At 41.7% G+C, this 115343-nt stretch carries 110 protein-coding genes, 3 tRNA genes, 1 other RNA gene and 1 pseudogene (1 of these 115 cut by a window edge); 99 read left to right on the top strand and 16 right to left on the bottom strand.

The genetic code is table 11. The features are described from left to right. Positions 1-558: 558 nt before the first annotated feature. Both FJR71_RS07985 and FJR71_RS07990 read right to left on the bottom strand, forming a co-directional pair. Positions 559-1569, bottom strand: coding sequence for a YeiH family protein (locus FJR71_RS07985; RefSeq protein ID WP_140814533.1), 1011 nt, complete (start codon positions 1567-1569; stop codon positions 559-561). Between the two features lie 316 nt (positions 1570-1885). Further along, positions 1886-2395 carry a helix-turn-helix domain-containing protein gene (locus FJR71_RS07990; RefSeq protein ID WP_014635150.1) on the bottom strand — a complete coding sequence of 170 codons (510 nt, stop codon included), beginning with the start codon at positions 2393-2395 and terminating at the stop codon, positions 1886-1888. Positions 2396-2834: 439 nt separating this feature from the next. On the opposite strand from FJR71_RS07990, the gene FJR71_RS08000 reads away from it, so the two are divergent. From FJR71_RS08000 to FJR71_RS08010, 3 genes are read left to right on the top strand one after another with little or no spacing between them, the layout of a single operon-like run. Further along, positions 2835-3812: a replication initiation protein gene (locus FJR71_RS08000; protein WP_140814536.1), complete on the top strand. Its 978-nt coding sequence runs from the start codon at positions 2835-2837 to the stop codon at positions 3810-3812. Between the two features lie 11 nt (positions 3813-3823). Further along, the gene (locus tag FJR71_RS08005) at positions 3824-4012 is read left to right on the top strand and encodes a DUF3173 domain-containing protein (protein ID WP_000369785.1); all 189 of its coding nucleotides are present in this window, start codon (positions 3824-3826) and stop codon (positions 4010-4012) included. 1 nt (position 4013) lies between these two features. Continuing rightward, positions 4014-5153 carry a site-specific integrase gene (locus FJR71_RS08010; RefSeq protein WP_140814539.1) on the top strand — a complete coding sequence of 380 codons (1140 nt, stop codon included), beginning with the start codon at positions 4014-4016 and terminating at the stop codon, positions 5151-5153. Between the two features lie 86 nt (positions 5154-5239). Here FJR71_RS08010 and FJR71_RS08015 read toward each other — a convergent pair. The 3 genes from FJR71_RS08015 to FJR71_RS08020 form a co-directional block, all read right to left on the bottom strand. Further along, positions 5240-5312 (bottom strand) — tRNA-Lys (locus FJR71_RS08015). 2 nt (positions 5313-5314) lie between these two features. Continuing rightward, a non-coding RNA gene (ssrS, locus tag FJR71_RS10235) (6S RNA) lies at positions 5315-5508 on the bottom strand. Between the two features lie 66 nt (positions 5509-5574). Continuing rightward, positions 5575-6846 (bottom strand): replication-associated recombination protein A, encoded by a 1272-nt coding sequence (locus FJR71_RS08020; protein WP_061564669.1) that lies wholly within the window; start codon positions 6844-6846, stop codon positions 5575-5577. Positions 6847-6960: 114 nt separating this feature from the next. Between FJR71_RS08020 and FJR71_RS08025 the strand changes: the two genes are divergently transcribed. The 7 genes from FJR71_RS08025 to FJR71_RS08055 all read left to right on the top strand — a co-directional run bounded on the left by FJR71_RS08025 (position 6961) and on the right by FJR71_RS08055 (position 11880). Then, positions 6961-7431: a DUF3013 family protein gene (locus tag FJR71_RS08025; protein WP_140814541.1), complete on the top strand. Its 471-nt coding sequence runs from the start codon at positions 6961-6963 to the stop codon at positions 7429-7431. A gap of 17 nt (positions 7432-7448) precedes the next feature. Then, positions 7449-8522: a site-2 protease family protein gene (locus FJR71_RS08030; protein WP_061564671.1), complete on the top strand. Its 1074-nt coding sequence runs from the start codon at positions 7449-7451 to the stop codon at positions 8520-8522. A 22-nt stretch (positions 8523-8544) separates the two neighbouring features. Then, the gene (locus tag FJR71_RS08035; protein WP_140814543.1) at positions 8545-9087 is read left to right on the top strand and encodes a hypothetical protein; all 543 of its coding nucleotides are present in this window, start codon (positions 8545-8547) and stop codon (positions 9085-9087) included. A gap of 49 nt (positions 9088-9136) precedes the next feature. Next, positions 9137-9571, top strand: coding sequence for an NUDIX hydrolase (locus FJR71_RS08040; RefSeq protein WP_031574864.1), 435 nt, complete (start codon positions 9137-9139; stop codon positions 9569-9571). Then, on the top strand, positions 9568-10041 hold the full coding sequence (locus tag FJR71_RS08045; RefSeq protein WP_061564672.1) for a GNAT family N-acetyltransferase: 474 nt from the start codon (positions 9568-9570) through the stop codon (positions 10039-10041). Before FJR71_RS08040 ends, FJR71_RS08045 begins: the two co-directional genes overlap by 4 nt. 137 nt (positions 10042-10178) lie before the next feature. Continuing rightward, the gene (gene prmA / locus FJR71_RS08050) at positions 10179-11129 is read left to right on the top strand and encodes a 50S ribosomal protein L11 methyltransferase (protein WP_140814662.1); all 951 of its coding nucleotides are present in this window, start codon (positions 10179-10181) and stop codon (positions 11127-11129) included. 1 nt (position 11130) lies between these two features. Next, a complete protein-coding gene (locus tag FJR71_RS08055) occupies positions 11131-11880 on the top strand; it encodes a 16S rRNA (uracil(1498)-N(3))-methyltransferase (RefSeq protein ID WP_140814546.1) in 750 nt (249 codons plus the stop codon). Positions 11881-11920: 40 nt separating this feature from the next. On the opposite strand, the gene FJR71_RS08060 is transcribed toward FJR71_RS08055, so the two are convergent. Next, the gene (locus FJR71_RS08060) at positions 11921-14377 is read right to left on the bottom strand and encodes a bifunctional 2',3'-cyclic-nucleotide 2'-phosphodiesterase/3'-nucleotidase (protein ID WP_140814549.1); all 2457 of its coding nucleotides are present in this window, start codon (positions 14375-14377) and stop codon (positions 11921-11923) included. A gap of 271 nt (positions 14378-14648) precedes the next feature. Between FJR71_RS08060 and FJR71_RS08065 the strand changes: the two genes are divergently transcribed. Then, entirely contained in the window at positions 14649-16868 is a 2220-nt protein-coding gene (locus FJR71_RS08065) for a RelA/SpoT family protein (protein ID WP_140814552.1), read from the top strand. Positions 16869-17011: 143 nt separating this feature from the next. Beyond that, positions 17012-17455 carry a D-aminoacyl-tRNA deacylase gene (gene dtd / locus FJR71_RS08070; RefSeq protein WP_140814554.1) on the top strand — a complete coding sequence of 148 codons (444 nt, stop codon included), beginning with the start codon at positions 17012-17014 and terminating at the stop codon, positions 17453-17455. Positions 17456-17748: 293 nt separating this feature from the next. Here dtd and FJR71_RS08075 read toward each other — a convergent pair whose 3' ends face one another. Beyond that, the gene (locus tag FJR71_RS08075) at positions 17749-18402 is read right to left on the bottom strand and encodes a metal-dependent transcriptional regulator (protein ID WP_140814557.1); all 654 of its coding nucleotides are present in this window, start codon (positions 18400-18402) and stop codon (positions 17749-17751) included. A 140-nt stretch (positions 18403-18542) separates the two neighbouring features. Between FJR71_RS08075 and FJR71_RS08080 the strand changes: the two genes are divergently transcribed. Further along, entirely contained in the window at positions 18543-19568 is a 1026-nt protein-coding gene (locus FJR71_RS08080) for a DUF3114 domain-containing protein (RefSeq protein WP_140814559.1), read from the top strand. Positions 19569-19675: 107 nt separating this feature from the next. Here FJR71_RS08080 and tpx read toward each other — a convergent pair whose 3' ends face one another. The 4 genes from tpx to FJR71_RS08100 all read right to left on the bottom strand — a co-directional run bounded on the left by tpx (position 19676) and on the right by FJR71_RS08100 (position 22764). After that, on the bottom strand, positions 19676-20170 hold the full coding sequence (gene tpx, locus FJR71_RS08085) for a thiol peroxidase (RefSeq protein WP_140814561.1): 495 nt from the start codon (positions 20168-20170) through the stop codon (positions 19676-19678). Positions 20171-20258: 88 nt separating this feature from the next. Further along, positions 20259-21191 carry a metal ABC transporter substrate-binding protein gene (locus FJR71_RS08090; RefSeq protein ID WP_048691608.1) on the bottom strand — a complete coding sequence of 311 codons (933 nt, stop codon included), beginning with the start codon at positions 21189-21191 and terminating at the stop codon, positions 20259-20261. Positions 21192-21202: 11 nt separating this feature from the next. Continuing rightward, on the bottom strand, positions 21203-22045 hold the full coding sequence (locus FJR71_RS08095; RefSeq protein WP_048691610.1) for a metal ABC transporter permease: 843 nt from the start codon (positions 22043-22045) through the stop codon (positions 21203-21205). Beyond that, entirely contained in the window at positions 22042-22764 is a 723-nt protein-coding gene (locus tag FJR71_RS08100) for a metal ABC transporter ATP-binding protein (protein ID WP_048691612.1), read from the bottom strand. The genes FJR71_RS08095 and FJR71_RS08100 overlap by 4 nt, the downstream gene beginning before the upstream one ends. A gap of 148 nt (positions 22765-22912) precedes the next feature. Here FJR71_RS08100 and FJR71_RS08105 point away from each other — a divergent pair, with 148 nt between their 5' ends. Continuing rightward, positions 22913-24808: a M13 family metallopeptidase gene (locus FJR71_RS08105; RefSeq protein WP_125335729.1), complete on the top strand. Its 1896-nt coding sequence runs from the start codon at positions 22913-22915 to the stop codon at positions 24806-24808. 166 nt (positions 24809-24974) lie between these two features. On the opposite strand, the gene FJR71_RS08110 is transcribed toward FJR71_RS08105, so the two are convergent. Beyond that, a complete protein-coding gene (locus FJR71_RS08110; RefSeq protein ID WP_048691616.1) occupies positions 24975-25751 on the bottom strand; it encodes a glycyl-radical enzyme activating protein in 777 nt (258 codons plus the stop codon). 130 nt (positions 25752-25881) lie between these two features. On the opposite strand from FJR71_RS08110, the gene FJR71_RS08115 reads away from it, so the two are divergent. The 19 genes from FJR71_RS08115 to glmS all read left to right on the top strand — a co-directional run bounded on the left by FJR71_RS08115 (position 25882) and on the right by glmS (position 48043). Next, a complete protein-coding gene (locus FJR71_RS08115; RefSeq protein ID WP_006595064.1) occupies positions 25882-26625 on the top strand; it encodes a DeoR/GlpR family DNA-binding transcription regulator in 744 nt (247 codons plus the stop codon). A 14-nt stretch (positions 26626-26639) separates the two neighbouring features. Continuing rightward, a complete protein-coding gene (locus FJR71_RS08120; protein WP_061564680.1) occupies positions 26640-27611 on the top strand; it encodes a sugar-binding transcriptional regulator in 972 nt (323 codons plus the stop codon). Positions 27612-27777: 166 nt separating this feature from the next. Continuing rightward, positions 27778-28101: a PTS lactose/cellobiose transporter subunit IIA gene (locus tag FJR71_RS08125; protein WP_048691622.1), complete on the top strand. Its 324-nt coding sequence runs from the start codon at positions 27778-27780 to the stop codon at positions 28099-28101. 13 nt (positions 28102-28114) lie between these two features. Beyond that, on the top strand, positions 28115-28423 hold the full coding sequence (locus tag FJR71_RS08130; protein ID WP_013904534.1) for a PTS sugar transporter subunit IIB: 309 nt from the start codon (positions 28115-28117) through the stop codon (positions 28421-28423). Positions 28424-28434: 11 nt separating this feature from the next. Then, positions 28435-29736 (top strand): PTS sugar transporter subunit IIC, encoded by a 1302-nt coding sequence (locus tag FJR71_RS08135; protein ID WP_048691625.1) that lies wholly within the window; start codon positions 28435-28437, stop codon positions 29734-29736. Between the two features lie 141 nt (positions 29737-29877). Continuing rightward, entirely contained in the window at positions 29878-32316 is a 2439-nt protein-coding gene (locus tag FJR71_RS08140; RefSeq protein WP_023027619.1) for a glycyl radical protein, read from the top strand. Positions 32317-32331: 15 nt separating this feature from the next. Further along, complete coding sequence (locus tag FJR71_RS08145; RefSeq protein ID WP_048717592.1) at positions 32332-33000, top strand: fructose-6-phosphate aldolase; 669 nt, start codon at positions 32332-32334, stop codon at positions 32998-33000. Positions 33001-33014: 14 nt separating this feature from the next. Beyond that, positions 33015-34106 (top strand): glycerol dehydrogenase, encoded by a 1092-nt coding sequence (locus FJR71_RS08150; RefSeq protein ID WP_061564682.1) that lies wholly within the window; start codon positions 33015-33017, stop codon positions 34104-34106. 210 nt (positions 34107-34316) lie between these two features. Further along, positions 34317-34457: a bacteriocin gene (locus FJR71_RS08155; RefSeq protein ID WP_125389288.1), complete on the top strand. Its 141-nt coding sequence runs from the start codon at positions 34317-34319 to the stop codon at positions 34455-34457. A gap of 60 nt (positions 34458-34517) precedes the next feature. After that, on the top strand, positions 34518-34739 hold the full coding sequence (locus tag FJR71_RS08160; RefSeq protein WP_140814563.1) for a hypothetical protein: 222 nt from the start codon (positions 34518-34520) through the stop codon (positions 34737-34739). Positions 34740-34757: 18 nt separating this feature from the next. After that, positions 34758-35432: a CPBP family intramembrane glutamic endopeptidase gene (locus tag FJR71_RS08165; RefSeq protein ID WP_140814566.1), complete on the top strand. Its 675-nt coding sequence runs from the start codon at positions 34758-34760 to the stop codon at positions 35430-35432. Positions 35433-35620: 188 nt separating this feature from the next. Continuing rightward, on the top strand, positions 35621-37603 hold the full coding sequence (locus tag FJR71_RS08170; protein WP_048691637.1) for a peptide ABC transporter substrate-binding protein: 1983 nt from the start codon (positions 35621-35623) through the stop codon (positions 37601-37603). A 283-nt stretch (positions 37604-37886) separates the two neighbouring features. Then, positions 37887-40388, top strand: coding sequence for a leucine--tRNA ligase (gene leuS, locus FJR71_RS08180; RefSeq protein ID WP_140814569.1), 2502 nt, complete (start codon positions 37887-37889; stop codon positions 40386-40388). Between the two features lie 166 nt (positions 40389-40554). After that, complete coding sequence (locus tag FJR71_RS08185) at positions 40555-41247, top strand: gamma-glutamyl-gamma-aminobutyrate hydrolase family protein (protein WP_140814571.1); 693 nt, start codon at positions 40555-40557, stop codon at positions 41245-41247. 146 nt (positions 41248-41393) lie between these two features. Continuing rightward, positions 41394-42779 (top strand): glycoside hydrolase family 1 protein, encoded by a 1386-nt coding sequence (locus FJR71_RS08190; protein ID WP_172605127.1) that lies wholly within the window; start codon positions 41394-41396, stop codon positions 42777-42779. Positions 42780-42990: 211 nt separating this feature from the next. Further along, positions 42991-43917 (top strand): helix-turn-helix domain-containing protein, encoded by a 927-nt coding sequence (locus FJR71_RS08195; RefSeq protein ID WP_246040147.1) that lies wholly within the window; start codon positions 42991-42993, stop codon positions 43915-43917. A gap of 189 nt (positions 43918-44106) precedes the next feature. Further along, entirely contained in the window at positions 44107-45036 is a 930-nt protein-coding gene (locus FJR71_RS08200; protein ID WP_140814575.1) for an ABC transporter ATP-binding protein, read from the top strand. After that, a complete protein-coding gene (locus tag FJR71_RS08205) occupies positions 45029-45913 on the top strand; it encodes an ABC transporter permease (protein ID WP_140814577.1) in 885 nt (294 codons plus the stop codon). Before FJR71_RS08200 ends, FJR71_RS08205 begins: the two co-directional genes overlap by 8 nt. Before the next feature lie 321 nt (positions 45914-46234). Continuing rightward, a complete protein-coding gene (glmS, locus tag FJR71_RS08210) occupies positions 46235-48043 on the top strand; it encodes a glutamine--fructose-6-phosphate transaminase (isomerizing) (protein WP_140814580.1) in 1809 nt (602 codons plus the stop codon). Positions 48044-48148: 105 nt separating this feature from the next. Here glmS and FJR71_RS08215 read toward each other — a convergent pair whose 3' ends face one another. Beyond that, positions 48149-48970: a Cof-type HAD-IIB family hydrolase gene (locus FJR71_RS08215; RefSeq protein WP_061564687.1), complete on the bottom strand. Its 822-nt coding sequence runs from the start codon at positions 48968-48970 to the stop codon at positions 48149-48151. Positions 48971-49522: 552 nt separating this feature from the next. Between FJR71_RS08215 and FJR71_RS08220 the strand changes: the two genes are divergently transcribed. From FJR71_RS08220 to FJR71_RS08270, 11 genes are all read left to right on the top strand, one after another. Then, positions 49523-51628, top strand: coding sequence for an AAA family ATPase (locus FJR71_RS08220; RefSeq protein WP_061564688.1), 2106 nt, complete (start codon positions 49523-49525; stop codon positions 51626-51628). A 291-nt stretch (positions 51629-51919) separates the two neighbouring features. Continuing rightward, positions 51920-52165, top strand: coding sequence for a hypothetical protein (locus tag FJR71_RS08225; protein WP_023022151.1), 246 nt, complete (start codon positions 51920-51922; stop codon positions 52163-52165). A 146-nt stretch (positions 52166-52311) separates the two neighbouring features. Beyond that, positions 52312-52641 carry a preprotein translocase subunit YajC gene (yajC, locus tag FJR71_RS08230; RefSeq protein WP_006595033.1) on the top strand — a complete coding sequence of 110 codons (330 nt, stop codon included), beginning with the start codon at positions 52312-52314 and terminating at the stop codon, positions 52639-52641. Between the two features lie 132 nt (positions 52642-52773). Then, positions 52774-53523: an undecaprenyl pyrophosphate synthase gene (locus tag FJR71_RS08235; RefSeq protein ID WP_048788712.1), complete on the top strand. Its 750-nt coding sequence runs from the start codon at positions 52774-52776 to the stop codon at positions 53521-53523. An 11-nt stretch (positions 53524-53534) separates the two neighbouring features. Then, positions 53535-54338: a phosphatidate cytidylyltransferase gene (locus tag FJR71_RS08240; protein WP_061564690.1), complete on the top strand. Its 804-nt coding sequence runs from the start codon at positions 53535-53537 to the stop codon at positions 54336-54338. A gap of 41 nt (positions 54339-54379) precedes the next feature. Then, complete coding sequence (rseP, locus tag FJR71_RS08245; RefSeq protein ID WP_061564691.1) at positions 54380-55639, top strand: RIP metalloprotease RseP; 1260 nt, start codon at positions 54380-54382, stop codon at positions 55637-55639. Positions 55640-55656: 17 nt separating this feature from the next. After that, the gene (locus FJR71_RS08250) at positions 55657-57507 is read left to right on the top strand and encodes a proline--tRNA ligase (protein ID WP_140814582.1); all 1851 of its coding nucleotides are present in this window, start codon (positions 55657-55659) and stop codon (positions 57505-57507) included. 142 nt (positions 57508-57649) lie between these two features. Then, positions 57650-62041, top strand: a complete 4392-nt coding sequence (locus tag FJR71_RS08255) for a PolC-type DNA polymerase III (protein ID WP_140814585.1) — start codon at positions 57650-57652, stop codon at positions 62039-62041. Between the two features lie 36 nt (positions 62042-62077). Then, entirely contained in the window at positions 62078-62755 is a 678-nt protein-coding gene (locus FJR71_RS08260; protein ID WP_140814588.1) for a hypothetical protein, read from the top strand. Between the two features lie 13 nt (positions 62756-62768). After that, complete coding sequence (locus FJR71_RS08265) at positions 62769-62921, top strand: hypothetical protein (protein WP_048717639.1); 153 nt, start codon at positions 62769-62771, stop codon at positions 62919-62921. A 19-nt stretch (positions 62922-62940) separates the two neighbouring features. Further along, a complete protein-coding gene (locus FJR71_RS08270; RefSeq protein WP_140814590.1) occupies positions 62941-64182 on the top strand; it encodes an aminopeptidase in 1242 nt (413 codons plus the stop codon). Positions 64183-64246: 64 nt separating this feature from the next. Here FJR71_RS08270 and FJR71_RS10000 read toward each other — a convergent pair whose 3' ends face one another. Further along, positions 64247-64489: a hypothetical protein gene (locus tag FJR71_RS10000; RefSeq protein WP_172605124.1), complete on the bottom strand. Its 243-nt coding sequence runs from the start codon at positions 64487-64489 to the stop codon at positions 64247-64249. A 360-nt stretch (positions 64490-64849) separates the two neighbouring features. Here FJR71_RS10000 and FJR71_RS08275 point away from each other — a divergent pair, with 360 nt between their 5' ends. From FJR71_RS08275 to FJR71_RS08400, 24 genes are all read left to right on the top strand, one after another. After that, positions 64850-67081: a family 20 glycosylhydrolase gene (locus FJR71_RS08275; protein ID WP_140814593.1), complete on the top strand. Its 2232-nt coding sequence runs from the start codon at positions 64850-64852 to the stop codon at positions 67079-67081. A gap of 144 nt (positions 67082-67225) precedes the next feature. Next, positions 67226-67972 carry a tRNA pseudouridine(38-40) synthase TruA gene (truA, locus tag FJR71_RS08280; protein WP_140814596.1) on the top strand — a complete coding sequence of 249 codons (747 nt, stop codon included), beginning with the start codon at positions 67226-67228 and terminating at the stop codon, positions 67970-67972. After that, positions 67965-68726 (top strand): bifunctional hydroxymethylpyrimidine kinase/phosphomethylpyrimidine kinase, encoded by a 762-nt coding sequence (locus tag FJR71_RS08285; RefSeq protein WP_140814599.1) that lies wholly within the window; start codon positions 67965-67967, stop codon positions 68724-68726. The genes truA and FJR71_RS08285 overlap by 8 nt, the downstream gene beginning before the upstream one ends. Continuing rightward, positions 68716-69186, top strand: a complete 471-nt coding sequence (locus FJR71_RS08290; RefSeq protein WP_140814602.1) for an ECF transporter S component — start codon at positions 68716-68718, stop codon at positions 69184-69186. Before FJR71_RS08285 ends, FJR71_RS08290 begins: the two co-directional genes overlap by 11 nt. 3 nt (positions 69187-69189) lie before the next feature. Next, the gene (locus FJR71_RS08295; protein WP_140814604.1) at positions 69190-69753 is read left to right on the top strand and encodes a TIGR01440 family protein; all 564 of its coding nucleotides are present in this window, start codon (positions 69190-69192) and stop codon (positions 69751-69753) included. Positions 69754-69971: 218 nt separating this feature from the next. Further along, positions 69972-71255: a trigger factor gene (gene tig, locus FJR71_RS08300; protein WP_140814606.1), complete on the top strand. Its 1284-nt coding sequence runs from the start codon at positions 69972-69974 to the stop codon at positions 71253-71255. Positions 71256-71473: 218 nt separating this feature from the next. Continuing rightward, on the top strand, positions 71474-72052 hold the full coding sequence (gene rpoE / locus FJR71_RS08305) for a DNA-directed RNA polymerase subunit delta (RefSeq protein WP_048691524.1): 579 nt from the start codon (positions 71474-71476) through the stop codon (positions 72050-72052). Between the two features lie 263 nt (positions 72053-72315). Further along, complete coding sequence (locus tag FJR71_RS08315) at positions 72316-73011, top strand: B3/B4 domain-containing protein (RefSeq protein WP_140814609.1); 696 nt, start codon at positions 72316-72318, stop codon at positions 73009-73011. Between the two features lie 163 nt (positions 73012-73174). Next, a tRNA-Leu gene (locus FJR71_RS08320) sits at positions 73175-73260 on the top strand. Positions 73261-73437: 177 nt separating this feature from the next. Continuing rightward, a complete protein-coding gene (locus FJR71_RS08325; RefSeq protein WP_006595009.1) occupies positions 73438-74319 on the top strand; it encodes a class II fructose-bisphosphate aldolase in 882 nt (293 codons plus the stop codon). Between the two features lie 154 nt (positions 74320-74473). Then, complete coding sequence (locus FJR71_RS08330) at positions 74474-75229, top strand: DeoR/GlpR family DNA-binding transcription regulator (protein ID WP_048691519.1); 756 nt, start codon at positions 74474-74476, stop codon at positions 75227-75229. Between the two features lie 221 nt (positions 75230-75450). Beyond that, positions 75451-75876, top strand: a complete 426-nt coding sequence (gene lacA / locus FJR71_RS08335) for a galactose-6-phosphate isomerase subunit LacA (RefSeq protein ID WP_006595007.1) — start codon at positions 75451-75453, stop codon at positions 75874-75876. Between the two features lie 13 nt (positions 75877-75889). Beyond that, positions 75890-76405: a galactose-6-phosphate isomerase subunit LacB gene (gene lacB / locus FJR71_RS08340; RefSeq protein ID WP_048691514.1), complete on the top strand. Its 516-nt coding sequence runs from the start codon at positions 75890-75892 to the stop codon at positions 76403-76405. A gap of 11 nt (positions 76406-76416) precedes the next feature. Then, positions 76417-77346 carry a tagatose-6-phosphate kinase gene (locus FJR71_RS08345; RefSeq protein WP_140814611.1) on the top strand — a complete coding sequence of 310 codons (930 nt, stop codon included), beginning with the start codon at positions 76417-76419 and terminating at the stop codon, positions 77344-77346. Position 77347: 1 nt separating this feature from the next. Next, positions 77348-78328 carry a tagatose-bisphosphate aldolase gene (lacD, locus tag FJR71_RS08350; protein ID WP_140814613.1) on the top strand — a complete coding sequence of 327 codons (981 nt, stop codon included), beginning with the start codon at positions 77348-77350 and terminating at the stop codon, positions 78326-78328. A gap of 291 nt (positions 78329-78619) precedes the next feature. Next, positions 78620-79453, top strand: a complete 834-nt coding sequence (locus FJR71_RS08355; protein WP_140814616.1) for a PRD domain-containing protein — start codon at positions 78620-78622, stop codon at positions 79451-79453. A 42-nt stretch (positions 79454-79495) separates the two neighbouring features. Then, positions 79496-79813, top strand: a complete 318-nt coding sequence (locus tag FJR71_RS08360; protein ID WP_117745228.1) for a PTS lactose/cellobiose transporter subunit IIA — start codon at positions 79496-79498, stop codon at positions 79811-79813. Beyond that, the gene (locus FJR71_RS08365; protein ID WP_125335790.1) at positions 79813-81507 is read left to right on the top strand and encodes a lactose-specific PTS transporter subunit EIIC; all 1695 of its coding nucleotides are present in this window, start codon (positions 79813-79815) and stop codon (positions 81505-81507) included. Before FJR71_RS08360 ends, FJR71_RS08365 begins: the two co-directional genes overlap by 1 nt. Positions 81508-81720: 213 nt before the next feature. Continuing rightward, entirely contained in the window at positions 81721-83127 is a 1407-nt protein-coding gene (gene lacG, locus FJR71_RS08370; RefSeq protein ID WP_312023214.1) for a 6-phospho-beta-galactosidase, read from the top strand. Between the two features lie 464 nt (positions 83128-83591). Next, on the top strand, positions 83592-84584 hold the full coding sequence (locus tag FJR71_RS08380; protein ID WP_140814618.1) for an ABC transporter ATP-binding protein: 993 nt from the start codon (positions 83592-83594) through the stop codon (positions 84582-84584). A 1-nt stretch (position 84585) separates the two neighbouring features. Then, positions 84586-85404: an ABC transporter permease gene (locus FJR71_RS08385; protein ID WP_140814619.1), complete on the top strand. Its 819-nt coding sequence runs from the start codon at positions 84586-84588 to the stop codon at positions 85402-85404. 1 nt (position 85405) lies between these two features. Continuing rightward, positions 85406-86191 carry an ABC transporter permease gene (locus FJR71_RS08390; RefSeq protein ID WP_140814620.1) on the top strand — a complete coding sequence of 262 codons (786 nt, stop codon included), beginning with the start codon at positions 85406-85408 and terminating at the stop codon, positions 86189-86191. 38 nt (positions 86192-86229) lie between these two features. Beyond that, complete coding sequence (locus tag FJR71_RS08395) at positions 86230-86691, top strand: GNAT family N-acetyltransferase (protein WP_140814621.1); 462 nt, start codon at positions 86230-86232, stop codon at positions 86689-86691. A gap of 46 nt (positions 86692-86737) precedes the next feature. After that, positions 86738-86810, top strand: a tRNA-Thr gene (locus FJR71_RS08400). Between the two features lie 329 nt (positions 86811-87139). On the opposite strand, the gene FJR71_RS08405 is transcribed toward FJR71_RS08400, so the two are convergent. Further along, positions 87140-88111 carry a response regulator transcription factor gene (locus FJR71_RS08405; RefSeq protein WP_140814622.1) on the bottom strand — a complete coding sequence of 324 codons (972 nt, stop codon included), beginning with the start codon at positions 88109-88111 and terminating at the stop codon, positions 87140-87142. Between the two features lie 222 nt (positions 88112-88333). On the opposite strand from FJR71_RS08405, the gene ptcA reads away from it, so the two are divergent. From ptcA to FJR71_RS08565, 31 genes and pseudogenes are all read left to right on the top strand, one after another. Beyond that, positions 88334-89347 carry a putrescine carbamoyltransferase gene (ptcA, locus tag FJR71_RS08410; RefSeq protein WP_140814623.1) on the top strand — a complete coding sequence of 338 codons (1014 nt, stop codon included), beginning with the start codon at positions 88334-88336 and terminating at the stop codon, positions 89345-89347. Positions 89348-89413: 66 nt separating this feature from the next. Next, positions 89414-90772, top strand: coding sequence for an APC family permease (locus FJR71_RS08415; protein ID WP_140814624.1), 1359 nt, complete (start codon positions 89414-89416; stop codon positions 90770-90772). A gap of 39 nt (positions 90773-90811) precedes the next feature. Beyond that, entirely contained in the window at positions 90812-91924 is a 1113-nt protein-coding gene (aguA, locus tag FJR71_RS08420) for an agmatine deiminase (protein ID WP_140814625.1), read from the top strand. Between the two features lie 98 nt (positions 91925-92022). After that, entirely contained in the window at positions 92023-92820 is a 798-nt protein-coding gene (locus FJR71_RS08425; RefSeq protein WP_246040149.1) for a hypothetical protein, read from the top strand. Between the two features lie 306 nt (positions 92821-93126). Continuing rightward, entirely contained in the window at positions 93127-93576 is a 450-nt protein-coding gene (locus tag FJR71_RS08430) for a Panacea domain-containing protein (RefSeq protein WP_049492243.1), read from the top strand. Next, a complete protein-coding gene (locus tag FJR71_RS08435; protein ID WP_140814626.1) occupies positions 93569-94024 on the top strand; it encodes a hypothetical protein in 456 nt (151 codons plus the stop codon). The genes FJR71_RS08430 and FJR71_RS08435 overlap by 8 nt, the downstream gene beginning before the upstream one ends. 291 nt (positions 94025-94315) lie before the next feature. After that, positions 94316-94906 (top strand): annotated as a pseudogene (locus tag FJR71_RS08440) (IS256 family transposase); the annotation flags it as partial. A gap of 180 nt (positions 94907-95086) precedes the next feature. Then, positions 95087-95365, top strand: a complete 279-nt coding sequence (locus FJR71_RS08445; protein ID WP_002893755.1) for a DUF6110 family protein — start codon at positions 95087-95089, stop codon at positions 95363-95365. Position 95366: 1 nt separating this feature from the next. After that, a complete protein-coding gene (locus tag FJR71_RS08450; RefSeq protein ID WP_002893754.1) occupies positions 95367-97430 on the top strand; it encodes a heavy metal translocating P-type ATPase in 2064 nt (687 codons plus the stop codon). A gap of 299 nt (positions 97431-97729) precedes the next feature. Next, complete coding sequence (locus FJR71_RS08455; protein WP_002911684.1) at positions 97730-98344, top strand: CadD family cadmium resistance transporter; 615 nt, start codon at positions 97730-97732, stop codon at positions 98342-98344. Between the two features lie 11 nt (positions 98345-98355). Further along, positions 98356-98694: a Cd(II)/Zn(II)-sensing metalloregulatory transcriptional regulator CadX gene (cadX, locus tag FJR71_RS08460; protein WP_048688570.1), complete on the top strand. Its 339-nt coding sequence runs from the start codon at positions 98356-98358 to the stop codon at positions 98692-98694. 247 nt (positions 98695-98941) lie between these two features. After that, positions 98942-99226, top strand: a complete 285-nt coding sequence (locus FJR71_RS08470) for a hypothetical protein (RefSeq protein WP_014334291.1) — start codon at positions 98942-98944, stop codon at positions 99224-99226. Between the two features lie 460 nt (positions 99227-99686). Then, complete coding sequence (locus tag FJR71_RS08475) at positions 99687-99998, top strand: hypothetical protein (RefSeq protein WP_006594989.1); 312 nt, start codon at positions 99687-99689, stop codon at positions 99996-99998. A gap of 177 nt (positions 99999-100175) precedes the next feature. Then, entirely contained in the window at positions 100176-100622 is a 447-nt protein-coding gene (locus tag FJR71_RS08480; RefSeq protein WP_125330079.1) for a LytTR family DNA-binding domain-containing protein, read from the top strand. 4 nt (positions 100623-100626) lie between these two features. Further along, positions 100627-101322 carry a LiaF transmembrane domain-containing protein gene (locus FJR71_RS08485; RefSeq protein ID WP_140814627.1) on the top strand — a complete coding sequence of 232 codons (696 nt, stop codon included), beginning with the start codon at positions 100627-100629 and terminating at the stop codon, positions 101320-101322. A 118-nt stretch (positions 101323-101440) separates the two neighbouring features. Then, positions 101441-101629: a 50S ribosomal protein L28 gene (gene rpmB / locus FJR71_RS08490; protein ID WP_001140948.1), complete on the top strand. Its 189-nt coding sequence runs from the start codon at positions 101441-101443 to the stop codon at positions 101627-101629. Positions 101630-101784: 155 nt separating this feature from the next. Further along, positions 101785-102150, top strand: a complete 366-nt coding sequence (locus FJR71_RS08495; RefSeq protein WP_006594986.1) for an Asp23/Gls24 family envelope stress response protein — start codon at positions 101785-101787, stop codon at positions 102148-102150. 2 nt (positions 102151-102152) lie between these two features. Further along, a complete protein-coding gene (locus FJR71_RS08500) occupies positions 102153-103817 on the top strand; it encodes a DAK2 domain-containing protein (protein WP_140814629.1) in 1665 nt (554 codons plus the stop codon). Positions 103818-103978: 161 nt separating this feature from the next. Next, entirely contained in the window at positions 103979-104548 is a 570-nt protein-coding gene (locus FJR71_RS08505) for an SP0191 family lipoprotein (protein ID WP_140814631.1), read from the top strand. Positions 104549-104673: 125 nt separating this feature from the next. Further along, complete coding sequence (locus FJR71_RS08510; RefSeq protein ID WP_125374750.1) at positions 104674-104865, top strand: hypothetical protein; 192 nt, start codon at positions 104674-104676, stop codon at positions 104863-104865. Further along, positions 104862-105059 carry a hypothetical protein gene (locus tag FJR71_RS08515; RefSeq protein ID WP_023022192.1) on the top strand — a complete coding sequence of 66 codons (198 nt, stop codon included), beginning with the start codon at positions 104862-104864 and terminating at the stop codon, positions 105057-105059. Before FJR71_RS08510 ends, FJR71_RS08515 begins: the two co-directional genes overlap by 4 nt. Next, entirely contained in the window at positions 105046-105927 is an 882-nt protein-coding gene (locus FJR71_RS08520) for an ABC transporter ATP-binding protein (protein WP_140814633.1), read from the top strand. Before FJR71_RS08515 ends, FJR71_RS08520 begins: the two co-directional genes overlap by 14 nt. 4 nt (positions 105928-105931) lie before the next feature. Continuing rightward, positions 105932-106672, top strand: a complete 741-nt coding sequence (locus FJR71_RS08525; RefSeq protein WP_140814635.1) for an ABC transporter permease — start codon at positions 105932-105934, stop codon at positions 106670-106672. Then, positions 106669-107766 (top strand): sensor histidine kinase, encoded by a 1098-nt coding sequence (locus FJR71_RS08530; RefSeq protein ID WP_140814638.1) that lies wholly within the window; start codon positions 106669-106671, stop codon positions 107764-107766. The genes FJR71_RS08525 and FJR71_RS08530 overlap by 4 nt, the downstream gene beginning before the upstream one ends. A gap of 1 nt (position 107767) precedes the next feature. Then, positions 107768-108367, top strand: a complete 600-nt coding sequence (locus FJR71_RS08535; RefSeq protein WP_140814641.1) for a response regulator transcription factor — start codon at positions 107768-107770, stop codon at positions 108365-108367. Between the two features lie 343 nt (positions 108368-108710). Next, the gene (locus FJR71_RS08540; RefSeq protein WP_140814644.1) at positions 108711-110411 is read left to right on the top strand and encodes an acetolactate synthase large subunit; all 1701 of its coding nucleotides are present in this window, start codon (positions 108711-108713) and stop codon (positions 110409-110411) included. Then, on the top strand, positions 110404-110880 hold the full coding sequence (gene ilvN / locus FJR71_RS08545; RefSeq protein WP_006594976.1) for an acetolactate synthase small subunit: 477 nt from the start codon (positions 110404-110406) through the stop codon (positions 110878-110880). The genes FJR71_RS08540 and ilvN overlap by 8 nt, the downstream gene beginning before the upstream one ends. Before the next feature lie 66 nt (positions 110881-110946). Beyond that, positions 110947-111969 (top strand): ketol-acid reductoisomerase, encoded by a 1023-nt coding sequence (ilvC, locus tag FJR71_RS08550; protein WP_023027688.1) that lies wholly within the window; start codon positions 110947-110949, stop codon positions 111967-111969. Between the two features lie 215 nt (positions 111970-112184). Next, a complete protein-coding gene (gene ilvA, locus FJR71_RS08555) occupies positions 112185-113435 on the top strand; it encodes a threonine ammonia-lyase IlvA (RefSeq protein ID WP_140814646.1) in 1251 nt (416 codons plus the stop codon). A 61-nt stretch (positions 113436-113496) separates the two neighbouring features. Next, a complete protein-coding gene (locus tag FJR71_RS08560; RefSeq protein WP_023022202.1) occupies positions 113497-114384 on the top strand; it encodes an SPFH domain-containing protein in 888 nt (295 codons plus the stop codon). 109 nt (positions 114385-114493) lie between these two features. Next, on the top strand, positions 114494-114709 hold the full coding sequence (locus FJR71_RS08565) for a capsule biosynthesis transcriptional regulator (protein WP_006594972.1): 216 nt from the start codon (positions 114494-114496) through the stop codon (positions 114707-114709). 195 nt (positions 114710-114904) lie between these two features. Here the strand turns inward: FJR71_RS08565 and FJR71_RS08570 are convergent, their stop codons facing one another. After that, positions 114905-115343: the 3' portion of an amino acid ABC transporter ATP-binding protein gene (locus tag FJR71_RS08570; protein WP_140814649.1), read on the bottom strand. 302 nt of this gene lie beyond the right edge of the window; the window shows 439 of its 741 coding nt (coding positions 303-741); its start codon lies off the right edge, out of view — the gene reads right to left on this strand; it ends in the stop codon at positions 114905-114907.

Consider the following 115343-nt stretch of genomic DNA (forward strand, 5'->3'; position numbering starts at 1 on the left):
TCGATTCTTTGAATGAGACTCGCTTATTTTGTGAATATAAAATTTTCGGTACAAATTTTGGTAAAAAAACAAAATGACAAGCAAAAAAGCCTTTTAAATCAAGGCTTCTTCCTGTTGATTTAGATGCCCCCTGCATGGATTTGGAAAGGATTTTCATATTGAGAGTAATTAAAAATATTGAAATATAAGTGATTTTAGGGAAGTACTTTTAGGTATTTCCAATGTCATGATTTAAAAATGGGGCAAAAGTGGGGCAAAAACGAATGACTCTCATTTGGTTTGGAAACCTATAATATCTGATGATTATGCTATACTAGAAATATAGTGTTGTTATCAATAAATATCAGTGCGAGACTAATCGGAGGATAAAATGGAAAAACAAATTAATGAAAAAATTATCGAAATGGATAGGGAATATCCCTTTTTATTTTGATTTAAATCAGATTTTTGGATGGAATAGTAGATGATAAGACAAAATATCTTTGAACATACAAAAAGACAAACGCCAAAAATGACGTTTGTCTACGTTCTGAGGTAGCCTTTAGGCTCCCTTTTTTCTTAGTAAATACCGATGAGTAATTGCATGCCAAGACTAGTCAGGATGATAGCAATCCAGCAAAGGGCTCCAAGAAGAATGGATTTTCCACTGGATTTGATCATAGCAATGAGGTTTGTTTTGAGACCAATAGCACTCATAGCCATGATGATGAGGAATTTGGAGAGCTCTTTGAGAGGTGAAAAGAAGCTATTGCTGACACCGAAAGATGTGAGAAGAGTAGTTAGCAGAGAAGCTAGGATAAAGTAGAGGATGAAAACGGGGAAGACTTTTTTAAGCTTTACCCCTTGGTTGTTGCCTTGTTGACGGCTTTGCCAATAGGAGAGGAAGAGAGTGATAGGGATAATAGCTAGAGTACGGGTCAGTTTGACAATAGTGGCAGACTCAAGAGTGTTTGTATTGTATAGACTATCCCAGGCGCTAGCTGTGGCTGTTACAGAGGACGTATCGTTGACCGCAGTACCCGCAAAGAGAGCAAAACCTTCGTTGGAGAGATGGAGCCAAGAACCTAGAGTTGGAAAGATAAGAGCTGCCAAGACATTGAAGAAAAAGATAACAGAAATGGCTTGGGCTACTTCTTTTTCCTTGGCGTGAATAACAGGAGCAGTCGCTGCAATGGCAGAACCGCCACAGATAGAAGAACCTACACCAACCAGGGTAGCTAGCTTTGTATCCAGATTAAAAAATCGTTGGAAAAAGAAAGCAATAATTAAAGCGATAGAAATGGTCGAAAGGATGACAGGAAGGGAAGATTTTCCAACTGCGAAAACTTGAGAGATATTGAGTCCAAATCCAAGCAAGATAACAGCATACTGAAGCAATTTTTTGGAGCTATAAGTCAAGCCGGCATCCAGTTGTTTATAGGAAGTGAGAAAGGGATGGAGAATCATTCCTATAAAAATGGCGAAAACAGGTGCTCCCACAACAGGCAGAAAGCCTCCTAAAACCCAAGAGATGATAGAAATGATCAGACAGGCTAACAGTCCTGCCCAATTTTTTGATAGAAATGACATAAAAACCTCCGAAAATAAAATACTTCTTATTATAATCTTGTTTGTCAGAAAAGTAAAATAAAAAGTGGGAATAAGGTTGCAAATAAACGGGATTTTGCGGTCAGAAAGCTATTGTAGCATAATAGATATATGTTCTTTGATCAATAAGGATGCAAATGTGGCATATGTTATTGAAAAAAATGAATTTGATGAGCCTGGACATGTGAAGTAATTATGTGAGATAAGAAAATAAATAAGAGAGTTGAAAATGTACTGCACCCCAAAAGTTAGACAGAAAAAATCTAACTTTTGGGATCAGTACATATCCTCGCTTTTTTTAATCTAATAGGTCCTTATTTTCAATTAAGAGTTCTAGTGGGGATTTATCTCTTGCTACAATAAAACCAGGTTCATATTGGTTATGAAATGTTCTTTTCGGAGAAGTTGGATCCATATACAACTCTTCTCCATCTTCTGTGTATAGTTGGTTGCCTCTTGTTAGGTAAAGTAAATCCTCTAAGTACTGTCCATCTGTTTCTAGAAAATGTTCGATGTATTTGACAGCTTTTAAGATTTCACTTACTTTATCAGAGTATTCATTAGTTTCAAGAACACTCTTTTCTAACTCAATCTCTTTACTAGTTCCAAATAGTTGGGTTGGAGTTGCATTAAAATATTCTGCTATCTTATCTAAATTTGCAAAGGTAGGATAGCTTTTTTGTTTTTCGTAATCAGAGATGGACTGTTTACCAATTCCTAAATCTTCAGCTAGTTGAGTTTGACTTACTCCTTTTTCTATGCGTAGGCGTGCCAAATTGGGTCCAAAATTTTGAATAATAAAGGTCATGGAAAACTCCTATTCTTTTATTTTTAACTTATTTTATCACCTATAAACTTACAAATCAAGTTTTTAGTTGACTGTTTAAAATATTTTTTATAAAATATATTTATAACTTATAAATAAGTTATAAATAATACAAAAAAATAGCTCGTAAGTTTAGGATTGGTGAGTGGGGAAGAAGTTGAGGACAAGACGATGACTTATGACTATTCGAAGCCTTAGAGCTAGAAATTGTGTGGACAAGGACAAGGGCGAGCCTGACGGGAAGTCAGGCGAAGTCCCGAAGACTGCCGTCCAGACAATTTCTAGCCAAGCAAAAGCTGGCTATTCTAACAGCCAGCAAAAAGGTACACTTAGGACAACGTCCAAAGAACGACGGAACGGGCAAACGTTGATTTGACGGTGTTTCTGAGACCTAAAAAATCTAAAAGAAGGGGGGACAATTTTGTTGGTTTCTATACAAGATTTAAGAAGCATTCAAGAACGATGTGAAATAGGAGAATTAGTACAGAGGTTAGATGTCAGTATTGATAGACTAACGGTTATCTGGGATACAGATACTGGTTCCCTAAGACGGATTTTCAAAAATCTGAAACAGGCAATAAGTACAAGAGTTGATTCATTTGAATTATATGATAATGTTCGAGATGATGTCTTTACTTTAGCTAAAGATTTTAATGAGTATGATTCAATCAATATTATATTTTTTCAATTATCCACTTATGGAGGTGAACAATTGATTCGGATTGATTTCAATCCTAACACTTTAAAAGAATTTGATGGAATGAAAGTATGGAGGCAATTAATGTACTTTGCCAGATTGAATTCATTGACGGTACGTTTGTCTCGTTTTGATTTGGCATTTGACATTTTCAACAGGCCTGAGATCGTTAATTTGCAACATATTAAAGGTGGTGTTACCCATAAGGTCTTCTATGGTCGAGGGGGCGAATTAGAGACGAAATATTGGGGTTCTAGCGGTAGTAATGTACAAGTTAGGTTATATGATAAGAATAAAGAAATCATTGCTCACAAGCGAGAAGAGAAGCTAGATTTGGATGTAAATCCGTTTTGGTGGAGACTAGAGTTCCAACTCAGAACCAAAGCGATTGGTGAGGAGATGGTCCAAGATATTATGAGTAGACTTGATAATTTTGGGTTTTATAAGCTAGATCATATTCGAGTGGATCAAAGAGCATTTACAATTATTTTTCTCAACAATCCTGAACTGTTGTCATTGGCTTTTCCAAATTTAAAATCAGACAGCATCAAAAAGAAAAAAACAAGAGTCCGCAAACTATTGAGAGAAGAAACGAATCAATTTGCGGAAGAATTAAAAGAAGTATTAATACAGAATCTCCCTAAATTAAATAAAGAATTACAACTACTTGTAGGTGAGTTTCTGACTTTAGAAAATAAATAAGGAGGATAACTATGGATAATAATTTAATTAGCAACAAAGAATTAATTGAAATGGGCTATCGCCCTCATACAGCGAATGATATCATTCATCAGGCAAGAGAATTACTTGTATCACGAGGCTATACATTTTATAATCGCAAACGTTTGATGGTTGTTCCAAAAAGTGTTGTAAATGAGATTCTAGGAACAGAGGTGGCGTAATATGGCAAGTGTTCGTTATCGAAAGCGAGGAGATAGTAACTTATGGACCTATGAAATTCGTAACGAAGGAAAAACTATTGCTCATAATAGCGGTTTTAAAACAAAAAAACTTGCAGAGTCAGAAGCTGAGCCGATTCTGCAAGAACTTCGTTTAGGGAAAAGAATTTCTAGAGATATTTCTCTTGTCGATCTATATCAAGAATGGCTTGAACTAAAAATTCTACCGAGTAGTAGGTCGGAAGAGACAAAGAAAAAATATCTTCTCCGTAAAAACACAATTGAAAGATTATTTGGAAATAAAAAAGTCACTCAAATTCGTGCGAGTGAATACCAAAGAATAATGAATAAGTATGGGCAAACAGTTGGTAGAAATTTTCTTGGTAGATTGAATACTGGAATTCATCAGAGCATCCAAATGGCAATTGCTGACAAAGTTCTAATAGATGATTTTACACAACATGTCGAGTTATTTTCATCCAAAGAACAACAGATGACAGAAGAGAAATATTTACATACAGAAAAGGACTATCTGAATTTACTTTTAGCAGTAAAGAGAAAATTTGATTACCAACGTTCAATTGTTCCTTATATCGTCTATTTTCTATTAAAAACAGGCATGAGGTTTGGAGAGTTAATAGCGTTAACTTGGAATGAAGTTGATTTTGATAGAGGACTGCTAAAAACATATAGGAGGTTTAATACGCTTTCTCATAAATTTGTCCCTCCAAAAAACAAAACGTCTATTCGGATGGTACCGATAGACGAAGAATGTATTAAGATATTACAAGTCCTAAAAATTGAACAGGAGAAGGCTAATAAAGAGCTAGGAATCAAGAATAGGTATAAAATGATTTTTCAGCATTATGGATATATTCACTTGGTACCAGACATTGCAAGTGTCAATAAAGCTTTAAGTGTTCTTTTAAATGAATTAGATATTTATCCAATTATCACGACAAAAGGAGCACGTCATACCTATGGAAGCTACCTCTGGCACAAAGGTTTTGACCTTGGAGTTATTGCAAAAATTCTCGGGCATAGAGATATTTCAATGTTAGTAGAAGTATATGGACACACTTTAGAGGAGAAAATTTTTGAGGAATTTAATCAAATCAGAGATGTCTGGAAAGATTGCTCATAAAAAAATGTGGGGCAAATGATGGGGCAAATCAGTTATAGACAAGCAAAAAAGCCTTTTAAATCAAGGCTTTTTCCTGTTGATTTAGATGCCCCCTGCAGGGCTCGAACCTGCGACCCATAGATTAAGAGTCTACTGCTCTACCAACTGAGCTAAGGAGGCAAAAAAAAGCTGTATTGGTGCCGAAACTTCACGGTTTGTATTGAACCCGCGCAATTAAGCAGGTGGGCAACTTGCTCTAACTGAAGCTGCTTCCGCGTGATACGGCCTGCATGCTGTTAGAAGTCCTTTGTTTCCCTAATAATACAAAAAATAGTCGGTCAACACTTAAGTGTGAAGTCGTACACCACAGCGTTTCTATATGTATATGATACCATATTTCAAAAAAATTTCAAGGGAAAATCTCAATTTTTTGAAACCGATATCACCTTTTCTTGAGTTGATCAATCTTCTCTTTTGTCGCCCCTAGGGCTCGCTCGTATTTGCCATTTTCATTGGGAGTGAAATAAGAGGCCCCCTTAAGCTTGTCTGGTAGATAGTCCTGTTGGACCCAATTGCCAGGATAATTGTGGGGATACTTATAGTCTTGGGCATTTCCCAAGGTCTTGCTTCCGGCATAGTGGCCATCTCGTAAATGGCGGGGGATAGGAAGGTTGCCCGACTTCCGGAGATCAGACAAGGCCTTGTCCATGGCGACGTAGGCCGAGTTGGACTTAGGCGAAAGGGCCAGGTCGATGACGATGTTAGCGATGAGGATGCGGGCTTCGGGAAAGCCGATGCGCTCCGCTGCCTGAAGGGCTGTCACCGTATGGATCTGTGCATCTGGATTGGCCAGGCCGATATCTTCGTAGGCAATGACGGTTAAGCGACGGGCTAAGCTAGGGAGATCGCCCGCTTCAATCAAGCGTGCGGCGTAGTGGAGACTAGCGTCGACATCGGATCCGCGGATGGATTTTTGTAGAGCAGAGAGGACATCGTAGTGACCGTCTCCGTCCTTGTCCATAGTGATATAGCTCCGTTGGAGGCTGTTTTCCATGATGTCGAGACTGATGTGGCGAATGCCATCCTCCCCCTCCTTGGTAGAGAGGACAGCTAAATCGAGAGAATTATAGGCAGAACGCAGGTCTCCATTGGTCGAAGTAGCGATGAAATCCAAGGCTTCCTCATCGAGGGTAACAGGGAAGTCAAAGCCCCGCTCAGGGTCGCTCAGTGCCAACTGGATTGCCTCTTTGACCTGTTCATTGGTCAAGGGTTCCAGCTCAAAGATCTGCACCCGACTGCGAATGGCCGGCGTCACGGAGAAAAAAGGATTTTCGGTCGTAGCGCCGATCATGATGACCAGACCGCTCTCCAATAAAGGCAGGAGGAAGTCTTGCTTGGTCTTGTCCAAACGATGGATCTCGTCCAAGAGCAAGACTAGGCCACCTGAAAACTTGGCTTCCTCTGCGATCTCTTGCAGGCGTTTTTTACTGTCGACAGTTGCATTGAAGGTCCGAAAGGCATACTTGGTCGTGCCCGCGATGGCAGAAGCAATACTGGTCTTGCCAATCCCCGGAGGGCCGTAGAGAATCATGGACGAGAGGCGATTGGCCTCCACCATGCGACGGATGATTTTCCCCTCCCCGATGAGGTGCTCTTGGCCGATAACCTGGTCGATGGTTTTGGGGCGCATGCGCAGGGCGAGATTGTCCGGCATGAGGGTCTCCTTTCTAGCTTTGTCTCCTTTAAAAGAGGCAGTTTTTATGGTAAGATTGTAGTAACTATTGTATCATATTCCGCTCTAAGAGTGGGAAATTAGAAAGAGGACACGATGTCTAAATATGGATTTTTGGATGTTTTAGAAGAGGAAATGGACAAGGTCTTTCCCTTTGACTTTGAGATCAATTGGGATAAGAAAAATCATGCGGTAGAAGTGGCTTTTCTCTTGGAAGTGCAAAACACAGGAGGAGTTGCCTTGGTCGATGAGTCGGGGGAGGAGTCTGACGAGGATATCTTCTTTGAAGAAGCCGTCATCTTCTACAATCCAGCCAAGTCGCATGTGGAAGAAGATGCCTATTTAACGGCGATTCCTTATGAGCCGAAAAAAGGCTTGTCTCGGGAGTTTCTAGCTTATTTTGCGACCTTCCTAAAGGATACAGCCGAGCTGGCCTTGGATGACCTCATGGATTTCTTAGCAGACGAAGAAGCAGAGAGCTTTGAGATCGCCTGGAACCAAGAAGTCTTTGAAGAAGGAAAGGTTGGCCTGGAAGAAAGCACCTTTTACCCTTATCCGAGATATTAGGAATAGTGGGAGAGTTTATGAAAAAAATTGGGATCTATCTGGTTTACGGTCTGTCCTTTCTTCTCTTGATGGCTGCTTTTGCCTTGGGGACGATAGCCTTTACGGAGTTGGGTTTTCAACTAGTTTTTGTACCGGGCTATCTCTTTACTTTTTCTAGCATGTATCTCATTTTCATTCTCCATGAACTGGGGCATGCTTTCTGTGGTTATCTGACGGGCTATCGGCTCGTCGCTTTAGGCTTGGGAAGTTTTCTCCTGACTAAAAAAGCAGGGAAGTTTCGTCTTAGCCGCACGGCCGTTCTGAAAAATGTCGGTGCCCAGTATATTGGACTAAAAGAGGATGAAAGTGACCAACGAATGATCTTGATGCTTTCAGGTGGGATATTGGTTCATTTGACTTTACTTATCGTATCCATCCTTTTTGGAGTTCTGACACAGAGTTGGTATTTTGCAGGCACTTGGATTTGTCTCAATATCTCCTTCATTTTGGCCAATACTCTCCCCCTTGGGATTACAGATGGAGCTAAAATTTTAGAATTGATGCACCATCCTGAAAATGTGGTCTATGCTTATCTCGGACTCCGCCATTCTGCTCAGACCCTGCTAGCGCCAGAAGATTACGATCTAAAAGATTTTGTTAGACCTGTTCCTGAGGAGGCGCAAGGAGGCTTTGTGGAGGGTGTCTTAGCCCTTCAAGGAGAAGTCTTGATTCTAGAGGGCAATCGAGAGGCGGCTAAGGAGCAGTTTCAGTCTTTACTGGAGAGGGCAGATAATCCGATGATTCAAACGGCCGTTCAGTTATCTCTGTTGCATATCGCCTTGTTGGAAGGAGATCATGAAAAAGCAGAGGAATTCGCGACCATTCGACGAGTCAAGTCTTTTTTGTCGATGAAATTGACCAATATACAGGCGGTCCAAGCCTGGTATCAATTTAAGGTCAAGAAGGATTTGGCCCAGACCCACAAGGCGATCAAGCTTGCTAGACAGAAGATGGATGTAAGTCGCATGTTGCGGGATGAGAAAGCCTATTACCAGCAGTGGTTAGATGAGTTAGAACAAGCCATACAGGAATACGAGACTCAGGTGAGTTGAGAAAAGGAAAGAGAGCTGTCCAATGCTTCAGATATTTAAGCGGTTATTTAGTAAAAAATCCCAAAAATCTCAAGAGCGTGAGTTGATCCTTCCTCGAAATCGCTTTGCGGATCTAGATTCCGAGCGAATATTGAAGTTTGGAACTCGTCGCCTTGTTAATGAGGAGGGACGCTACGCAGAGGATGGTAAAATCACAGAACTTGAATTTCCTGAAGATTTTGCGGAATTTGAATTTCTAGTTGGTTTTAAGACGGAGGAAGAAGAGCAGTTTCAACAACTATTAGCTCGTTTAAATAGTATTGACAATGCCATTCAGTCTTGTTTGGAAAGTGAGATGCAACAACCCATCCCTCAGTTTGCCAAGGATTTGGGCTATACTCAGAAGAGGTGGGAGAAAACTTTTTACTTCCATCCTTGGGTATTAAGTTTTGAGGAAAATCCGCCTAATCTTCGCTATGTTGCAGATTATGTAAACGATGAGTTTACGGTTTATTTTGCTAAAAAACATGGCAGATGGCTGGCGTACTGGGATGCAGAGTGCCAAAAAGTAATCGAAGAAAGCTAGCTCGTATTTTCCTAGAGAGTAATTGTTATCATAGAAAAGAGTAAATATCATGGAATTATTGGATAGCAGAATGGATTTCCAAGGTTGCAAGATTGCCTTGATTTGTGGGGATAAGGTCTTGACTATCTTACGTGATGACAAGGACGATATCCCTTGTCCCAACATGTGGGAGTTGCCAGGTGGTGGTCGTGAAGGAAACGAAAGCCCTTTCGAGTGCGCAGCGCGTGAAGTTTATGAGGAATTGGGAATTCATTTAGATGAAGACTGTCTGCTTTGGAGTAAGATTTATCCTAGCGTAATCTTTAAAGACAAGCAATCGGTCTTTATGGTTGGTCAGCTAAGACAAGAACAATTTGACAATATTACCTTTGGGAATGAAGGACAGGCCTATAAACTGATGCCTATTGAGGAATTTTTGAAGTCTAAACAGGCAGTGCCTCAGCTACAGGGGAGATTGAGGGATTATTTGGAGGAAGGTTTATGATAACACTTGTTCGAGCGGGAGCAGAGGATTTAGAAACTATTATTGCAATTCAGAGAGCTAGCTTTAAGGCTGTTTATGAAAAATACCATGATGAATATGACCCTTATCTCGAGGACCGCGAACGAATCAAATGGAAACTAGTCGAACGTCCCAATAGCTATTACTACTTTGTAAAAGAAGATGAAGAAAACATCGGATTTTTACGAGTTCAGACCAATGCCGAGTTAACGAAAGCTTGGTTAGGAACGGCAGCGATTTTGCCCCAGTATCAAGGAAAAGGGTATGGAACTAATGGTTTAAGCTTGCTGGAAAAAGAATTTCCAACCATCACACAATGGGATTTGTGTACGGTGTTACAGGATGCAGGCATGGTTGCGTTCTACGAGAAGAATGGCTACCATCAAACTCATATCGAGCCTGAAAAAGAAGGTATGGATATGGTCTACATGAAAAAATTGATAGAGAAATAGAAAGGATGGTTCGGTTAAATTTCTAAACTGAACTCGCCCTAAACACTGCGCCAAAAAGATAAACTTCTCTTAGACACAAGCGTCTTCAGAGAGTTTCCTATTTTGGCTTTGTGTTTTACGGGCTTGGTATCTTAATGATGGAAACATGGCAAGAGTTAAAAGTTACAGTGAAGCGTGAGGGAGAGGAGTTGGTTTCCAACCTCTTGATTGAGTTAGGTGCCCAAGGGGTAGCAATCGAAGACAGCATGGACTATGTGGGCAATGTGGATCGTTTTGGTGAGATTTTCCCAGAGGTAGAGCAGCAAGAAGAAATCGTAGTGACAGCCTACTATCCTGATACGGTTGATGTGGCAGTGGTTGAGGCAGACTTGCAGGCTCGCCTAGCAGAATTGACAGATTTTATGGATTTGGGTGAGGTCAAGATGGGGACGACTGCCTTGGCTGAGGAAGACTGGGCAGACAACTGGAAGAAATACTATGAGCCAGCTCGTATCACTCATGATTTGACTATCGTGCCGTCTTGGACAGACTATGAGGCGACTGCTGGGGAAAAGATTATTAATCTAGATCCTGGTATGGCCTTCGGGACAGGAACCCACCCAACTACCAAGATGAGCCTTTTCGCCTTGGAACAGGTTCTTCGTGGTGGGGAAACAGTGCTAGATGTGGGGACTGGATCAGGCGTCCTCTCTATTGCTAGCTCGCTTCTAGGTGCCAAGGAAATTTTCGCCTATGACCTAGACGATGTAGCGGTTCGAGTCGCTCAGGAAAATATTGAGCTCAATCCTGGTATGGAAAATATCCATGTAGCCCCAGGCGATTTGCTCAAGGGTGTGGAGATTGAAGCAGACGTTATCGTGGCCAATATCTTGGCGGATATCCTCATTCATCTGACGGATGATGCTTATCGTTTGGTCAAGGACGAAGGTTATCTTATCATGAGTGGCATTATCAAGGACAAGTGGGACATGGTCCGTGAGTCCGCAGAAGCTGCTGGATTTTTCCTTGAAACCCATATGATCCAAGGAGAATGGAATGCCTGTGTCTTTAAGAAAACCAAGGATGTCTCTGGTGTGATTGGAGGTTAGCATGCAACAGTATTTTGTAAAAGGTTTGGCTAGTTCCCCTGTCACTATCGAGGACAAGGAAACCAGCAAGCATATGTTTCAGGTCATGCGCTTGAAGGAAGATGATGAGGTTACCTTAGTCTTCGATGATGGGATCAAGCGCTTGGCGCGCGTGCTAGATGTGGAAAACCGTCAGTTTGAATTACTCGAAGAATTAGCTGACAATGTGGAACTGCCTATTCAAGTGACCATCGCATCAGGCTTTCCCAAGGGAGACAAGCTGGAGTTTATCACTCAAAAGATGACGGAACTAGGTGCTAGTCAAATCTGGGCCTTTCCCGCAGACTGGTCAGTCGCCAAATGGGATGGCAAGAAATTGGGAAAAAAGGTCGAGAAGCTAGAAAAAATTGCCCTTGGAGCAGCCGAGCAAAGTAAGCGGAATCGGGTTCCAAGCATTACCCTTTTTGAGAAAAAAGCAGACTTTTTAGCACAACTGGATCAGTTTGACCGCATCGTGGTGGCCTATGAAGAGTCGGCCAAAGAAGGTGAAACCGCTGCGCTAATTCAGTCACTGACTGGACTGGAAGCTGGAAGCAAACTGCTCTTTATCTTTGGACCAGAAGGTGGTCTTTCACCTGCAGAAATCGAAAATTTTGAAGCCAAAGGAGCAGTTTTGGCAGGACTTGGCCCACGGATTCTTCGAGCAGAAACAGCGCCACTTTACGCTCTCAGCGCAGTGAGTGTTGTCACAGAATTAATAAAAAACGCGTGAAGGTGATCTTCACGCGTTAATTTTTTTAACTAGGAAAGAATTAGTTTTCTTCTTTCTTACGAGATGGAATAAGGAAGCCAAGACTAGTCATCACTAATCCGAAAAGGGCCAAGATAGAAGCACGTTCTCCTGTTTCAGGCAAGCTTTTTTCGCGGATAGAAGGAGCGAATGCTGGCTTAGCAGTTTCTTGGCGATCTTCTACAGGGCGAGTTCCTTCTGGATTTGGTGCAGGAAGGGTAATGGTTTGTTGGCTATGAGACAGGGTGATGGTTTCATCTTGTGCCGGTTTCTGATGGTTCGGTACAAAGACAAATGAAGGGTTTCCTGTTTCAGAATGTGTTGGTTCTTCTGGTTTTGTTTCAGGTTCTACTTTTGGTTCCACATAAACAAAGCGGTATTCCCCAAATCCTTCTTGTTTAGACGGTTCAAGGTAGACGACATCTCCGTCTTTACCAACTAGTTCCTTGGCTTTATCAGCGGTCAAGAAGCGGACATCCAGCCCCTTGATACTGTCTGTAAAGCGCCAGTTACCGTCTGCACTTGGGTTGATGTTCTTTTCTTCCAAGATGTAGTTGATGATAGCTTGGCGGTTTTCTAATCCAAGGAGTTGGTTTAGGCTAGCATCGCGAACGCCTGGGAATTTCCCGTTTGCCCGGTAGTTGTTGGTCACCACGATAAATTCTTGATCCGCAGTTACTTCCTTACCTTGGTATTTCAAGTTGCGCACACGGCTAGCGTCTGGGTTAACCGTTTTTCCTTCGCGGTCGTATTTATTTGGCTGGGTCACGTCGAACTCATAGGTTACCCCGTCGATAACGTCAAAGTTGTAGGTCCGGTAGTTAGGGTTGACAAGCTGTTGAGGCTCTTTACTGGTTGGGTCGATCGTGTTGAATTGTCCAGCAGACATTTCCAACCATTCCTTAAGTTGGGAACCAGTCACCTTGAGGATGGCAGTGACATTATCATAGAGATAAAGGTCAGCGACGTTCTTGATAGCGATTGGGCCAGCAGGGATATCTGTGTAGGCAGTGGCATCTCCACGTGTACCCGCCTTAAATGGTGCTGCAGCAGAGAGGATTGGAAGGTTGGCTTCCGGAGTTCCTGCTAATTCTTTCTTAGCATACCAAATTTGTGCGTTGTTCACGATTTGGACAGATGGATCATCCTTCACAAGGGCAAAGTAGCTAGTGATTGGAGCAGAAGTAGTTCCGACTTGTTGGCGGACGTATTTGACTGTTCCTTCATGCGCTTCTTTCGCAATCTCGGTGATGCGCTCATCGGCTACTTTTGATTTGGTGTCGATCTTGCGGATGGCAGCCTTGCTTCCAACAACAGACCATTTACCATCGGTATAGCGCAGATTGAGGTCGATCACCCCAAGGTGGTCGCCGTATTTTCCAGCCATGGTAACGGGTGTTCCGTTGATTTTACCGTTTACACCGTCGACGCCCGCATATTTTTCGTAGAAGCCAGTTCCGTTTCCGCTTGGGAATTCTGCGTGAGAGTGTCCTGTTACAACTGCATCAACGCCTGGGAGGCTGGCGATTTGGTAGCCTTCGTTTTCTTCACCTTTTTCGTACTTGTCATCTCCGATACCAGAGTGAGAGAGAACGAGGACGACATCTGCTCCGGCTTTGCGCATTTCTGGAATGATGGCTTGGATGGCTTCGACGGAGTCATTGACCTTGACCTTACCTTCAAGGTTAGCCTTGTCCCAGCTGAGGATTTGTGGAGGAACAATCCCTGTTACCCCGATATTAACATCGACTGAACGACCGTTCTTATCGGTATAGGTCTTTTTTATGATCTTATATGGGTCGTAGACAAAAGCGCCAGTCTTTGCATCCACAACGTTGGCATTGACGATTGGCATGCCGGCAGTAGAGATGACCTTTTTAAGGTAGTCTAGTCCGTAGTTGAATTCGTGGTTTCCAAGCGTTCCTGCATCAAAGCCTAATTTTTGAAGAGCTGTATACATAGGGTGTTGCTCGCCGTCTTTGATGGGATTAACGATGGCCTTGTAGGTACCGAGAGGAGTTCCTTGGATAGTATCTCCGTTATCAACGAGGAGGACGTTGCTGTTTTCTTTTTTTGCATCTTCGATCAAGACAGCTGTTTTTGCCAGACCAACGTTTTGCGCCGGTTTGTCTTGGTAATAGTCATAGTTGACCAAGTTGGTATGAAGGTCCGTTGTCGCAAGGATGCGGACGTCGACTTCTTGCCCCTCAACTGGAGCGGTCGCTTTTGCGTCACTGGCGCTATTTTGAGGTGCAGCTGGAGTCGCTTCGGTTGCTGTAGTAGCGGCTTCTCCGCTAGCAGTCAGAGTGTTATTGCTAGTAGATGCTTCAGGAGACGCAGGAGTTGCAGCTTCTGTGACAGCAGTTGCTGACGAATCAGTTGCGCTTGAGCTTGTCGCTTCATCTGCCTGGGCAGTCGTCGTTGCCAAGAAAGCAGCAGCAAGGCTGAATAGGGCAGCCTGTTTACGGTATGATGACATGGTTGTCCTCCTAAATAAAATGATGTCTTTCTATTATATCTTATTTTGTTCAGAATGTATTCGTTTTCGTAGGATTTCTATATGATAAATGGATAAAATTTCCTATAAAAGCCGAAAGAAAGCCTAAAAACTGAAGAAAAATTTTTTTAAGTTCGGAAATTGTGCTACTTATTTTTGGGGAAGCGAGCCCTTTCTCGGAAAGTCAATCGGACTAGTTTTCATATAGAGCTAAAAGTGATAGAATAGAAGGCAAGAAAGTGGAGAAAACTAGATGCCGAAAGAAGAACCTTTAACAGGGGGCCAGGTTATTGCCCTTACCAAAAAATACTTGTCGGGAGAGGATGTTGCATTTGTAGAAAAAGCTCTCCTTTATGCGGTCGACTGCCATAGTGGGCAATTCCGTAAATCAGGAGAACCCTATATCATCCACCCTATTCAAGTTGCCGGCATTTTGGCAAAATTGAAGTTGGATGCTGTGACGGTTGCCTGTGGTTTTTTGCACGACGTTGTCGAGGATACAGACGCGACCCTAGATGATTTAGAACGCGAATTTGGACACGATGTCCGAGTGATTGTTGATGGAGTGACCAAGCTCGGGAAGGTCAAATACAAGTCCCATGAAGAGCAGCTAGCAGAGAACCACCGCAAGATGCTCATGGCCATGTCTCAGGACATCCGTGTCATCTTGGTCAAGCTAGCAGACCGCTTGCACAACATGCGGACTTTGAAGCATTTACGCAAGGACAAGCAAGAACGGATTTCCCAGGAAACCATGGAAATCTATGCACCACTAGCCCACCGTCTCGGGATTTCCAGCGTCAAGTGGGAATTGGAAGATCTATCCTTCCGTTATCTGAACGAAGTCGAGTTCTATAAAATTTCCCATATGATGAAGGAGAAGCGTCGCGAGCGGGAAGCCTTGGTAGAAGAAGTTGTCCAAAAGATCGAGTCCTATGCGGCAGAACGCCACCTCTATGGGAAAATCTATGGTCGTCCTAAGCATATCTACTCCATCTACCGCAAGATGCAGGATAAGAAGAAACGCTTTGATGAAATCTATGATTTGATTGCCATTCGCTGTATCCTGGAATCACCGAGCGATGTCTACGCCATGCTGGGCTATATCCACGAGTTGTGGAAGCCTATGCCAGGCCGTTTCAAGGACTACATCGCCAATCGTAAGGCCAATGGTTACCAGTCCATCCATACCACTGTTTACGGTCCAAAAGGTCCCATCGAGTTCCAGATCCGTACAAAGGAAATGCACGAGGTTGCTGAGTACGGGGTTGCGGCACACTGGGCCTATAAGAAAGGAATCAAGGGCCAAGTCAACAGCAAAGAATCGGCTATTGGGATGAACTGGATCAAGGAGATGATGGAACTCCAAGACCAGGCGGATGATGCCAAGGAATTTGTTGATACTGTCAAAGAAAACTATCTGGCAGAAGAGATTTATGTCTTTACTCCAGATGGAGCGGTTCGTTCTCTTCCAAAGGATTCTGGACCGATTGACTTTGCCTATGAGATTCATACCAAGATCGGGGAAAAAGCGACTGGTGCCAAGGTTAATGGCCGTATGGTTCCTTTGACTACCAAGCTGAAAACGGGTGACCAGGTTGAAATCATCACCAATCCAAATTCATTTGGTCCAAGCCGTGACTGGCTCAATATCGTCAAGACCAGCAAGGCGCGTAATAAGATCCGCCAATTCTTTAAGAACCAAGACAAGGAACTCTCGATCAACCGTGGACGAGAGTTGCTCATGGCTCAATTCCATGAGCATGATATGATTGCCAACAAGTTCATGGACAAGAAGCACATGGACAAGGTCTTGCAAAAGACCAGCTACAAGACCGAAGAGGCCCTGTTTGCGGCTATTGGTTTTGGAGAAGTAGGAGCCATCTCTGTCTTTAACCGTTTGACAGAAGAAGAGCGTCGCGAAGAGGAAAAGGCCAAGGCGCGTGCAGAAGCTGAAGAGCTGGTCAAAGGTGGCGAGGTCAAGGTTGAAAACAAAAAAGACACCCTCAAGGTCCGCCATGAAGGTGGCGTGGTTATCCAAGGGGCTTCCGGTCTCTTGATCCGGATTGCCAAGTGTTGCAATCCCGTCCCAGGAGATACAATTGTCGGTTACATTACCAAAGGACGTGGGGTTGCCATTCACCGTCAAGACTGTATGAACCTACGGGCCCAAGACAACTACGAGCAACGCTTGATCGACGTCGAGTGGGAAGACAATAACACGACCAAGGACTACATCGCCCATATCGATATATATGGCCTCAACCGCGCAGGCCTCCTCAACGATGTCCTTCAAGTCCTCTCCAATACGGCCAAGATGATCTCAACCGTCAATGCCCAACCAACCAAAGATATGAAGTTTGCCAATATCCACATTTCCTTTGGGATTCCAAACCTGTCCATGTTGACAACGGTGGTGGATAAGATTAAGAGTGTGCCGGAGGTGTACTCTGTTAAGCGGACCAACGGCTAATCTTCTGCGAAAATCGACTTCATACTGCGTTAGTTTCGACTGGCCTAACTACAGTTATGCCTGCGTCTCACTGCCTTGTCTGATGTCGATTTTCTTTGAAACATAGTGGTGAACCCAATAGATTGTATAAATAGGATAATAAGATGAAATTAGTAATTCAACGGGTCAAAAGTGCCTCGGTTTCTATTGACGGTCAAGTTTATAGTCAGATTCAAGAAGGTCTTCTTCTCCTAGTGGGAGTGGGGCCGGAGGATGACCAGAAGGATCTGGAATATGCGGTGCGGAAGGTTACCCAAATGCGGATTTTCTCGGATGAAGAAGGGAAGATGAACTTATCTGTCAAGGATATTCAAGGGGAAATCCTCTCAGTTTCGCAGTTTACCCTCTTTGCCCAGACAAAAAAAGGCAATCGTCCAGCCTTTATTGGGGCAGCTAGTCCAGAGATGGCCAGCCAGCTCTACGATGACTTCAATGATTTGTTAGAAAAGGAAGTCCCTGTCAAACGTGGGATCTTCGCTGCAGAAATGGCAATCGAACTCATTAATGATGGCCCAGTGACTATCATCCTCAATACGAAAAATCCATAGAAAAACAAGCCCTTGATTAAAGGGCTTGTTTGAATGTAGACAAATTACTTTTTACTTAGGATAGCTGGATAACTTTTCAAAAAAATCCTTATATTACTTTGAGTTGTCGAAGTAAATCCGAAACTTTCCGCCGTGAGAAAAATGCTTGAAACATTGTTGTTTCAAGCACTTGGGAGTTTTGAAACCTTAGGTTCAAAACTAAGTCATGGAACTTCGTAGAAGTTCGCTGACGTCCGTACTCACCTAAGGAAAGTTTCTAGGAATACTATTTCTTCAATCTGACATGCTCTTAATCAGAGGGCATGTTTTTCTATGTAAAGTTGTTGGGCAATCAGATGATTGATCTGGATGTCTTGGTCTTTAATCTGGAGCTTATAGAGGCCAGTGTAATCGTCGTATCCTTTGAAGAGAATGTCATCTCCAATGGTCAGTTGGATCTGGTCTAAAAAATTCAGCAATTCAAAGCTATCCTGGACTCTTCGCAAACGATAGGTTCCCAGTTCGCTGACATCACTCAAACGGTCCTGGTAAGCCTCGATGAGGAGTTGTCCTTTAGGTGGAATAGTTCCTCCGTGGGGGCAGGTCCTAGGAGTGTCTAACATCTGGTCAAGTTTATCGATAAAGCGGTCGGAGACAGTATGCTCGAGCACCTCAGCCTCTTCATGGACTTCTTCAGTTGTATAGCTCAGTTTTTTGAGCAAGAACACTTCAATCAATCGGTGCTTGCGAAAGAGATCGGAAACTGTTTGAAGGCCGAGCTCGGTAAGCAGATAGCCGTGGGTCTTATCCTTGATGAGGAGATTCTCCGAGATCATTCGCTTGACCATCTCAGTCACGGCTGGAGGCGAAACCTGCATCCGGGCCGCAATCTCTTTGTTACTAATTTTTTCATGTTGCGTGCCAATTTCATAGATGCACTTGAGGTAATCTTCTTTATTTGGTGTCATAGGGTCCTCTTTTCTTCGCTCCTTCTAGTATATCAAAAAAAGCGCAAAATGGCTTGGCCAGTGGATAGGAATTGTCTGGGAGGGCGAAAGATGATAGTATAGAAGCATAAACCGAAAACAATATGGAAAGGAGGGGGCAGATGAAGCGACGGGAATTAGAAAAACTGGGCTGGACGACCAGAGGTCTCAGCTACTTAGAAAAACGACTGCAGTCTTGCGAAGATGAAGCAAGAAGGCAAGACTGTTACCGCTCTGTCTTTGTCTTTGCCAGCCCTCTTTTCCAAGAGATGTGGCAGAGAGAACTGCAAGGGTTGACGGAAGGCCGTGCCCAGGCCTTCTTAAGAGGGGTCATGCACCTCTGTCTCATGCCACGGGATTTATCGGGAACCTGTGAAGAGACCGCCTTCTTACTGAAGCGGTTCTGGCCAGCTTGCCCGCCTCATTCACCTTTTTGGTCCTCTTTTTCAAGAGTGGTCCAAGTAGCATTTGCTCAGGATCCATTAGCTAGCAAAGAGGGAGACCAGCTCTTAAAACGCCAGATCCACCAGTTCCGCTATCTGCTCTCTGCATACCAGGCCCAGTGGATTCGGGAGCATTATGCCAAAACTGGACAGACTGATGAAGAGGCGCTACAAGCTTACTTACAGGAGACAAAAGGAATTAAAATCGATGCTTATGCGGCGGCTCGTCTCCACAATAAGGTCTATGTGGATCAAGACGGCCAGCTCGCCTTCCCATCTCGTGCCCAGACTCAGTTGAATTTTAAGGTCTTGCTTAACTTTCATACAGAGTATATCCTGGATCAGGGTGGCCAGTTTCTCAACGAAGTGGATCCGAATCAGATTTCTGAAAATGGCATTGTCAATGGAGCCAGTTTCAACTATGGCTTAGCTAGAGGCCGAACCCATAAGGACTTGGATATCGATCCCGTTAAACCGTGGGATCCGCCATTTCGTAAGAAAGTTCTCTATCAGCAAGGTGTTCGCTACCTAGCTCCAAAGAATGATCGTGGAGAGCAGGGTTATTGGAGCCGGAAGGGAACCTTTGCACAAGGAGGCAAGAGCTACAAGCAACAGGTAGCAAAGCGTGTGCGGCGCTTCCTCAGAGGCATCCCACGCTTACGCTGGCGAGTCCTCCTTCAGAATGGACTCCATCGGATTTTATAGTAGTCCTCTTTCGGATTGAAGAAAAAGGACTCTTAGAAACTCACTTAAGGAAAGTCTCTGAACGAATTTTGTAAATATAGAAAAGAGGTCGTAGACCTCTTTTTCGTTTAATCAAGTGCTTTGACAGCTTCGATTGCGGCGTCGTAATTTGGTTCGCTGTTGATGTTGTCGAGGTATTCAACGTATGTGACCTTGTTATCCGCATCTAGGACCAAGACAGCGCGTGCGAGCAAGTGCCATTCATTGATCAAGAGGCCATAGGCTTTTCCGAAGGAATGGTCGAAGTAGTCTGAGAGCATGATGGCATTTTCGATCCCTTCAGCAGCGCACCATTTACCTTGAGCGAAAGGAAGGTCGACAGAGACGGTCAAGACCACAGTGTCCTCCATGTCAGAGAGGGCCTGGTTGAAGTGACGTGTTTGAGTGGAACAGATGCCTGTGTCAATGGATGGGATCACGCTGAGGACTTTTTTCTTCCCAGCAAAATCAGCCAAAGATTTTTTCTTCAAGTTTGGCGTAGTCAGTGAAAAGTCGTGGGCGGTATCGCCAACTTGGAGTTGAGATCCGGTAAAGGTAACAGGGTTTCCTAAAAATGTTGTCATAGCAAAGACTCCTTTTTTCTTTTCATTGTACATTAATGAAGGGGGAAGAGCCACTGATTTGTTTGAGAATCTAATCAGCTTTAGAGACTTATTTGTTCAAACCTTCTGCGATTTTCTCTAAATTCCATTTCATCATGCTGTAGTAGCTGTCGCCTTCTTCCCCTTCTTTAGCAATCGAGTCAGTAAAGATCTTTGCAAAGATAGGGATATTGCTATCCTTAGACACAGTTTTCATAGGACGCTCATCGACACTGGATTCGACAAAGAGGGACGGTACTTTGGTTTGACGCAATTTCTCTAGCAGCGTTTTGATTTGTTCAGGTGTCCCTTCTTCTTCAGTGTTGATTTCCCAGATATAGGCAGATGGGACGCCGTAGGCTTTGGAGAAGTACTTGAAGCAACCCTCACTGGTTACGATCATCTTCTTCTCTGCTGGGATGTTATTGAATGCTTGCTTGGCTTCTTGATCCAGCTTGCTCAGTTTTTCAGTATAGGCTGCTAGATTTTTTTCGTAGAAGTCCTTATTTTTTGGATCTTTGGCGATCAATTGTTTAGCAATGTTTTTAGCATAGATGATCCCGTTTTCGAGATTGAGCCAAGCGTGAGGGTCTTCTTTTCCAGCTTGGTTTTGGCCTTCTAGGTAGATGACCTCTACGCCATCGCTGGCAGCGAAATAGTCCTTGTTTTCTACTTTATTAGCATTTTTGACCAACTTGGTAAACCAAGCATTGCCACCCGTTTCGAGGTTGATGCCGTTGTAGAAGATGAGGTCTGCTTGTGAAGTTTTTTTGACATCTTCTGGGAGTGGTTCGTATTCATGGGGATCTTGGCCGACAGGGACAATACTGTGTAGCTCGATTTTATCCCCCGCGATATTTTTGGTGATATCTGCGAGGATGGAGTTGGTGGTGACCACCTTCAATTTATCAGATGAGGACTTGGAAGAAGAGCCTTTGCTACAGGCCATAAGGCCGAATAAGAGCGCCACAAAGAGGGCAAGGACAGAAGCGATTTTTTTCATGTGTTTCTCCTTTAATGAGGTGAAAGAGCGTGCTTATTCTTTCTCTGCTTAGGAGCGATAAAGAAGCTGATGAGAAAGAAGACTGCAGAAGTGAGGACGATACAAGACCCAACGGCGATGTTAAAGCTGTAGCCAATAAAGAGTCCCAGGATGGATGCAAGAGCACCTAATCCGGATGAAAGGAGCATCATGGACCAGAGGCTATTGGCATAGAGATAGGCTGTCGCAGCGGGTGTGATGAGCATGGCAACGATGAGAATGGTCCCGACACTCTGCATAGCAGTGACAGAAACCAAGGTCAAGAGCACCATGAGAAGGTAGTGATAGACCTTGACCCGGACGCCCATGGACTGAGCCAGAACGGGGTCAAAAGATGTGAGCAGTAAGGGTCGAAAGAGCAGGCAAATCACCAGCAAGACCGCCACCCCAATACCGATGGTCATCCACATATCCTGGTCTTGCACGGCCAAGATATTCCCAAAGAGGATGTGGAAAAGGTCGGTGGAACTTTTAGCGATTCCAATCAGAATGACTCCTAAGGCGAGGAAAGAAGAAAAGGTAATCCCAATTGCAGTGTCGCTCTTGATGATGGAGTTGCTCTTGATATAGGTGATGAGGATGGAAGCTAAAAGTCCAAAGGTAATGGCGCCAATAAAGAAATTGATGCCCAGGATAAAGGAAAGGGCCACACCTGGAAGGACCGCGTGTGAGATGGCATCTCCCATGAGAGACATGCCTCGCAAAATGATGAAACATCCGACTGCACCAGCGACGATCCCTATGGCAATAGCTGTAATGAGAGCGTTTTGGAGGAAATGAAATTGTTGTAATCCATCGATAAATTCTGCAATCATCTGATTTCACCTCCTATAAAAAGTTCATGACCGTAGGCTGCGTGAAGATTCTCTTTGGTAAAGGTTTCTTCTGTTTTCCCAAAAGCAATCAGTTTGCGATGAAGGAGCAGGATCTGGTCAAAATAAGCTGGGACCTTGCTCAGATCGTGATGGACAATCAGGATGGTCTTGCCTTCCTTTTTCAAGGTTTGGAGTGTCTGCATGATGATGTCTTCGCTAACAGAGTCAATCCCAGCAAAGGGCTCATCCAAGAAGATGACCTCTGCTTCTTGAACCAAGCAGCGGGCGATCAGAACCCTTTGGAATTGCCCTCCTGAAAGCTGGCCAATCTGGCGATCTGCTAGATCAAGAAGATTGACAAGTTTCAAGGCATTTTCTACTTTTTGGAGATCCTCTTTGCTTTTTCTCTTGAAGATAGAAAGATGGGGATAGAGCCCCAGCGAGACACACTCCCGCACCGTGATGGGGAAGTGGAAATCAATAGCGGATTTCTGTTCGACGTAGGCCACTCGTTGAAGAACTTGGCCGAGGTCTTTTTGATCGAGCTGGACCTTTCCCGAATGAGGGAGAAGTCCTAGCATGGCCTTGATCAGGGTTGATTTTCCAGCTCCGTTGGGTCCAAGAATGCCTAGGATGGTTGGACCCTGGATGGTGAGGGAAAGATCCTCCAAGGCCAGTGTTTGCTGGTAAGCAACACTTAGATGTTCAATTTGAATCATGATTTTGCTCCTTTACCATTAATATACATGAATGAAAAAATTAAGTCAAGTTAATTTTTAAAATAATTTAGATTAAATCTTTTGTAATCATTGAAAAATAGACCTATTTTTGATAAGGTTAATAGAAAAGAATGAAAGTGAGAAGATCATGGTACGTTTACAAGATGATTTTTATGATTACGTCAATGGGGAATGGGCTGAGACAGCTGTTATTCCTGATGACAAACCGTCAACTGGTGGTTTTATGGACTTGATCCAAGATATCGAAAACTTGATGTTGGATATTACCGGAAAATGGCAACGGGGAGAAGAATTGCCTGAAGACAGCATTCTGCAAAACTTTGTCAAATACCACAAAATGGTGGCAGATTTTGATGCGCGGGAAGCAGCTGGTGTAGCAACAGTCATGCCCTTGATCAATGAAATTAAGGCTCTGTCTTCTTTTGAAGACTATACCAGCAAGTTGGGGACCTATGAACTAGCTGGTAAACCAAATCTCATGCCATTTAGCGTGTCACCAGACTTTATGAATGCTCAAATGAATGTCTTGTGGGGAGAGTCTCTTGCTCTCATCTTGCCAGATACGACCTACTATGAAGAAGGAAACGAAAAAGGACCAGAATTGCTGGCTATCTGGCGCCAAATGATGGAAAAACTCTTGCCAAAATTTGATTTCTCAGAGGAAGAAATCAAAGATATCCTGGATAAGGTCATTGCAGCGGACGCAGAATTAGCCAAATATGTCTTGTCAAATGAAGAAAGATCAGAGTACAACAAACTCTACCATCCTTATGAGTGGGCAGATTTCAAGGCCTTGGTTCCAGAATTGCCACTCGATGCCTTCTTTACTGAAGTGATCGGACAAACACCAGATAAAATCATCGTGCCAGAAGAGCGTTTCTGGAAAGAATTTGCACCAAAATACTACTCGGCAGCCAACTGGGAAACCATTCATGCCAAATTGAAACTCGGTGCAGCCTTAGATTGGACGTCTTTCTTGACCGAAGAAATCCGTGTCTTGTCTGGTGAATATGGACGGATCATCACGGGGATTCCAGAACCTCGTCCAAAAGAAAAAGCCGCTTTGGCCTTGGCAGAAGGACCTTATAGCCAAGCGCTTGGACTCTGGTATGCGGGAGAAAAATTCTCACCAGAAGCAAAAGCAGACGTAGAGCATAAAGTAGCGACCATGATTGACGTCTACAAGGAGCGCTTAGAAAAAGCAGACTGGCTCGCTCCTGAAACTCGTGAAAAAGCCATTGTCAAACTCAATGTCATTACACCGCATATTGGCTACCCTGAAAAATTACCAGAAACATACGCCAAAAAGATTATCGACGAGAGCAAGACCTTGGTGGAAAATGCTCAAGCTCTCTATGAAATTTCCATTGCCCATACTTGGAGCAAGTGGAACCAACCAGTCGATCGGAGCGAATGGCACATGCCAGCTAATATGGTCAATGCTTACTATGATCCGCAACAAAACCAAATCGTCTTCCCAGCAGCGATTTTACAAGCACCTTTCTATGACCTTCACCAATCATCATCAGCCAACTACGGCGGAATCGGTGCGGTCATTGCCCATGAAATCTCCCACGCCTTTGACACCAATGGAGCCTCCTTTGACGAGCACGGTAGCTTGAAAGACTGGTGGAAGCCAGAAGATTACGAAGCCTTTACCGCTCGTACTCAAAAAGTCATCGATCAGTTTGAAGGACAAGACTCATACGGTGCCAAGATCAACGGGAAATTGACCGTTTCTGAAAACGTAGCAGACCTCGGTGGTATCGCTGCAGCTCTTGAAGCCGCTAAGAAAGAGGAAGATTTCTCAGCAGAAGAATTCTTCACCAACTTTGCTCGCATCTGGCGCATGAAAGCCCGAACAGAGTACATGCAACTCCTCGCAAGTGTCGATGTCCACGCACCAGGAAAACTCCGTACCAATGTTCAATTACCAAACTTTGATGAATTCTTTGAAACCTTTGATGTCAAAGAAGGCGACGGCATGTGGCGCGCACCAGAAGACCGTGTGATTATTTGGTAAATCAAGATACTAAGCCCGAAAAAAAGCGAGAAGAAAATAGGAGATTGACCATGTGGGCCATGCTCACCAGGCAATCTCTCTTTTTCTCGATGCTCGTGAAAGAATAAGAAATCCCCAAAGCCAAGTTTCAATCTACTGAAACTAGCTTTGGGGATTTTTGAGTGGATTAGAAATAACAGTGAATGTCATGATCTAAAAAAACTTGCTGGTAGTCATATAAATCTTCTGGATGCAGGGCTTTTATTCCTTCCATTTCATAGCGACGTCCTAAAAGTTTGTATTTATTTTCTCCAAACTGGTGAAATGGGAGAAGTTGTACTTCATCGATGTTGAGAGAATTAAAAAGGGAAGCAAATTCTTCAGCATCAGTTAAAGAGTCATTGAAATTAGGAATGACTGGAATACGTAAAACGATTGTTTTGTTTTGAGCAAAGGCATAATGAATATTTTTAATAATCAGATGATTGTTGACTCCGACAACCTTCTTATGTTTAAGTGTATTGTAATGTTTAAGGTCTGTATAAATAAAATCAACATACTGAATGAGATCGACAAATTTCTCATGTTCAACAAAAGCTGTCGTTTCGATTGCAGTATGAAGTCCAACTTCTTTCGCAGCTTTTAAGATTGCTTTGGCAAATTCAAATTGAGCGAAGATTTCTCCACCAGACAGGGTAAGGCCACCACCAGATTCTTCGTAGAAGTCAACGTCTTTTAAGACATCATCTATGATTTCTGTAACTGTTTTTTCTTCTCCCGTGATGGTTTCCTTTTTAGTAACAGCATCCAACATTTTTTCAGGATTTGCGCGCTGGGATTCAGGATTGGAGCACCATGGACAACGCAGGGGACATCCTTTTAGAAATACAGTAGTTCGGATGCCAGGGCCATCATGGATACTAAAGTGTTGGATATTAAAGATTATGCCACGATTTTGTTCCATATTTTTGCTCTCCTATCAATCTAGTAAGTCCATTATACATTATTTAAGAAACTAATTCAATTACGAACGAAAGTTTATTTTGTTTTGAATTCACTCGAAAATTTGCTAAAATAGAGAAGAGGTAAAAAGAATGCAACGTTTAGATGAAATATTGAAATTAGTATCGGAATTTGAAAAGATTGATGTTAATAGCTTGTCTGAGAAATTACAAGTCTCTAAAGTGACCATTCGAAAGGATTTGGACAAGCTAGAATCCAAAGGATTATTGCATAGAGAACACGGCTATGCTGTTTTAAATAGTGGAGATGATATCAATGTTCGATTGTCCTTTCAATATGATACCAAGAAAAGAATAGCCAAGGAAGCTGCTAAATTAATTAAGGATAACGACACGGTTTTGATTGAATCGGGCTCTACATGTGCTTTGCTAGCGGAAGAAATTTGCCAAACAAAAAAGAATGTCAAGATTGTGACAAATTCTTATTTTATTGCAGATTATATTCAGGAATATGATTCTTGTAAAATCATCCTACTTGGTGGTGAATTTCAAAAAGAATCGAGAGTGACTGTAGGTCCGCTTTTGAAAGAATTAATCCGCTCGTTTAGAGTTCCCTTTGCTTTTGTAGGGGTTGACGGATATGATGATGAACTTGGCTTTACTGGGAAAGATATGATGAGAAGTGAAGTTGTTCAAGCTATGTCCGATGTTTCTAAGGAAGTGGTTGTCTTGACAGATTCAAGTAAATTTGGGAAATGTGGAACCGTCAGACGATTTGCACTTTCACAAGTTTCGAGAGTCATAACAGATAAGAATATATCTCAAGAAGCGAAAGAAAAACTTGAGGATTCACAAACGATTTTAACTTTAGTATAAGAAGGAGAAGCCAATTGAAAGATGAACGGAAAAAGTTACTTGCTAAATTAGCCTATCTATACTATGTTGAAGACAAAAGTCAATCGCAAATCGCAGCAGAAACTGGAATCTACCGTACAACTGTCAGCAGAATGCTAGCAGAGGCTAAAAAAGAGGGAGTTGTAAAAATTGAAATCGAAAACTTTGATACTCGCCTCTTCCATTTAGAAAATTATATCAAACAAAAATATGGCTTAAAAGCTATCGAAATTATACCGAATCTAGTTGATGAGCCTCGAGAAAGCCTTGAAAAGCGACTGGCTCAAGCAAGTGCGGTCATGCTGCGTAATTTGATTGAAGATGGAATGACAGTCGGATTTTCATGGGGCAAGTCTCTCAGATTAATGGTAGAACAAGTTGGAACGAAGCGTTTGGATGGTGTTCAGTTTTATCCCCTAGCTGGAGGTCCCAGTCATATTCATGCTCGCTACCATGTCAATACGCTGATCTACAGTATGGCGAGTAAATTTCATGGGGAATGTCATTTTATAAACGCGAGTGTCATTCAAGAAAATTCTGAGGTGACGGAAGGTATCTTATCTTCTAAGTATTTTGAGGATTTGAAAGCTAGTTGGCGTTGTTTGGATGTTGCGGCTGTGGGGATTGGTGGCTATGCAGATAGCAAGAATCCTCAGTGGTTTGATATGCTGACATCAAATGATTTTAGGAAATTGGAGTCAGAACATGCTGTAGGAGAAGTATGCTGTCGTTTCTTTGATCAAGAAGGTGTCCCCGTTTATCCTGAATTACAGGAAAGAACAATATCTATCACATTGGAGGAATTGAGAAAGGTACCAAACACCATCTCTTTAGCCTACGGTGATCAGAAAGCAAAAGCTATTTTATCGGTTATGAAAGCCAACTATATCAATCATTTAGTCACAGATGAAGCAACGATCTTAAAAGTCTTAGAATTAGATGGTGATCAGCAATTTACTAAAAAATAGGACAGCAAGGATGCAGTCCTTATTTTTTTGAGCTGAATAGCACAAATGTGCAAAAAACAAAAACAACAATCAAATGTTGCGATTTTTATTGACCGGCAAAAATATAAATGGTATATTGACAATAGAAAAAGCGCTTTCAGTAGATTAACAAAGGAGTGTAGTGCACATGGAAATAATTGTTGCAGACCAAATTATTATGGGATTGATTTTAAATGCGGGTGATGCTAAACAGCATATTTACCAAGCTTTATCATATGCTAAGGAGGGCGATTTTACATCTTCTGAAGGCGAAATTGCAAAAGCAGATGCAGCATTGCTAGAAGCGCATAACCTGCAAACACAATTTTTAGCCCAGGAAGCAGGTGGGACAAAGACAGATATTACAGCTCTGTTTGTGCACTCACAAGATCACTTAATGACTTCAATCACAGAGATTAACTTGATTAAAGAAATGATTGACTTACGTAAAGAACTTTCAGCGAAACAATAAGGAGGAAAAGAAGATGAAAATTGGATTGTTTTGTGCAGCAGGATTTTCAACAGGAATGTTGGTAAATAATATGAAGGTGGCGGCTAAGGAATTAGGGATTGATGCTGAAATCGATGCCTATTCTCAAGCGAAATTAGCAGATTTTGCCCCAGAAATCGATGTTGCATTGTTGGGCCCTCAAGTAGCTTATACTTTGGATAAATCAAAAGCGATTTGTGAGGCAAACCATATTCCTATTGCTGTCATCCCTATGGCAGATTATGGGATGTTGGATGGTAAGAAAGTACTAAATCTAGCTCTAGAATTGCTAGGAGAAAAATAAGGAGGCTTCCCATGTCTAATTTTAATTCTCAGAAAATTATCGCTCCAATCATGCGTTTTGTAAACATGAAAGGAATTATTGCTCTTAAAGATGGGATGTTAGCGATCCTTCCATTAACGGTAGTTGGTAGTTTGTTTCTGATTATTGGGCAATTACCATTTGAAGGTCTTAATCAGGCTATTGCTAGTGTATTTGGCGATACATGGACAGAGCCATTTATGCAGGTTTATTCAGGAACATTCGCCATCATGGGATTAATTTCTTGCTTCTCCATTGGTTATTCATATGCTAAAAACAGTGGTGTAGAACCTTTGCCAGCAGGAGTTTTGTCCCTATCTTCATTCTTTATCTTGTTAAAATCTTCTTATGTACCAGCTAAGGGAGAACCGATTGGCGATGCCATTGCAAAAGTATGGTTTGGTGGTCAAGGGATTATCGGTGCTATTATTATTGGTCTGGTAGTTGGTGCGATTTATACTGTGTTTATCCAAAGACATATTGTTATTAAAATGCCAGAACAAGTACCTCAAGCCATTGCCAAACAATTTGAAGCGATGATTCCTGCTTTCGTGATTTTCTTACTATCAATGATTGTCTATATCGTATCAAAAGTAGTGACAAGTGGCGGTACCTTCATTGAAATGATTTATGATGTCATTCAGGTTCCTCTACAAGGTCTAACAGGATCACTTTACGGAGCGATTGGAATTGCCTTCTTTATTTCGTTCTTGTGGTGGTTTGGTGTGCATGGACAATCAGTTGTCAATGGTGTAGTAACAGCCTTGCTACTTTCTAACCTGGATGCCAATAAATCAATGTTGGCAGCTGGGAAGCTATCCGTTGAAAATGGTGCCCACATTGTAACCCAACAATTCCTAGATAGTTTCCTTATTTTGTCTGGATCAGGTATAACCTTTGGTTTGGTTATTGCTATGTTATTTGCTGCTAAGTCAAAACAATATAAGGCACTTGGGAAAGTTGCAGCTTTTCCTGCAATCTTCAATGTTAATGAACCCGTCGTATTTGGCTTCCCAATTGTAATGAACCCAGTGATGTTCCTTCCATTTATTATCGTTCCAATTTTAGCAGCGATAATTGTTTACACTTCAATTGCTATTGGGTTCATGCATCCATTCTCAGGTGTGACTCTTCCTTGGAGTACACCAGCCATTATTTCTGGATTTATGGTTGGAGGTTGGCAAGGTGCTTTCGTTCAAGTGCTGGTTCTTGCAACCTCGACTGTCGTATATTTCCCATTCTTCAAATTCCAAGATAATCTTGCCTATAACAACGAATTACAAGCTGAAAAATAGTGCGTTTATTAGGAATGCACAGATGTGCGACTAGAATAGAATTTATAGGTATTATCCATAATTCATTGAAATTCGTAAAATTTAATGCTACTATAGTTACGAAAGAAAACAAAATAATTTCAAAAGAAAGGTTTTGAAAAAATGAAACAAGTAGAAGTAGCAAGTACAAGCATTAAAACAGAATATTTTGGAAGCCTCACTGAACGCATGAATAAGTATCGTGAAGATGTCTTAAACAAGAAGCCTTACATCGATGCTGAACGTGCTGTTCTTGCAACTAAGGCATATGATCGTTATAAGGAACAACCAAATGTTCTTAAACGTGCCTATATGTTGAAAGAGATTCTTGAAAATATGACAATCTATATTGAGGATGAATCCATGATTGCTGGAAACCAAGCATCCTCTAATAAAGATGCTCCGATCTTCCCAGAATATACTTTAGAGTTCGTTCTGAAGGAATTGGATCTTTTTGAAAAGCGGGATGGTGACGTCTTCTATATTACGGAAGAAACGAAAGAGCAGCTCCGTAGTATCGCACCGTTCTGGGAAAATAATAACTTACGGGCAAGAGCTGGAGCTCTTCTACCTGAAGAAGTATCTGTCTATATGGAAACAGGATTCTTCGGTATGGAAGGGAAGATGAATTCAGGAGATGCCCACTTAGCAGTCAATTATCAAAAATTATTGCAATATGGCTTGAAAGGTTTTGAAGAAAGAGCTCGCCAAGCTAAAGCAGCCCTAGATCTAACGGATCCAGCTAGCATTGATAAGTACCATTTTTACGATTCTATCTTTATCGTAGTTGATGCTGTTAAGACCTATGCTCAACGATTTGTGGAACTTGCTAAACAACTTGCTGAAACAGCAACTCCTGAACGTAAGAAGGAATTGCTTGAAATTGCAGAGATTTGCTCAAAAGTTCCATACGAGCCTGCAAGTACATTTGCAGAGGCTGTTCAGTCTGTTTGGTTTATCCAATGTATTCTTCAGATTGAATCAAATGGACACTCACTTTCATATGGCCGTTTTGACCAATATATGTATCCATACGTTAAAGCTGATTTGGAAAGTGGACGGGAAACTGAAGAGAGTATTGTTGAACGCTTGACCAACCTGTGGATTAAGACTATTACAATTAACAAAGTACGTAGTCAAGCACATACCTTCTCATCTGCAGGTAGTCCGCTTTATCAAAACGTTACGATTGGTGGTCAAACGCGTGATAAGAAAGATGCCGTTAACCCATTGTCTTATTTAGTGTTGAAGTCTGTTGCTCAAACTCACCTTCCTCAACCAAACTTAACAGTTCGTTACCATGCTGGTTTGGATGCCCGCTTCATGAACGAATGTATTGAAGTTATGAAGCTCGGATTCGGTATGCCTGCTTTCAATAATGATGAGATCATTATTCCATCCTTTATTTCAAAAGGTGTTCTTGAAGAAGATGCTTATGATTACAGTGCAATTGGTTGTGTAGAAACAGCTGTTCCAGGTAAATGGGGATATCGCTGTACAGGTATGAGTTATATGAACTTCCCTAAAGTTTTGCTCATCACGATGAATGATGGAATCGATCCTGCTTCTGGCAAGCGATTTGCACCAAGCTTCGGTCATTTTAAAGACATGAAGAGCTTCGATGAATTGCAGACTGCTTGGGACAAGACTTTGCGCCACTTAACTCGCATGAGTGTGATCGTAGAAAACTCGATCGACCTATCTCTTGAAAGAGAAGTGCCAGATATCCTCTGTTCAGCTTTGACAGATGACTGTATTGGACGTGGAAAACACCTAAAAGAAGGTGGAGCTGTCTACGATTATATTTCTGGTTTACAAGTGGGTATTGCAAACTTATCCGATTCACTTGCAGCAATCAAGAAACTGGTATTCGAAGAAGGACGCTTAACGCCACAAGAGCTATGGCATGCTCTGGAAACCGATTACGAGGGCGAACGTGGAAAAGAAATCCAAGAGATGCTTATCCATGATGCACCGAAGTATGGAAACGATGATGACTATGCAGACAGCTTAGTTCGAGAAGCATACGATATTTATGTGGATGAAATTGCTAAATATCCAAATACTCGCTATGGACGTGGGCCAATCGGTGGTATCCGTTACTCAGGTACATCTTCTATTTCAGCCAATGTAGGACAAGGTCGTGGAACATTAGCTACTCCGGACGGTCGTAATGCTGGAACTCCACTAGCAGAAGGATGCTCTCCATCCCACAATATGGACCAACATGGCCCAACATCTGTTCTAAAATCTGTTTCTAAATTGCCAACAGATGAAATTGTTGGTGGTGTTTTACTGAACCAAAAAGTAAACCCACAAACTTTAGCCAAAGAAGAAGATAAATTAAAACTTATTGCTTTACTCCGTACGTTCTTTAATCGTCTACATGGATACCATATTCAATACAATGTGGTTTCTAGAGAAACGTTGTTAGATGCTCAAAAACATCCGGAAAAACACCGTGACTTAATTGTACGTGTTGCAGGCTACTCAGCTTTCTTCAATGTACTATCAAGAGCTACACAAGATGATATTATTGGACGGACAGAGCATACTCTATAGTAAAGAGGTATGTATATGGAATTTATGCTTGATACTTTAAATTTAGATGAGATAAAAAAATGGGCACGAGTGTTACCCCTTGCTGGGGTAACTTCGAACCCAACAATTGCTAAAAAAGAAGGGGACATTGATTTTTTTGATCGTATCCATAAGGTGCGAGAAATCATTGGAGGCTCTCCTTCCATCCATGTTCAAGTTGTCGCAAAAGATTATGAAGGAATTTTGAAAGATGCGGCTAAAATTCGCGAACAATGCGATGAAAACACCTATATTAAAGTCCCAGTAACACCTGAAGGACTTGCTGCAATTAAAGTGTTAAAAGCAGAGGGTTACAAAATTACTGCAACAGCAATCTATACTGTTTTTCAAGGACTGTTAGCGATTGAGGCAGGAGCCGACTATTTAGCACCTTATTACAATCGTATGGAAAACTTAAACATTGATTCAGCTCAGGTTATTTCTCAGTTAGCGAGTGCCATAGAGCGTGATCATTCATCAAGCAAAATTCTAGCAGCTTCCTTTAAAAATGTGGCTCAAGTTAATCGAGCATTTAAAGAAGGAACACAAGCAATTACGGCAGGGGCAGATGTCTTTGAAGCAGCTTTTGGAATGCCTTCTATTGCAAAAGCAGTAGATGACTTCGAGGCAGATTGGTCAGCCGTTCATCATAAGAATACAATTTGATAAAGGAGGAGTGTATGAGAAATTTTGCAAGTCCATCTCGTTACATTCAAGGGGAAAATGCTTTATTTGAAAATGCAAAACCAATTTTAGAACTGGGGAGTCATCCCGTTTTACTCTGTGATTCAGTAGTCTATGATATCGTAGGGGAACGTTTTGAAAAGTATCTCCTTCGGTATGGCTTTACAGTCTTGCCAGTATTCTTCAATGGTGAAGCTTCTGATAATGAAATCAATCGTGTGGTCAGTCTGGCAGAAGAAAATGGCTGTGACTTAGTCATCGGACTTGGTGGAGGAAAGACCATCGACAGTGCAAAAGCCATTGCCGATCTTCTAAAATCACCAGTTGTCATTGCTCCGACCATTGCCTCTACAGATGCTCCGGTTTCAGCCTTGTCAGTTATCTACACGGATGAAGGTGCCTTTGCTCGCTATATCTTCTATTCTAAAAACCCAGAATTGGTCTTGGTGGATAGCAAAGTCATCTCTCAAGCACCGAAACGTTTGCTCGCTTCTGGTATCGCAGATGGATTAGCGACTTGGGTTGAAGCGCGTGCGGTGATGCAAGCCAACGGAAAAACCATGCTAGGCAAACACCAAACTTTAGCTGGTGTCGCGATTGCGCAACGTTGTGAAGAAATCTTATTTGCAGACGGACTTCAAGCCATGGCTGCTTGTGAAGCCAAAGTGGTAACGCCTGCTCTTGAAAACATCATTGAAGCCAATACCCTTCTCAGTGGGATTGGATTTGAAAGTGGTGGCTTGGCAGCAGCTCACGCCATCCATAATGGCTTTACTGCCCTCACTGGAGACATTCACCATTTGACTCACGGTGAAAAAGTTGCTTATGGAACCTTGGTTCAATTGTTCTTGGAAAATCGTCCTAAAGAAGAATTGAATAAATACATTCGTTTCTATCAACAAATAGGTATGCCAACCACTCTGAAAGAAATGCATCTTGAAAATGCAAGCTACGAAGATCTTCTCAAGGTTGGCCAACAAGCCACCATCGAAGGAGAAACCATCCATCAAATGCCATTCAAGGTACAAGCCTCTGATATTGCCCAAGCCATTGTAGCAGTAGATGCTTATGTCAACTCCTTAGGCTAATCAAAGAAATACAGAAACCATCGTCTGTTGGCGATGGTTTTTTTGATGGTTGGTCGTTTCGTTTGATTTGGAGGTGTATCCTTCTGAATGAATAGCTTTTCCCTTCCACATAGCTGAAAAATGCAACCATATAGAAGGATCAAAGGCAAATGCTCCGATTTTTGATAGACTCAGGAGGTAGCGTTACAAATACAAATTGGAGGAAATGAAATGATAGAATGTAGTCAAAAAGAATTGGAACAAATTGTAGGAGGTGGGGGTTCTCGCCCAAATGTGATTTCAGGTCAGTCAGATAAGATTGAGATTGGACGTCCTGGCTTTGTGAAGCGACCACCGCTCGCTCGTATTTAAGATATGATAGCAATCTTGATCATGGTGTTTTGAAATCTAGATAGAAAGAATAGGAAAAAAATGAAAATCTATGCAGAAAAAGAATTGACGACAAATGAACTCGAACAAACCGTTGGAGGAATGATCCGTCCGACCAGAAGCCCAGAACTAACGTATGGTGGCGGTGGTTGGGGAACCCCTGGAATTTACCCGGGTTGGGGAAATCAAGGAATGTCGCCTTCAGGTGGCGGTTTTAGATGGCTGGAGCAAATTGCCCCAATATTTAGTAGAAAAAGAAAATAAGATAGAAAGGTGAATGCAATGAGAAAGACAGACAGACCGTTTCAACTCGCGACACTAGGGATTCTCTGCATCAATTTTGCGCTTTTTAACGTTGGGCTCCCAACGGATTTAGTGGGCCACCTATCGGATGACTCTTATTATGGCTTGCTCCTCTTGTTGATTGGATTGATTGGGGGGTTAGCCGTTACACTCTTGGTAAAGAGTCGTCGTTGGGACTTGTACGGGAAATTTACTTTTAAAGCTTCTTATTTTGCGGTTTTTGTGCTTGTTTTTCTTGCTCACTTTTTATGGGATATGTTTTCTGCAGAGGTATTTCCACCGACTAAGAATTCCATAGCCCTTGCAGAAGTATCTAGTGGTTTGTCAGGCTGGGCCTTGGTATTGATACGTTATGTCTATGCCTGCTTGCTGGCTCCTATCGTGGAGGAACTAGTCTTTCGTGATTTGGTCATGACGGCGTTGGCATCTTATCAGAAGTATAAGCTGGATATGCTGGTGTCTGCTTCCTTGTTCAGCCTCTCGCATGTCTGGCAGCATGGTTGGGATTTGCCAAGCTTTATCGTTTACTTGGTACCGGGCCTGCTATTTTGTGCGGTCCTGCGCTATACCAAATCGATCTACTGGGCTATCCTTCAGCATGCCTCTTGGAATAGCTTCCTTACCCTCTTATCCCTCCTGGTCAGTGGGATTTAAGCAAAGGGAGCTAGTGTCAGGGGCTTTTATTCATCATCAAAGAAGCAGTTCAATACTGCTTTTTTGTATGGAATCAAAACCACTATTTTTCTTAACTTTTGAAATATTATACAGTTAAACGTTTACATTTTTCCACAAAGTGCTATAATTTAATATGAAGAATAACATTTTATACAGAGGTGATCCATATGAAAAAAGGGAAGCTACTCTTAGCCACCGGCGCTCTACTTTTGTCTGTAAGCGCACTGGTAGCCTGCTCACAAGGAGGGAAATCTTCAAGTTCGGGTGAAAAAGTTTTTAGCTATGTTTACACTACTGATCCAGATACATTAGATTATTCTCTGTCCAATAAGCAATCAACTTCAGAATTTACAGGAAATGCTGAAGATGGCTTATTAGAAGTGGATCAGTATGGGAACTTAATTTCATCTCTTGCTAAGGATTGGTCTGTCTCAAAGGATGGTTTGACATACACTTATAAGCTCCGTAAAGGGGTTAAATGGGTAACCGCTGAGGGGGAAGAATTCGGAGAAGTTAAGGCTCAAGACTTTGTGACGGGGCTTCAACATGCTGCGGATAAAAAGTCTCAAGCTCTTTACTTGGTCCAGAAGTCAGTGAAAGGATTGGATGATTATGTATCTGGAAAATCCAAAGATTTCTCTACTGTTGGAGTCAAGGCTATTGATGATTATACCGTTGAGTATACGTTGAATCAGCCTGAAAGTTTCTGGAATTCTAAAACCACCATGGGCATTTTGATGCCAGTCAATAAAGAATTCTTAGATTCTAAAGGGGATGACTACGGTCAAGGCACTAACCCTTCTAGTATTCTTTATTGTGGCCCATACTTGATTAAATCCATCACATCTAAATCTGTTGTGACCCTTGAAAAAAATCCCTCTTATTGGGATGCTGATAATGTAAAAATTTCTAAGGTCAAGCTAACCTATTATGATGGACAAGATTCAGAATCTTTGATTCGTGGCTTTGATAACGGAGACTTTACGGTTGCCCGTGTCTTTCCAAATGGTTCTAACTATAAGAGTGTTGAGAAGAAGCACAAAGACGATATTGTCTTTAGTGACCAAGGATCTTCTACTTATAACTTGTCCTTCAATATTGACCGTCAAGCTTATGAGATTACGACGAAGACGACAGACGCTCAAAAGAGCTCAACCAAGAAAGCGATTTTGAATAAGGACTTCCGTCAAGCAGTCTTGTTTGCATTTAATCGTCAGGCATATGTAGCTCAAGCTAATGGTGAGGCATCTGCCGATAAGGTTATTCGAAATACTTTTGTTCCACCTAGCTTTGTTCAAATTGATGGAAAAGAATTTGGTAACTCGGTAGAAAAATATCTAGGAGAACATGGGGAAGAATGGCAAGGAGTATCTGTTACAGATGGAAAAGATACTCTTTATAATCCAAATAAGGCAAAAGAAGAATTTGCTAAGGCTAAAACAGTACTTCAAAGTCAAGGAGTTGAATTCCCAATTCATTTGGATCTTCCAGTAGCATCAACTTATACTGTAGGCGTTAAACAGGCCCAATCTTTTAAACAATCGATTGAATCAACCCTAGGGTCAGAAAATGTTGTTATCGACCTAAAAATGGTTTCTGAGGATGATCTTCAACGTGTGACCTACTTTGCTGAAAATGCTTCTCAACAAGACTGGGATTTGAACAATAACTTGGGTTGGGGACCAGACTATACCGATCCATCTTCTTACCTAGATATCACAAACTCTAAGACGGGTGAAAATGCCAATGCCTACTTTGGATTTGATGCGGGTACCAATAATGCCGCAGCCAAAGAAGCTGGTTTTGATGAATATGATCAATTGATCGAAGATGCGCACAATGAAACCAAAGATGTCAATGCCCGCTATGAAAAATATGCTAAGGCTCAGGCTTGGTTGACAGATAGTGCCCTCTTGATCCCGATTCATTCAGATGGTGCCTCTCCAGGTGTGCGTAAGACAGTTCCATACTCAGCTGCCTTTGCTTGGACAGGACACAAGGGTCAATCCTTCAACTACAAGTACTTGGAATTGCAAGACAAAGTCTTGACAGCCAAAGAGTACGATGAAGCGCGTGAACAATGGAAGAAAGAAAAAGAAGAATCCAATAAGAAAGCTCAAAAAGAACTAGAAAGTCACGTAGAAGACTAGGAATTTAAGAGCAATTGTCTATTGAACAGGGAAGAGAATGGGACAGAAATCGGTAATTCGTTAGAATTCGATTTCGTCGTCCCACCTCCGCACAGTTGAGTAGGGCTGTAAAAGCTGATGAAATCAGCGTAGTAGAGCCCACTCAACCACTGCGTCTTGTTCGATAATCCAAAGACAATTGAGAGGCTAGGACTTTTGTCCCAGCCTCTTTTTGATGGATAGAACCTTTAAAAATCCCTTAAAAATGGTATAATAGGAGCATCACGAAAATTGGAGAGACAGCATGAGTTTTTACAATCATAAAGAAATCGAGCCTAAGTGGCAAAAATACTGGGCTGACCATCACACTTTTAAGACAGGAACAGATGCTTCAAAACCTAAGTTTTATGCATTGGACATGTTCCCTTACCCATCTGGAGCAGGTCTGCACGTAGGACACCCAGAAGGCTACACAGCGACGGATATCCTCAGCCGTTTCAAACGTGCGCAAGGCTACAATGTCCTTCACCCAATGGGATGGGATGCCTTTGGTTTGCCTGCAGAGCAATACGCTATGGATACAGGAAATGACCCAGCGGAATTCACAGCAGAAAACATTGCCAACTTCAAACGCCAAATCAATGCGCTTGGCTTCTCTTACGACTGGGACCGTGAAGTCAATACGACAGATCCAAACTACTACAAGTGGACGCAATGGATCTTCACTAAGCTTTATGAAAAAGGCTTGGCCTATGAAGCGGAAGTGCCTGTAAACTGGGTTGAGGAACTAGGAACAGCTATCGCCAACGAAGAAGTTCTTCCAGATGGAACCTCTGAGCGTGGTGGCTATCCAGTTGTCCGCAAACCAATGCGCCAATGGATGCTCAAGATCACTGCCTATGCGGAGCGCTTGCTGACTGACTTGGATGAGTTGGATTGGCCAGAATCTATCAAGGACATGCAACGCAACTGGATTGGGAAATCAACTGGTGCCAATGTCACCTTCAAAGTAAAAGGAACAGACAAGGAATTCACCGTCTTTACGACTCGTCCAGATACTCTTTTCGGTGCGACCTTCACTGTTTTGGCGCCTGAACATGAACTAGTAGATGCCATCACGACACCTGAACAAGCTGAGGCTGTAGCGGACTACAAGCATCAAGCAAGCCTCAAGTCAGACTTGGCTCGTACAGACCTTGCCAAGGAAAAAACAGGGGTTTGGACGGGGGCTTATGCTATCAACCCTGTTAATGGCAAAGAAATTCCAATCTGGATTGCCGACTACGTTCTGTCTAGCTATGGAACTGGTGCTGTTATGGCTGTACCTGCCCATGATGAGCGTGACTGGGAATTTGCAAAACACTTTGACCTTCCTATCGTAGAAGTGCTTGAAGGTGGAAACGTAGCAGAAGCTGCTTACACAGAAGATGGACTTCACGTCAACTCTGACTTCTTGAACGGTCTCAACAAAGAAGAAGCGATTGCTAAAATCGTGGCTTGGTTGGAAGAAAAAGGCTGCGGTCAAGAAAAGGTCACTTACCGTCTTCGTGACTGGCTCTTTAGCCGTCAACGTTACTGGGGTGAACCAATCCCAATTATTCATTGGGAAGATGGAACTTCAACAGCTGTTCCAGAAAGTGAACTCCCACTTGTCTTGCCAGTAACCAAGGACATCCGCCCTTCAGGTACTGGTGAAAGCCCATTGGCTAACTTGACAGACTGGCTTGAAGTGACTCGTGAGGATGGTATCAAAGGTCGTCGTGAGACGAATACGATGCCACAATGGGCAGGTTCAAGCTGGTACTACCTCCGCTATATCGATCCACACAACACTGAGAAATTGGCTGACGAGGATCTCCTCAAACAATGGTTGCCAGTCGATATCTACGTGGGTGGGGCAGAACACGCCGTGCTCCACTTGCTTTACGCTCGTTTCTGGCACAAATTCCTCTATGATATCGGTGTTGTTCCAACCAAAGAGCCATTCCAAAAACTCTTTAACCAAGGTATGATTTTGGGAACTAGCTACCGTGACCACCGTGGTGCACTTGTGGCGACTGACAAGGTTGAAAAACGTGACGGTTCCTTCTTCCATGTGGAAACAGGAGAAGAATTGGAGCAAGCACCAGCCAAGATGTCTAAATCCCTCAAGAACGTGGTTAACCCAGACGATGTGGTGGAACAATACGGTGCTGATACCCTTCGTGTCTATGAAATGTTCATGGGACCACTTGATGCTTCTATCGCTTGGTCTGAAGAAGGTCTGGAAGGAAGCCGTAAATTCCTTGACCGTGTTTACCGTTTGATCACAAGTAAAGAAATCGTTGCGGAAAACAATGGCGCTCTAGACAAGGTTTACAACGAAACTGTTAAGTCTGTCACTGAGCAAATCGAGTCGATGAAATTCAACACTGCCATTGCTCAGCTCATGGTCTTTGTCAATGCAGCTAACAAGGAAGACAAACTTTATGTAGACTACGCCAAAGGCTTTATCCAATTGATCGCTCCATTTGCGCCTCACTTGGCAGAAGAACTCTGGCAAACAGTCGCAGCAACAGGTGAGTCTATCTCTTACGTGGCTTGGCCAACATGGGACGAAAGTAAATTGATTGAAGATGAAATTGAAATCGTCGTTCAAATCAAAGGAAAAGTCCGTGCTAAACTCATGGTTGCGAAGGACCTGTCACGCGAAGAATTGCAAGAAGTTGCTCTAGCTGATGAAAAAGTCAAAGCAGAGATTGATGGCAAAGAAATTGTGAAGGTGATTAGTGTCCCGAACAAACTTGTCAACATTGTTGTGAAATAAAAATGAATCCTTCGGAGCTAGGCTCTGGAGGATTTTTGTAAAAAAGAAAGATAAATTCTAGAAAACTTCTCCTTATTTGAAAAAACATGAAAAAAGTTGAAAGTCACCTTTGGAGTATGGTAAAATAAGGAATTATACTAGTTATGAAGAGATTGGAGAATGAGCGATGAAGAAACCAGTGATTGGGATAACGGGCAACCAACGCCCTTTCCGTGAAGAGGAAGGAATGTACCTCAGTTACACACCGACAGGCTTTGTCCAGGGGGTTCAAGAAGCGGGGGGCATCCCCCTCATCCTTCCGATTGGAGACCCAGCAACGGCTGAGCACTATATTTCCTTGATTGACAAGCTGATCATCACAGGTGGTCAGCATGTTTCTCCTCAGTTTTATGGAGCAGAAAAGGAAATTGTCAGTGACGATTACTTGCTTGAGCGTGACCTTTTTGAATTGGCCTTGATCAAGGAAGCAGTAGCTGCTAAGAAGCCTATCTTTACAGTTTGCCGAGGCATGCAGCTCTATAATGTAGCTATGGGCGGGACGCTTTACCAAGATATCGATCATCACTGGCAGGAAAATCCTGCCAGCGAAGCTAGTCATTCAATCGAAACCGTCGAGGGGACCGTTTTGCGAGACTTGTTCGGGGAAGTTGGTCAGATCAATTCCTACCACCATCAAGCAATCAAGGAACTAGCCCCTCATCTAGAAGTGATTGCTGTTAGCTCTGAAGATCAGATCATCGAAGCGGTGCAATCATTCCACGGGACAGCCTTTCTAGGGGTACAGTGGCATCCAGAACTGCGTTATCAGATAAGCGAGGGAGACAAGGCTCTCTTTGATTATGTCGTTAATCAACTATAATGGAAACAAAACACGTTAGAAATCGGGTCTTCTGATAGCTAGCGTGTTTTTTCTATAATCTGCGTAAAAATGACTGAAAATAGTCTCTAGGAAGAGAGCTGAAAGGGAGTATAATAGAGAGGAAGACAATGAGAGAGGATAAACACATGATCAACTTTCCACAAGATTTTTTATGGGGGACTTCGACATCTGGTCCTCAGACAGAAGGGCGCTTTGCCGGAGATGGTAAGGGGGACAACCTCTGGGACTACTGGTATCAGGTAGAGCCTCATCGCTTTCGTTTCCAAGAAGGACCCGGCTTAACTTCGACCTTTTATGAAAATTGGGAAGAAGACATTGAGCTTCTAGTCGAGACCGGGCATACTGCCTTTCGGACTTCTATCCAATGGTCTCGGATTTTCCCTAAAGGACGTGGAGAAGTCAATCCAGTAGGAGTGGCTTTTTACCGCCAAGTATTTGAACGCATTAAGGAAAAAGGCATTCATTTGATGGTCAATCTTTATCACTTTGACCTTCCTTTTGCCTTGCAAGAACAAGGAGATGGCTGGGAAAATAAGGAGACGGTCTACGCCTATCGCGACTATGCTCGTTTCTGCTTTGAAACCTATGGAGACTTGGTCGATCAGTGGATCACCTTTAATGAACCCATTGTTCCTGTAGAGTTTGGCTACTTTTATGATGCACATTACCCACATAAGGTGGATGCCGCTGCAGCAGTTAAAGTTGCCTACCATACCCAGTTGGCAAGTAGCCTTGCTGTTCAGGCCTGTCATGAGGTGGATCCAAACTATCGAATTGGAGTGGTCTTAAACTTGACGCCAGCCTATCCGCGGAGTCAGCATCCAGCAGATGTCAAGGCGGCACGAATCGCTGAGCTCTTCCAAGCTAAATCCTTCCTCGATCCGTCTGTTCTTGGGACTTACCCACCAGAGTTGGTAGAGATTTTGCGGGAGCGTGCTCTCTTGCCAGAGGTGGATCCAAATGACTTAGAGCTGATCAAAGAACATACAGTCGACTTCTTAGGGGTCAACTATTACCAGCCAATGCGGGTCTCTGCGCCCCGTTATGCGCCAAACCCAGAGTCTCCTATGTTGGTCGAGCAGTTCTACGAACCCTATGTCATGCCAGGAAGAAAGATCAACCCACATAGAGGCTGGGAGATCTATGAGCAAGGCTTGTACGATATTGCCCAAAATATCAAAGAAAATTACAACAACATCGAGTGGCTCCTAACAGAGAATGGAATGGGAGTTGAAGGGGAAGAAAAATTCCGTCAAAACGGGGAAATTCAAGATGACTACCGGATTGACTTCGTCAAAGACCACCTGCGTGAATTGCACCGAGCTATCCAAGATGGGGCCAACTGTAAGGGCTACCTTATGTGGACCTTTATCGACTGCTGGTCTTGGCTCAATGGCTATAAAAACCGCTACGGCCTTGTCGAATTAGACCTAGCCACTCAAGAAAGACGCCTGAAAAAATCCGGTCATTGGTTCCGTGAATTGAGCCAGCAGAATGGATTTGAAGAGTAAGTTTTTGAGGATTCTGTTATCTAAGTACGATAGGCCCGTTCATTTCAGTAAATGACTGACTAGTTTTATTTTCGGAAGTGTGGAACTCCATCAGATGCATATGTTTCTGACGGCATTCTTCATTTCCGATTTTTCATTTAGTGCTGGAAAAGGTTAAAAACCCTTCAACTTTAATATGTGCTATAATAAAACCAGAAGAAAAGGAGCTTGTATGATGGATTTTAAAACAGAATTAGGAAAAAAAGTACAAACTCTACGTGAAAGTAAGGGATTAAGTAGACAAGCAATCTGTGGTATTGAGGACCTATTAACGACGCGCCAACTCCAGCGAATCGAAAAGGGTCAGTCTTTACCAACGATAGCAACAGCGAAGTATATTGCTGAGCAACTAGGTGTCTCCCTAGATACGCTAACGAATCAAACTAGTTTGGAATTGCCTGCAGAATATATGGACCTGAAATATCAACTACGGACGTTATACCATTATGGAGATCAAGATCGTCTTCATCGGCATGAAGAAATTATTGAGGATATTTACGAAAACTATTTTGATAACCTGCCAGAGGAAGAAAAACTGTCTGTCCAGGTCGCCCAAGCCACGGTTGATATGATTGGATCCAAAAATCCTTCTTTTGATCAAGGTTTATTAGATGAGTATCTAGAGCAAGCCATGAAGAAAAAAGAGTTAAGTCTCAACGATGTGGAGATTATCAAATTGCGCTTGCTTTCTTTGGCTTTGGGAGCCTTTGATCAAGATGAATTTATACACTTAGTAGAAAAAATCCTACTTGCGATAGATTATTTCCCCTTATCAGAGTTGGAAATACTACAAAACACTCTTATCTCAGCTGCAGGTGTGTTAGCCCATTATGGGATATACGACAGATTGCCAGACATTGTTAAAGCTTTAAATGATATTATGACAAAGAGACATGATTTTCAGGATAATATTTTTGTTTATGCTTTAAATTGGAAAGTTGCTTTATTTATAGAAGATGACTTAGAAAAAGCAAAAAATGATTATCAAAAAGTATGCTTGATGGCTGATTTATTATCTGAGGATCTGGTGAAGAGAAACATGCAAGAAGAATGGAAAGAGGACCTTGCAAAAAAAGGTCTAAACTACACTGAGGTATAGAGGAGCATTTTTCCTTTCGTCTGTTGTTCTCAAAAAAATATAAAATGAACATTGAACACCTGTGAAGATTCACAGGTGTTTTTTGGTGAAAAAGATGCTTAGACTGGACATGAATGTCCTCACGTTAGAGGATAGAAATTGGATATACTGACAGTACAAGGAAAGAAGAAAGGATCTTGGTGTCAGAAAATGGAAATTAGATTACACAATGTAAAGAAAAGCTATGGTTCCTTTGAGGCTTTGAAAGGAATTGATTTAGTTCTTGAGGAAGGTAAATTTTATGGACTTCTTGGACCAAATGGAGCTGGAAAAACAACGCTTTTTAATTTGTTGATTCAGAATTTCAAGCCAAGTTCAGGAGAAATTTTTTGGGAAGTGGATGGGAAGTCCTTACCAACGAAAGATTTTTATCGACATATCGGTATTGTATTTCAAAGCAATCGTTTAGATGACAACTTAACGGTAGAGGAAAACTTGATTTCTCGGGGGGCCTTGTACGGCTTATCAAAATCACAGGTACATACGCGTATAAGAGGTCTGCAATCCTATTTGGACGTAGCCACTCTTAGAAAGAAAAACTATGGCAGTTTATCAGGAGGACAAAAACGAAAAGTAGATATTGCCCGAGCGTTATTGCCACAACCGTCTTTGCTCTTGTTAGATGAGCCAACAACTGGTTTAGATCCACAATCTCGTCATGATTTATGGGAAGCGATTAATCATCTGAACAAAAAAGATAATATGACAGTCGTTCTAATTACACACTATTTAGAAGAGATGGCTGCTTGTGATGTTTTAAATGTCTTAATTGAAGGGAACCTATATTATTCAGGAGATATTGCCAATTTTATTAAACAGCATTCAACCACTAACCTGAATCTTACGTTAAAACCTGGTAAACCAGTCAATTCGTTATCTGTCTCTAAGTTTGCTAATAAGTGTCAGATCCTTTCGGAGGCAGAAGTCGTATGTAAGGATGTTTCCGTTGAAGAGATGATGGAAATTATTGCAGAAAATCAAGGAAAATCAATTATTGAAACATTTAATGTAGAATATTCAAATTTAGAAGCAGCTTATTTGAACTTACTAAGATCTAAAGGAGGAGAAGGGAATGCTTGAATTAATCTCTAGAAATCGGAAAGTCTATACAAGAGATCGCTTAGCTTTCTTTATGTCCTTCTTATCGGTCATCATCTTAATCTTAGTTTATCAAGTCTTTTTAGGACAAATTCAGATTGATGCCATCAAGGAGGCTTTGAATAGTGATACCGCCTCTACGGACACCATTCAGATGGTCAATTATTGGTTAATCTCAGGTTTAACGACCATTATCTCAATGACCAGTACTCTTGGTGCATTTGGAGTGATGGTTTCGGATAGAGAAAAGAAGTTGAGTGAGGACTTTAAAGTCAGTCCAGTTTCTAACTTTAAAATTGAACTATCGTATGCGATCTTTGCGATATTATTTGGGATTATTATGACTCTGTTCTCTTGTATCTTTGCAATTGGTATGTTTAATGGTTTTAGTGCTCTTCTTGACTATTCTATGATGGACTACTTATCTATTTTAGGAGTTGTCACAATGGGAACGATGTTGTCTGCAACTATTATTCTGCCAATCCTAGCTTTTATTCGAACCAGTTCAGCATTTACAACTTTGAGTACAATAGTTGGAACTTTTATCGGATTCATTTCAGGTGTTTATCTTTCTATTGGTTCTGTAGGAGGAAGCTTGCAACAGGTCATGACCTGGTTCCCTTTGACACAAGTGAATGCACTACTAAAACAGATTTTAATGAAAGATGCAATTAGTAAAGTCTTTGATAAAGCGCCAACTTCAATAGTAACTAATTACAAAGAGTCTTATGGAGTCATCTTGAAGAATGCGAGTGGGGAACATCTATCGAATCACTTCATGCTTGCTTATCTTTTGATTATTATAGTTGTTTTGCTGGGAGTTGATTTGATGATTAAAAAGATCAAAAAAATGAAGTAAAACTTATGCAATTATTGGATAGGCATTTAGATCAGTTGGCATCAATGACAATCTTAAAATAAGCCAATCATCCTAACCTATCACTAAAAAAATTGGTAGGTTTTTCTTAATCCTTTCTTAACTAGACCAATTTTTGATATTTTGAAGGTTGACAAACAGAAAAAAGCATTGTATACTGACTCCGCTGATAATTTTTCTATCGAATCAGACTAGACCAATTTTATAAATTGGCTAAGAAAATAAGGGAACTCAAGTACGGATACCTATTTTCTTTCATTTTTATAGAAGGAGAAAGCACAGCTTGTCTGTGTCGTATATACTATGTGTGGAATTGTTGGTGTTGTTGGAAATACAAATGCAACGGATATTTTGATTCAAGGACTTGAAAAGCTCGAATACCGTGGTTATGATTCTGCGGGGATTTTTGTCCTAGGTGGTGCTGAAAACCATTTGGTGAAAGCGGTTGGTCGTATTGCGGAATTGTCTGCTAAAACGGCTGGTGTTGAGGGAACAACTGGTATCGGACATACTCGTTGGGCCACTCACGGGAAACCAACAGAAGATAATGCTCACCCGCACCGCTCTGAGACAGGACGTTTTGTCTTGGTGCACAATGGTGTGATTGAAAACTATCTCGAAATCAAAGAAGAATACCTGGCAGGTCACCACTTCAAGGGACAAACGGATACTGAAATCGCAGTGCACTTGATTGGAAAATTTGCGGAAGAAGAGGGCTTGTCAGTACTTGAAGCTTTCAAAAAAGCCCTTCACATCATCCGTGGATCTTATGCCTTTGCCTTGATTGACTCTGAAAATCCAGATGTCATCTACGTGGCCAAGAACAAATCACCACTTTTGATTGGTCTTGGTGATGGCTACAACATGGTCTGCTCAGATGCTATGGCCATGATTCGTGAAACTAACCAATACATGGAAATCCATGACCAAGAGTTGGTAATTGTGAAAGCTGATAGCGTTGAAGTGCAAGACTACGATGGCAACAGCCGTGAGCGTGCTAGCTATACTGCTGAGCTTGACTTGTCTGATATCGGAAAGGGAACCTATCCTTACTACATGCTCAAAGAAATTGATGAGCAACCAACAGTGATGCGTAAGCTCATCCAAGCCTACACAGATGAGGCTGGTCAAGTAGTGGTAGACCCAGCCATCATCAAGGCTGTTCAAGACGCTGACCGCATCTACATCCTTGCAGCTGGAACATCTTATCATGCAGGATTTGCTTCTAAGAAGATGTTGGAAGAATTGACAGATACACCAGTTGAACTGGGTATCTCCTCTGAGTGGGGTTATGGGATGCCACTTCTCAGCCAGAAGCCACTTTTCATCTTTATCAGTCAATCTGGTGAAACAGCTGATAGCCGTCAGGTTTTGGTTAAGGCCAATGAAATGGGGATTCCAAGCTTGACAGTGACAAATGTGCCAGGATCAACTCTGTCACGTGAAGCCAACCATACTATGTTGCTTCATGCAGGTCCTGAAATTGCCGTAGCATCAACTAAGGCTTATACAGCCCAAATCGCAGCCCTTGCTTTCCTTGCAAAAGCAGTCGGTGAAGCAAATGGCAATGAAAAAGCCAAGGCTTTTGACTTGGTTCATGAATTGTCTATCGTAGCTCAGTCTATCGAATCAACCCTTTCAGAGAAAGAACTGATTGAAAATAAGGTTCGTGATCTTCTTGAAACAACACGCAACGCCTTTTACATCGGACGTGGTCAAGATTACTATGTAGCCATGGAAGCCAGTCTCAAGCTCAAAGAGATTTCTTACATCCAATGTGAAGGTTTTGCGGCTGGAGAGCTCAAGCACGGAACCATTGCTTTGATCGAAGATGAAACACCTGTCTTGGCCCTCTTGTCTGACCCAATTCTTGCCAACCATACTCGTGGAAATATCCAAGAAGTGGCAGCGCGTGGTGCTAAGGTCCTCACCATCGCAGAAGAAAATGTTGCCAAAGATACAGACGATATCGTTCTTACGACCGTACACCCTTACCTCTCGCCAATCTCAATGGTCGTACCAACGCAATTGGTCGCTTACTTTGCAACCCTACACCGTGGGCTCGACGTGGATAAACCACGGAACCTTGCTAAGTCCGTAACAGTAGAATAAAAATGAAAAGAAGATAGGATCAAGTCCTAGCTTCTTTTTCTTTTATCAGAGGCTGGGTTAAAAAACAGTGAGTTAGAAAACCCATGAAAGCAGGAGCTCCATGGGCTATTTGTTTGATGGCGGTAAGACATACTCTTGGATAGCTTGCGCTACACCGTGTTCTTGGTTGCTGGTAGTGACAACTTGAGCTTCCTTTTGGACGGCTTCAGGAGCATTTCCCATGGCAACTCCAAGTCCAGCCAGACGAATCATAGGGAGGTCATTGAAGTGATCTCCGATGGTCATGACCTGTTCCAAAGGGACCTGGTAATAAGCAGCCAGTTCAAGGACAGCATCCCTTTTTGAGACGGACTTGGCGGTGACTTCTAGGTAGTTTTCTTTTGAAAGGTAAAAGGCAGTCTGCGGAAATTCTTGTGGATCTAGCTTTTGATAGAGTTCTTGAATGTTCTGAGTCTCGCCGATCAAGAGCAATTTGTGTAGATGGAGAGCATCGTCAGAGAGGGTCTGAGAAAGGGGCTGTATCTGTGGCGTCTCACCAGTAATCGAAGCCTCAACTTGGGTCCACTGGTCCTCTCTAGAGTTAAACCAGACTGCCCCACTATAACAATTAATCGAAATGCTGGGATCTAGTTCTTCCACGCGATGGAGGAAGGTGCGGATCTCATCTTTTTTCAGGCTGTGTTCAAATAGAATCTCTTCTCCCTTGACGATGAGAGCTCCATTGTAGCACGCGATCGGTTCCTGATGGACGCCCAATCTTCTAGCGATAGGAGCAATCCCGATAGGAGAACGAGCCGATGCCAAGATAAAAGGAATCTTTTTTTCTTGGAGCTGGGGGATGAGTTCGATGAGGTCGGGATCGACCTGATGCTGCTGATCCAGAATAGTTCCGTCAATATCACTGACAATTAAACGAATGGAAGACATAGGCACCTCCTTTTTCTTTAGTATACCATATTTTAGGAGGGAAGGATGTGCAGTATCATTAGGAAGTTACGGAAGGGATGGTTTCTTTTCCAGACGCTAAAAAACCCATAGCTGAAAGAAGCTATGGCTGTGGCCTTATCGAGGTTTTATTTCAATAAGGCTCATGTATAAAAGTTGTTGGTTTAGAGAGTACCCGCTAATTTTCGCCTAAATATAAACGTTTTAGTCTTAGGAAAAAATTTTTTAAAAAAATGTTAAAAATTATGTAAAAAGTGTTGACAAAAAAATCATCCTGCTTTATAATAATTTATGTAAACAAAAAGAGGTTGAGAAAATCTCAAAAGTTTACAGGATCAATAGTGGAAAGGAGATGGTAAGATGCTATTTCCAAAATATAGAAAACTAATTGATAAAAGAAGAAATACAAGTTCCTAGCCCTCGAGGCTATTCATTTAAAAGCAAAATAAAATTATGTAAACAAACTTAAAGTAGCTAAATCGGCTACTCATTTTCAAGAATGAATTAAAATTATGTAAATTAGAGGTAAACAATATGAACAACAACTTTAACAATATGGATGATCTTTTCAATCAACTAATGGGAAACATGGGTGGTTTTCGTTCTGAAAGCCGTCGCTACATGATCAATGGTCGTGAAGTAACACCTGAAGAATTCGCCATTTACCGTCAAACTGGTCAACTTCCAACCGAAGGAAGTGAACCAGTGCAACACCAACAAGGCAAAGGCATGAAACAAGATGGAATCCTTGCGAAGCTTGGTCGTAACTTGACTGAAGAAGCTCGTGAAGGAAAATTGGATCCAGTTATCGGACGCAACAAAGAAATTCAAGAAACTGCTGAAATCTTGTCTCGTCGTACCAAGAATAACCCTGTCCTTGTAGGGGATGCAGGTGTTGGTAAGACAGCTGTTGTAGAAGGCTTGGCCCAAGCTATCGTGAATGGTGACGTTCCAGCAGCCATCAAGAACAAAGAAATCATCTCCATCGATATTTCTGGTCTAGAAGCTGGTACGCAATACCGTGGTAGCTTTGAAGAAAATATCCAAAATATGATCCAAGAAGTCAAAGCCATGGGAAATGTCATTCTCTTCTTTGATGAAATTCACCAAATCCTTGGTGCTGGCTCAATCGGTGGTGATAGTGGTTCTAAAGGTCTTGCGGATATCTTGAAACCAGCTCTTTCACGTGGTGAATTGACCGTGATTGGGGCAACGACTCAAGATGAATACCGCAACACTATCTTGAAAAATGCAGCTCTTGCACGTCGTTTCAACGAAGTCAAGGTCAATGCTCCATCTGCTGAAGATACCTTCAAGATTCTCCAAGGAATCCGTGAATTGTATCAACAACACCACAATGTTGTCTTGCCAGATGAAGTCTTGAAAGCAGCAGTTGATTACTCTGTACAATACATTCCACAACGTAGCTTGCCGGATAAGGCCATCGACCTAGTCGATGTGACAGCTGCTCACTTGGCAGCACAACACCCAGTGACAGATGTCCATGCTGTGGAACATGAAATTGAAGAAGAAAAAGCGAAACAAGAAGCTGCAGCTGCTAAAGAAGATTACGAAGCAGCCCTTAATGCAAAAGTTCGGATCGAAGAATTGGAAAAACAAATTGCCAACCATACAGAAGATCACAAGGTGACAGCAACTGTCAATGACGTAGCTGAGTCTGTCGAACGGATGACTGGTATTCCAGTATCACAAATGGGGGCAACCGATATCGAACGCTTGAAAGATATGGGTCACCGTTTGCAAACCAAGGTTATTGGTCAAGACAAGGCTGTTGAAGCAGTTGCCAAAGCAATTCGTCGGAACCGTGCTGGCTTTGATGAAGGAAACCGCCCAATCGGTAGCTTCCTCTTTGTAGGTCCTACTGGTGTTGGGAAGACTGAGTTGGCTAAACAATTGGCCCTTGATATGTTTGGTACTAAAGATGCCATCATCCGTTTGGACATGTCAGAATACAGCGACCGTACAGCCGTGTCTAAATTGATCGGTACAACTGCCGGTTATGTCGGTTACGACGACAACAACAATACTTTGACAGAACGTGTTCGCCGTAATCCATACTCTATCGTCCTTCTTGACGAGATTGAAAAGGCGGATCCTCAAGTGATCACCCTTCTCCTTCAAGTATTGGATGATGGTCGTTTGACAGACGGTCAAGGAAACACCGTCAACTTCAAGAATACCGTAATTATCGCTACTTCAAACGCTGGCTTTGGTTACGAAGCTAACTTGACAGAAGATGCGGACAAACCAGAACTCTTGGATCGTTTGAAACCATTCTTCCGTCCAGAATTCCTCAACCGTTTCAACGCTGTCATTGAATTCTCACACTTGAGTAAGGAAGACCTTTCTAAGATTGTTGACTTGATGTTAGCAGAAGTGAACAAAACTCTTGCGAAGAAAGACATTGACTTGACAGTGAGCGATGCTGCTAAAGAATACATGACTGAAGAAGGCTATGATGAAGTCATGGGCGTACGTCCACTCCGTCGGGTGGTTGAACAACAAATCCGTGACAAAGTGACCGACTTCCACTTGGATCACCTTGAGGCTAAACATTTGTTAGCGGATATGGAAGATGGAGAATTGGTCATTAAAGAGAATACAAACTCAGAAGAATAACTAGGACATCTAGCACCATAAACGGGAGAAAATCAGTTTGAAAAAGAAGGCTAAGAAGAAATTCTTAGCCTTTTTGATATCGATAAAAGAAAAATATATAAGGTATAGTTTTATCGTTTTTTTTCCCAGAAAGTGAAAAATGATAAAAAATAGGTATGTTTTTTCATGAATTGACGCTAAATACAGCGTGAAAATGCCTTAGAAAGCGTCTGTAAGCAAGATTTCCATATAAATGAACAAATAAATTATATAATATATAAAAGACTAAATTTAAGGGGATAGGATGATTTTATGAAAAATCCAATTGATATTTATTCGACAAAAGATTATAAGAAAGTTGAAGCTGTCGTTCAATTGATGGTGGATGGAAAGGTGACAAGTTATAGAGTAGCAACTGAGACAGATATTAGTAAGATGAGTCTAGCTACCTTGACAAAAGGAACCAGTAAAATTAAAAACATTACCTATCAAACAGCGATGTTGTTGATTGAATGGTATGATAAAAATCATGAAAAGTATGGAATCACAATCGATTAGCAAAAACCATAAAAGCTGTCTGGATCGAATAGTGGCTGGACACCTCCATCCATGGACTTATTTTTTTGAAAATCAAGGGTTCGTATTGAAAATACCTATAAAATTTGCTATAGTAGAGCATATATGATTTAAAAAGGAGAAACGGTATGCAAAGTGGTACAACCTTGCTATTTATGCTTGCGCTAATGGTCGGAATGATGTTCTTCATGAGCCGTAGCCAAAAGAAACAATACCAAAAACGGATGGAGAGCTTGAACAAGCTTCAAAAAGGGTATGAAGTGATTACCATCGGTGGTTTGTATGGAACAGTTGATGAAGTAGACACTGAACGTAAAACCGTTGTCTTGGATGTGGATGGCGTATACCTCACATTTGAATTGACAGCTATTAAAACAGTTTTGCCAGTTTCAGAAGGAGTGACAGCTGGTGCAGTTGAAGGCGCTGGTGACTCAGATTCTATCATCGACGGTGAATAATAAGAAAGAGCGATCAAAAGGTCGCTTTTTTCATTTTTAGCTAGATGCCCCCTAGAAAAGGGGCTAGACTGCCATTTTAAGCGGATTTATGATATAATGAAGCGATAAAAACAGTGAAATAGGTAGAAAAACATGTTTCGTTTTAAAAAGAAAGAAAAATTAAGTGTTCCCTTAGAAGTGCCCAAGCACATTGGAATCATTATGGATGGGAACGGTCGTTGGGCCAAAAAACGGATGCAACCTCGTGTCTTTGGCCACAAGGCTGGCATGGAGGCTCTGCAAGAAGTAACCATCGCAGCCAAGGAGATGGGAGTGCAAGCCCTAACGGTCTATGCTTTCTCAACGGAAAACTGGACACGTCCTCAACAGGAAGTGAGCTTTATCATGAATCTTCCAGTTGAATTTTACGATCGCTTTGTTCCAGAACTTCATAGAAATAATGTGAAGATCCAGATGATTGGCGAGGTTTCCCGTCTTCCGAAGGAAACCTTAGAGGCTCTGGAAAAGGCAGAGGCGTTAACCCACTCCAATACAGGCTTGATTTTGAATTTTGCCTTGAACTATGGAGGACGGGCGGAACTGACCCAAGCAGTCAAACAAATCGCCCAGGAAGTTCTCGATGCGCACTTAAATCCAGGTGATATTTCAGAAGAGATCATTGCCAATTATTTGTATACCAGTAGTCTACCCAAGGACTTGCGAGATCCTGATCTGATTATTCGGACCAGTGGCGAGCTTCGCTTGAGTAACTTTTTACCTTGGCAAGCAGCCTACAGTGAGCTTTACTTTACCGATGTGATGTGGCCTGACTTTGGAGAAAAGGCCTTGCATGAAGCAATAGAAGAATACAGCCATCGTCATCGACGTTTTGGTGGTGTATAGGAGAGAAATAGATGAGAAAAGATTTACAGAAGCGAGTGATTTTTGGAGGAATCGCCCTAGCATTCTTTATCCCAGTTGTCCTTATGGGAGGCCTTGTGTTCCAGATTGTAGTGGGACTCATCGCTATGTTGGGTGTTCATGAATTGTTGAAGATGAAAGGTCTGCAGACTGAAACCATCGAAGGAGCCTTGGCCATGCTAGCAGCTCTTGTGTTGGCGTTGCCCTTAGAGAGTTACCTTCCCTTCTTACCAGCGGGTGGCAATTTCATCGCCTATGGCCTTTTGGTCTTATTATTGATGGGGACGACTGTCTTGGCGCAAGGCTATACCTATGACGAGGTTGTCTATCCGATTGCTTCAAGTTTTTATGTTGGATTTGGCTTCCATGCCTTGATTCAAGCACGATTAGCAGGCGTAGATAAAATTCTCTTGGCCCTCTTTATTGTTTGGGCTACGGATTCAGGGGCCTACTTTATTGGGAGCCATTTCGGTAAGAAAAAACTCTTGCCAAGAGTATCACCTAACAAGACTGTTGAAGGAAGTCTAGGCGGGATCGCTTGTGCTATCGTTGTGACGATGATCTTTATGATGCTAGATCGCACCGTTGCGGGGGATTACGGTTGGATGACCATGATTCTCTTTACCATTCTTTTCAGTATAGCAGCTCAGTTTGGTGACCTAGTTGAAAGTGCCATCAAGCGCCATTTTGGAGTGAAAGACTCTGGCCGTTTTATTCCTGGTCATGGTGGTGTCTTGGATCGATTTGATAGCTTGATTTTTGTTTTCCCATTGATGCTATTCTTTGGTCTGTTTTAAACAGAAATCATCCCATCATCAGATAAAACGAAGGAGCGTGTATGCAATTTATTGCCTTTATTATCATTTTTGGCGTCATTGTCCTGGTACATGAGTTCGGCCATTTCTATTTTGCAAAGAAATCAGGCATCCTTGTTCGCGAGTTTGCGATTGGGATGGGGCCAAAGATTTTTGCCCATGTAGGCAAAGACGGAACAGCCTATACTATTCGAATCCTTCCATTGGGGGGCTATGTCCGAATGGCAGGCTGGGGCGAAGATACGACAGAGATTAAGACAGGAACGCCTGTCAGTCTAACTTTGAACCCTGAGGGAACAGTTGTTCGGATCAACCTTTCTGGGAAAAATATCGACCAGACGGCTCTTCCCATGAATGTCACAGATTTTGATTTTGAGGATAAACTTGAAATCACAGGAATCGTCATCGAAGAGACCAAGACCTATCCTGTCCACCATGATGCGACCATCGTTGAGGAGGATGGGACAGAAGTACGGATTGCTCCTCTAGATGTGCAGTATCAAAATGCTAGTATCTGGGGACGACTCATTACCAACTTTGCTGGTCCCATGAACAACTTTATCCTGAGTATTGTCGTCTACTCTCTCCTAGCCTTTATGCGAGGAGGAGCAGTGGACTACTATAGCAACCATGTTCAGGTTGTTCCTCAAGGAGTGGTAGCTAAGGCTGGTTTGAAAGATAATGACCAGATCGTTCAGATCAATGAATATAAGGTTTCCAACTGGGATGAGTTGACAGATTCTGTCCAGAAGGCAACCCGTAACCAAGGAAAAAATCCAGAAGTAACGATTACCTATGAACGAGACGGGAAGACTCAAAAAGTGACGGTCCAACCAGAAGAAGATGGTGGACGCTATTATATCGGTGTGACCAATGCTGTCAAGACGGGCTTCCTCGATAAGCTTCTGTCAGGTGTGACAGATACTTGGTACACAGCAACTCGTATCTTAACGGCCTTGAAGGATATCCTCTTCCACTTTAGTTTGAACAAGTTGGGTGGTCCGGTAGCGATCTACAAAGCGAGTTCGCAAGCCGCGGAGCTTGGACTTCCAGCTATCCTGTCTCTGATGGCCATGTTGTCCATCAATATCGGAATCTTTAACTTGATCCCCATTCCGGCCTTGGATGGTGGAAAAATCTTGATCAATCTGATCGAGCTGGTTCGTCGGAAACCACTCAAGCAGGAGGTAGAGACCTACTTGACCCTTGCTGGAGTGGCGGTCATGGTTATCTTGATGATTGCCGTTACTTGGAACGATATTATGAAATTATTTTTGAAATAGAAAAGGAATGAATCTGAATGAAACAAAGTAAAATGCTTATTCCAACACTTCGCGAAATGCCAAGTGATGCGCAGGTCATCAGCCACGCTTTGATGCTCCGTGCGGGTTATGTTCGTCAAGTCTCAGCAGGTGTTTATTCATATCTGCCACTTGCTAACCGTGTGATCGAAAAAGCTAAGAAGATCATGCGCCAAGAATTTGATAAGATTGGTGCGGTTGAGATGTTGGCCCCAGCCCTTCTCAGTGCTGACCTTTGGCGCGAATCTGGCCGTTATGAAACTTACGGTGAAGACTTGTATAAATTGAAAAATCGTGAGAAGTCAGACTTTATCTTGGGCCCAACTCACGAAGAAACCTTCACAGCGATTGTCCGTGATTCTGTCAAGTCTTACAAGCAATTGCCACTGAACTTGTACCAAATCCAGCCTAAATACCGTGATGAAAAACGTCCACGTAATGGACTTCTTCGGACGCGTGAATTCATCATGAAAGATGGTTATAGCTTCCACGCAAACTACGATAGCTTGGATGTAACTTATGATGAGTACAAGGCAGCCTACGAGCGTATCTTCACTCGTAGTGGCTTGGACTTTAAAGCCATCATCGGTGACGGTGGAGCCATGGGCGGTAAGGATAGCCAAGAATTTATGGCCATCACCCCTACTCGTACAGACCTTGACCGTTGGGTGGTGTTAGACAAGTCTGTTGCGTCATTTGACGAGATTCCTGCAGAAGTGCAAGAAGAAATCAAGGCAGAATTGCTCAAATGGATGGTTTCTGGTGAAGATACCATTGCCTACTCAAGTGAGTCAAGCTATGCGGCCAACTTGGAAATGGCAACCAACGCCTACAAACCAAGCAACCGTGTTGTGACGGAAGAAGAAGTGGTTCGCGTGGAAACACCGGGTGTCAAATCGATTGATGAAGTCGCAGCCTTCTTGAATATCTCTGAAGAGCAAACCATCAAGACCTTGGTGTATATCGCAGACGAGGAGCCAGTTGTGGCCCTACTCGTTGGCAACGACCAACTCAATGAAGTTAAGTTGAAAAACCACCTTGGAGCGGACTTCTTGGAACCTGCAACTGAGGCAGAAGTGAAAGAATTGTTGGGAGCGGACTTTGGATCTCTTGGCCCAGTCAATCTTCCTGAAAATGTTAAGATTATTGCTGACCGCAAGGTGCAAGATAGCCGCAATGCGGTTGTTGGTGCCAACGAAGATGGCTACCACTTGACGGGTGTCAACCCAGGTCGTGACTTCACTGCGGAATATGTCGATATCCGTGAAGTGCGTGAGGGTGAAATCTCACCAGACGGACAAGGCGTTCTTAACTTTGCGCGTGGGATCGAAATTGGTCACATCTTCAAACTTGGAACTCGTTACTCAGCAAGTATGGGGGCAGATGTTTTGGACGAAAATGGCCGTGCTGTACCAATCATCATGGGTTGCTACGGTATCGGTGTCAGTCGTCTCCTTTCAGCCGTTATGGAGCAACACGCTCGCCTCTTTGTTAACAAGACTCCAAAAGGTGAATACCGTTACGCTTGGGGCATCAACTTCCCTAAAGAATTGGCGCCGTTTGATGTGCACTTGATTCCAGTCAATGTCAAGGATGAAGCTTCTCTTGAATTGACAAGTAAGATCGAAGACCAATTGGTCAAGGCTGGCTACGAAGTCTTGGTGGACGATCGTAACGAACGTGCCGGTGTTAAATTTAGCGATAGTGACTTGATTGGTTTGCCAATCCGCATCACTGTCGGAAAGAAAGCAGCTGACGGTGTCGTAGAAGTGAAAATCAAAGCCTCAGGCGACACGATTGAAGTGCATGCAGACAACCTGCTTGAAACTCTTTCCATTTTAAATAAATAAGCAATGGTAGAAGACTAGGATTCTCAACATCCTAGCCTTCTTTTTTGTAAGCTGATCCAGCTAGCTGAAAGGATCTTCTTATAGTCGAAAAGTTAGGCGAATTATGATAAAATAAAGGCTAGTAATTCGTCAGGGAGAAATCATGTCAACTAGCTTTGAAATCTTAATGAATCAGTTGGGAATGCCTTTGGAAATGCGTGAATCAGACGCTTTTAAAGGGGCTGAAATCCAAGAGGTCATCGTCCATAAGCTCAGTCGTGTTTGGGAATTTCGTTTTGTTTTTGCCGAAATTCTTCCCATCACGATTTTTCAGGAGCTCAAAAACCGCTTGGCTGAAGAGTTTTCAAAGACAGGAAATCGAGCGGTGTTTGAGATTCAGGTAAAGAATCCAACTTTCAGTGAGGAGCTCTTGCAAGCCTATTATCAGGAGGCTTTTGAAGATGGTCCCTGTGCGAGTCAGGGCTTTAAGAGCATGTATCAACACCTACAAGTCCGCTCTCAAGGAGAAGAGTTGATCATTAGTGGCCCTTCATCTGTGGATACGGAGCACCACCGGAAAAACCATCTGCCTAATCTTGCGAGTCAATTGACCAAGTTTGGTTTTCCTCATTTCCAGTGTCGGGTCGAGGCGGATGACCAGATGACAGAAGAACTCCAGCAGGCCTTCGAGGCTGAAAAGGATCAAATCTTCCAAGCAGCTAATGAAGAAACCTTGCGGGCTATGGAGTCCTTGTCTCAAATGGCTCCACCACCAGCAGAGGAAAAACCAGCCTTTGATTTCAAGGCCAAAAAGGCTGCGGCCAAGCCCAAGCTGGATAAGGCAGAAGTCACTCCTATGATTGATATCACGACAGAAGAGAACCGCATTGTCTTTGAAGGAGTGGTCTTTGATGTTGAGCACAAGGTGACTCGGACAGGTCGGGTCTTGATCAATTTCAAGATGACCGACTATACCTCCAGTTTTTCGCTCCAAAAATGGGCTAAAAATGAAGAAGAAGCTCAGAAGTTTGACATGATTAAGAAAAACTCTTGGTTGCGGGTCCGTGGGAATATCGAGGTCAATAACTTCACACGCGATTTGACCATGAATGTCCAGGATGTCCAAGAAGTGGTCCACTATGAGCGCAAGGATCTGATGCCAGAAGGCGAGCGTCGGGTCGAGTTCCATGCCCATACCAATATGTCAACCATGGATGCCCTACCTGAGGTAGAGGAGCTAGTCGCAACAGCAGCCAAATGGGGTCACAAAGCAGTGGCTATCACAGACCATGGAAATGTGCAGTCCTTCCCTCATGGCTATAAGGCAGCTAAAAAGGCTGGTATCCAACTCATCTATGGGATGGAAGCCAATATCGTCGAGGACCGTGTGCCGATTACCTACAATGAAGTTGATCTAGATCTTCATGAAGCAACCTATGTGGTTTTTGACGTGGAAACGACTGGACTCTCAGCGATTTACAATGATTTGATTCAGGTTGCCGCTTCTAAAATGCACAAGGGCAATATCATCGCTGAATTCGATGAGTTCATCAATCCAGGTCATCCTATCTCTGCCTTTACAACGGATCTGACAGGTATTACCGATGACCATGTTCGCAATGCCAAACCTTTGAAACAGGTCTTGGAGGAGTTCCAGGAATTCTGTCAGGATGCGGTGTTGGTTGCCCACAATGCCACCTTTGACGTGGGCTTCATGAATGCCAACTATGAGCGTCATGGCCTTCCAAAAATCACTCAGCCAGTGATTGATACGTTAGAGTTCGCGCGTAATCTTTATCCAGAGTACAAGCGTCATGGTTTGGGCCCTTTGACCAAGCGGTTTGGGGTTGCCTTGGAGCACCACCACATGGCCAACTATGATGCGGAAGCGACGGGTCGCTTGCTCTTTATCTTTATCAAGGATGTCGCAGAAAAACATGGCGTGACCAATCTAGCCAAGTTGAATGTGGATCTAATTAGTCCAGATTCCTACAAAAAAGCTCGGGTCAAACACGCGACCATCTATGTCAAGAACCAGACTGGCTTGAAAAACATGTTCAAATTGGTCTCTCTTTCCAATACTCAATATTTTGAGGGTGTTCCTCGGATTCCTCGGACAGTTTTAGATGCCCATCGAGAAGGCTTGATCCTGGGATCGGCTTGTTCTGAAGGAGAAGTCTTTGACGCGGTCGTCTCTCAAGGAGTTGACGCAGCAGTCGAAGTAGCCAAGTATTATGACTTTATTGAGGTGATGCCTCCAGCCATCTATGCGCCTCTCATTGCCAAAGAGCAGGTTAAGGATATGGAGGAGCTCCAGACCATCATCAAGAGCTTGATTGAGGTGGGAGATCGCCTTGGCAAACCGGTCCTGGCAACAGGAAATGTCCACTACCTTGAGCCTGAGGAAGAGATCTATCGTGAAATCATTGTCCGCAGTCTCGGGCAAGGAGCTATCATCAACCGGACGATCGGTCATGGAGAAAATGCTCAACCAGCACCCCTGCCAAAAGCTCATTTCCGTACAACCAATGAAATGCTGGATGAATTTGCCTTTCTAGGGGAAGATTTGGCACGAAAATTGGTCATTGAAAATACCAACGCACTGGCAGAAATCTTCGAACCCGTTGAAGTGGTCAAGGGGGACCTCTATACGCCATTTATCGACAAGGCCGAAGAGACAGTTGCCGAATTGACCTATCAGAAGGCCTTTGAAATCTATGGCAATCCGCTCCCTGATATTGTCGATCTACGGATTGAAAAAGAGTTGACCTCTATCCTGGGGAATGGCTTCGCCGTGATTTATCTGGCTTCCCAACTCTTGGTGCATCGCTCTAATGAGCGAGGCTACCTGGTGGGTTCACGGGGGTCTGTCGGATCCAGTTTCGTGGCAACCATGATCGGGATTACCGAGGTTAATCCGCTTTCTCCTCACTATGTCTGTGGTCAATGCCAGTACAGTGAGTTTATCACGGATGGTTCTTACGGTTCTGGATTTGATATGCCTAATAAGGACTGTCCAAACTGTGGCCACAAGCTTAGTAAGAACGGCCAAGACATTCCATTTGAGACCTTCCTTGGTTTTGATGGGGACAAGGTACCCGATATCGATTTGAACTTCTCAGGGGAGGACCAGCCAAGTGCCCACTTGGATGTCCGGGATATTTTTGGGGAAGAATACGCCTTCCGGGCAGGAACGGTTGGTACTGTGGCTGCCAAGACTGCCTATGGGTTTGTGAAAGGCTATGAGCGAGACTACGGCAAGTATTACCGGGATGCAGAGGTGGAACGTCTGGCGCAAGGTGCCGCTGGGGTCAAGCGGACGACGGGTCAGCACCCAGGGGGAATCGTTGTTATTCCAAACTATATGGACGTCTATGACTTCACTCCTGTGCAGTACCCGGCTGATGACGTGACCGCCGAATGGCAGACCACCCACTTTAACTTCCACGATATCGATGAGAACGTCCTCAAGCTTGATGTCCTGGGACACGATGATCCGACCATGATTCGCAAGCTCCAGGACTTGTCAGGCATTGATCCAAATGATATTCCTATGGATGATCCAGGGGTCATGGCCCTCTTCTCAGGGACCGATATCCTAGGAGTCACACCGGAGCAAATCGGTACCTCAACCGGTATGCTTGGGATCCCAGAGTTTGGAACCAACTTCGTTCGCGGAATGGTGGATGAAACCCATCCGACCACCTTTGCCGAGTTGCTCCAGCTGTCTGGTCTGTCTCACGGTACTGACGTATGGTTGGGAAATGCCCAAGACTTGATCAAGGCAGGCATTGCTGATCTATCGACTGTTATCGGATGTCGGGACGACATCATGGTTTACCTCATGCACGCTGGCCTAGATCCAAAAATGGCCTTTACCATCATGGAGCGGGTGCGGAAAGGTATGTGGCTCAAGATTCCTGAAGAGGAGCGCAATGGCTATATCGAGGCCATGAAGGCTAACAATGTCCCTGAATGGTACATAGAGTCTTGTGGAAAAATCAAGTACATGTTCCCCAAAGCCCATGCGGCAGCCTACGTTATGATGGCCCTGCGGGTAGCTTACTTCAAAGTACACCATCCTCTCTACTATTACTGTGCTTACTTCTCAATTCGTGCCAAGGCCTTTGATATCAAGACCATGGGCGCAGGCCTAGAAGCCGTGAAAACGCGGATGAAGGAGATTGCTGAAAAACGTAAGAACAACGAAGCTTCCAATGTGGAGATTGACCTCTACACCACCCTTGAAATTGTCAATGAGATGTGGGAACGTGGCTTCAAGTTTGGGAAATTGGACCTCTATCGCAGTGATGCGACGGAATTCTTGATCGATGGAGACACCCTCATTCCACCATTTGTCGCCATGGATGGATTGGGAGAGAACGTAGCCAAGCAGATTGTGCGAGCTCGCAAAGAAGGAGAATTCCTTTCTAAAACAGAGTTGCGCAAACGTGGTGGCGTCTCCTCAACCTTGGTAGAAAAGATGGACGAGATGGGAATCCTTGGCAATATGCCAGAAGACAACCAGCTCAGTCTCTTTGATGATTTGTTTTAATGGATCAACGATCCTCGCTCGGTTTGAGGTTGGTTAATGATAGAAAAGAAAAAAAGAGCAACGCCCTGGAAGTCAGGAAAAGTCATTTCCATTCGCCTACGAAATGGTGTTTATGTCTTAGCACAAATGGTACGAGAGCCCTATTTGGTGTTTTTTAACCATTTCAAGCAGGAAAATAGCTGGAAGGGAGTGACCTTGAAAGAGGAGAATATTCTTTTTTGTAAAGCAGTCACTCGTCAGTTTCTACGCTCTAGTCCTGTAACGATTGTCAAAGATCTTGAGTCTCTCTTAGATTATCGGTTGCCTAAAGAATGGATTTATAGCCATATGGGAGGGCATCCGATTACGGTTTCGGTGAAGGGACAGGAGCGTCAAGTAGCTGGTTTTGGTCATCGGCTTTCCTTGGTTGAGGCGGATAAGGAAAGTGGCCAACCAGAGGATAATCCTCTGATGGGACTCTTCCAAGCCTATATCCTACCAGATATCCAAGAGCAAGATTGGGAGCGGGTCAGTCAGGCTGAGCTCATGTCTCTAGAAGTCTTTCCGACGCTCAATGAACGTCTTTATCTCTGCTTTCTCTATGGGAAAAATGTGAATCCAGAGCTAGATATCTCTTTGGGAAAGCCCTTGCTTGATGACTATGAAACTTATGTAGATATCCTCACTAACAGCCCAGAGGCTCAACGTCTCTATCTAGGAGAGTACGAAGAATAAGAAAGGACATTTGATGAAACTTAGAATTTTTGCGGAAAACAAGCCAGCTCAAAAGGTTTTTGAATATCAGTTAGAGCTTGCTGATCAGACAATTCTTCTATCGACAGCACTCTTGTCAGGTGCAATTGCTTTGGCAGGATTATTTTCTGCTTTGAAAGAAAAATAAATATAGAAAAGGATTGAACATGGTTTTACCAAATTTTAAAGAAAACTTAGAAAAATACGCAAAATTGTTGGTGGCAAACGGCATCAACGTGCAACCAGGCCATACCTTGGCTTTGAACATCGATGTGGAGCAAAGAGAATTGGCCCACTTGATCGTGAAGGAAGCCTATGCCTTGGGGGCGCATGAAGTGATCATCCAATGGGCGGATGATTTTACTACCCGTGAAAAATTCCTCCATGCACCGATGGATCGCTTGGACAACGTCCCTGACTACAAGATTGCAGAGATGAACTACCTCTTGGAACACAAGGCAAGTCGCTTGGGTGTGCGTTCATCCGATCCAGGTGCCTTAAACGGTGTCGAGGCAGAAAAGCTTTCGGCTTCTGCTAAGGCTTTGGGCATGGCTATGAAACCAATGCGCATCGCCACTCAATCCAACAAGGTCAGCTGGACCGTTGCTGCTGCAGCAGGTTTAGAATGGGCGAAAAAAGTCTTTCCAAATGCTGCAAGTGATGAAGAAGCAGTGGATCTCCTATGGGATCAGATCTTCAAGACCTGTCGGGTATACGAAGAAGATCCAGTCAAGGCTTGGGAAGAGCATGCAGCTATTCTCAAGAGCAAGGCAGATACACTCAATAAGGAACAATTCTCAGCTCTTCATTACACAGCACCAGGAACTGATTTGACTCTTGGCTTGCCGAAGAATCACGTCTGGGAATCTGCTGGAGCTATCAATGCTCAAGGTGAAGGCTTCTTGCCAAACATGCCGACAGAAGAGGTCTTCACAGCTCCTGACTTCCGTCGTGCAGAAGGTTATGTAACCTCTACAAAACCGCTTAGCTACAATGGGAACATCATCAAAGGCATCAAAGTGACCTTTGAAAATGGAGAAATCGTAGATATCACAGCTGAAAAAGGTGATCAAGTCATGAAAGATTTGGTCTTCAAAAACAAGGGAGCGCGTGCCTTAGGTGAATGTGCCCTCGTACCAGATCCAAGTCCAATTTCTCAATCAGGCATCACCTTCTTTAACACTCTCTTTGATGAAAATGCCTCTAACCACTTGGCCATCGGAGCAGCCTATGCAACCAGCGTAGAAGGTGGTGCAGAGTTCACAGAAGAAGAACTCGAAGCAGCCGGCCTTAACCGCTCAGACGTTCACGTCGACTTCATGATCGGTTCAAGCCAAATGGATATCGACGGCATCCGAGAAGACGGCACCCGCGTCCCAGTCTTCCGCAACGGAGATTGGGCAATATAGGGAGCAAAACAGAAATCAGTAACTCGAAGAGTTTGATTTCGTAGTTTTGCCCCCGCACAGTTGATTAGGAAGTACGAGTACCGTAGGTAGGAGTAGTTCCAATCAACCACTGCGCCAAGAGACAGAAATCAGTAACTCGAAGAGTTTGATTTCGTAGTTTTGCCCCCGCACAGTTGATTAGGAAGGGGCCTTGCTCCGCAATCCCTATTCGCCGCCTCAAAACAGTGTTTTGAGCAATCAACCACTGCGCCAAGAGACAGAAATCGGTAGACGCAGTCTCGATTTCTTCCTCGCTTTTTTGATTCAAGGCTCGGGGAAAAAAGGTCCACAGGACCTTTTTAGTGCCCCCGCACAGTTGATTAGGAAGGGTCTTGCTTCGCAATCCTTATCCGCCACCTCAAACAGTGTTTTGAGCAATTAACCACTGTGCCGAGAGACGGAAATGAGCTACTTAGAGTCTTTGTTTTTCAAGAATAAAAATAAAGAGTTTGGTTTTAACAGCCAAGCTCTTTTTTCTTGTGTCCGCTAGTTTTAATGAAATATAGGGATAAAATTTTATAGCTTCTTCTCTTAATTAAAGAACCTTTCAAAGAAGCCTTGACGAGGGCCTGCTTTCTAGATAGACTGGAAGTAAGCGTTTACACACAACAAATTTTAGGAGGTCCTGATGAAATCACATCAACCACGTTATTCTATTCGCAAGTATGCTGTAGGAGTTGCTTCGGTACTGGTTGGCTTTTTTGCCAGCGGTCAAGTCGTAGCAGCAGATACGCCAAGCGTTACAGAAAGCCCTGCAACGACTCTTCCGACACAGCCAAGTGAAGGAGACTTGCCTCAGTCTGCTACCGAGGAAACTGCTCAGCCGGTAGTAGAAAAACCAATTGTTCCTGCTCCAATCGTCGAGCAAAGTCAACCGACCCTACCTGATCGAGAATTGCGCGCATCCGATCTTGATCGCTTGATTCGTGAAGAAGCGATCTCTGTTACAGAAGCTGATGGGACAGCTCAACCGGTGACAGCAGCGACTGAAACACCCGCTAAAGATCCAGAGCAAGAAGAAAAATTGGCCAAGAAAAAGGTCATCTCTATTGACGCAGGACGCAAATACTTCTCGCTAGATCAGTTGAAACGGATCGTCGATAAGGCCAGTGAGCTAGGCTACTCTGATTTGCACCTCCTTGTCGGAAATGATGGCATGCGCTTCGTCCTTGATGATATGACGGTGGAAGCCAATGGCAAGACTTATGCCAGCGATGACGTGAAACAGGCCCTTCTCGAAGGAACCAAAGCCTACTATGACGATCCAAATGGTCAAGCCTTGACCCAAGCAGAAATGGATGAATTGCTTGCTTATGCGACTTCTAAAGGAATTGGCTTGATCCCAGCAGTCAATAGTCCAGGTCATATGGATGCTATCTTGGTAGCGATGGAAAAACTAGGTATCGAACATCCGCAAGCGACCTTTGATACGGTTTCTAAGACAACTATGGATCTGACCAACGAAGAAGCGGTTAATTTCACCAAGGCCCTCATTGGCAAGTACATGGACTATTTCAAAGGCAAGTCTAAGATCTTTAACTACGGAACAGACGAATATGCCAATGATGCTACCAATGCCCAAGGCTGGTACTACCTCAAATGGTATGAGCTCTATGGTAAGTTTGCGGACTATTCCAATAGTCTCGCAGCTATGGCTCGTGAAAAAGGCTTGCAACCAATGGCCTTTAACGATGGCTTCTACTATGGAGACGAAGATGATGTTGCCTTTGACAAGGATGTCTTGATTTCATACTGGTCTAAAGGATGGTGGGGCTATAACCTCGCATCACCACAGTACCTAGCGGACAAGGGCTACAAATTCCTCAATACCAACGGGGACTGGTACTATGTTTTGGGCCACAGAGGAGATCAAAGCTATCCACTCGATAAAGCTCTTCAACATTCAGAAACTGTTCCATTTGAACAATTAGCTTCAACCAAATACCCTGATGTGAAATTACCAGTGTCCGGAAGTATGTTGGGAATCTGGGCAGATGAACCGGCCAATGAATACAAGGAAGAAGAAGTCTTCCAGGTCATGGAAGCATTTGCCAACCATAACAAAGACTATTTCAAAGCTAACTATACAGCCCTTCGTGCGGCTCTTGCCAATGTTCCAACAGATCTTTCCATCTACACAGAGGAATCTCGTTCAGCTCTTGCAACGGTGCTCAACCAGTTAAACTGGACGATCAGTCGTGCTCGCCAAGAAAAAGTGGCAGAACAGGTTGAACAGGTCACTCAAGCTCTCAGTCAATTGAAACCAATCACCCAGGTGGGAAGCCAAGCAGAAAATGATGTCAGAGCCTTGGTAGAAGACAAACCAAGCTTGGAAGTCATCGAAAAAGAGCTAGATTTTGAAGTTGTTGAACGGACGAATCCAGACTTGGCCAAGGGTGAACGAAAAGTGGTTCAAGCAGGTGTCAAAGGCCAGCAGCGTGAATTTGTTGCAGTATCTGGACTTGATAAGGGCCGCCAAGTGGTAGGAACAGAAGTTTCGAAAGAAGCTGTTGCTGAGATTGTGGAAGTGGGCACCAAGGAGGCAGAAGTGATCACTCCGACTCCAGGTTTACAAGATGGTCCAAGTCCTCAACCAGACTTACCTCAAGTTGATCAAGGAGGTCATCATCAAGTAAGACCAGTAGCTCCTGAAGTGAAGCCACTTGTGAACGTTCAACCAGCTCCAGTCGCTTCAGAACAAAAAACAGTAGAAGACGCTAAGCCAACACCGATGCAAGATCAAACACCGTCTAGTCATCAGCTTCCTGAGACTGGACAAGAATCTGTCTTAGGGTTGGCCTTGCTTGGAGCGATCTTAGGAGCGACAGGGATGGGTCTCAAGGGACGGAAAGAAGACTAATCAGCCCCCGATTGAACCAAGTTTTTCTATTTTCCAGAGATGGAAAAGGAAAGACTTGGTTCTTATTTTGACCTCAAAACTGTACCCATACAGTTTTCGCTTTTCCGCCTTGTTCAGCTTGGATGAACTTGATAAAATAAAAACATGACACGATACAAAGCAACTATTTCTTACGATGGAACGCTATTTGCAGGTTTCCAACGCCAACCGCATGCGCGTAGTGTACAAGAAGAAATCGAGAAGACCTTAATGCGTCTGAATCAAGGAAATCCCGTGACCATCCATGGCGCGGGGCGGACGGATGCAGGCGTCCATGCCCTTGGGCAGGTCATCCATTTTGATCTCCCTCAGCCACGGGATGAGGAGAAGCTCCGCTTTGCTCTGGATACCCAGACCCCAGAGGATATTGATTTCATCCGGGTGGGGCAAGTAGCAGATGACTTTCACTCACGTTACAAGAAGCACAGCAAGACTTACGAATTTATCGTGGATTATGGTCGCCCCAAGAACCCCATGATGCGCCACTATGCCACCCACTATCCCTACCCCTTGGATGTGGCCAAGATGCAAGTAGCCATCCAAAAGTTGGAGGGAACCCATGATTTCACTGGCTTCACAGCTTCGGGTACCAGTGTGGAAGACAAGGTTCGCACGATTACAGAGGCTCGCTTGGTTGAGGACGCGGCAAATCATCACCTTCTCTTTACCTTTTCAGGTAATGGCTTTCTCTACAAGCAAATCCGCAATATGGTGGGAACCTTGCTAAAGATTGGCAATGGACGAATGCCGGTGGAGCAAATTGACTTGATTTTAGAAAAAAAGGACCGCAATCTAGCAGGTCCGACAGCAGCGCCAAATGGCTTATATTTAAAGGAGATTCGGTATGAGTAATGAATTGATTCTAGCTATTTCAGGAAATGATATTTTTAGTGGAGGAGGTCTTCACGCAGACCTTGCGACCTATACGACTAACAAACAGCATGGTTTTGTAGCAGTGACTTGTTTGACAGCCATGACCGAGCACGGTTTTGAAGTCATTCCAGTGGATCCGACGACCTTTGCTCAACAGCTCAGCTCTCTCAAGGATGTTCCTTTTTCTGCTATTAAACTCGGCCTCTTGCCAAATGTTGAAGTGGCAGATTTAGCCCTGGACTATGTCAAAGCCCATGCAGGTATCCCTGTAGTGCTGGATCCTGTCTTGGTCTGCAAGGAAACCCATGATGTGGAAGTGTCAGCCCTTCGAGACGAATTGATCAAGTTCTTCCCTTATGTGACCATCATCACACCAAACTTACCAGAGGCTGAGATCTTGACCCAAAGCAAGATTCAATCGCTCGATGATATGAAGGAGGTAGCTCGCAAGCTCCATGAATTGGGAGCAGCGACTGTCGTGGTCAAAGGGGGCAATCGCCTCAACAAGGAAAAAGCCATCGATGTCTTTTATGATGGCCAAGACTTTACGGTCTTCGAAGAAGACGTTTTAGAAAAGAATAATACAGGAGCTGGTTGTACCTTTGCCTCTAGCATTGCAAGCCAGTTAGTTCAAGGGAAGACAACGTTAGAAGCTGTTAAGGCTTCAAAAGCGTTCGTCTACCAAGCCATTCAAAAATCAGATCAATATGGAGTAGTTCAATATGACCAATAACCGTACCCAAGTAATCGCGCATTTAGCCATTTTAACCGCCTTGACAGTTGTGCTGGGCTATTACACCAAGTTGCCAACTCCAACCGGGATGGTGACCTTGCTGGATTTAGGCGTTTATTTTACCGCCTTTTATCTGGGGCGCAAAGAAGGAGCAGTGGTCGGTGGTCTTGGAGCCTTTCTCTTAGACCTCCTCTCTGGCTATCCTCAATGGATATTCTTTAGTCTCTTGTTCCACGGAGCTCAAGGCTACTTTGCTGGCTTTAAAGGAAAAGCCCGTTACATCGGTCTGCTTCTAGGAACGGTTATCATGGTAGGCGGCTATGCCCTAGCATCAGCGCTCTTTTTAGGAAATACCTGGGTAGCAGCCATTGAAGAGGTTCCTCATAATCTGGTTCAAAACTTCGTTGGGATGGCTCTGGGATATGCTCTGTACCATTTCTTGCCAAAGAAGGGGAATTAGAGGATGGAGTTAGAGCAAATAAAAAGAGAAACCCAGGAGATTTTGCTGGATCTTTTATCCAAGGCCAATCTGCATCAGGGACAAATCCTCGTATTAGGCCTGTCCACCAGTGAAGTCGCTGGCGCAAGTATCGGGAAGAACTCAAGCCTAGAGATTGGACAAGCCATTGTGAAAACCATCCTAGATACCCTAACTCCCAAAGGGATTTACTTAGCTGTCCAAGGATGTGAGCATCTTAACCGCGCTCTGGTGGTCGAACGTGAACTAGCAGAAAAGAAAGACTTAGAAATCGTCAATGTACTACCGAGCCTCCATGCGGGTGGTGCTGGACAGTTGGCAGCCTTCGGTTATATGAAAGACCCAGTCGAAGTTGAATTTATCACAGCTCAGGCTGGTTTGGATATTGGAGATACCTCTATCGGCATGCATGTCAAGCATGTGCAAGTACCCGTTCGTCCAGTCTTGAAAGAACTGGGTGGTGCTCATGTAACGGCTCTAGCGAGTCGTCCGAAGTTAATCGGTGGGGCGCGTGCTTCTTACCAAGAAGATTCGCTTCGGAAGTCCTAATAGGAAGGAAACTAGTTCAGGCATGGACTAGTTTTTTTGTTCCGTGACAAATTTTGAGATAGGAAAGAGATTTTTAATCTTTGGGTCTCCAGAAACCACTATAAGATTCTTCTAAAAAGAAGCAGTTTCCACAAAACCAAGATGCCCAAAAACTTGCATTTTCGAAGTTTTATGGTAAAATTATTAGGAATGACTATATTATTTTAAGGAGAGACAGAATGTCTGTATCATTTGAAAACAAAGAAACAAACCGCGGAGTATTGACTTTTACCATCAGTCAAGACCAAATTAAACCAGCTTTAGATCGCGTGTTTGAATCTGTTAAGAAAAACTTGAACGTACCAGGATTCCGTAAAGGTCACCTTCCACGTCCAATCTTCAATCAACGTTTTGGTGAAGAATCACTCTATCAAGATGCTTTGAACGATCTTCTTCCAGCAGCTTATGAAGCAGCAGTAAAAGAAGCGGGTCTTGAAGTGGTTGCTCAACCAACTTTTGACGTTGTATCAATGGAAAAAGGTCAAGACTGGACATTGACAGCAAATGTTGTTACAAAACCAGAAGTAAAATTGGGTGCTTACAAAGACCTTGAAGTATCTGTAGAAGTTTCTAAAGAAGTAACAGATGAAGATGTTGATGCACGTATCGAACGCGAACGCAACAACTTGGCTGAATTGGTAATCAAAGAAGGACCAGCAGCTGAAGGTGATACTGTTGTGATCGACTTTGTAGGTTCTGTTGACGGTGTTGAGTTTGACGGAGGAAAAGGAGATAACTTCTCACTTGGACTTGGTTCAGGTCAATTCATCCCAGGTTTTGAAGACCAATTGGTTGGACACTCAGCTGGTGAAACAGTTGATGTCATCGTAACTTTCCCAGAAGACTACCAAGCAACTGACCTTGCAGGTAAAGAAGCGAAATTCGTGACAACCATCCACGAAGTAAAAGCAAAAGAAGTACCAGCTCTTGACGATGAATTGGCAAAAGACATCGACGAAGAAGTTGAAACTCTTGCTGAATTGAAAGAAAAATACCGCAAAGAGTTGGCTGAAGCGAAAGAAGAAGCTTACAAAGATGCAGTTGAGTCAGCAGCAATTGACCTTGCAGTAGAAAATGCAGAAATCGTTGACCTTCCAGAAGAAATGATCCACGAAGAAGTACACCGTGCTGTAAATGAATTCCTTGGAAACATGCAACGTCAAGGAATCTCTCCAGACATGTACTTCCAAATCACTGGTACAACTCAAGAAGATCTTCACAAACAATATGAAGCAGATGCAGCAGCACGTACTAAGACAAACCTTGTCGTAGAAGCAGTTGCTAAAGCAGAAGGCTTCGAAGCAACTGACGAAGAAGTAACTGCAGAAATCGAACAATTGGCAGCAGACTACAACATGCCAGTTGAACAAGTTCGTAGCTTGCTTTCACCAGAAATGTTGAAACACGACATCGCTGTGAAGAAAGCTGTCGAAGTGATCACAAGCACTGCAAAAGTAAAATAAAAAAGACGATCTTCCATCTTGATGGAAACAAGTCATAAGAAGAAAAGCTGAGGCCATGTGTCCCGGCTTTTCTCTTCTTCTTGGCGCGGAATTTTCCTTTGACGAAAGGGGAAAATTATCGTACAATAGAGTGTAACGATAAATGATGTATTCTAGGGGTATCCTCTTTTTTAATGAAAAAGAGTGTTGCCTTGAGATAAAAATGAAGGAGATCTACCTTGGAATTAGAAGTATTTGCTGGACAAGAAAAAAGTGAACTTTCAATGATTGAAGTAGCCCGTGCGATTTTGGAGTCACGTGGCCGTGATCATGAAATGTATTTCAATGACCTGGTCAATGAAATTCAAAACTACCTCGAAAAATCAAACAGTGAAATTCGTGAAGCTCTTCCATTATTCTATACGGAATTGAATGTGGATGGAAGCTTTATCCCACTAGGGGATAACAAATGGGGACTTCGCTCATGGTATGCGATCGATGAGGTAGATGAAGAAATCATCGCTCTTGAAGAAACAGATGAAGATGAAGAGCCTAAGAAACGTAAGAAAAAACGTGTCAACGCCTTTATGGATGGAGACGAAGACGCGATCGATTACAATGCGGATGATCCAGAAGACGAAGATGTCTATGAAGCAGATCCAGCGCTTACTTACGATGATGAAAACCCAGAAGATGAGAAGGATGAAGTGGAAGCCTATGACGCTGAAATTAATGAAATCTCACCAGATGAGTTGGATGAGGAAGTTGAGTTAAGTGACGAAGAAGACGAAGAAGAGTCTTACGAAGAAGAAGAATAATCCAAAGAGGCTGGGACAAAATTCCTAGCCTCTTTCTATGTTTATTTGGATTGTCGAGCAAGACGCAGTGGTTGAGTGGGCTCTACTACGCTGATTTCATCAGCTTTTATAGCCCTACTCAACTGTGCGGAGGTTGGACGACGAAATCGAATTCTAACGAATTACCGATTTCTGTCCCACTCTCTTTCTTTACTTGAAGAACGCTTCAAGGAGGAGTATAATAAGGGTGTAAGCCTGACGTAGTGCAGAAGGAGGAAGAGCATATGGACTGGATACTGAATCAAAGTTTGGTGGACTTAGGAATTGAGACAGTTGTAATTGGAGTGGCCAAACAGGTGGATCCACAAGCTCCCTTGTCTGCAACTTTTCTAGCTAAAAAGAAGGAGATGGAAGCCTGGGCCTTGAATTGTGATCTCAGCTTGGTGAAAGAGGAGGCAGTTGTACAAGGCTATATGGATTTGTTGAAGGAAGTGGGACGAAGTGTCAAGAAGAACCCGCCGACAATACTTGCTTTGATTAAGAATATCCAAAGTCGAGGCTTCCTTCCGACGATCAATAGTGTGATTGATATTTATAATGTTGAATGTCTCCGTTCCTTTTTAGCCATTGGAGGGCATGATCTGGATAAGATCCAGGGACCAATCGAGTTTACGATTAGTCAAAGAGAGGATACCTTTTTGCCCATCTTATCAACAGAAAAGCATGTTAGTGAAACCGATCCGGTCTACCGAGATCAACAAGGCATTATGGCCTGGCTAGATGTGAGAGATGGTGAGGGCTATAAGATGGAGGAGACTAGCCGCAATGCCCTCTTTATCATCCAGGGGAATCGAGCGACCTCTGTAGAGATGCGATTGGAAGCACTCGATCGAATCAGGGAAGATTTGGCCTCTTGCATGCCTGATTTAGAATTTGAAAAATATCTGGTTACCCCCAGTGAGACAATTCCAGTCCCTTAAAGAAGAACTCTTATATTAGGGATGAGTCCTCATCTGGACATAAGAGAGACGTGAAGTAGCCGACACTCTTCTTGACCTGTGAAAATCTGCAACCTTTGAAAAAAGTTTGAAAAAAATCTTGACAAGAAAGTAGAAGATTGATATACTAGTAAGGTACTCAATCGCGGGGATGGCGGAATTGGCAGACGCGCAGGACTAAGGATCCTGTGACCGCTTTAGGTCGTGAGGGTTCAAGTCCCTCTCTCCGCATCAGATAATCAAGACAGCTTCGGCTGTCTTTTTTCTTGTTCATTTAGGAGAAAGATTGCTTGAAAGAGAAGAAAACGCTTTAAAGGCTCAGGAAAAGCTAGCATTTTCAATGAAAAAGTGATAAAATAAACAATGTAAGTGGTTTAACCACAAAAAATTAGAGGAGGCCTACTACTAATGGCAATCGTTTCAGCAGAAAAATTTGTCCAAGCAGCTCGTGACAATGGTTACGCAGTTGGTGGATTTAACACAAACAACCTTGAGTGGACTCAAGCTATCTTGCGTGCAGCAGAAGCTAAAAAAGCTCCAGTTTTGATCCAAACTTCTATGGGTGCTGCTAAATACATGGGTGGTTACAAAGTAGCTCGCAACATGATCGCTAACCTTGTTGAAGCAATGGGTATCACTGTACCAGTTGCAATCCACTTGGACCATGGTCACTACGAAGATGCTCTTGAGTGTATCGAAGTTGGCTACACTTCAATCATGTTCGACGGATCACACCTTCCAGTTGAAGAAAACCTTAAATTGGCGAAAGAAGTTGTAGAAAAAGCTCACGCTAAAGGTATCTCAGTTGAGGCTGAAGTTGGTACAATCGGTGGTGAAGAAGACGGTATCGTTGGTAAAGGTGAATTGGCACCAATCGAAGATGCCAAAGCAATGGTTGCTACAGGAATCGACTTCTTGGCAGCAGGTATTGGTAACATCCACGGTCCATACCCAGCAAACTGGGAAGGTCTTGACCTTGATCACTTGAAGAAATTGACAGAAGCTCTTCCAGGATTCCCAATCGTATTGCACGGTGGTTCAGGTATCCCTGATGAGCAAATCCAAGAAGCTATCAAACTTGGTGTTGCGAAAGTTAACGTTAACACTGAGTGCCAAATCGCATTCGCTAACGCAACTCGTCAATTCGTACGTGAATACGATGCAAACGAAGCAGAATACGACAAGAAGAAACTCTTCGACCCACGTAAATTCTTAAAACCAGGATTCGAAGCAATCACAGCTTCAGTTGAAGAACGTATCGACGTATTTGGTAGCGAAAACAAAGCTTAATCTTGCTTGAAACGTTATTAACCAGAGGTTTATCCGCAAGGATAAGCCTTTTTTGGTTCTTTGATTTGGAAAAGTGTTTATTGTAAACAAAAAATGATTGCGATTCTGACAGTTTAAGGTTATAATAAACAAAAACGATGCAAGTAGGTAGGAAATGAAAAAACAGGAAAGACTGAATGAGATTATCAATCTGGTCAATAAGGCTGGAACCGTTTATGTTCAAGACATCATGGAAAGTATGCAGGTGTCGGATATGACGGTCCGTCGGGATTTGATTGAATTGGAAAAGCAAGGGCTCCTTATTCGTGTTCGAAATGGAGCCAAAAGTAACCAATTCCTCCCTTCACGAGAGCTTCCCCATGAAGAGAAGTTACTCAAGAATATTCTGGCTAAGCGTGAGGTAGCGAAGAAAGCTAGCGAACTGATAAAAGAAGGTGAGAGTATCTTCCTTGGGCCGGGGACCTCTGTTGAGGTTCTTTCCGAAGCCATTAATAATAAGGAATTGCGTGTGGTGACCAACTGTCTGCCGATTTTCCAAGAGTTGTTAAAGAAGAAAAGTGATGGCTTTAAGGTAATCCTCTTAGGAGGGGAGCTTCGAGAAACCAGTCAAGCTTTTGTTGGCGAGATAACGAACACTCTCATGGAAAGAATGTACTTCCACAAGATGTTTTTTAGTGGGAATGGCATTGTGGATGGACGCGTTCTGACCTCTTCTTTTGAAGAAGCCTATACGCAAAAGTTAGCCTTAGAACGTTCTTCTGAAGCTTACCTACTGATTGACTCCTCCAAGATTGGCAAGGAAGACTTTACCTCTATCTGTTCCTTGAAAAAAGTAACTGCGGTGATAACGGACGATGCATCTGAGAAAGCACATGAAGAATTAGAGGAATATACACGTGTGATTGTATAAATAATAAACTGAAAAGAGAGAGCGATTCTCTCTTTTTTGTTTATTACAAACAATTTAGGGATAAAAAATAATAAAAAATAAAGGAAAATGAAAAAAATAAACAAAAATAGTTGACAACAAACAAAATTAGCGCTATACTGTGTTTGTGAATAACAAAACGAAGTCGAATGAAGAAAGAGGAGAACTTTCTTTGTTGACGGAAATGCAAAAAGGAGAAGTATATGGCAATTGTAGTTGGTGCGGATGCAGCAGGTATCCGCTTAAAAGAAGTAGTCAAAGAATATTTGGAAGCAGAAGGTTTCCAAGTGGTGGATGTTACAGAAGAAGGGCAAGACTTTGTTGATGTGACCTTGGCTGTCGCTAAAGAAGTCAAACAAGCAGAAGATAATCTGGGCATTGTCATTGATGCTTATGGTGCAGGTCCATTTATGGTAGCGACTAAAATTAAAGGAATGGTTGCCGCAGAAGTTTCAGATGAGCGCTCTGCCTACATGACCCGTGGACACAACAATTCTCGTATGATCACCATGGGTGCTCAAATCGTAGGTGACCAATTGGCGAAGAATATTGCCAAAGGTTTTGTGAATGGTAAGTATGACGGTGGTCGCCACCAAATCCGTGTCGATATGCTCAACAAGATGTGCTAAGGGGGGACGAAAAATGAAAATTGCAATTGGATGTGACCATATTGTCACAAATGAAAAAATGGCTGTTTCCGAGTTTTTGAAATCAAAAGGCTATGAAGTCCTTGACTTCGGAACCTATGACCATGCTCGGACCCACTATCCAATTTTTGGGAAGAAGGTTGGGGAAGCAGTAGTGAGTGGTCAAGCAGATCTTGGTGTATGTATCTGTGGAACTGGTGTTGGGATTAACAACGCGGTTAACAAGGTTCCGGGTGTCCGTTCAGCCTTGGTCCGCGATATGACCTCTGCTCTTTATGCCAAAGAGGAACTCAATGCCAACGTGATTGGTTTTGGTGGGAAGGTCACAGGAGAACTTCTGATGTGTGACATTTTGGAAGCCTTCATCCATGCGGAATACAAACCAAGTGAAGAAAACAAGAAATTGATTGCCAAGATTCAACATTTGGAAACCCACAACGACCATCAAGAAGATGAGGATTTCTTCACAGAATTCCTTGAAAAATGGGACCGTGGGGAATACCACGACTAAGAGGTGAGTCTATGATACTAACGGTAACCATGAACCCTTCAATCGACATTTCCTATCCATTAGAAACTTTACACTTGGATACGGTCAATCGAGTTGACAAGGTAAGCAAAACCGCAGGTGGTAAGGGACTCAATGTCACACGGGTCCTAGCAGAGATTGGAGATCCTGTCTCAGCGACTGGTCTGATTGGTGGTTCAACAGGCCAATTTATCTTGGACCATCTGGATCAGGAAATCGGCAAAGAATTCTTTGAAATTCAAGGGGAGACCCGGAATTGTATTGCGATCCTTCACGAAGGACAACAAACTGAAATCCTGGAAAAAGGTCCGTCTGTTTCTGAAGAAGAAGGGCAAGCATTTCTGGCTCACTTTGAAGCCTTGCTTCCAGATGTAGCAGTCGTTGCTATCTCAGGAAGTTTACCAGCTGGTTTACCAGCTGATTATTATGTGAAATTAGTAGAGCGTGCTAAGAAGGCAGGAAAACCAGTTGTTCTTGATTGTTCAGGTGTTTCCTTGGAAAAAGCTCTAGCAGCTCCTATTAAACCAACGGTTATCAAGCCCAATAATGAAGAGTTGTCTCAACTCTTGGGCTACGAGGTGACCAAGGATCTGGATCAATTAAAAGAGGTCCTTCAATCTAACTTGTTTAAAGGGATTGACTGGGTCATCGTCTCCCTAGGAGCTGACGGTGCTTTTGCCAAACACGGAGATGTCTTCTATAAAGTGGACATTCCAAAAATTGAAGTGATCAATCCAGTAGGATCTGGTGATTCGACAGTTGCTGGGATTGCCTCAGCTCTCTATCATCAGGAAGACGACCAAGCACTTTTAACCAAAGCCAATGTCCTTGGCATGTTGAATGCTCAAGAAGCAACAACAGGCCATATCAATATTCATCGCTATGATGATTTGTATCAACAGATAAATGTAAAAGAGGTATAAGATGGTATTAACAGAACAAAAACGCAACTATTTAGAAAAATTGAGCACCAAAGAGGGTGTGATCTCAGCCTTGGCCTTTGACCAACGTGGCGCTTTGAAACGCCTAATGGCTCAATACCAAGACACAGAACCAACCGTTGCTCAAATGGAAGAGTTGAAGGTCCTAGTGGCTGAAGAATTGACACCATTCGCATCTTCTATGCTCTTGGACCCTGAGTATGGACTTCCAGCAACCAAGGTCTTGGATGCAGAAGCAGGTCTCTTGTTGGCTTATGAAAAAACTGGCTACGACACTTCTAGCACAAAACGTCTGCCAGACTGCCTTAACCTTTGGTCAGCTAAACGCATCAAAGAACAGGGCGCAGATGCAGTGAAATTCTTGCTCTACTATGATGTGGATAGTGCAGAAGAACTCAACCAAGAAAAACAAGCCTATATCGAACGCATCGGTTCAGAATGTGCGGCAGAAGAAATTCCATTCTTCCTTGAAATCTTGGCTTACGATGAAACAATCGCTGATGCAGGTTCTGTAGAATACGCTAAAGTGAAACCTCGCAAAGTCATCGAAGCGATGAAAGTCTTCTCAGACCCACGCTTTAACATCGATGTTTTGAAAGTAGAAGTTCCTGTCAACGTCAAATACGTAGAAGGCTTTGGCGATGGGGAAATCGTTCATAGCCGTGAAGAGGCTGCAGCCTTCTTTAAAGAACAAGAAGCAGCAACCAACCTTCCATACATCTACTTGAGTGCAGGTGTTTCTGCAAAACTCTTCCAAGAAACTTTAGTCTTTGCCCATGAAGCAGGAGCAAACTTTAATGGAGTTCTCTGTGGCCGTGCAACTTGGGCTGGATCTGTAGAAGCCTACATCAAGAATGGGGAAGAAGCAGCTCGTGAATGGTTGCGTACTGAAGGTCGTCGCAACATTGAAGAACTCAACCAAGTCTTGGACCAAGTCGCAACTTCTTGGAAAGAGCGTATTTAACAGTGTAGACCACTCCTTTAACGATGGGCGTTCGAATTTCCTTGAAGAGCCCAGAGAATACAACGATAAACAGCTATTTGTTAGAAAAAAACAAAAAAGTTAAAAAGTTGTTAAGAAAGGGTTTACAAAAACAAAAGCGTGTGCTATACTTAATCCATAAGTGAATACAAGGTGAGTGTTAGTAAGTTAGATTACGCATGATCACAGATGAATCGGGGAGAAACCTCTCTGATCTCATTTGTGGTCATTTTTTATACCCTAAACCTTAAATAAACTAGCAAGGAGAGTACCATGTATCGGATTTTGAATCCACTCAATCACAATGTTGCTCTGGTGAGGAATGACAAAGGGGAAGAACTGATTGTCATTGGAAAAGGAATCGTTTTTGGCAAAAAGAAGGGCGACCTAGTCCCTAAAGAAAAGGTAGAAAAGCTCTTTCGGATGAAAACAGAGGAATCCCGAGAGAACTTTATGACTCTGTTAAAAGATGTTCCATTAGACTTCATCACAGTGACCTACGAGATGATCGATTACTTGAGCAAAAAGTATCACTACCCCGTTCAAGAATATATCTATGTGACCTTGACCGACCACATGTTTTGCTCTTACCAGGCAGTGACTCAAGGCAGGTATAAGGAAAGTAATCTTTTGGATATCTCAGAAAACTACCCAGTGGCTTTTGAGATTGCTAAAGAGGCAGTCGATATCTATCGGGAGAAGCTCACAACTAGCTTCCCTGAAGATGAGGTCACTCGTATCGCCTATCATTTCATCAACGCAGAAGGTGAAAATGGAGCGGAGGTTGTGGATTCCATGGACCAGCGCAAAGAAATCTTAAAAGCTGTGGAAGAGGTTTTGGATAGTTATTCAATCAAACGAACCGAGACCAACAACAACTTTTATGATCGTTTCATGATTCATCTTAACTACTTCTTGGATTACCTGGATCGCAATCGGGATGATAATCAATCGCTTCTAGATATGGAGGAACATATCAAAAGCTCCTATCCTAAAGCCTTTGAGATTGGTTCCAAGATTTATGATGTGATTTCTAGGGAGACCGGGGTTGACTTGTACAAGAGTGAACGGGTCTATCTGGTCTTGCACATTCAACGCTTATTGTAACAACTTTTAAAAATTAAGAAATTCAAATTGGAGGAATTGGTCATGACCAAAGAAGAAATGACACTATTAGGTTTTGAGATCGTTGCCTATGCAGGGGATGCTCGTTCTAAACTCTTGGAGGCCCTCAAGGCGGCTGAGAAGGGTGACTTCGCTCAAGCGGAAAGCTTGGTAGAAGAAGCAGGAAGCTGTATCGCAGAGGCTCACAAGTCTCAAACAACTATGCTAGCGCAAGAAGCAGCAGGAGAAGACCTCCCCTACAGCATTACCATGATGCATGGGCAGGACCACTTAATGACAACAATCCTATTAAAAGATGTGATTCATCATCTCATTGAACTATACAAAAGAGGAGTAAAATAATGCATAAATTAATTGAATTAATTGAGAAAGGAAAACCTTTCTTCGAGAAGATTTCTCGTAATAAATATTTGCGTGCGATTCGTGATGGATTTATCGCAGGGATGCCAGTCATCTTATTCTCATCTATCTTTATCTTGATTGCCTATGTTCCAAATGCATGGGGCTTCCATTGGTCAAAAGAAATTGAAAACTTCTTGATGACACCTTATAGCTATTCGATGGGAATTCTGGCTTTCTTCGTAGGTGGAACTACAGCCAAAGCTTTGACAGATTCTGTCAATCGTGATTTACCTGCAACAAACCAGATCAACTTCTTGTCAACCATGTTGGCATCTATGGTTGGTTTCCTTCTAATGGCAGCTGAACCAGCGAAAGAAGGAGGTTTCCTGACTGCCTTCATGGGAACAAAAGGTCTTTTGACAGCCTTTATTGCAGCCTTCGTTACCGTTAATGTTTACAAAGTCTGCGTGAAAAATAATGTTACTATTCGCATGCCAGACGAAGTTCCACCAAATATCTCTCAAGTATTTAAAGACTTGATCCCATTCACTGTATCTGTCGTTCTCCTTTATGGACTTGAACTGATTGTGAAGGGTAGTCTTGGTGTAACAGTAGCTGAATCTATTGGTACTCTTCTTGCGCCTCTATTCTCAGCAGCAGACGGTTATGTTGGTATTACGATTATTTTCGGTGCCTTTGCATTCTTCTGGTTTATTGGTATCCATGGCCCATCTATCGTTGAGCCTGCGATTGCAGCAATCACTTATGCAAATGCTGAAGTCAACTTGAACCTTCTTCAACAAGGTATGCACGCTGATAAGATCCTTACATCTGGTACACAAATGTTTATCGTCACTATGGGTGGTACAGGGGCAACTCTTGTGGTTCCATTCATGTTTATGTGGTTGTGTAAATCGAAACGAAATCGTGCTATTGGACGCGCTTCAGTAGTTCCTACATTCTTTGGTGTAAACGAACCAATCTTGTTTGGTGCACCACTTGTTTTGAACCCAATCTTCTTTATCCCATTCATCTTTGCACCAATTGCAAACGTATGGATCTTTAAGTTCTTTATTGAAACACTTGGCATGAACTCATTTACTGCCAACCTTCCATGGACTACACCAGGACCTCTTGGTATTGTTCTTGGTACAAACTTCCAGTTCTTATCATTCGCTCTTGCAGCATTATTAATTGTAGTAGATATTGTTATCTACTATCCATTCCTCAAGGTTTATGATGAACAAATTCTTGAAGAAGAGCGTTCGGGTAAAGCTAATGATGAATTAAAAGATAAAGTAGCTGCAAACTTTAACACTGCAAAAGCAGATGCTATTCTTGCAAAAGCTGGAGTAGAACCAGCACAAAATACAATTACTGAAGAAACAAACGTCCTCGTTCTTTGTGCGGGTGGTGGAACAAGTGGTCTTCTTGCCAATGCTTTGAATAAAGCCGCAGAAGAGTATAAAGTTCCAGTTAAAGCTGCAGCAGGTGGCTATGGAGCCCACCGTGAAATGTTGCCAGAATTTGACCTTGTTATCTTGGCGCCTCAGGTTGCTTCCAACTTCGAAGATATGAAGGCTGAAACAGATAAACTAGGCATCAAATTGGCTAAGACAGAAGGTGCTCAGTACATTAAATTGACACGCGATGGACAAGGTGCTCTAGCCTTTGTTCAAGCTCAATTCGATTAACGATAGGGACTGTGAAACAGTCTCCTATCGTAACGGAAATCGCTATGGCGATTTTCCTAATCGACTTGTTAATTCGTCGGTAAAAATATATCGTTTTTACCTCCTCATGTCACAATTCGGTGGCTTGGAACAAGAAGTGAGATGGAGATGGATGGCTCACTAACTCCTCTCCCCTCACTTTTCATTTTATCCAATCAAGAAATAGGTGAAAAAATGACAAAAACACTTCCTAAAGATTTTATTTTTGGTGGGGCAACGGCTGCCTATCAAGCAGAAGGAGCTACCCATACTGACGGAAAAGGACCAGTTGCTTGGGACAAATACTTAGCTGATAACTATTGGTATACAGCAGAACCAGCAAGCGATTTCTACCATAAATATCCAGTAGACTTACAGTTGGCTGAAGAATATGGCGTAAACGGTATCCGGATTTCGATCGCTTGGTCACGTATTTTCCCAACTGGCTATGGTGAAGTAAATCCAAAAGGGGTAGAATTCTACCACAATCTATTTGCGGAATGCCACAAACGCCATGTGGAGCCTTTTGTAACCCTCCATCACTTTGATACACCAGAAGCTCTTCACTCAAACGGAGACTTCTTGAATCGTGAAAATATCGAACACTTCGTAGATTATGCTGCCTTCTGTTTTGAAGAATTCCCAGAAGTCAACTATTGGACAACCTTTAATGAAATTGGACCAATCGGTGATGGTCAATACTTAGTAGGAAAATTCCCTCCAGGGATTCAGTATGACCTTGCCAAAGTTTTCCAATCACACCACAATATGATGGTTTCGCATGCCCGAGCTGTGAAATTGTATAAAGACAAAGGGTATGAAGGTGAAATTGGAGTTGTGCACGCTCTTCCAACTAAGTATCCGTTGGATCCAGAAAATCCAGCAGACGTTCGGGCGGCTGAATTGGAAGATATCATCCATAACAAGTTTATTCTAGATGCAACCTACCTTGGACATTATTCCGATAAAACCATGGAAGGTGTAAACCACATTCTTTCAGTTAATGGTGGTAGCTTGGATCTTCGTGAGGAAGACTTTGTGGCACTTGAAGCAGCTAAAGACCTGAATGACTTCCTTGGAATTAACTACTACATGAGTGATTGGATGGAAGCCTTTGATGGTGAAACTGAAATCATCCACAACGGTAAAGGGGAAAAAGGAAGCTCTAAGTACCAAATTAAAGGTGTTGGTCGTCGTGTAGCTCCTGACTATGTACCTCGCACTGACTGGGACTGGATCATTTATCCTCAAGGGCTATATGATCAGATCATGCGTGTGAAGGCGGATTATCCAAACTATAAGAAAATCTACATCACTGAAAACGGACTGGGCTACAAAGATGAGTTTGTGGACAATACGGTTTATGACGATGGACGGATTGATTATGTGAAACAACACTTGGAAGTTCTGTCCGATGCGATTGCGAATGGAGCAAACGTCAAAGGCTACTTCATTTGGTCACTCATGGACGTCTTCTCTTGGTCTAATGGTTATGAAAAACGCTATGGTCTCTTTTATGTGGACTTTGAAACCCAAGAGCGCTATCCGAAGAAGTCAGCTCACTGGTACAAGAAAGTAGCAGAAAGCCAAGTAATTGAATAAAGAAATAAACATGTAAGAAGGCTTATCCGTAAGGGTAGGTCTTTTTTGGAAAAGTGTTTATTGTAAACAAAACAATTCACTCATTTCTAGTAATAATTTTTTGTTTGGAGGGTCAATATAGTTTTTACATGATATAATTAAATTGTTGAGTTAATATCAGGAGATTATGATGGAGATTGATCAAAATAGTTTGCCTTTTTACAATTCGTAGCCTGCCCCTAAGGGCAGGTTTTTTGGTGTCTTAAGGAAACTATTTAACAGAATTTTTGATTAAAAGTTTCATTTTAAGAGAGAAATCTCTAATTTCATAATCGATAAGCAAACGCTTGCATTCCTTTTTTTATTAGATTATAATAGGTTGGTATAAAGCCTTCTGTAATAATATTGAGAAAGTGTAGAAAGTAAGGATTTAGAATATTTGTAGTCAAAAATACAATGTTGCTTCTTACGATAAGGAGATAGATATGGCAATGATAGAAGTGCAACATCTTCAGAAAAATTTTGTGAAGACAGTTAAGGAGCCGGGGTTAAAGGGAGCCTTGCGCTCCTTTGTTCATCCTGAAAAGCAGACTTTTGAAGCGGTCAAGGATTTAACTTTTGAAGTTCCAAAAGGGCAGATTCTAGGATTTATCGGGGCAAATGGTGCTGGGAAGTCAACCACCATCAAAATGCTGACAGGGATTTTGAAGCCCACATCTGGCTTTTGTCGGATTAACGGCAAGATTCCTCAGGATAATCGCCAAGATTATGTCAAGGATATTGGAGTCGTTTTCGGACAACGCACCCAGCTATGGTGGGATTTGGCTTTGCAAGAGACCTACACGGTTTTGAAAGAGATCTATGATGTACCGGACTTGCTTTTTCATAAGCGCATGGACTTTTTGAATGAAGTTTTGGATTTGAAGGAATTTATCAAGGATCCTGTGCGGACTCTTTCACTAGGTCAACGGATGCGGGCGGATATTGCGGCTTCCTTGCTTCACAATCCCAAAGTTCTCTTTTTAGATGAACCGACTATTGGTTTGGATGTGTCGGTCAAGGACAACATTCGACGTGCTATCACCCAGATAAATCAGGAGGAAGAGACAACTATTCTCTTGACTACTCATGATTTGAGTGATATTGAGCAACTCTGTGATCGGATTTTTATGATTGATAAGGGGCAAGAGATTTTTGATGGAACGGTGAGTCAGCTCAAGGAGACCTTTGGCAAGATGAAGACTCTCTCCTTTGAACTGGTACCAGGTCAAGGTCATCTTGTCTCTCATTATGAAGGCTTACCTGATATGTCCATTGATAGACAAGGAAATACTCTCAATATTGAATTCGATAGTTCCCGCTACCAGTCGGCCGATATTATCAAGCAAACCCTGTCTGATTTTGAAGTCCGTGATTTGAAGATGGTAGATACGGATATTGAAGATATTATCCGTCGCTTCTATCGAAAGGAGCTCTAAGATGGTCAAATTGTGGAGACGTTATAAACCCTTTATCAATGCAGGGATTCAGGAGTTGATTAGCTATCGAGTCAACTTTATTCTCTATCGGATTGGTGATGTCATGGGAGCTTTTGTGGCCTTTTATCTCTGGAAGGCAGTCTTTGACTCCTCCCAGGAGACTTTGATTCAGGGCTTCAGTATGGCGGATATCACCCTCTACATCATCATGAGTTTTGTGACTAATCTTCTGACTAGGTCGGATTCTTCCTTTATGATTGGGGAGGAGGTCAAGGATGGCTCCATTATCATGCGCTTGCTGAGACCAGTGCATTTTGCGGCCTCTTACCTTTTCACCGAACTTGGCTCCAAGTGGTTGATTTTTATCTCTGTTGGACTGCCATTTTTAAGTGTCATTGTTTTGATGAAAATCTTATCTGGGCAAGGTATTGTAGAAGTGTTGGGATTAACTGTCCTTTATCTCTTTAGCTTAACTCTAGCTTATCTGATTAACTTTTTCTTTAATATCTGCTTTGGATTTTCAGCCTTTGTATTTAAAAATTTATGGGGTTCCAATCTACTCAAGACTTCAATAGTGGCCTTTATGTCTGGCAGTTTGATTCCCTTGACGTTTTTTCCAAAGGTGGTTTCAGATATTCTCTCCTTATTGCCATTTTCATCCTTGATTTACACTCCGGTTATGATCATTGTTGGGAAATACGATGCCAGTCAGATTCTTCAAGGGCTTTTGCTCCAGTTCTTCTGGCTCTTAGTGATGCTAGGCTTGTCTCAGTTGATTTGGAAACGAGTCCAGTCCTTCATCACCATTCAAGGAGGTTAGTATGAAAAAATATCAACGCATGCATCTGATTTTTATCAGACAATACATCAAGCAAATCATGGAATACAAGGTCGATTTTGTGGTTGGTGTGTTGGGAGTCTTTCTGACTCAAGGCTTGAACCTCTTGTTTCTCAATGTCATCTTTCAACACATCCCCTCGCTAGAAGGCTGGACCTTTCAAGAGATTGCCTTTATCTATGGATTTTCCTTAATTCCAAAGGGATTAGATCATCTCTTTTTTGACAATCTCTGGGCACTAGGTCAACGCTTAGTCCGAAAAGGGGAATTTGATAAGTATCTAACTCGTCCTATCAATCCTCTCTTTCATATCCTAGTCGAGACCTTTCAGATTGATGCCTTGGGTGAACTCTTGGTTGGTGGAATTTTACTAGCGACAACGGTCTCTAGCATTGCTTGGACTCTACCGAAATTTCTGATTTTTCTAGTTTGCATTCCTTTTGCAACCTTGATTTATACTTCTTTGAAAATCGCGACAGCCAGTATCGCTTTTTGGACCAAGCAGTCAGGCGCCATGATTTACATTTTCTATATGTTTAATGATTTTGCCAAGTACCCGATTTCCATTTACAATTCGCTCCTTCGTTGGTTAATTAGCTTTATTGTACCTTTCGCCTTTACGGCCTACTATCCTGCCAGCTATTTCTTGCAGGACAAGGATGGACTCTTTAATATTGGTGGTTTGCTTCTGATTTCTCTTATCTTCTTTTGCATCTCTCTGAAACTCTGGGATAGGGGATTAGATGCATACGAAAGTGCAGGTTCGTAAGAGCTAAAGTAAGACTAAAATCAAGAAAGGAACTTATGATGCTTGTTATTAAAGAAGTTAAGGATGAAAAGCAAAAAATGGCAGTTGTCGCTGAGGTTTTAAAGGATTTGCCAGAATGGTTTGGAATGCCAGAAAGCACGCAAGCCTACATCGAAGGAGCTAAGGATTTACGAGTTTGGGTTGCTTATCAAGAAAGTGATGTAGTAGGGTTTATAAGCTTATCATATTCGAGTGAAGATTGTGCTGAAATTGACTGTCTAGGCGTGAAAAAAACATTCCAAGGTCAAGGAATTGGAAGGGAATTAATTACGACTATAGAAAGAGAAGCAGTCAAACAAGTGGACTACCTACAGGTCAAAACAGTCGCAGAAGGTTCAAATAAAGATTATGACCGAACAAATGTCTTTTATCGCAGTCTTGATTTTAAAAAATTAGAGATTTTTCCTCAACTATGGGATCTTAAAAATCCTTGTCAGATTTTGATTAAAAAGATCAACTAAAAGTGCTTGACATCCATTCTTAGAGTGCTATACTATAGGGGTAATCGCCGAATTAGCTCAGTTGGTAGAGCAACGCACTCGTAACGCGTAGGTCACAGGTTCGATTCCTGCATTCGGCATCAAATGATACAAGACAAAGCCCTTAGTGATGGGCTTTTTTGATGTTGAATTACTTTTTGTACCAAATTATTATAAAAGTTTTCGGATGTTTTCAAACTCATCGTTAATCTTTTCTTGTAATGTATGATCGTAGTCTTAGTTAATATGGGAATGGTTTTATCAATATTCTAGAGCCATTTTAGTAATGCTTAAAACTATCTTTCCAGAAAAGAGACATTTTTCGGAAAATAATATTAGCAAAAATATATTTTACAATAAGAATAAGTAAAAAGACATCTGATAACGAGTACATCAGATGTCTTTATTTTTTAGGGGATCAGTTACTTTATTATAGTTCAGGATGTTGGTTTTCAAAGGAACTGTATACTTCAAAAAGTTGATTTCGTTTAGTAATTTCAAGTTTCATAAAAATATTATGTACATGAGTTTTTACAGTCCCAACTGAAAGATATAATTGGTCAGCAATCTCCTGATTGCTTTTATGTTCTAGTAATAGTGAAAAAATTTCCTGCTCACGCTCTGTTAAATGTAGCTTTTCGTAGAATAAATCTAAAGTACTATTATTATTGATATTTTTTGACACATCAGGTGAATTTAATTGTTCTTCTACATTTGAAATAATTTTCCAATCAGAAAGTATATATTTCATAATCAAAAAACAAACAGTAATAGTGAACATATCTTCGCATATGTTTCTATTTTGAATCCTTAGATTTAATAAGTCATATGAATCTATATTAAAAATGACAAATAGATCTTCTACGATAATTAGAAATCCAAATATCACTCCGATATGAGAAATTGTTTTTAAGTAACGTTTATTTCTATTACTAACGTTTAAAGATATTAGATTTCTTTTTGCGTATATGCCAGTATAAATCAAAAGGAGCTGGTTGGGAAGATAGTACATAAACACTCTCAAAGGAGAGTTATTAAGAATTGGGAATACCATCCATATGAAAGTAATACAAATAAAGCTGTAATGGATTATAGAAGGTGTTTCTTTTCTCAGTTTAGCAACTATCCAAAACTGGCACATGTTATTAACAAGGTATATGACAGTTTTAACAAAAGGGACGCCTAGAAAGTGCTGGTTGTATGAGTTTCCGAAATCTTTGAATATTTCTGTCATTGATAGGATCAGATTATCAAATATAAAAAAAACCAGATATAAGCTAACTGCAAAAAATAAGTATTTCTTTTCCTCTTCGGAATTTAAAGCATATGTCAATACAAAACCAAAAGTCAAAGTATACAGCATTATTAGAAATACATTGTATATATAAACTATTTCAATCATACTTAGCCTCCATCTGGTACGTGAAACTAATCAAAACTCTAAACTTTATTGAAAAGCAATAAAATAAAAGTTTATATTTAAAATAGCATTTATTTTTTTAAAAGAGAAACACTGGGTTTAGTACTTAAACTTTAAAAAAATAGGGTTTACACCTTTTAGTTTATCGTAAACTGTGTTTTTTTGCAATATCATTAAAACATAACAACACAGGAGGTCTCAATTATGAGCAATAAAATTGATTATATCACAACCGAAGAGTTCTCTAAAGAACAACTCTTAGAAATTGCTGATTTGTCTCTCAAGATTAAAGCCTGTATTAAGAATGGCTATTATCCACCTTTGTTGAAAAATAAAACTTTAGGCATGATTTTTCAACAATCATCTACAAGGACACGGATATCTTTTGAAACAGCTATGACACAGCTTGGGGGGCATGCACAATATTTAGCACCTGGTCAAATTCAACTAGGAGGTCATGAAACATTAGAAGATACAGCAACAGTTGTGTCTCGATTGACTGATATTATTATGGCACGTGTAGAACGTCATAAGAGTGTAGTTGATTTGGCAAAATTTTCACAAGTTCCGGTTATTAATGGTATGAGTGATTATAATCATCCTACACAAGAATTGGGAGATTTGATTACGATTATTGAAAATTTACCGAATGGAAAAAAATTAGAAGATTGTAAGGTAGTGTTTGTTGGTGATGCAACTCAAGTATGTTTCTCACTAGGATTAATAACATTGAAAATGGGTATGGAATTTGTTCATTTTGGGCCGAAGGGATTCCAATTAAATGATATGCATAAGTCAAAATACGACGAAATTTGCAAACTATCAGGTGGTAAATATTTAGTAACTGATGACATAGCTTCAATCGAAGGTGCAGATTTCTTATATACTGATGTATGGTATGGCTTGTATGAAGCAGAATTATCAGAAGAAGAACGTATGAAAGTTTTCTATCCTAAATTTCATGTTGATTCAGAAATGATGGCTAAAGCTGGAGAAAATTGTAAGTTTATGCACTGTTTGCCTGCCACACGTGGAGAAGAAGTGTCTGATGAAGTGATGGACGGACCAAATTCAGTGTGTTTTGATGAAGCGGAAAATCGTTTGACTTCCATGCGGGGTATCCTAGTTTATTTACTTCGTGATTTTGAAAAACGACATCCATATGACATAGAAAAACAATCAGCAGCTAAATCAGAATTGGAATCATTTTTGAAATAAAAGGATATTTCAGTTTATTTAGTGTTTATAATGCCTCAAGTCTCCTCTTAAAGGAAGGAGAAAAAAATGGAAGAAAAGAAAAAATTTAGTTTATTCACGACAGTATTAACAGTAATTTGCGTAGTGTTTGTTGCAGAAGCTGCTGCTCCCGTAGCAGCAATTGGGAATTCTCAATTCTTCTGGTGGTTATTTTTATTAGTTGCCTTTTTGTTGCCATATGGATTGATCTCAGCTGAATTAGGTACTACTTATATAGGTGATGGGGGAATTTATGATTGGGTGACAAAGGCTTTTGGGCATAGATGGGGAGCTCGTACCTCATGGTATTATTGGATTAATTTTCCATTGTGGTTAGCTTCGTTGGCAGTTATGACTCCAGAATTGTTGAAGACAATTACAGGAATTGAGTTTTCAATGTTCTGGACATTATTAATTGAACTTGCTTTTATTTGGTTAATCATCTGGATAAGCTTTTATCCAGCAAGTGATAGCGTGTGGATCCTCAATGGTGCAGCAATTATTAAAATGATATTAGCTTTATTAGTTGGATTTTTGGGACTGTATATTGCTTTCACAAAAGGAATGGCTAATAAAATTACATTAGAGTCACTTTTACCATCATTTGATTTAAACAGTTTATCATTTATATCTGTTATTATTTTTAATCTACTTGGTTTTGAAGTTATTTGTACATGTGCAGATGATATGGAGAATCCTAAAAAACAAATACCTCAATCTATAATTGTTGCAGGCTTAGTTATTGCGGCTATTTATATATTTTCTGCATTTGGTATAGGGGTAGCGATTCCTGTAGATAAAATTTCCACTAGTAGTGGTATGATGGATAGCTTTAAGCTTTTGACAGGATCTGAGGACGGATGGTTCATAATTTTGATGGCATTCATGTTCTTGTTAACACTCTTTGGAAATATGATTTCATGGTCACTGGGTGTGAATAACACAGCATGTTATGCTGCTGAAAATGGAGATATGCCAAAGTTCTTTGCAAAGCGTAGTAAGAAAAATAATATGCCGATTGGATCTGCCTTAGCAAATGGTTTTGTTGCAACACTTGTAGTAATCATTGCACCGATACTACCAAATCAGGATCTATTTTGGGCGTTTTTCTCATTAAATCTTGTGATGTTTCTACTTTCTTATGTACCTGTTTTTCCAGCATTCTATAAACTGAGAGAAATAGATCCAGAAACTCCTCGCCCATTTAAAGTTGGAGGAAGTAGTTTTGTTTTAAAAATTATGGTAGTCATTCCGATTATTATGATTCTTATCTCTCTCTTATTTACAGCGTTCCCATTATCATTTGACGAAGTAACATTAGCTGATAAGTTACCTGTAACTATTGGTTCATTCATTTGCCTAGTCTTAGGTGAGGTTATTATTCGTGTTAAGAAAATTAAAAAATGATAGCGACTTAATACTAATACAATAAAAGGAGGACTTGTGATGTCTAAACGTATTGTAGGGACAACCCCTAAAGTTGATGGATTTCGAATGCCAGGAGAATTCGAAAAGCAAGAACAAATTTGGATGTTATGGCCATGGCGAAATGATAATTGGCGTTTGGGAGCAAAACCTGCTCAAAAAGCATTCTTAGATGTAGCTAAAGCCATTAGTGAATTTGAGCCAGTTTCACTTTGTGTACCACCCCTTCAATTTGAAAATGCTATAGCTCGGGTATCAGCACTTGATTGTGAAAACATTAGAGTCATAGAAATGACCAATGATGATTCTTGGATTCGTGACTGTGGTCCAACATTCCTCATAAATGATAAAGGTGAACGTCGTGCAGTGGATTGGGAGTTTAATGCGTGGGGAGGTCTAGTTGACGGGCTTTATTTCCCTTGGGATCAAGATGCTCTTGTTGCAAGAAAGGTTTGTGAATTAACAGATACTGATTCTTATAAAACAGAGGATTTTGTTTTAGAAGGTGGATCAATTCACGTCGATGGTGAGGGTACAGTTATGGTTACTGAAATGTGCCTACTACACCCAAGTAGAAACCCACATTTATCAAAAGAGGAAATTGAACAAAAATTAAAAGACTATCTAAATTGTGAAAAAGTAATTTGGGTGAAAGATGGGATTGATCCATATGAAACAAATGGGCACATTGATGACGTAGCATGTTTTGTTAAACCTGGAGAAGTTGCCTGCATTTATACTGAAGATGAAAATCATCCGTTCTATAAGGAAGCTAAGGCTGCATTTGAATTTTTAAATGAACAAACAGATGCAAAAGGTAGAAAATTAAAAGTACATAAAATGTGTGTTACGAAGAAACCATGTTATCTAAAAGATGCAGATACGATTGATTATTCAGAAGGAGCTATTCCAAGAGAGGAAGGAGAAGTTGCAATCGCATCATATTTGAACTTCTTAATAGTAAATGGAGGAATTATTCTACCTCAATACGGTGATGAAAATGACGCGTTAGCAGTTGAACAAGTTCAAGCAATGTTCCCAGATCGTAAAGTTGTCGGAGTTGAAACTACAGAGATTGCATATGGTGGAGGTAACATTCACTGTATCACCCAACAACAACCAGCAACTAAATAGGTTTTGCAGAGTCTGGTAAAACAGACTCTGTTTTCTTAATGTGGCAGATCAAGTAGGTGTAGGCATACGATTGTATATTGTTCTACAAAGAGGAATAAATGATGAAAAATTTTGAGGTGGAATATAGCTGGTTAAAAAATTCTATTATAAAAGGAATAAATCAGCTACCGGAACATTCTGAGCATTATTTTTATAATAAATATGTAGATATAAAACAATTTGAATATATTCAAATGGATATGATGCATTTAAATAGTAATTGGATATACAAAATACCAGATTTCAATACAAAAACTAGCAACAATGAACAGGAATTAGTAACGTTGGTCAACAATTTTAAAGCTGAAGATACATTAATTAACAAAAAAAATATCTTAAGATTGAGAAGTTTTAATTTTCCTTTTTACATCTGGCTAAATGGATTCTTTGTTGGTTTTTCAAAGGGATTTGAAAGGTATTTAGAGTTTGAAATTACAAATATACTATGTCCGGATAGTAATGAACTTATAATTAAGGTATATCCAGGTATAGAGGAAACACAGAATAATAATTTGAGACTAGATCCAATCCTGGATAAAATCTCAGAGAGTATTATTTATAGTATTCCTAATCTCCATGTTTATAATATTGATGTTGTATTAGATAATAAACAAAATTTCAATAAATCTATAATCACTATTAACAGCTTATTGAACGGATATTCTGATAGTGCTGTAATTGGTATATATATATATGACAAAGAAAGAAAAATGATTTTAAAGGATAACGTTGATTATACTAATAAACTAGACAAAAAATATAATTTGGATATAAATTACTTAGCAATTTCTTTTATAAAATTATTAGTAATTGATGATGGTACTGTAGTAGAAACGGCTATAAAGAAAGTTAATTAAAAACTAGTATCACACGATTTTGATTTATCATAAGCTAACATTTTTCACACCAGTATTAAAAAATCTCGTGAAGCATCACGATTTATAAAACGTTTAAACCTATTAACATTTATTGAAAGTAATTCTTATTTATGTAAGGGGCTAGTTTTTAAATCTGTAAAAACAAACATATTCATCTTTCAGGAAAATACTTATTTTTCGGAAAGATACGTGAGAATAATAATCTAAGAAGAATTCTGGAACTAGGTGGAGAATTATGTTATAATCGAAATGAAATTGAGGCTAGATAATATAAGGAGATTTATAATGGCGACAGTGTTTGATGTAGCATTTTATATATTGGATAAACTTGGTGATATGTCAACTATGAAATTACAAAAGCTATGTTATTATGCTCAAGCCTGGTCATTAGCATGGGACGGTGTTCCGTTATTTAATGAGGATTTTCAAGCCTGGGCAAATGGTCCAGTGTGTAGAGAGTTGTATGAATTCCATAGAGGAGAGTTTCTGATAAATTCTGATAAAATTAAAGAGCGTAAAACTGATTATAATTTCTCATCTGCTGAAAAAGAGACCTTAGATATTGTAATTTCAGACTATGGTTCTAAGGAGGCGTTTTGGCTAAGTGAACTGACGCACAAAGAACGTCCATGGGTAGAAACTCGTGGATCGCTGGGGCTTGGCGAGCGTAGTGATGCGATTATAACAAAAGAATTGATGCAAGAATATTATTCAGGATTAGTTTCTAATGGGTAAAAAGAAAAGAACAAATATTGGTGAGGATATTGAATTTGAGAAGAAAACACAGATAATCTATGATCCTGACTCTTATAAACAATCTAAGCCGGTATGGAGTTTTGATTTAGCTGATTTTGACCATGATCAATGGAGTCTCTTAAATACAGATTTTATAGAAAAAGAAATTTTCAAAACTTTGAAAGCTTTTGAGGGCATGACTTGGCAAGAAATTGACAGTGCAAGTGGAGGGAAAAAAAAGGGAACAAATAATCATTTTATTCCATTTGAAGATATGATTAGAGAAGCACAAAATAGAGCAGGCGATATGAATCTGCTACAGCATGAAAGTTTGTATTCGTTGAGAATTACCTCAACGATTAGATTATTTGGTGTGCTTAATAATGGTATCTATCATATAGTTTGGTATGACAGTGATCATGCTATATGTCCTTCAAAAAAGAAGTGATTGAAATTTCCCTCATTCAATAAAACTTATTCATGTTTTTTGAAATAAAAAAGTATTTGGGGTTTTCTAGAGATTGATATAGAGGTGGTTTAAAATCATTTAAAATGTAGTCTTGGAAAACCAGGCTTGAAAAAGGCCCGTAAAGCATCACAATTTAGTAAACGTTAATTCGTTACTGGACAGCAGAATACAAACGAAAACACTTTGCATCTTGCAAGGTGTTTTTTTCTATGAGAACTGGCGGTGCGCAATTAGGATAGCTCTAGCGACTTTAGTCGCATAGAGATATGCTATGCACAGTTGCCTCAAGAAAACAATGCTTCTTGGTCCACCCTGTTAGACAAGCTTCAAAACCAAGGAATCCAACAGATTTCTCTTGTAGTTACAGATGGCTTTAAGGGGCTTGAGCAGATTATCAGTCAGGCTCACCCATTAGCTAAACAACAATGTTGCTTAATTCATATTAGTCGAAATCTAGCTAGTAAAGTGAAACGAGCAGATAGAGCGGTTATTCTGGGGCAATTTATAATGATTTATCGTGCTGAAAATTTAGAAATGGCAGGACAAGCTTTAGAGGACTTTCTCGCCGAATGGAAACCAAAGTATAGGAAAGTCATGGAAAGTCTGGAGAAGACGGATAATCTTTTAACTTTTTATCAGTTTCCCTACCAGATTTGGCACAGCATGTATTCGACAAACCTCATTGAGTCTCTTAACAAAGAAATCAAACATCAAACGAAAAAGAAGGTTCTTTTTCCTAATGAGGAGGCTCTGGAACGTTACTTAGTTACGTTGTTTGAAGATTATAATTTCAAGCAAAGTCAACGAATCCATAAAGGGTTTGGTCAATGTTCTGATACACTTGAAAGCTTATTTAATTAACACTCCGTAACTCTACTTAAGTGTTTACACATAATTATTTACAGTATCAAAAAATAAAGTATATTGTTTTCATCATAATATAATTAAATATCAGTATAGAGAATTTTATCTATATATCAGATATCAGCAATTGCTTTTGCTGTCATTTTTCGCTACAATAGTTACAAGGAGGAAATAAACATGTTAAAAGAAGTATTAAACGTCGCAAAAGTTGCGAAAAAATCATCTCTCTTCTTAGGAGGGGTAGCATTTGGGACGCTTGGCTTGAAAGTCTTAGCAAGTAAAGAAGCTAAGAAAGGCTATTCTAAGGCCTTGGCTAAAGCTTACAAATTGAAAGATGGACTGGATGCATCTGTTTCTGTTGTAAAACAACACGGTGATGATGTTTTACAAGACGCTAAATATTTATACGAACAGGAAAAGAAAGAAGAACAATTAGATAGCCTGACAGGTGAATAATATGTCTTTTAAAGTGCTACACAGAGGATATCAACATATCCGATTATCGTCATCGTTTTCACTGACCTTGGATATTCAAGATTATCTTCGTTCCTTGGCTAAAGATGAAAAAGGGATCGACTCTATTCAGTTTTATATGGATCAGCAGCACTTTACTCTACGTATGAAAGAAGGCTTCTCTGTATTAGAAAATGCAGAGGCCTTTTTAAAAAAAATTGACAAGGGGAAAGTTTCGGACTTGATGACTCTTCCCATTCGTAGAGAAGAGAGTGCTTATTCAATTGTATCGGGTGCAGCGATTAAGCGTTTGCTGTTTCGAAGTTTTGTACCCTACCCTATTCGTTATATTTGGACTTGTTATCAGGCTTTGGGTTATGTCAAAGAAGCCTATCAAACTTTAGCGCGCAAGGAACTAACCATGGAGGTCTTGGACTGTTCGGCCATTTTGTTGTCCTTGTTTATGAACCAATCCAAGACAGCTAGCAACATCATGTTTATGCTTGATTTGGGTAATCATCTGGATCAGTGGTCTTTAAAAAAAACAGCAACAGATTTGGAACAAAGCCTTCTTGCTAAAGAAAGTGATGTTTTCTTAGTGCGGGGAGACATGGTCATCAGCATCAAGAGTTCTGATGTTCAAGTAGGTGATGTATTAGTTGTCTCCCAAGGTAATGAAATCTTGTTTGACGGCCAAGTGGTTTCAGGATTAGGCATGGTCAATGAGAGTTCCTTGACTGGAGAGAGCTTCCCTGTTGAAAAGAAAGAGGGAGATTCTGTATGTGCGAATACTGTTTTGGAAACAGGAGAGTTAAGAATTCGTGTGACTGATAATCAGATAAACAGTCGTATTTTGCAACTCATCAATCTGATGAAAAAATCTGAAGAGAGTAAGAAGACAAAACAACGTCATTTTATTAGGATGGCAGACAAGGTTGTAAAATATAACTTCTTAGGTGCTGGTTTGACTTATCTGTTAACAGGTTCGTTTTCAAAAGCCATTTCCTTTTTATTGGTGGATTTTTCATGTGCTCTAAAAATATCCACACCTGTAGCCTACCTTACGGCCATAAAGGAAGGTCTAAATCGAGAAATGGTTATTAAAGATGGTGATGTATTAGAAAAATATCTGGAAGTGGATACTTTCTTGTTTGATAAAACGGGTACCATCACGACGAGTTATCCTTTGGTTGAAAAGGTTCTTCCTTTCGGAGATTATACTGAGAAAGATATTTTAAGAATAAGTGCATGTTTGGAGGAACATATCTATCATCCTATTGCCAATGCAATTGTTAAACAAGCTGAAATTGAAGGCATTGAACACGAAGAAATGCATGGCAAGCTTCAGTATGTTGCAAGCAAAGGGATTAAATCGCAAATTGATGGTCAATCGGTTGTCATTGGAAATTATGTACTAATGCAAGACGAACAGGTAAGAATTAGTTCTGAGCAGCTGGCCTTGATTGAGCAATATAAGACTCATTACAATTTATTGTTTTTGGCTTATAAGAAAGAATTAATTGGGATGTTTTGTATCCACACTCCCTTGAGAAGCGAGGCGAAAGTTGCATTGAAAAAGCTAAAGCGCCAAGGGAAAAAACTGATTCTGGCAACTGGTGATACGTTGGCTAGAACAGAAGAGTTGGTTAAAGATCTGCCATTTGACAACGTTTATACTGATTTAAAACCAGATGGTAAGTTTCAGTTGGTTCAGGAATTACAGAAAGCTGGCCGAACTATTTTGATGGTTGGAGACGGGTTAAACGACTCTGCTGCCTTGACGCTTGCAGATATTGGGGTTGTGATGAATGAAAGTGCTGATATTTCTAAGCAGATGAGTGATATTTTATTATTAGATAATCGTTTAGATTTCTTCGAGGAATTGAATTCTTTATCTGAATCGTTGCAGAAATTAATTCAAAGAAATATTCAAGAAACAGTTGTAATAAATGGAAGTTTAATTGGATTTGGGTTGTTAAATTGGTTAAGCCCATCTAATCTTTCGATATTGCACAATCTGACTACTTTAAGAATCGTCCTTCGTAGTCTTTCTATTAAAAGTAGGTAAGAGACCGAGAAGCTGAGGTTATAAAAACTAAAAGGAGTTGTCTCATTTGAGAATAACGGCTCTTTGTCAACTGTAGTGGGTTGGTGGAAAATTATACCCTGGAGAGGACCAAATTGGTTCTCTCCTTTTAAATATTGAAAAAACCATTGGCAGTGGACATACTTTAAGACTATATATTTCTGAAACTAGTTTCACAATACAAATATTGACATGCAATTATTAATTGGTGGATTTTAAGTTGACATCTACAAAGGTTAATGTTAGAATACATTCAAAAATATATTTGAATGAGGTGTTTTATGATTCAAAATATTGTTACTTCAATAATCCTGTATTCTGGGACAGCCGTAGACTTACTTATTATCCTAATGTTATTTTTTGCCAAAAGAAAAAGCAGAAAGGACATCATTAACATCTATTTAGGACAATTTCTAGGCTCTGTTAGTCTAATATTCCTAAGTTTGCTTTTTGCATTTGTCTTAAATTATATTCCTAGTAAAGAGATTTTAGGTTTACTCGGTTTGATTCCAATTTTCCTAGGCCTCAAAGTTTTGCTTTTAGGAGATTCTGATGGAGAAGCTATTGCAAAAGATGGTTTGCGAAAAGACAATAAAAACCTGATTTTTCTAGTCGCTATGATTACTTTTGCAAGTTGTGGCGCTGACAATATTGGTGTCTTTGTCCCATATTTTACCACCTTAAATTTAGCGAATTTGATAGTGACTTTACTTACTTTTCTAGTCATGATTTATCTCTTGGTTTTTTCTGCCCAAAAATTAGCACAAGTCCCTTCTGTTGGAGAAACTTTGGAAAAATATAGCAGATGGTTTATTGCCGTTGTCTATTTAGGATTGGGGATGTATATCCTGATTGAAAACAACAGCTTTGACATGCTATGGGCTGTGTTAGGCTAGGAGAAAAAATTATGAAAAAAGATAGTATCTGTCAAGTGGATGTTATAAATCAACAAAATGTTACAACCGCAACGAACTACCTTGAAAAGGAAAAAGTCCAAAAATCACTTCGCATTTTATCAAAATTTACCGATAATAAACAGATAAATATCATCTTTTATCTCCTTGCCGTCGAAGAACTCTGTGTCTGCGATATAGCCTGTTTATTAAATCTCAGTATGGCATCTGCCTCCCACCATCTTCGTAAACTAGCCAATCAAAACATCTTGGACACTAGAAGAGAGGGGAAAATTATATATTATTTTATAAAAGATGATGAAATCAGAGATTTTTTTAATCAACTAGGATAACAACTATTTTTACTACTTTTCCATGATTATAGGGAGATTATATACGAAATTTTTTGATGAAAATTACTCACAAGAAATACCTACTCGTATCAAATGTTTAAGAAAAAAGTATAATTTAAAGCAAAGCGACCTAGGTAATGCAGATCAAGTTAGCCAAGTTGAAAAGGGAGGAATTTGAAAGGATTTGTATCTTTTATTTTTTGTTTCATTTATGCCCTATGCTACTGGAATAGTTAGTAGTCATTTCATGAATCATACGGCACAGCTCTTTTATGGACTGATCGTTATTGTTTCAACGGTAGCAAACTGGTTTTTACATAAAGTAATTGATAAACCCAATATAGATCAGAAAGAATTACTTGAAGCTACCGCACAATATAGGAAGTTATTGATACCTGACCTAATAATTAAAGGAGTGGGATTGATTCTATCCTTAATTCTCTATCCTCCGATTATGATGTATAGTGTTTTAATTGCGGCATTTTACATCATAACTTTAAAAACACTATCCGAAAAAAGAGTGAATAACTAAAAAATGGTGATCAAAGTTAGGTGTATTATTTTAATGCTTACAGACCTAAACTATTCCCCTATTTATAATCTATTGATTCATATTTTATGAAATTAATCAGTAGATATCGTTCTGAAAAGCCTTGATAATACGCTGTTTTTAGTCCAACTGAAACCCATACTTTCCAAACCAGGTCTTACGAAAAGCTTTATTTGTATCAAGTGATTATAAAAGTTATCGGATGTTCTCATATTCATCGTTAATCTTATCGATCGACATGGACTTTGATTTGTTTAATGAAGGAGAGGAATCATCCCCTAAAAATGGATAGTTCATCTGGCTCATTCATGTTCATGTAACCAGATAGTCCGATAATTCAACCACTTATCCAAATTTCCTTGTCACCCTTGCCTCTGTTTGCTATAGTAGTATTATCAAAAGAAGCTAGTCTTCTGATAACATTACAAAAAGAGGTAGTATCATGAAAAAATTAATTGGTTTTGGATTTATCCTTGCAGCTCTCGCCGTCATCACCTTTAGTATCATTGGTTATCCAAAAATAGATGCCAATCTTTGGCCCTTGGTTCCAGTCGTCTTGTTTGCTTTCTTTACTCTTGAAAATGCACTCAAGAAAGACTACAAGTCCAGTTTGATTTGTGCAGTGATTGGCTTTATCATTGCCAATGCCATCTATGATCTTCTTCCGATTTCAAATGGGGTCGTGATTACTGCTGGGGTCTTAGCTTGTCTTGGTTTAGGTTTTCTTTTTCCAGACGCTCCAAAAGAAAAATAATGCTTCCGCTTTTATTCGCTCTGGGGGCTTGGTAGGAAGAGATTTCTTCAGACCAAGTCCTTTTTAGCTGTCTGAAATAACCACTTAGGGGCTGAAAATAACCACTTACTGAAAAGGACTTGTAAGATTTTGAACAGCTGTTATAATGTTACTAACAAAGGTTAAGAAAGGAGTCCTATGAAAGTTAGCATCGAATTAGATCCGCAGATGGATGAGCCAGAAATGATCATTCGGGCTCCTCGATTGACGGAAGATGTCGCCCGCTTGCAACAGTTGATCTTGGAGCAAAAAATGACGCCCCTGACCTTTTACAAGGATCGCAGCGAATACTTTGTAGATGTGTCAGAAATTCTCTTTTTTGAGACAGATGGTGAAAAGATCTATGGGCATACCAGAGAAGAGGCCTATGAGGTTCGTCAAAAACTCTACGAATTGGAAGAGATCTTGCCGATTGCTTTCTGTCGCATCTCCAAGTCGACCATCGTCAATACAAAGCAGATTTATTCCATCGAAAAATCTTTTTCGGGAACCAGTACAGTGAATTTTTATCAAACCCACAAACAGGTACACGTGTCCCGACACTATTATCAACTCTTAAAAGAACGGTTAAAGGAAATGAGGTAACAAGATGAAAAATAAATTAATTGGGATTTTCTTAATCCTCCTAGCAGCTCTAGTGCTCTTACAAGGCTATTTTGTAAAATGGGAAATCAGTATTTGGACGCTGGCTTGGGTTGTTTTGCTAGCAGTCCTTTCTCTCTCAAGTTTTTTGAAGCGGCACTTTGGCTGGGGCTTCCTATATGGGATCTTGGCCCTCTTCTCCCTTAATGGCCAATATCATTTTCTTCCGGTATCCAACTCGGTGGTCATCTTTTCTTCTATTTTAGCGGTGATTGGTCTGAATATTCTCTTTAAGCCCTCTAAAAAAGCAAAAGCGACTTGGAACTCCTACTCAGCAGGATCATCTTCCCAAACTGCTGGCAATGACATCGACGTCTCCTTCTCTACAGTGACCAAGTATTTGAATGACCAGAATTTTACGGGCGGAAGTGCGGATGTGAGCTTAGGAGAAGCTTCTATCTATTTTGACAATTGCCGGATCGAAGGGCCGTCAGCTCAGTTTGCGGTGGATGTTTCCCTTGGAAGTTTGAGTCTCTATGTCCCGAGCGACTGGCGGGTTCATGTCAATGTAGAAAGTTCTCTGTCAGCTATCCAACACCAGGAAAATCCTAGAAATTTAACCAGCAAAGACTTTTATATCGTCGGAGAGGTCTCACTGGGGAACCTAGAAATCATCTATGTAGGTGAGAATTCCTTTTCATAAGCCGATCTAAGAAAAACTTATTCAAAGGTCTTGCCAAGAGAAAGTTTTTTTGGTAATATAGTACGGTATGTGGTGCTAGCACATCCGTAATATTAGATCTAATAGGAGGCAAAACAGAATGGCTAAAGTATGTTATTTCACTGGTCGTAAGACTGTATCAGGAAACAACCGTTCACACGCGATGAACCAAACCAAACGTGCCGTAAAACCAAACCTTCAAAAAGTAACTGTCCTTATCGATGGTAAACCTAAAAAAGTTTGGGCTTCAGCTCGTGCATTGAAATCTGGTAAAGTAGAACGCGTTTAATCAGAAATGAGGATCTCTTGGAGGTCCTTTTCTTTTTTCTTCATTTTTCCTCTTTTTGGACATTTGTATCAACCGATAGGAGAAAGATGTATCCCTTTTACACGCGCCCTCTTTTATGGTAAAATAGAATATAAAATACTTTTGAGGTAGAAATTATGACAGTAAAAATCAATACAAAAGATGGTCAAATTGAATTGACCGATGATGTCATCGCAACTGTTGTAGGCGGTGCAGCCACTGAAATTTTTGGAGTGGTTGGGATGGCTAGCAAAAACGCGATTAAAGATAATTTCCAAGCTCTCTTAGGTAAGGAAAACTACTCTAAGGGTGTCGTTGTGAAAACAGCGGAAGCAGGAAGTATTGCGGTTGATGTTTACACTGTTTTGAGCTATGGTACAAAGATTAGCGAAGTCTCAAAAAATATTCAAGAGCGTGTCAAATTCAGTCTAGAAAATCAACTTGGAATCACAACGGATACAGTCAACGTCTATATCCAAAACATTAAAATTGTGGGAGAATAATCGTGTCTAAAATTACAACTAGTTTATTTCAAGAAATGGTCCAAGCAGGGGCTACTCGCTTAAATAAACAAGCCGAGTATGTCAATTCATTGAACGTTTTTCCTGTACCAGACGGTGATACTGGAACCAATATGGGGATGACCATTGAAAATGGTGCAAAAGAAGTAGCCGATCGCTCTGCTTCAACTGTTGGAGAAGCAGCAAATATCTTTGCGAAAGGGCTTTTGATGGGAGCGCGTGGAAACTCAGGAGTCATTACTTCTCAGTTGTTCCGCGGATTTTCCCAAAGTGTCAAAGACAAGGATGAATTGGATGGAGCAGCTCTTGCGGCAGCCTTTCAAGCAGGGGTTGAAGTAGCCTATAAAGCGGTAATGAAGCCTGTAGAAGGAACCATCTTGACCGTTTCTCGTGGTGCTGCCATCGGTGCCAAGAAAAAAGCAGAATCTACCAATGATGCGGTCGAAGTCATGCGTGCGGCCCTTGAAGGAGCTAAGACAGCTCTTGCCAAAACACCAGATATGCTTCCTGTATTGAAGGAAGTTGGTGTAGTGGACTCTGGTGGTCAAGGTTTGGTCTTCATTTATGAAGGGTTCCTATCAGCTTTGACAGGAGAATTCATCGCTTCTGAAGAATTTGTGGCGACTCCAGCAACCATGTCAGAAATGATCAACGCAGAGCACCACAAGTCCGTAGCGGGCCATGTGGAAACCGAAGATATCACCTTTGGTTACTGTACAGAGATCATGGTGGCTTTGAAACAAGGTCCAACCTATGTCAAAAACTTTGACTACGATGAATTCCGTAACTATTTGAACAATCTTGGGGATTCTCTACTAGTCGTTAACGATGATGAAATCGTCAAAGTCCATGTCCATACTGAAGATCCAGGTCTTGTTATGCAAGAAGGATTGAAATATGGTAGCTTGGTCAAGGTAAAAGTCGACAACATGCGCAACCAGCACGAAGCACAAGTTGAAAAAGAAGAGCGTCAAGCGAAACCAGCTGAAGCAAAAGAATATGCCATCATCGCAGTCGTTGCGGGTGACGGATTAGCGGATATCTTCAAAGCGCAAGGTGTGGATTACATCATCTCTGGTGGTCAAACTATGAACCCATCAACAGAAGACTTTGTCAAAGCTGTTGAAGAGTTGAATGCGCGCAACATCATTATCTTGCCAAATAACAAAAATATCTTGATGGCCGCTCAATCAGCAGCAGAAGTCATTGAACAACCTGCAGCTGTAGTAGAGACCAAGACCATCCCTCAAGGATTGACCAGTCTTCTTGCCTTCGATGAAAGCAAGTCTATCGAAGAAAACTACGAGCGCATGAGCGCTTCATTGGAAGATGTTGTTTCAGGTAGTGTGACGACAGCCGTTCGTGATACCACTATTGATGGTCTTGAAATCCATGAAAACGACAATCTTGGAATGGTTGATGGTAAAATCGTTGTTTCCAATCCAGATATGATGGAAACCTTGACTGCTACCTTTGATAAGATGTTGGACGAAGATAGTGAAATTGTCACGATCTATATCGGTGAAGATGGTCAAGAAGATCTGGCCAATGAGTTGGCTCAAAACTTGATGGCTAAATATGAAGATGTCGAAGTCGAAATTCATCAAGGAAATCAACCAGTTTACCCATACTTGTTTAGCGTCGAATAATCAAAAGATTTCAAAAATAGAAAGAAAAAGAGCCAAAAAAATGATTTTTTAGCTCTTTTTTTGGTAAAAAAAGCTTTATGAAAGCGATTAGATAGGTGTTTTTAGACAATTTTTGTTTGATATGTTATACTTTAGAAAAATAGAAATAGGAGAAAAAGCACATGAAAAAGGTAATCTGCTTTTTAGGAGCTTTGCTTTTTGTGATGACAGGTTGTGCCACTAAGTCTCAATCCACAGAAACATCAAAAAGCTCAACCACTACTTCGATAGAAAAAAGTGAAACTGTTACAAGTGAGGCAAAGGAAGAAACCAAAGTTCTCACTGCAGAAATCAATGGCAATCAACATCGCTACACCATCACGACAAAAGGTGACAAGGTTCAGAAATTGAAGTTAGATGTTTTGTCGGCCCTACCTGAAAAAATAGCTACTAATTCAGCTAACCTAAGTCCTGAAGAGATGACAAAAATTATTAATGAAGGCTTGCAGTCAGATTCAGAATACACAGCACTGAAAGACATGGCTGGCTTCAATATCGAATATAAGGTCACTCCAGAGAAAAAATTAGCTTCAACAGTTTCTGTTGATATGGAAACCATTGATTGGGACAAGGTCAAAGACTTATCTTACTTTAAAGATCTCGGTATTGGTGATCTAAAAGACATCAAGGCCTCTACTGTTTTCACAGGATTAAAACTCCACGGTTTCAAAGAAGAAACGCCAGCACTATAGGTTCGGACTCATGTCCGGCCTTTTTTTATTTTCTATGACATTTGTCATGTGAGCCAGTGACAAAATCATCTAGTGGCAACTTTTACCTTTGGCTATAATATAGTCAGAAAGTGAGAGGTATAAAAATGAAACAGTGGTTAATGAAAGTTTTTACGATGACAATTATTGGAATGGTCGTTTATTTAATATTTTCAGGAGATGATAGTCTTTATTACCATTTCCCATGGGAATTGTTTGCGGGAATTGGAATCATGAGCTGGGCTGTTCAAGAAGTGTTGAAAATGGTCAAGGCTGTTAAAAAGGAGATGGAGCAATGAATAAGAAACTAGAAATTGGCTGGATGTTTGCTTTGTGTATGGTCCTCTGGGTAACTGAGCAGATGACGGGTTGGTTCTCTGCCCATTTCCCTAGCTGGTTTTTCCAAACGGTTTGGGGAGTGACCTTAGTCGTCTCTGTCATCATTCCAGCTGGCCAAATCTGGTTGAAAGGAGAGCATCATGAGTGTCATTAGAGTTGAGAGTTTGAAGAAAAGTATTAAAGGGAAAATGATTCTAGAAGACCTTTCTTTCAAGGTTGAACGAGGAGACTGTTTGGCCTTGATTGGGCCAAACGGAGCAGGGAAGACAACCTTGATGAATTGTCTCCTAGGAGATATAAAGGCAACAGCTGGAATCATTGAAGTGGAGGGAAAAGCTCCTGGTCATCCTCAATTAAAGGCTAGTGTCTCTTATCTTCCTCAAGAGAATGCCATCGTGCAAAAGCTAACCGTGCAGGAACTGATCAGCTTCTTTCGCTCTATTTATCCCCAACCCTTAACGGTCAATGAAATCGATGATCTATTGCGTTTTACTCCAGAACAAAAGAAGCAATTGGCCAGTAAGCTGTCTGGTGGGCAAAAACGTCTCCTATCCTTTGTACTGACCTTGATTGGTCGTCCCAGTCTGCTATTTTTAGATGAGCCAACGGCCGCTATGGATACGTCCACTCGCCAACGCTTTTGGGAGATTGTTGAGCATTTAAAAGATCAAGGTGTGACCATTGTCTATTCTTCCCATTACATCGAGGAAGTAGAGCATACAGCCGACCGGATCCTGGTCTTGCATCAGGGACGTTTGCTTCGGGATACGACTCCTCTCGCTATGAGAAGTGAAGAGGTAGAAAAACATTTCACCCTGCCTTTGCGCTACCGAGCTCTAGTGGCAGGGATGGACGGAATTGGTCAAGTGACGGTCAAACCAGATGCTCTTCAAGTTGTGACAGGCGATGCCAATTGCTTGTGGACGCGATTGCAAGAAGAAGGATGTTCGATCCAAGAGATCGAAGTGACCAATCGAAGTTTATTAGATTCTATTTTTGAAAATACAAAGGAAGTAGGTTGAGAAGATGAAACGCATGAAAGCTCTCGGCGTGGTTGAGTGGCATTTGACCAGACGCCAAGCCATTTATTACTTGTTATCAATTGGGATGCCTACGGCCTTCTATCTCTTTTTTTCAGGGATGTACCAGGACACACCAGGGGCACCGTCTCATTTTATGAGGGATTATCTCCTCTCCATGACGGCTTTTTCCATGATGTCTACAGCCCTATTTTCCTTTCCTACGGTTCTTGAAACCGATCGACTTAATAATTGGCAAAAAGTCTTGCGCCATACCCCCGTATCTATGGTAGAATATTATCTAATAAAGGTTGCGGGTCTCTTTGTCGACTTTCTCCTCTCTATTGGGGTCGTCTTTACCGTGGGTCATGTGGTGCGCCATGTGAACATGCCCTTACAGGATTGGATCTTAGCAGCCTTCCTTCTCATCCTAGGAAGTCTAGCTTTTGTAGCTATCGGTCTGGTCTTGACCTTGCTTCCTTCCAGTCAATTGATGTCGGTTGCGGGCAACCTCCTCTATATGGGACTGGCTGTCATGGGTGGCCTATGGATGCCGATTAGTGTCTTTCCAGAATGGATGCAGGCTATTGGCAAATGCCTGCCAACCTATCAATTGATGGAACTGATCAAGACCTTTTTAAATAAGGACCAGGTTAATGTCTTTGCTAGTCTTTATTTAAGCTTGTTTACCTTGCTCTTGTTTGCTCTTGTCATCGTTTATCGTCGTCATTCTGAGGTTCGTTCATGATTGAAAAACTGAAACGTATTCATTATATGTTTTACGTAAGCTTGGTCTTTATGGCCTTCCCTTTTGCTACTATTTTCTTTGGGCAAATTCCCTGGTGGCATTTCTTTTTTGCCCTCTTCTTTATGGTGAGCTATCTAGGGATCCTCATTACGGAAGATAAGAAACTGACCTGGTTTTTTTGGCTCTATCTTTTGTTTTATGTTGCAGGAAGTACCTTTTATATTGGAAGTAACTATATATGGTTTTACTACTATATTAGCAATATTTTAGTCTATCATTTTCGAATCTATCATTTTCGTTCCCCTTTTCTTTGGACGGCTGTTTTATCGCAATTAATCCTCTTTGGAGCCTTGTTATTTAATCCCTATTTGAGAAAAGACGAGTGGCTTTTTATACTGATTATTTGTTTGTTCATCGCGGTGATGACCTATAGCATGGTCCGGATTCGAATGATGGAGGAACTGAAAGTTGATCATGCCAAGCAAAACGCCCAGATCAATCTCTTGCTGGCGGAAAATGAACGTCAGCGGATTGGCCGCGATCTACATGACAGTCTAGGACACACCTTTGCCATGCTTAGTGTCAAGGCAGATCTAGCCGATCAATTCTTAGCATTCGGACAGGTTGAGAAGGCTCGGGAGCAGGTACAAGAGATTCAAGCCATTAGCCAAGAGTCCATGCACCAAGTCCGGGAGATTGTGGAGAACTTGAAGCAACGAACCCTGGCAAGAGAGTTAGAAACTGTCCGGCAAATGCTAGAAGTGGCGCAAGTCAAAGTGGAGATCCAAAACGAGCTCGATACAGCTAGTATTTCCCCGATCCTAGAGTCTGCTCTGGCCATGGTGTCTCTGGAACTAGCCACCAATATGATCAAACATGCCAGAGCAACGCAGGCCCTTCTCACTTATCGCTCCACCGAAACAGGGGTAGAAATGGTCGCAGAAGACAACGGTATTGGCTTTGATAAGGTCTCCGATAAGGACCTGCACTCGATCCGCGAACGGATTGCCTTGTTGGGAGGAGAGCTAGATATCAGTCATCAATACAAGCCGACCCGGATAGAAATACGGATCCCCTATCAAGAAAGGAAATAATATGCGCTTATTAGTTGCTGAAGACCAAAGTATGTTGCGTGATGCGCTCTGCCAGCTCTTGCTTTTGCAAGAGGACGTGGAAGAAGTCTTGCAGGCTGGAGATGGACAAGAAGCTATTCGCTTACTCGAAAGCCATCCAGTCGATATTGCTATTTTAGATATCGAGATGCCAATCAAAACAGGGTTAGAAGTCTTGGAATGGGCTAAAAGTCAACAACCCCAGCTCAAGGTCGTCATCGTTACCACCTTTAAGCGACCGGGTTATTTTGAGCGGGCCCTCAAGGCTGGAGTCGATGCCTATGTTTTAAAAGAACGCCGCATTACAGACTTGATGGCCACCCTGCATACAGTCTTGGCAGGGCAAAAAGAATATTCTCCTGAATTAATGGAGGGAATCCTAACCCACCCCAATCCTCTAAGCTCTCAGGAGCAAGCGGTCCTAAAAGAAGTTGCCAAAGGAGCTTCTAACCAAGAAATTGCTGATCGGTTATTTCTCTCTAACGGGACCATCCGCAATTATATGTCAGCCATTCTGACCAAGTTGGATGCAGATAATCGGACTGAGGCAGCAAAGATCGCCCAAGAAAAGGGTTGGTTATAAGGAAGAAAAGAGAGTGGGACAGAAATCGGTAATTTCGTTAGAATTCGATTTCGTCGTCCCACCTCCGCACAGTTGAGTAGGGGTGTAAAAGCTGATGAAATCAGCGTAGTAGAGCCCACTCAACCACTGCGTCTTGCTCGACAATCCAAAGACAATTGAGAGGCTAGGACTTTTGTTCCAGCCTCTTTTTTGATTAGATTTGTCAATTTTTTAGGAGAGCTCTCATTATTCGGATTTGGATAGAAAATTCAGAAAATTTGTTATTTTTACTTGAAAAGTTATTTGAAAAAAGGTATGATAGTAGCATGCTCATTTGATAATCAAAGAAACAGAAAGGAGAGACATGGAGAAAATTACCTTAGAAACTGCAAAGACAGGTTCAGAGCTTGTGCTAGAAACGCTTCGAGATCTTGGGATTGATACCATTTTTGGCTACCCAGGTGGAGCGGTTTTGCCCCTTTATGATGCTATTTATAGTTTTAAAGGGATCAAACACATTCTTGGCCGACATGAACAAGGCTGCTTGCATGAAGCTGAAGGCTATGCCAAATCAACTGGGAAGCTGGGTGTAGCCGTCGTCACAAGTGGACCTGGAGCAACCAATGCCATTACAGGGATTGCGGATGCCATGAGTGATAGTGTTCCTCTTCTTGTGTTTACTGGTCAGGTCAACCGTTCTGGGATCGGGAAGGATGCCTTCCAAGAGGCAGATATTGTTGGGATTACCATGCCGATTACCAAGTACAATTACCAAGTACGTGAGACAGCGGATATTCCACGGGTTATCACGGAAGCAGTTCATATTGCGACAACTGGGCGTCCAGGCCCCGTCGTCATTGACCTTCCAAAAGATGTCTCTGCCCTAGAAACTGATTATATTTACAATCCGGCCGTTAACATTCCAAGTTACCAGCCGACTATTGAACCAAATGAATTACAGATTAAGAAAATCTTGAAGCAACTTGGCAAGGCTAAGAAACCAGTCCTCTTGGCTGGAGGTGGCGTCAGCTATGCAGAAGCGGCGGACGAATTGGTAGCCTTAGCAGAACGCTATCAGATCCCTGTGGTAACTAGTCTTCTAGGACAGGGGACGATTGCAACCAGCCACCCTCTCTTCCTTGGGATGGGAGGCATGCACGGTTCTTTTGCGGCCAACATTGCTATGACAGAAGCAGATTTCATGATTAGCATCGGTTGTCGTTTTGATGATCGTCTGACGGGAAATCCAAAGACCTTTGCGAAGAATGCCAAAGTCGCTCACATTGATATTGACCCAGCAGAGATTGGTAAAATCATTGCAGTCGATGTTCCAGTCGTTGGCGATGCCAAAAAAGCCTTAAAACAATTGTTAGCAGAGCCAGTGGTTCATACCAATACGGAGAAATGGGTTGAGAAAGTTACCCAAGATAAAAATCGGGTTCGTTCTTACGATAAGAAAGAACGCGTGGTCCAACCCCAAGCAGTTATTGAACGCGTGGGTGAGTTGACCAAGGGGGATGCCATCGTCGTGACAGACGTTGGCCAACACCAAATGTGGGCTGCTCAGTACTACCCGTACCAAAACGAACGGCAGTTGGTGACTTCTGGTGGTCTAGGAACCATGGGATTCGGTGTCCCAGCCGCCATTGGTGCTAAGATTGCCAATCCAGATAAAGAAGTCGTGCTCTTTGTCGGAGATGGTGGCTTCCAGATGACCAACCAAGAATTGGCAATCTTGAATGTTTACAAGATTCCAATCAAGGTCATCATGCTCAACAACCATTCACTGGGAATGGTTCGGCAGTGGCAAGAAGCCTTCTATGATGGACGAACATCAGAGTCTGTCTTTGAAACCTTGCCAGACTTCCAATTGATGGCGCAAGCCTATGGGATTAAGAATTACAAATTTGATAATCCCGAAACCTTAGAGAAGGATTTGGAAGTTATTACCGAAGATGTACCAATGTTCATCGAGATCGACATTTCTCGGAAAGAGCACGTTTTACCAATGGTACCAGCTGGTAAGAGCAATCATGAGATGTTGGGGGTGAAGTTTAATGCGTAGAATGTTAACAGCCAAACTTCAAAACCGGTCTGGGGTTCTCAATCGCTTTACTGGTGTCTTGTCTAGACGCCAAGTCAACATTGAGAGTATCTCGGTAGGGGCGACAGAAAATCCCAATGTGTCACGGATTACTATTATCATTGACGTCGCGTCTCATGATGAAGTGGAACAAATCATCAAGCAACTCAACCGCCAGGTCGATGTGATTCGCGTTCGAGATATTACAGATAAACCTCACCTCGAGCGTGAAGTGATTCTGATCAAGGTCTCAGCGCCTGCAGAGAAACGGGCAGAATTGCTAGCCATTATCCAGCCCTTCCGCGCGACTGTGGTAGACGTGGCTCCAAGCTCCATCACCGTGCAGATGACAGGAAATGCAGAGAAGAACGAAGCTCTCTTGCGTGTCATTCGTCCTTATGGGATTAAGAATGTCGCACGGACTGGTGCAACTGGATTTACCCGCGACTAAAAATCCAACCTAAATTTGTTATAACAGCCTAACAGGCAATAAATATAGAAAAGAGAGAAAAAAACTATGGCAGTTCAAATGGAATACGAAAAAGATGTAAAAGTAGCAGCACTTGACGGTAAAAAAATCGCTGTGATCGGTTATGGATCACAAGGTCATGCCCATGCTCAAAACTTGCGTGACTCAGGTCATGATGTGATCATCGGTGTACGTCCAGGTAAATCTTTTGACAAAGCAAAAGAAGATGGTTTTGATACTTACACAGTAGCAGAAGCAACTAAATTGGCTGATGTTATCATGATCTTGGCTCCAGACGAAATCCAACAAGAATTGTACGAAGCAGAAATTGCGCCAAACTTGGAAGCTGGAAATGCTGTTGGATTTGCACATGGTTTCAACATCCACTTCGAATTCATTAAAGTTCCTGCAGATGTTGATGTCTTCATGTGTGCGCCTAAAGGACCAGGTCACTTGGTTCGCCGTACCTACGAAGAAGGATTTGGTGTGCCAGCTCTTTACGCTGTATATCAAGATGCTACAGGTAACGCTAAAGACATCGCTATGGACTGGTGTAAAGGTGTTGGTTCAGCACGTGTAGGACTTTTGGAAACAACATATAAAGAAGAAACAGAAGAAGATTTGTTTGGTGAACAAGCTGTTCTTTGTGGTGGTTTGACTGCCCTTATCGAAGCAGGTTTTGAAGTCTTGACGGAAGCTGGATACGCTCCAGAATTGGCTTACTTTGAGGTACTTCACGAAATGAAACTCATCGTTGACTTGATCTACGAAGGTGGATTCAAGAAAATGCGTCAATCAATTTCAAACACTGCTGAATACGGTGACTACGTGTCAGGTCCACGTGTCATTACTGAGCAAGTGAAAGAAAACATGAAAGCCGTTCTTGCGGACATCCAAAATGGTAAATTCGCCAACGACTTTGTCAACGACTACAAAGCTGGTCGTCCAAAATTGACTGCTTACCGTGAACAAGCGGCTAACCTTGAAATCGAAAAAGTTGGTGCTGAATTGCGTAAAGCAATGCCATTCGTTGGAAAAAATGATGACGACGCCTTTAAAATCTATAACTAATGAGGTGATGGTGAAGTTGGGAGAAATCCCAACTTCTTTTTCATCAATAGCAGAGATGGATTGGAAGGTATTTTCAACCATTTAGCAGAATCTGTATGAAGAGACGTGCCATATCGAGCATTTTGGGTGATTTTTCTGAAAATTTGGAAAACACGCTGAAATTTTTGCAGTCTTTTGATATAATTAGATGAAATAAGGAGAAGAAGAGGAAGACTATGATAACATCGAAAGATATCATAAAAGCCCACAAGGTCTTAAAGGGTGTGGTTGTTGAGACTCCCTTAGATTATGATCATTATTTATCCGAAAAGTATGGAGCGAAAATTTACTTAAAGAAGGAAAATGCTCAGCGGGTTCGTTCATTTAAGATCCGTGGAGCCTACTACGCAATTTCTCAGTTACATGAAAAAGAGAGAGAGCGAGGAGTAGTCTGTGCTTCTGCGGGCAACCACGCTCAAGGAGTTGCCTACACCTGCCGAGAGATGAAAATCCCAGCAACTATCTTTATGCCGATTACGACGCCTCAGCAAAAGATTAGTCAGGTTCGTTTCTTCGGTGGAGAGTATGTGACCATTAAATTAGTAGGAGATACCTTTGATGCTTCTTCTAAGGCGGCGCAGGAATATACTGAACTTAAAAACTGTACCTTCATTGATCCATTTGATGATGCCAATGTCCAAGCGGGTCAAGGAACTGTAGCCTATGAAATTCTAGAGGAAGCTAAAAAAGAGTCCATCGACTTCGATGCGGTGTTAGTACCAGTTGGTGGAGGTGGCCTCATCGCCGGAGTATCCACCTATATCAAGGAACAAGCGCCGGAAATCGAGGTGATTGGGATCGAAGCAGATGGCGCTCGGTCGATGAAGGCAGCCTTTGAAGCCGGAGGTCCAGTAAAACTCAAACAGATTGATAAGTTTGCGGATGGGATTGCTGTTCAAAAGGTTGGTCAGTTGACTTATGAAGCAACGAAAAAAAATGTTGAGACCTTGATTGGCGTCAACGAGGGCTTGATCTCTGAGACCTTGATTGATCTATATTCTAAGCAAGGTTTGGTTGCAGAACCAGCTGGAGCTGCCAGTGTTGCAGCTTTGGAAGTGTTGAGAGAGTATATCAAAGGGAAGACCATTTGTTGTGTGATTTCTGGGGGGAACAATGACATTAACCGGATGCCAGAGATGGAAGAGCGGGCCTTGATCTATGATGGTATCAAACACTACTTCATCGTCAACTTCCCGCAACGTCCAGGAGCTTTGAGAGAGTTTGTAAATGATATCTTAGGTCCAAATGACGATATCACGCGGTTTGAGTATATCAAACGGGCAAGTAAAGGGACTGGGCCAGTCTTGATTGGTGTCGCTTTGGCAGATAAGCATGACTATGCAGGACTGATCAATCGGATTGAACAATTCGACCCTTCTTTCATTAACTTAAATGGAAATGAAACCCTCTATAACATGTTGGTATGATGGATTCTTTAACAAAGAACCACTTCTAAAAAGTAAATAAAATATAAAGGAGAATCAGGAAATGATTTGGATTTTTCTATTGGCTATTCTAGTAGTTGGAGCTACTGTATTCATTAGCTCGCTCTATGTGGTGAAACAACAATCTGTTGCGATTATTGAGCGTTTTGGACGCTATCAAAAGATCAGCAACAGTGGAATTCATGTCCGTGCACCATTTGGAATCGATAAAATTGCGGCGCGTGTGCAATTGCGTCTCTTGCAAAGCGAGATTGTAGTCGAAACTAAGACACAGGATAATGTATTCGTTACCATGAATGTAGCGACACAATACCGCGTAAATGAAAACAATGTAACGGATGCTTACTACAAATTGATGCGCCCAGAAGCTCAGATCAAATCTTACATCGAAGATGCCTTGCGCTCATCTGTTCCAAAGTTGACCTTGGATGAATTGTTCGAGAAAAAAGATGAAATCGCCCTTGAGGTTCAAAAACAAGTAGCTGAAGAAATGTCGACCTATGGTTACATTATCGTAAAAACCTTGATTACTAAAGTTGAACCAGATGCTGAAGTGAAGCAGTCAATGAATGAAATCAACGCTGCTCAACGGAAACGTGTGGCTGCCCAAGAATTGGCTGAAGCTGATAAGATTAAGATTGTTACCGCAGCCGAAGCAGAAGCTGAAAAAGATCGCCTTCACGGGGTCGGTATTGCAGAGCAACGGAAGGCCATTGTAGATGGTTTGGCAGATTCTATCAAGGAATTGAAAGACACCAATGTGAATTTGACAGAAGAACAGATCATGTCGATTCTTTTGACCAACCAATATTTGGATACTTTGAATAATTTTGCAGAAAAACAAGGCACCAATACCCTCTTCTTGCCAGCAAATCCGGATGGCGTAGAGAATATTCGCACCCAAATCCTCTCAGCTTTAAAAGCTAAATAACAAAATATCTGACTTTTTTAAAATTGTTCGTATTTTCAGCTATTATGGTTGACAAAATATGTAAAAAATTTTATATTAGTATTGGAAATAATAATATAGGAGAAGAATCATGGCTAAATCGAACTTCGAAAAAGTGGAATCAGTTGTTGGTTGGGTACGTGATAAAAAAATCACTGGCTATCGTATTAGTAAAGAAACGAACGCCCGTGAAATGTCTATCATTGCACTTGCGCAAGGTCGTGCAAAAGTGAAGAACATTTCGTTTGAAACTGCGCTTGGCTTGATCGATTTTTATGATAAGAATCATCAAAAATTCGAAAATTAATCTTACATATAAAAAAGAAGGGGAAAAGCTTCCCTTCTTTTTATATAGTATAAATCAGGATATCGTAGGAAAGTATCACTAGTTTTCTTCATATCTATCAAAGGATTTCAACAAGTTTATGTGTGGAATCTTTCTTTCAATTGATAGTATTGAAAAACTCCCTCATCGGAAGGATTTCCAGTGAGGGAGTTTGTTTTAGTTTAAGAAACGTTGTAAGAATTCTTTGGTCCGTTCTTCCTTTGGATTGGTAAAGATTTCTTTCGGATCACCTTGTTCAGCGATGACCCCCTTGTCCATAAAGATCACACGACTTGAGACGTCTCGTGCAAATTCCATTTCGTGTGTTACCACGATCATGGTTAAGCCTTCTTTGGCTAAGTCTTGCATAATTTTAAGAACTTCTCCGACCATTTCAGGGTCCAGAGCAGAGGTTGGCTCATCAAACAAAATGGCATCTGGATCCATAGAGAGAGCACGAGCGATAGCGACCCGTTGCTTTTGTCCTCCTGAAAGTTGTTTTGGACGAGCAGCCCAATAAGGTTCTCTCATGCCAACTTTCTCCAAATTCGCTTTAGCAATCTTTTCTGCCGTTTCTCGGTCCCGTTTTAGGACAGTTGTTTGAGCGACAATGGTG

Origin of the sequence: Streptococcus xiaochunlingii, from assembly GCF_006385805.1 — a bacterium.
Lineage (GTDB): Bacteria > Bacillota > Bacilli > Lactobacillales > Streptococcaceae > Streptococcus > Streptococcus xiaochunlingii.

Bases quoted from the DNA above. Each gene is read 5' to 3' on its own strand.
- FJR71_RS08005 (WP_000369785.1), top strand. From the start codon at position 3,824: ATGGATAATAATTTAATTAGCAACAAAGAATTAATTGAAATGGGCTAT.
- FJR71_RS08030 (WP_061564671.1), top strand. From the start codon at position 7,449: ATGAAAAAAATTGGGATCTATCTGGTTTACGGTCTGTCCTTTCTTCTC.
- FJR71_RS08200 (WP_140814575.1), top strand. From the start codon at position 44,107: ATGGAAATTAGATTACACAATGTAAAGAAAAGCTATGGTTCCTTTGAG.
- FJR71_RS08100 (WP_048691612.1), bottom strand. From the start codon at position 22,764: ATGATTCAAATTGAACATCTAAGTGTTGCTTACCAGCAAACACTGGCC.
- tig (WP_140814606.1), top strand. From the start codon at position 69,972: ATGTCTGTATCATTTGAAAACAAAGAAACAAACCGCGGAGTATTGACT.
- FJR71_RS08205 (WP_140814577.1), top strand. From the start codon at position 45,029: ATGCTTGAATTAATCTCTAGAAATCGGAAAGTCTATACAAGAGATCGC.
- FJR71_RS08055 (WP_140814546.1), top strand. From the start codon at position 11,131: ATGCAACAGTATTTTGTAAAAGGTTTGGCTAGTTCCCCTGTCACTATC.
- rpmB (WP_001140948.1), top strand. From the start codon at position 101,441: ATGGCTAAAGTATGTTATTTCACTGGTCGTAAGACTGTATCAGGAAAC.
- FJR71_RS08445 (WP_002893755.1), top strand. From the start codon at position 95,087: ATGTTAAAAGAAGTATTAAACGTCGCAAAAGTTGCGAAAAAATCATCT.
- FJR71_RS08395 (WP_140814621.1), top strand. From the start codon at position 86,230: ATGCTTGTTATTAAAGAAGTTAAGGATGAAAAGCAAAAAATGGCAGTT.
- FJR71_RS08080 (WP_140814559.1), top strand. From the start codon at position 18,543: ATGAAGCGACGGGAATTAGAAAAACTGGGCTGGACGACCAGAGGTCTC.
- FJR71_RS08060 (WP_140814549.1), bottom strand. From the start codon at position 14,377: ATGTCATCATACCGTAAACAGGCTGCCCTATTCAGCCTTGCTGCTGCT.
- FJR71_RS08425 (WP_246040149.1), top strand. From the start codon at position 92,023: ATGATGAAAAATTTTGAGGTGGAATATAGCTGGTTAAAAAATTCTATT.
- FJR71_RS08115 (WP_006595064.1), top strand. From the start codon at position 25,882: ATGCAACGTTTAGATGAAATATTGAAATTAGTATCGGAATTTGAAAAG.
- FJR71_RS08485 (WP_140814627.1), top strand. From the start codon at position 100,627: ATGAAAAATAAATTAATTGGGATTTTCTTAATCCTCCTAGCAGCTCTA.
- FJR71_RS08390 (WP_140814620.1), top strand. From the start codon at position 85,406: ATGAAAAAATATCAACGCATGCATCTGATTTTTATCAGACAATACATC.
- FJR71_RS08525 (WP_140814635.1), top strand. From the start codon at position 105,932: ATGAAACGCATGAAAGCTCTCGGCGTGGTTGAGTGGCATTTGACCAGA.
- FJR71_RS08290 (WP_140814602.1), top strand. From the start codon at position 68,716: ATGACCAATAACCGTACCCAAGTAATCGCGCATTTAGCCATTTTAACC.
- FJR71_RS08130 (WP_013904534.1), top strand. From the start codon at position 28,115: ATGAAAATTGGATTGTTTTGTGCAGCAGGATTTTCAACAGGAATGTTG.
- FJR71_RS08155 (WP_125389288.1), top strand. From the start codon at position 34,317: ATGATAGAATGTAGTCAAAAAGAATTGGAACAAATTGTAGGAGGTGGG.
- FJR71_RS08325 (WP_006595009.1), top strand. From the start codon at position 73,438: ATGGCAATCGTTTCAGCAGAAAAATTTGTCCAAGCAGCTCGTGACAAT.
- FJR71_RS08530 (WP_140814638.1), top strand. From the start codon at position 106,669: ATGATTGAAAAACTGAAACGTATTCATTATATGTTTTACGTAAGCTTG.
- FJR71_RS08475 (WP_006594989.1), top strand. From the start codon at position 99,687: ATGAAAAAATTAATTGGTTTTGGATTTATCCTTGCAGCTCTCGCCGTC.
- FJR71_RS08165 (WP_140814566.1), top strand. From the start codon at position 34,758: ATGAGAAAGACAGACAGACCGTTTCAACTCGCGACACTAGGGATTCTC.
- dtd (WP_140814554.1), top strand. From the start codon at position 17,012: ATGAAATTAGTAATTCAACGGGTCAAAAGTGCCTCGGTTTCTATTGAC.
- FJR71_RS08020 (WP_061564669.1), bottom strand. From the start codon at position 6,846: ATGCCGGACAATCTCGCCCTGCGCATGCGCCCCAAAACCATCGACCAG.
- FJR71_RS08135 (WP_048691625.1), top strand. From the start codon at position 28,435: ATGTCTAATTTTAATTCTCAGAAAATTATCGCTCCAATCATGCGTTTT.
- FJR71_RS08160 (WP_140814563.1), top strand. From the start codon at position 34,518: ATGAAAATCTATGCAGAAAAAGAATTGACGACAAATGAACTCGAACAA.
- FJR71_RS08090 (WP_048691608.1), bottom strand. From the start codon at position 21,191: ATGAAAAAAATCGCTTCTGTCCTTGCCCTCTTTGTGGCGCTCTTATTC.
- FJR71_RS08315 (WP_140814609.1), top strand. From the start codon at position 72,316: ATGGACTGGATACTGAATCAAAGTTTGGTGGACTTAGGAATTGAGACA.
- FJR71_RS08095 (WP_048691610.1), bottom strand. From the start codon at position 22,045: ATGATTGCAGAATTTATCGATGGATTACAACAATTTCATTTCCTCCAA.
- FJR71_RS08405 (WP_140814622.1), bottom strand. From the start codon at position 88,111: ATGATTGAAATAGTTTATATATACAATGTATTTCTAATAATGCTGTAT.
- FJR71_RS08190 (WP_172605127.1), top strand. From the start codon at position 41,394: ATGATCAACTTTCCACAAGATTTTTTATGGGGGACTTCGACATCTGGT.
- FJR71_RS08480 (WP_125330079.1), top strand. From the start codon at position 100,176: ATGAAAGTTAGCATCGAATTAGATCCGCAGATGGATGAGCCAGAAATG.
- FJR71_RS08430 (WP_049492243.1), top strand. From the start codon at position 93,127: ATGGCGACAGTGTTTGATGTAGCATTTTATATATTGGATAAACTTGGT.
- FJR71_RS08535 (WP_140814641.1), top strand. From the start codon at position 107,768: ATGCGCTTATTAGTTGCTGAAGACCAAAGTATGTTGCGTGATGCGCTC.
- FJR71_RS08275 (WP_140814593.1), top strand. From the start codon at position 64,850: ATGAAATCACATCAACCACGTTATTCTATTCGCAAGTATGCTGTAGGA.
- FJR71_RS08215 (WP_061564687.1), bottom strand. From the start codon at position 48,970: ATGTCTTCCATTCGTTTAATTGTCAGTGATATTGACGGAACTATTCTG.
- FJR71_RS08450 (WP_002893754.1), top strand. From the start codon at position 95,367: ATGTCTTTTAAAGTGCTACACAGAGGATATCAACATATCCGATTATCG.
- FJR71_RS07990 (WP_014635150.1), bottom strand. From the start codon at position 2,395: ATGACCTTTATTATTCAAAATTTTGGACCCAATTTGGCACGCCTACGC.
- FJR71_RS08250 (WP_140814582.1), top strand. From the start codon at position 55,657: ATGAAACAAAGTAAAATGCTTATTCCAACACTTCGCGAAATGCCAAGT.
- FJR71_RS08360 (WP_117745228.1), top strand. From the start codon at position 79,496: ATGACCAAAGAAGAAATGACACTATTAGGTTTTGAGATCGTTGCCTAT.
- FJR71_RS08380 (WP_140814618.1), top strand. From the start codon at position 83,592: ATGGCAATGATAGAAGTGCAACATCTTCAGAAAAATTTTGTGAAGACA.
- yajC (WP_006595033.1), top strand. From the start codon at position 52,312: ATGCAAAGTGGTACAACCTTGCTATTTATGCTTGCGCTAATGGTCGGA.
- FJR71_RS08255 (WP_140814585.1), top strand. From the start codon at position 57,650: ATGTCAACTAGCTTTGAAATCTTAATGAATCAGTTGGGAATGCCTTTG.
- FJR71_RS08510 (WP_125374750.1), top strand. From the start codon at position 104,674: ATGAAACAGTGGTTAATGAAAGTTTTTACGATGACAATTATTGGAATG.
- FJR71_RS08110 (WP_048691616.1), bottom strand. From the start codon at position 25,751: ATGGAACAAAATCGTGGCATAATCTTTAATATCCAACACTTTAGTATC.
- cadX (WP_048688570.1), top strand. From the start codon at position 98,356: ATGAAAAAAGATAGTATCTGTCAAGTGGATGTTATAAATCAACAAAAT.
- ilvA (WP_140814646.1), top strand. From the start codon at position 112,185: ATGATAACATCGAAAGATATCATAAAAGCCCACAAGGTCTTAAAGGGT.
- FJR71_RS08455 (WP_002911684.1), top strand. From the start codon at position 97,730: ATGATTCAAAATATTGTTACTTCAATAATCCTGTATTCTGGGACAGCC.
- FJR71_RS08040 (WP_031574864.1), top strand. From the start codon at position 9,137: ATGGAATTATTGGATAGCAGAATGGATTTCCAAGGTTGCAAGATTGCC.
- FJR71_RS08295 (WP_140814604.1), top strand. From the start codon at position 69,190: ATGGAGTTAGAGCAAATAAAAAGAGAAACCCAGGAGATTTTGCTGGAT.
- FJR71_RS08010 (WP_140814539.1), top strand. From the start codon at position 4,014: ATGGCAAGTGTTCGTTATCGAAAGCGAGGAGATAGTAACTTATGGACC.
- lacG (WP_312023214.1), top strand. From the start codon at position 81,721: ATGACAAAAACACTTCCTAAAGATTTTATTTTTGGTGGGGCAACGGCT.
- FJR71_RS08470 (WP_014334291.1), top strand. From the start codon at position 98,942: ATGAATCATACGGCACAGCTCTTTTATGGACTGATCGTTATTGTTTCA.
- FJR71_RS08145 (WP_048717592.1), top strand. From the start codon at position 32,332: ATGGAATTTATGCTTGATACTTTAAATTTAGATGAGATAAAAAAATGG.
- FJR71_RS08515 (WP_023022192.1), top strand. From the start codon at position 104,862: ATGAATAAGAAACTAGAAATTGGCTGGATGTTTGCTTTGTGTATGGTC.
- FJR71_RS08365 (WP_125335790.1), top strand. From the start codon at position 79,813: ATGCATAAATTAATTGAATTAATTGAGAAAGGAAAACCTTTCTTCGAG.
- FJR71_RS08415 (WP_140814624.1), top strand. From the start codon at position 89,414: ATGGAAGAAAAGAAAAAATTTAGTTTATTCACGACAGTATTAACAGTA.
- FJR71_RS08435 (WP_140814626.1), top strand. From the start codon at position 93,569: ATGGGTAAAAAGAAAAGAACAAATATTGGTGAGGATATTGAATTTGAG.
- truA (WP_140814596.1), top strand. From the start codon at position 67,226: ATGACACGATACAAAGCAACTATTTCTTACGATGGAACGCTATTTGCA.
- FJR71_RS08355 (WP_140814616.1), top strand. From the start codon at position 78,620: ATGTATCGGATTTTGAATCCACTCAATCACAATGTTGCTCTGGTGAGG.
- FJR71_RS08565 (WP_006594972.1), top strand. From the start codon at position 114,494: ATGGCTAAATCGAACTTCGAAAAAGTGGAATCAGTTGTTGGTTGGGTA.
- glmS (WP_140814580.1), top strand. From the start codon at position 46,235: ATGTGTGGAATTGTTGGTGTTGTTGGAAATACAAATGCAACGGATATT.
- FJR71_RS08185 (WP_140814571.1), top strand. From the start codon at position 40,555: ATGAAGAAACCAGTGATTGGGATAACGGGCAACCAACGCCCTTTCCGT.
- aguA (WP_140814625.1), top strand. From the start codon at position 90,812: ATGTCTAAACGTATTGTAGGGACAACCCCTAAAGTTGATGGATTTCGA.
- FJR71_RS08225 (WP_023022151.1), top strand. From the start codon at position 51,920: ATGAAAAATCCAATTGATATTTATTCGACAAAAGATTATAAGAAAGTT.
- FJR71_RS08235 (WP_048788712.1), top strand. From the start codon at position 52,774: ATGTTTCGTTTTAAAAAGAAAGAAAAATTAAGTGTTCCCTTAGAAGTG.
- lacB (WP_048691514.1), top strand. From the start codon at position 75,890: ATGAAAATTGCAATTGGATGTGACCATATTGTCACAAATGAAAAAATG.
- FJR71_RS08330 (WP_048691519.1), top strand. From the start codon at position 74,474: ATGAAAAAACAGGAAAGACTGAATGAGATTATCAATCTGGTCAATAAG.
- FJR71_RS08270 (WP_140814590.1), top strand. From the start codon at position 62,941: ATGGTTTTACCAAATTTTAAAGAAAACTTAGAAAAATACGCAAAATTG.
- FJR71_RS08105 (WP_125335729.1), top strand. From the start codon at position 22,913: ATGGTACGTTTACAAGATGATTTTTATGATTACGTCAATGGGGAATGG.
- FJR71_RS08035 (WP_140814543.1), top strand. From the start codon at position 8,545: ATGCTTCAGATATTTAAGCGGTTATTTAGTAAAAAATCCCAAAAATCT.
- FJR71_RS08170 (WP_048691637.1), top strand. From the start codon at position 35,621: ATGAAAAAAGGGAAGCTACTCTTAGCCACCGGCGCTCTACTTTTGTCT.
- FJR71_RS08240 (WP_061564690.1), top strand. From the start codon at position 53,535: ATGAGAAAAGATTTACAGAAGCGAGTGATTTTTGGAGGAATCGCCCTA.
- ilvN (WP_006594976.1), top strand. From the start codon at position 110,404: ATGCGTAGAATGTTAACAGCCAAACTTCAAAACCGGTCTGGGGTTCTC.
- FJR71_RS08505 (WP_140814631.1), top strand. From the start codon at position 103,979: ATGAAAAAGGTAATCTGCTTTTTAGGAGCTTTGCTTTTTGTGATGACA.
- leuS (WP_140814569.1), top strand. From the start codon at position 37,887: ATGAGTTTTTACAATCATAAAGAAATCGAGCCTAAGTGGCAAAAATAC.
- tpx (WP_140814561.1), bottom strand. From the start codon at position 20,170: ATGACAACATTTTTAGGAAACCCTGTTACCTTTACCGGATCTCAACTC.
- FJR71_RS08125 (WP_048691622.1), top strand. From the start codon at position 27,778: ATGGAAATAATTGTTGCAGACCAAATTATTATGGGATTGATTTTAAAT.
- FJR71_RS08520 (WP_140814633.1), top strand. From the start codon at position 105,046: ATGAGTGTCATTAGAGTTGAGAGTTTGAAGAAAAGTATTAAAGGGAAA.
- FJR71_RS08025 (WP_140814541.1), top strand. From the start codon at position 6,961: ATGTCTAAATATGGATTTTTGGATGTTTTAGAAGAGGAAATGGACAAG.
- lacA (WP_006595007.1), top strand. From the start codon at position 75,451: ATGGCAATTGTAGTTGGTGCGGATGCAGCAGGTATCCGCTTAAAAGAA.
- FJR71_RS08495 (WP_006594986.1), top strand. From the start codon at position 101,785: ATGACAGTAAAAATCAATACAAAAGATGGTCAAATTGAATTGACCGAT.
- rseP (WP_061564691.1), top strand. From the start codon at position 54,380: ATGCAATTTATTGCCTTTATTATCATTTTTGGCGTCATTGTCCTGGTA.
- FJR71_RS08065 (WP_140814552.1), top strand. From the start codon at position 14,649: ATGCCGAAAGAAGAACCTTTAACAGGGGGCCAGGTTATTGCCCTTACC.
- ptcA (WP_140814623.1), top strand. From the start codon at position 88,334: ATGAGCAATAAAATTGATTATATCACAACCGAAGAGTTCTCTAAAGAA.
- FJR71_RS08045 (WP_061564672.1), top strand. From the start codon at position 9,568: ATGATAACACTTGTTCGAGCGGGAGCAGAGGATTTAGAAACTATTATT.
- FJR71_RS08345 (WP_140814611.1), top strand. From the start codon at position 76,417: ATGATACTAACGGTAACCATGAACCCTTCAATCGACATTTCCTATCCA.
- FJR71_RS08265 (WP_048717639.1), top strand. From the start codon at position 62,769: ATGAAACTTAGAATTTTTGCGGAAAACAAGCCAGCTCAAAAGGTTTTT.
- FJR71_RS08560 (WP_023022202.1), top strand. From the start codon at position 113,497: ATGATTTGGATTTTTCTATTGGCTATTCTAGTAGTTGGAGCTACTGTA.
- FJR71_RS08260 (WP_140814588.1), top strand. From the start codon at position 62,078: ATGATAGAAAAGAAAAAAAGAGCAACGCCCTGGAAGTCAGGAAAAGTC.
- FJR71_RS08140 (WP_023027619.1), top strand. From the start codon at position 29,878: ATGAAACAAGTAGAAGTAGCAAGTACAAGCATTAAAACAGAATATTTT.
- prmA (WP_140814662.1), top strand. From the start codon at position 10,179: ATGGAAACATGGCAAGAGTTAAAAGTTACAGTGAAGCGTGAGGGAGAG.
- FJR71_RS08220 (WP_061564688.1), top strand. From the start codon at position 49,523: ATGAACAACAACTTTAACAATATGGATGATCTTTTCAATCAACTAATG.
- FJR71_RS07985 (WP_140814533.1), bottom strand. From the start codon at position 1,569: ATGTCATTTCTATCAAAAAATTGGGCAGGACTGTTAGCCTGTCTGATC.
- lacD (WP_140814613.1), top strand. From the start codon at position 77,348: ATGGTATTAACAGAACAAAAACGCAACTATTTAGAAAAATTGAGCACC.
- FJR71_RS08285 (WP_140814599.1), top strand. From the start codon at position 67,965: ATGAGTAATGAATTGATTCTAGCTATTTCAGGAAATGATATTTTTAGT.
- FJR71_RS08540 (WP_140814644.1), top strand. From the start codon at position 108,711: ATGGAGAAAATTACCTTAGAAACTGCAAAGACAGGTTCAGAGCTTGTG.
- FJR71_RS08150 (WP_061564682.1), top strand. From the start codon at position 33,015: ATGAGAAATTTTGCAAGTCCATCTCGTTACATTCAAGGGGAAAATGCT.
- FJR71_RS08075 (WP_140814557.1), bottom strand. From the start codon at position 18,402: ATGACACCAAATAAAGAAGATTACCTCAAGTGCATCTATGAAATTGGC.
- FJR71_RS08385 (WP_140814619.1), top strand. From the start codon at position 84,586: ATGGTCAAATTGTGGAGACGTTATAAACCCTTTATCAATGCAGGGATT.
- FJR71_RS08195 (WP_246040147.1), top strand. From the start codon at position 42,991: ATGATGGATTTTAAAACAGAATTAGGAAAAAAAGTACAAACTCTACGT.
- ilvC (WP_023027688.1), top strand. From the start codon at position 110,947: ATGGCAGTTCAAATGGAATACGAAAAAGATGTAAAAGTAGCAGCACTT.